Source organism: Maritimibacter alexandrii, from assembly GCF_005871115.1.
Classification (GTDB): Bacteria; Pseudomonadota; Alphaproteobacteria; order Rhodobacterales; family Rhodobacteraceae; genus Maritimibacter; species Maritimibacter alkaliphilus.
This window is the reverse complement of sequence record NZ_SWKQ01000009.1, coordinates 850770-963698: the sequence shown is the minus strand read 5'-3', so window position 1 is coordinate 963698 and position 112929 is coordinate 850770. Positions and strand designations below refer to the sequence as shown.

The 112929-nt window shown below is 64.2% G+C and carries 109 protein-coding genes, 3 tRNA genes, 1 pseudogene and 1 riboswitch (2 of these 114 running past the window's edge); of the genes and pseudogenes, 61 read left to right on the top strand and 52 right to left on the bottom strand.

The features are described from left to right. Together FCT00_RS05675 and FCT00_RS05670 are read left to right on the top strand one after the other, a co-directional pair. A protein-coding gene (locus FCT00_RS05675; protein ID WP_138422176.1) for a ShlB/FhaC/HecB family hemolysin secretion/activation protein crosses the window boundary here: on the top strand, window positions 1-815 show its 3' portion. It extends 829 nt beyond the left edge of the window; the window shows 815 of its 1644 coding nt (coding positions 830-1644); its start codon lies off the left edge, out of view; it ends in the stop codon at window positions 813-815. A 47-nt stretch (window positions 816-862) separates the two neighbouring features. Then, window positions 863-1438, top strand: coding sequence for an invasion associated locus B family protein (locus FCT00_RS05670; protein WP_138422175.1), 576 nt, complete (start codon window positions 863-865; stop codon window positions 1436-1438). 22 nt (window positions 1439-1460) lie between these two features. Here FCT00_RS05670 and cobF read toward each other — a convergent pair whose 3' ends face one another. Then, complete coding sequence (gene cobF, locus FCT00_RS05665) at window positions 1461-2228, bottom strand: precorrin-6A synthase (deacetylating) (RefSeq protein ID WP_138422174.1); 768 nt, start codon at window positions 2226-2228, stop codon at window positions 1461-1463. 73 nt (window positions 2229-2301) lie between these two features. After that, window positions 2302-3510, bottom strand: a complete 1209-nt coding sequence (locus FCT00_RS05660) for a LysR family transcriptional regulator (RefSeq protein ID WP_235888943.1) — start codon at window positions 3508-3510, stop codon at window positions 2302-2304. A 103-nt stretch (window positions 3511-3613) separates the two neighbouring features. Between FCT00_RS05660 and FCT00_RS05655 the strand changes: the two genes are divergently transcribed. Further along, window positions 3614-4990, top strand: coding sequence for an aminomethyl transferase family protein (locus FCT00_RS05655; protein WP_235888942.1), 1377 nt, complete (start codon window positions 3614-3616; stop codon window positions 4988-4990). An 11-nt stretch (window positions 4991-5001) separates the two neighbouring features. Beyond that, window positions 5002-5880, top strand: a complete 879-nt coding sequence (locus FCT00_RS05650; protein ID WP_138422172.1) for a methylenetetrahydrofolate reductase — start codon at window positions 5002-5004, stop codon at window positions 5878-5880. 176 nt (window positions 5881-6056) lie between these two features. On the opposite strand, the gene FCT00_RS05645 is transcribed toward FCT00_RS05650, so the two are convergent. Then, window positions 6057-6869, bottom strand: coding sequence for an ABC transporter permease (locus tag FCT00_RS05645; protein WP_138422171.1), 813 nt, complete (start codon window positions 6867-6869; stop codon window positions 6057-6059). A 199-nt stretch (window positions 6870-7068) separates the two neighbouring features. On the opposite strand from FCT00_RS05645, the gene FCT00_RS05640 reads away from it, so the two are divergent. The 3 genes from FCT00_RS05640 to FCT00_RS05630 all read left to right on the top strand — a co-directional run bounded on the left by FCT00_RS05640 (window position 7069) and on the right by FCT00_RS05630 (window position 12345). Continuing rightward, window positions 7069-8145, top strand: coding sequence for a sugar transporter (locus FCT00_RS05640; protein WP_171042897.1), 1077 nt, complete (start codon window positions 7069-7071; stop codon window positions 8143-8145). Beyond that, a complete protein-coding gene (locus FCT00_RS05635) occupies window positions 8145-8804 on the top strand; it encodes an ABC transporter ATP-binding protein (RefSeq protein ID WP_138422169.1) in 660 nt (219 codons plus the stop codon). Before FCT00_RS05640 ends, FCT00_RS05635 begins: the two co-directional genes overlap by 1 nt. A 124-nt stretch (window positions 8805-8928) precedes the next feature. Continuing rightward, on the top strand, window positions 8929-12345 hold the full coding sequence (locus tag FCT00_RS05630) for a calcium-binding protein (protein ID WP_171042896.1): 3417 nt from the start codon (window positions 8929-8931) through the stop codon (window positions 12343-12345). Window positions 12346-12349: 4 nt separating this feature from the next. Here FCT00_RS05630 and FCT00_RS05625 read toward each other — a convergent pair whose 3' ends face one another. After that, window positions 12350-14212, bottom strand: a complete 1863-nt coding sequence (locus FCT00_RS05625) for a M10 family metallopeptidase (protein ID WP_138422167.1) — start codon at window positions 14210-14212, stop codon at window positions 12350-12352. Window positions 14213-14305: 93 nt separating this feature from the next. Next, entirely contained in the window at window positions 14306-15451 is a 1146-nt protein-coding gene (gene glf / locus FCT00_RS05620) for a UDP-galactopyranose mutase (protein ID WP_138422166.1), read from the bottom strand. Window positions 15452-15594: 143 nt separating this feature from the next. Between glf and FCT00_RS05615 the strand changes: the two genes are divergently transcribed. Further along, entirely contained in the window at window positions 15595-16440 is an 846-nt protein-coding gene (locus tag FCT00_RS05615) for a 2-dehydro-3-deoxygalactonokinase (protein WP_171042895.1), read from the top strand. 3 nt (window positions 16441-16443) lie between these two features. On the opposite strand, the gene modC is transcribed toward FCT00_RS05615, so the two are convergent. The 4 genes from modC to FCT00_RS05595 form a co-directional block, all read right to left on the bottom strand. Then, the gene (gene modC / locus FCT00_RS05610; RefSeq protein ID WP_138422164.1) at window positions 16444-17526 is read right to left on the bottom strand and encodes a molybdenum ABC transporter ATP-binding protein; all 1083 of its coding nucleotides are present in this window, start codon (window positions 17524-17526) and stop codon (window positions 16444-16446) included. Beyond that, window positions 17523-18215: a molybdate ABC transporter permease subunit gene (gene modB, locus FCT00_RS05605; RefSeq protein ID WP_138422163.1), complete on the bottom strand. Its 693-nt coding sequence runs from the start codon at window positions 18213-18215 to the stop codon at window positions 17523-17525. The genes modC and modB overlap by 4 nt, the downstream gene beginning before the upstream one ends. Before the next feature lies 1 nt (window position 18216). Continuing rightward, the gene (gene modA / locus FCT00_RS05600; protein WP_235888941.1) at window positions 18217-18966 is read right to left on the bottom strand and encodes a molybdate ABC transporter substrate-binding protein; all 750 of its coding nucleotides are present in this window, start codon (window positions 18964-18966) and stop codon (window positions 18217-18219) included. A 64-nt stretch (window positions 18967-19030) separates the two neighbouring features. Then, window positions 19031-19399 carry a winged helix-turn-helix domain-containing protein gene (locus FCT00_RS05595; protein WP_407943650.1) on the bottom strand — a complete coding sequence of 123 codons (369 nt, stop codon included), beginning with the start codon at window positions 19397-19399 and terminating at the stop codon, window positions 19031-19033. A gap of 143 nt (window positions 19400-19542) precedes the next feature. Between FCT00_RS05595 and FCT00_RS05590 the strand changes: the two genes are divergently transcribed. Together FCT00_RS05590 and FCT00_RS05585 are read left to right on the top strand one after the other, a co-directional pair. After that, the gene (locus FCT00_RS05590; RefSeq protein WP_138422160.1) at window positions 19543-20985 is read left to right on the top strand and encodes a mannose-1-phosphate guanylyltransferase/mannose-6-phosphate isomerase; all 1443 of its coding nucleotides are present in this window, start codon (window positions 19543-19545) and stop codon (window positions 20983-20985) included. Window positions 20986-21039: 54 nt separating this feature from the next. After that, entirely contained in the window at window positions 21040-21753 is a 714-nt protein-coding gene (locus tag FCT00_RS05585; protein ID WP_138422159.1) for a phosphatase PAP2 family protein, read from the top strand. Between the two features lie 3 nt (window positions 21754-21756). Here FCT00_RS05585 and FCT00_RS05580 read toward each other — a convergent pair whose 3' ends face one another. Together FCT00_RS05580 and FCT00_RS05575 are read right to left on the bottom strand one after the other, a co-directional pair. Beyond that, a complete protein-coding gene (locus FCT00_RS05580; protein ID WP_138422158.1) occupies window positions 21757-22098 on the bottom strand; it encodes a hypothetical protein in 342 nt (113 codons plus the stop codon). Window positions 22099-22178: 80 nt separating this feature from the next. After that, window positions 22179-23063, bottom strand: coding sequence for a LysR family transcriptional regulator (locus FCT00_RS05575; RefSeq protein WP_138422157.1), 885 nt, complete (start codon window positions 23061-23063; stop codon window positions 22179-22181). Between the two features lie 101 nt (window positions 23064-23164). Here FCT00_RS05575 and FCT00_RS21790 point away from each other — a divergent pair. The 3 genes and pseudogenes from FCT00_RS21790 (at window position 23165) to FCT00_RS05560 (ending at window position 25618) form a co-directional block, all read left to right on the top strand. Then, a pseudogene (locus FCT00_RS21790) lies at window positions 23165-24089 on the top strand (NAD(P)-dependent alcohol dehydrogenase). A 90-nt stretch (window positions 24090-24179) separates the two neighbouring features. After that, a complete protein-coding gene (locus tag FCT00_RS05565) occupies window positions 24180-24857 on the top strand; it encodes a DUF4386 domain-containing protein (RefSeq protein WP_171042893.1) in 678 nt (225 codons plus the stop codon). A 416-nt stretch (window positions 24858-25273) separates the two neighbouring features. Then, window positions 25274-25618: a hypothetical protein gene (locus FCT00_RS05560; protein ID WP_138422155.1), complete on the top strand. Its 345-nt coding sequence runs from the start codon at window positions 25274-25276 to the stop codon at window positions 25616-25618. 138 nt (window positions 25619-25756) lie between these two features. On the opposite strand, the gene FCT00_RS05555 is transcribed toward FCT00_RS05560, so the two are convergent. After that, window positions 25757-25832: transfer RNA gene (locus FCT00_RS05555), tRNA-Lys, on the bottom strand. Between the two features lie 95 nt (window positions 25833-25927). Between FCT00_RS05555 and dapF the strand changes: the two genes are divergently transcribed. The 8 genes from dapF to FCT00_RS05515 all read left to right on the top strand — a co-directional run bounded on the left by dapF (window position 25928) and on the right by FCT00_RS05515 (window position 32535). After that, window positions 25928-26761 carry a diaminopimelate epimerase gene (gene dapF, locus FCT00_RS05550; protein WP_138422154.1) on the top strand — a complete coding sequence of 278 codons (834 nt, stop codon included), beginning with the start codon at window positions 25928-25930 and terminating at the stop codon, window positions 26759-26761. Further along, window positions 26761-28023, top strand: a complete 1263-nt coding sequence (gene mtaB, locus FCT00_RS05545) for a tRNA (N(6)-L-threonylcarbamoyladenosine(37)-C(2))-methylthiotransferase MtaB (protein ID WP_138422153.1) — start codon at window positions 26761-26763, stop codon at window positions 28021-28023. The genes dapF and mtaB overlap by 1 nt, the downstream gene beginning before the upstream one ends. Next, window positions 28023-28643 (top strand): FMN-binding negative transcriptional regulator, encoded by a 621-nt coding sequence (locus tag FCT00_RS05540; protein WP_138422152.1) that lies wholly within the window; start codon window positions 28023-28025, stop codon window positions 28641-28643. Before mtaB ends, FCT00_RS05540 begins: the two co-directional genes overlap by 1 nt. Before the next feature lie 58 nt (window positions 28644-28701). Beyond that, a complete protein-coding gene (locus FCT00_RS05535; RefSeq protein WP_040884946.1) occupies window positions 28702-28983 on the top strand; it encodes a hypothetical protein in 282 nt (93 codons plus the stop codon). 2 nt (window positions 28984-28985) lie between these two features. Further along, a complete protein-coding gene (locus FCT00_RS05530) occupies window positions 28986-29591 on the top strand; it encodes a glutathione S-transferase (protein ID WP_138422568.1) in 606 nt (201 codons plus the stop codon). Window positions 29592-29822: 231 nt separating this feature from the next. Next, window positions 29823-30386, top strand: coding sequence for a ubiquinol-cytochrome c reductase iron-sulfur subunit (petA, locus tag FCT00_RS05525; protein ID WP_138422151.1), 564 nt, complete (start codon window positions 29823-29825; stop codon window positions 30384-30386). An 11-nt stretch (window positions 30387-30397) separates the two neighbouring features. Next, a complete protein-coding gene (petB, locus tag FCT00_RS05520; protein WP_138422150.1) occupies window positions 30398-31720 on the top strand; it encodes a cytochrome b in 1323 nt (440 codons plus the stop codon). Between the two features lie 17 nt (window positions 31721-31737). Then, window positions 31738-32535, top strand: coding sequence for a cytochrome c1 (locus tag FCT00_RS05515; protein ID WP_008332856.1), 798 nt, complete (start codon window positions 31738-31740; stop codon window positions 32533-32535). Between the two features lie 70 nt (window positions 32536-32605). Here FCT00_RS05515 and FCT00_RS05510 read toward each other — a convergent pair whose 3' ends face one another. The 3 genes from FCT00_RS05510 to thiB are packed head-to-tail and all read right to left on the bottom strand — an operon-like array spanning window position 32606 to window position 35809. Next, entirely contained in the window at window positions 32606-33298 is a 693-nt protein-coding gene (locus FCT00_RS05510) for a thiamine ABC transporter ATP-binding protein (protein WP_138422149.1), read from the bottom strand. Beyond that, window positions 33285-34847, bottom strand: coding sequence for a thiamine/thiamine pyrophosphate ABC transporter permease ThiP (locus FCT00_RS05505; RefSeq protein ID WP_138422148.1), 1563 nt, complete (start codon window positions 34845-34847; stop codon window positions 33285-33287). Before FCT00_RS05505 ends, FCT00_RS05510 begins: the two co-directional genes overlap by 14 nt. After that, window positions 34823-35809, bottom strand: coding sequence for a thiamine ABC transporter substrate binding subunit (gene thiB / locus FCT00_RS05500; protein WP_171042892.1), 987 nt, complete (start codon window positions 35807-35809; stop codon window positions 34823-34825). The genes FCT00_RS05505 and thiB overlap by 25 nt, the downstream gene beginning before the upstream one ends. 42 nt (window positions 35810-35851) lie before the next feature. Beyond that, window positions 35852-35963: riboswitch (TPP riboswitch) on the bottom strand. A 209-nt stretch (window positions 35964-36172) separates the two neighbouring features. Between thiB and aroC the strand changes: the two genes are divergently transcribed. Together aroC and FCT00_RS05490 are read left to right on the top strand one after the other, a co-directional pair. Beyond that, entirely contained in the window at window positions 36173-37276 is a 1104-nt protein-coding gene (gene aroC, locus FCT00_RS05495; RefSeq protein ID WP_138422146.1) for a chorismate synthase, read from the top strand. Further along, a complete protein-coding gene (locus FCT00_RS05490) occupies window positions 37276-38199 on the top strand; it encodes an AEC family transporter (RefSeq protein WP_138422145.1) in 924 nt (307 codons plus the stop codon). Before aroC ends, FCT00_RS05490 begins: the two co-directional genes overlap by 1 nt. Here FCT00_RS05490 and FCT00_RS05485 read toward each other — a convergent pair. From FCT00_RS05485 to FCT00_RS05475, 3 genes are read right to left on the bottom strand one after another with little or no spacing between them, the layout of a single operon-like run. After that, window positions 38196-38609 (bottom strand): thioredoxin family protein, encoded by a 414-nt coding sequence (locus FCT00_RS05485; protein ID WP_138422144.1) that lies wholly within the window; start codon window positions 38607-38609, stop codon window positions 38196-38198. The genes FCT00_RS05490 and FCT00_RS05485 overlap by 4 nt on opposite strands. Window positions 38610-38619: 10 nt before the next feature. Then, on the bottom strand, window positions 38620-39315 hold the full coding sequence (locus tag FCT00_RS05480) for a cytochrome c biogenesis CcdA family protein (protein WP_138422143.1): 696 nt from the start codon (window positions 39313-39315) through the stop codon (window positions 38620-38622). Window positions 39316-39374: 59 nt separating this feature from the next. Beyond that, window positions 39375-40058, bottom strand: a complete 684-nt coding sequence (locus FCT00_RS05475) for a helix-turn-helix transcriptional regulator (protein ID WP_138422142.1) — start codon at window positions 40056-40058, stop codon at window positions 39375-39377. Between the two features lie 78 nt (window positions 40059-40136). On the opposite strand from FCT00_RS05475, the gene FCT00_RS05470 reads away from it, so the two are divergent. After that, window positions 40137-40754 (top strand): glutathione S-transferase family protein, encoded by a 618-nt coding sequence (locus tag FCT00_RS05470; RefSeq protein ID WP_138422141.1) that lies wholly within the window; start codon window positions 40137-40139, stop codon window positions 40752-40754. A gap of 9 nt (window positions 40755-40763) precedes the next feature. Here the strand turns inward: FCT00_RS05470 and FCT00_RS05465 are convergent, their stop codons facing one another. Next, window positions 40764-41660, bottom strand: a complete 897-nt coding sequence (locus tag FCT00_RS05465) for a DMT family transporter (RefSeq protein ID WP_138422140.1) — start codon at window positions 41658-41660, stop codon at window positions 40764-40766. A gap of 119 nt (window positions 41661-41779) precedes the next feature. Between FCT00_RS05465 and FCT00_RS05460 the strand changes: the two genes are divergently transcribed. After that, on the top strand, window positions 41780-42352 hold the full coding sequence (locus FCT00_RS05460) for a YdeI/OmpD-associated family protein (protein WP_138422139.1): 573 nt from the start codon (window positions 41780-41782) through the stop codon (window positions 42350-42352). 72 nt (window positions 42353-42424) lie between these two features. Here the strand turns inward: FCT00_RS05460 and FCT00_RS05455 are convergent, their stop codons facing one another. The 3 genes from FCT00_RS05455 to ade form a co-directional block, all read right to left on the bottom strand. Next, window positions 42425-42712: an HU family DNA-binding protein gene (locus FCT00_RS05455; protein WP_008332906.1), complete on the bottom strand. Its 288-nt coding sequence runs from the start codon at window positions 42710-42712 to the stop codon at window positions 42425-42427. Window positions 42713-42850: 138 nt separating this feature from the next. After that, window positions 42851-44338: an AMP nucleosidase gene (locus FCT00_RS05450; RefSeq protein WP_138422138.1), complete on the bottom strand. Its 1488-nt coding sequence runs from the start codon at window positions 44336-44338 to the stop codon at window positions 42851-42853. Continuing rightward, a complete protein-coding gene (gene ade, locus FCT00_RS05445; RefSeq protein WP_138422137.1) occupies window positions 44338-46143 on the bottom strand; it encodes an adenine deaminase in 1806 nt (601 codons plus the stop codon). Before ade ends, FCT00_RS05450 begins: the two co-directional genes overlap by 1 nt. A 168-nt stretch (window positions 46144-46311) precedes the next feature. On the opposite strand from ade, the gene FCT00_RS05440 reads away from it, so the two are divergent. Together FCT00_RS05440 and FCT00_RS05435 are read left to right on the top strand one after the other, a co-directional pair. Further along, window positions 46312-47877 (top strand): ABC-F family ATP-binding cassette domain-containing protein, encoded by a 1566-nt coding sequence (locus FCT00_RS05440; RefSeq protein ID WP_138422136.1) that lies wholly within the window; start codon window positions 46312-46314, stop codon window positions 47875-47877. A 37-nt stretch (window positions 47878-47914) separates the two neighbouring features. Continuing rightward, window positions 47915-48784 carry an SDR family oxidoreductase gene (locus FCT00_RS05435; RefSeq protein WP_138422135.1) on the top strand — a complete coding sequence of 290 codons (870 nt, stop codon included), beginning with the start codon at window positions 47915-47917 and terminating at the stop codon, window positions 48782-48784. 3 nt (window positions 48785-48787) lie between these two features. Here the strand turns inward: FCT00_RS05435 and FCT00_RS05430 are convergent, their stop codons facing one another. The 9 genes from FCT00_RS05430 to FCT00_RS05390 form a co-directional block, all read right to left on the bottom strand. Further along, window positions 48788-48973, bottom strand: a complete 186-nt coding sequence (locus FCT00_RS05430) for a hypothetical protein (RefSeq protein WP_040884971.1) — start codon at window positions 48971-48973, stop codon at window positions 48788-48790. 115 nt (window positions 48974-49088) lie between these two features. Then, window positions 49089-51017, bottom strand: a complete 1929-nt coding sequence (gene dxs / locus FCT00_RS05425) for a 1-deoxy-D-xylulose-5-phosphate synthase (RefSeq protein ID WP_138422134.1) — start codon at window positions 51015-51017, stop codon at window positions 49089-49091. A gap of 14 nt (window positions 51018-51031) precedes the next feature. Continuing rightward, window positions 51032-51892, bottom strand: coding sequence for a polyprenyl synthetase family protein (locus FCT00_RS05420; RefSeq protein ID WP_138422133.1), 861 nt, complete (start codon window positions 51890-51892; stop codon window positions 51032-51034). Next, window positions 51892-52134, bottom strand: a complete 243-nt coding sequence (locus FCT00_RS05415; RefSeq protein WP_008332952.1) for an exodeoxyribonuclease VII small subunit — start codon at window positions 52132-52134, stop codon at window positions 51892-51894. The genes FCT00_RS05420 and FCT00_RS05415 overlap by 1 nt, the downstream gene beginning before the upstream one ends. Beyond that, window positions 52131-53066 carry a histone deacetylase family protein gene (locus FCT00_RS05410; RefSeq protein ID WP_138422132.1) on the bottom strand — a complete coding sequence of 312 codons (936 nt, stop codon included), beginning with the start codon at window positions 53064-53066 and terminating at the stop codon, window positions 52131-52133. Before FCT00_RS05410 ends, FCT00_RS05415 begins: the two co-directional genes overlap by 4 nt. Before the next feature lie 58 nt (window positions 53067-53124). Further along, complete coding sequence (gene lpxK / locus FCT00_RS05405) at window positions 53125-54000, bottom strand: tetraacyldisaccharide 4'-kinase (RefSeq protein ID WP_328591392.1); 876 nt, start codon at window positions 53998-54000, stop codon at window positions 53125-53127. 2 nt (window positions 54001-54002) lie between these two features. After that, the gene (locus FCT00_RS05400; protein ID WP_138422131.1) at window positions 54003-55286 is read right to left on the bottom strand and encodes a 3-deoxy-D-manno-octulosonic acid transferase; all 1284 of its coding nucleotides are present in this window, start codon (window positions 55284-55286) and stop codon (window positions 54003-54005) included. 7 nt (window positions 55287-55293) lie between these two features. After that, complete coding sequence (locus FCT00_RS05395; protein WP_008332961.1) at window positions 55294-55536, bottom strand: DUF4170 domain-containing protein; 243 nt, start codon at window positions 55534-55536, stop codon at window positions 55294-55296. A gap of 60 nt (window positions 55537-55596) precedes the next feature. Then, window positions 55597-55797 (bottom strand): heavy-metal-associated domain-containing protein, encoded by a 201-nt coding sequence (locus tag FCT00_RS05390; RefSeq protein ID WP_008332964.1) that lies wholly within the window; start codon window positions 55795-55797, stop codon window positions 55597-55599. Between the two features lie 138 nt (window positions 55798-55935). Between FCT00_RS05390 and FCT00_RS05385 the strand changes: the two genes are divergently transcribed. Then, window positions 55936-58368: a heavy metal translocating P-type ATPase gene (locus FCT00_RS05385; RefSeq protein ID WP_138422130.1), complete on the top strand. Its 2433-nt coding sequence runs from the start codon at window positions 55936-55938 to the stop codon at window positions 58366-58368. Continuing rightward, the gene (gene cueR / locus FCT00_RS05380; protein WP_008333002.1) at window positions 58365-58775 is read left to right on the top strand and encodes a Cu(I)-responsive transcriptional regulator; all 411 of its coding nucleotides are present in this window, start codon (window positions 58365-58367) and stop codon (window positions 58773-58775) included. The genes FCT00_RS05385 and cueR overlap by 4 nt, the downstream gene beginning before the upstream one ends. A gap of 155 nt (window positions 58776-58930) precedes the next feature. Here cueR and FCT00_RS05375 read toward each other — a convergent pair whose 3' ends face one another. From FCT00_RS05375 to FCT00_RS05315, 13 genes are all read right to left on the bottom strand, one after another. Next, entirely contained in the window at window positions 58931-59914 is a 984-nt protein-coding gene (locus FCT00_RS05375) for an ABC transporter substrate-binding protein (protein ID WP_171042926.1), read from the bottom strand. Window positions 59915-59946: 32 nt separating this feature from the next. Then, entirely contained in the window at window positions 59947-60798 is an 852-nt protein-coding gene (locus tag FCT00_RS05370) for an ABC transporter permease (RefSeq protein WP_138422128.1), read from the bottom strand. Continuing rightward, window positions 60795-61658, bottom strand: a complete 864-nt coding sequence (locus FCT00_RS05365; protein ID WP_008333014.1) for an ABC transporter permease — start codon at window positions 61656-61658, stop codon at window positions 60795-60797. The genes FCT00_RS05370 and FCT00_RS05365 overlap by 4 nt, the downstream gene beginning before the upstream one ends. Continuing rightward, the gene (locus FCT00_RS05360; protein ID WP_138422127.1) at window positions 61655-61921 is read right to left on the bottom strand and encodes a hypothetical protein; all 267 of its coding nucleotides are present in this window, start codon (window positions 61919-61921) and stop codon (window positions 61655-61657) included. The genes FCT00_RS05365 and FCT00_RS05360 overlap by 4 nt, the downstream gene beginning before the upstream one ends. Before the next feature lie 9 nt (window positions 61922-61930). Beyond that, complete coding sequence (locus tag FCT00_RS05355; protein ID WP_138422126.1) at window positions 61931-62713, bottom strand: ABC transporter ATP-binding protein; 783 nt, start codon at window positions 62711-62713, stop codon at window positions 61931-61933. Continuing rightward, window positions 62710-63132: a VOC family protein gene (locus tag FCT00_RS05350; protein ID WP_138422125.1), complete on the bottom strand. Its 423-nt coding sequence runs from the start codon at window positions 63130-63132 to the stop codon at window positions 62710-62712. The genes FCT00_RS05355 and FCT00_RS05350 overlap by 4 nt, the downstream gene beginning before the upstream one ends. A gap of 3 nt (window positions 63133-63135) precedes the next feature. Continuing rightward, window positions 63136-64593, bottom strand: coding sequence for a dihydropyrimidinase (hydA, locus tag FCT00_RS05345; protein ID WP_008333027.1), 1458 nt, complete (start codon window positions 64591-64593; stop codon window positions 63136-63138). A 27-nt stretch (window positions 64594-64620) separates the two neighbouring features. Next, window positions 64621-64887, bottom strand: coding sequence for a hypothetical protein (locus FCT00_RS05340; protein ID WP_040884982.1), 267 nt, complete (start codon window positions 64885-64887; stop codon window positions 64621-64623). A gap of 9 nt (window positions 64888-64896) precedes the next feature. Beyond that, window positions 64897-65241, bottom strand: coding sequence for a hypothetical protein (locus FCT00_RS05335; protein WP_138422124.1), 345 nt, complete (start codon window positions 65239-65241; stop codon window positions 64897-64899). A 114-nt stretch (window positions 65242-65355) separates the two neighbouring features. Continuing rightward, entirely contained in the window at window positions 65356-66606 is a 1251-nt protein-coding gene (locus FCT00_RS05330) for a Zn-dependent hydrolase (protein WP_138422123.1), read from the bottom strand. Between the two features lie 270 nt (window positions 66607-66876). After that, window positions 66877-68205 carry an NAD-dependent dihydropyrimidine dehydrogenase subunit PreA gene (preA, locus tag FCT00_RS05325; protein ID WP_138422122.1) on the bottom strand — a complete coding sequence of 443 codons (1329 nt, stop codon included), beginning with the start codon at window positions 68203-68205 and terminating at the stop codon, window positions 66877-66879. A gap of 1 nt (window position 68206) precedes the next feature. Then, window positions 68207-68581, bottom strand: coding sequence for a VOC family protein (locus FCT00_RS05320; RefSeq protein ID WP_138422121.1), 375 nt, complete (start codon window positions 68579-68581; stop codon window positions 68207-68209). 27 nt (window positions 68582-68608) lie between these two features. Beyond that, window positions 68609-69928 (bottom strand): NAD(P)-dependent oxidoreductase, encoded by a 1320-nt coding sequence (locus tag FCT00_RS05315; RefSeq protein ID WP_235888939.1) that lies wholly within the window; start codon window positions 69926-69928, stop codon window positions 68609-68611. A 361-nt stretch (window positions 69929-70289) separates the two neighbouring features. On the opposite strand from FCT00_RS05315, the gene FCT00_RS05310 reads away from it, so the two are divergent. Both FCT00_RS05310 and FCT00_RS05305 read left to right on the top strand, forming a co-directional pair. Further along, window positions 70290-73490 carry a chemotaxis protein CheB gene (locus FCT00_RS05310; protein WP_235888964.1) on the top strand — a complete coding sequence of 1067 codons (3201 nt, stop codon included), beginning with the start codon at window positions 70290-70292 and terminating at the stop codon, window positions 73488-73490. A gap of 84 nt (window positions 73491-73574) precedes the next feature. After that, window positions 73575-74237 carry a hypothetical protein gene (locus FCT00_RS05305; RefSeq protein WP_138422118.1) on the top strand — a complete coding sequence of 221 codons (663 nt, stop codon included), beginning with the start codon at window positions 73575-73577 and terminating at the stop codon, window positions 74235-74237. Window positions 74238-74280: 43 nt separating this feature from the next. On the opposite strand, the gene FCT00_RS05300 is transcribed toward FCT00_RS05305, so the two are convergent. Further along, window positions 74281-75093 carry an alpha/beta hydrolase gene (locus tag FCT00_RS05300; RefSeq protein WP_138422117.1) on the bottom strand — a complete coding sequence of 271 codons (813 nt, stop codon included), beginning with the start codon at window positions 75091-75093 and terminating at the stop codon, window positions 74281-74283. Between the two features lie 135 nt (window positions 75094-75228). Here FCT00_RS05300 and FCT00_RS05295 point away from each other — a divergent pair, with 135 nt between their 5' ends. From FCT00_RS05295 to FCT00_RS05245, 11 genes are all read left to right on the top strand, one after another. After that, entirely contained in the window at window positions 75229-77523 is a 2295-nt protein-coding gene (locus tag FCT00_RS05295) for a bifunctional salicylyl-CoA 5-hydroxylase/oxidoreductase (protein WP_138422116.1), read from the top strand. Further along, on the top strand, window positions 77520-78263 hold the full coding sequence (locus FCT00_RS05290) for an SDR family NAD(P)-dependent oxidoreductase (RefSeq protein ID WP_138422115.1): 744 nt from the start codon (window positions 77520-77522) through the stop codon (window positions 78261-78263). Before FCT00_RS05295 ends, FCT00_RS05290 begins: the two co-directional genes overlap by 4 nt. Beyond that, window positions 78260-78733: a MarR family winged helix-turn-helix transcriptional regulator gene (locus FCT00_RS05285; protein WP_040884994.1), complete on the top strand. Its 474-nt coding sequence runs from the start codon at window positions 78260-78262 to the stop codon at window positions 78731-78733. The genes FCT00_RS05290 and FCT00_RS05285 overlap by 4 nt, the downstream gene beginning before the upstream one ends. A gap of 1 nt (window position 78734) precedes the next feature. Next, window positions 78735-79535: an enoyl-CoA hydratase family protein gene (locus tag FCT00_RS05280; protein ID WP_138422114.1), complete on the top strand. Its 801-nt coding sequence runs from the start codon at window positions 78735-78737 to the stop codon at window positions 79533-79535. Beyond that, entirely contained in the window at window positions 79535-80689 is a 1155-nt protein-coding gene (locus FCT00_RS05275) for an acyl-CoA dehydrogenase family protein (RefSeq protein ID WP_138422113.1), read from the top strand. The genes FCT00_RS05280 and FCT00_RS05275 overlap by 1 nt, the downstream gene beginning before the upstream one ends. Before the next feature lie 2 nt (window positions 80690-80691). Then, complete coding sequence (locus tag FCT00_RS05270; protein WP_138422112.1) at window positions 80692-82311, top strand: AMP-binding protein; 1620 nt, start codon at window positions 80692-80694, stop codon at window positions 82309-82311. After that, window positions 82308-83147 (top strand): tryptophan 2,3-dioxygenase, encoded by an 840-nt coding sequence (locus FCT00_RS05265; protein ID WP_138422111.1) that lies wholly within the window; start codon window positions 82308-82310, stop codon window positions 83145-83147. Before FCT00_RS05270 ends, FCT00_RS05265 begins: the two co-directional genes overlap by 4 nt. Beyond that, window positions 83144-84331 (top strand): kynureninase, encoded by a 1188-nt coding sequence (kynU, locus tag FCT00_RS05260; protein ID WP_138422110.1) that lies wholly within the window; start codon window positions 83144-83146, stop codon window positions 84329-84331. The genes FCT00_RS05265 and kynU overlap by 4 nt, the downstream gene beginning before the upstream one ends. 23 nt (window positions 84332-84354) lie before the next feature. Continuing rightward, the gene (locus tag FCT00_RS05255; RefSeq protein WP_138422109.1) at window positions 84355-84753 is read left to right on the top strand and encodes a RidA family protein; all 399 of its coding nucleotides are present in this window, start codon (window positions 84355-84357) and stop codon (window positions 84751-84753) included. A 440-nt stretch (window positions 84754-85193) separates the two neighbouring features. Then, window positions 85194-88088: an H-type lectin domain-containing protein gene (locus tag FCT00_RS05250; RefSeq protein ID WP_138422108.1), complete on the top strand. Its 2895-nt coding sequence runs from the start codon at window positions 85194-85196 to the stop codon at window positions 88086-88088. Between the two features lie 130 nt (window positions 88089-88218). Continuing rightward, window positions 88219-88626: a hypothetical protein gene (locus tag FCT00_RS05245; protein ID WP_138422107.1), complete on the top strand. Its 408-nt coding sequence runs from the start codon at window positions 88219-88221 to the stop codon at window positions 88624-88626. A 263-nt stretch (window positions 88627-88889) separates the two neighbouring features. Here FCT00_RS05245 and FCT00_RS05240 read toward each other — a convergent pair. After that, window positions 88890-88976: transfer RNA gene (locus FCT00_RS05240), tRNA-Leu, on the bottom strand. A gap of 131 nt (window positions 88977-89107) precedes the next feature. Here FCT00_RS05240 and FCT00_RS05235 point away from each other — a divergent pair. Then, window positions 89108-90088 (top strand): complex I NDUFA9 subunit family protein, encoded by a 981-nt coding sequence (locus tag FCT00_RS05235; RefSeq protein ID WP_138422106.1) that lies wholly within the window; start codon window positions 89108-89110, stop codon window positions 90086-90088. Window positions 90089-90141: 53 nt separating this feature from the next. Here FCT00_RS05235 and FCT00_RS05230 read toward each other — a convergent pair whose 3' ends face one another. Next, entirely contained in the window at window positions 90142-90945 is an 804-nt protein-coding gene (locus tag FCT00_RS05230) for an undecaprenyl-diphosphate phosphatase (protein WP_138422105.1), read from the bottom strand. A 212-nt stretch (window positions 90946-91157) separates the two neighbouring features. Here FCT00_RS05230 and FCT00_RS05225 point away from each other — a divergent pair, with 212 nt between their 5' ends. The 8 genes from FCT00_RS05225 to queG all read left to right on the top strand — a co-directional run bounded on the left by FCT00_RS05225 (window position 91158) and on the right by queG (window position 101748). After that, a complete protein-coding gene (locus FCT00_RS05225) occupies window positions 91158-92594 on the top strand; it encodes an NAD(P)-dependent oxidoreductase (RefSeq protein ID WP_138422104.1) in 1437 nt (478 codons plus the stop codon). A gap of 111 nt (window positions 92595-92705) precedes the next feature. Next, window positions 92706-93452: a hypothetical protein gene (locus FCT00_RS05220; protein WP_138422103.1), complete on the top strand. Its 747-nt coding sequence runs from the start codon at window positions 92706-92708 to the stop codon at window positions 93450-93452. Further along, window positions 93439-97977: a glutamate synthase large subunit gene (gene gltB / locus FCT00_RS05215; protein ID WP_138422102.1), complete on the top strand. Its 4539-nt coding sequence runs from the start codon at window positions 93439-93441 to the stop codon at window positions 97975-97977. Before FCT00_RS05220 ends, gltB begins: the two co-directional genes overlap by 14 nt. A 100-nt stretch (window positions 97978-98077) precedes the next feature. After that, window positions 98078-98425 (top strand): DUF4189 domain-containing protein, encoded by a 348-nt coding sequence (locus tag FCT00_RS05210; RefSeq protein ID WP_050771974.1) that lies wholly within the window; start codon window positions 98078-98080, stop codon window positions 98423-98425. A gap of 251 nt (window positions 98426-98676) precedes the next feature. Then, window positions 98677-99210: a DUF1269 domain-containing protein gene (locus FCT00_RS05205; protein ID WP_138422101.1), complete on the top strand. Its 534-nt coding sequence runs from the start codon at window positions 98677-98679 to the stop codon at window positions 99208-99210. A 32-nt stretch (window positions 99211-99242) separates the two neighbouring features. Continuing rightward, window positions 99243-99971 carry a monofunctional biosynthetic peptidoglycan transglycosylase gene (gene mtgA, locus FCT00_RS05200; RefSeq protein WP_138422100.1) on the top strand — a complete coding sequence of 243 codons (729 nt, stop codon included), beginning with the start codon at window positions 99243-99245 and terminating at the stop codon, window positions 99969-99971. Between the two features lie 52 nt (window positions 99972-100023). Beyond that, complete coding sequence (gene fzlA / locus FCT00_RS05195) at window positions 100024-100689, top strand: FtsZ-binding protein FzlA (RefSeq protein WP_008333163.1); 666 nt, start codon at window positions 100024-100026, stop codon at window positions 100687-100689. A gap of 24 nt (window positions 100690-100713) precedes the next feature. Then, window positions 100714-101748, top strand: a complete 1035-nt coding sequence (queG, locus tag FCT00_RS05190; protein ID WP_138422099.1) for a tRNA epoxyqueuosine(34) reductase QueG — start codon at window positions 100714-100716, stop codon at window positions 101746-101748. Between the two features lie 53 nt (window positions 101749-101801). Here the strand turns inward: queG and FCT00_RS05185 are convergent, their stop codons facing one another. Both FCT00_RS05185 and FCT00_RS05180 read right to left on the bottom strand, forming a co-directional pair. Beyond that, window positions 101802-102230 (bottom strand): hypothetical protein, encoded by a 429-nt coding sequence (locus FCT00_RS05185; RefSeq protein WP_138422098.1) that lies wholly within the window; start codon window positions 102228-102230, stop codon window positions 101802-101804. A gap of 54 nt (window positions 102231-102284) precedes the next feature. Beyond that, window positions 102285-103151: a branched-chain amino acid aminotransferase gene (locus FCT00_RS05180; RefSeq protein WP_040885024.1), complete on the bottom strand. Its 867-nt coding sequence runs from the start codon at window positions 103149-103151 to the stop codon at window positions 102285-102287. Between the two features lie 172 nt (window positions 103152-103323). Here FCT00_RS05180 and FCT00_RS05175 point away from each other — a divergent pair, with 172 nt between their 5' ends. The 3 genes from FCT00_RS05175 (at window position 103324) to FCT00_RS05165 (ending at window position 105118) form a co-directional block, all read left to right on the top strand. Beyond that, complete coding sequence (locus FCT00_RS05175; RefSeq protein ID WP_040885026.1) at window positions 103324-103815, top strand: MarR family winged helix-turn-helix transcriptional regulator; 492 nt, start codon at window positions 103324-103326, stop codon at window positions 103813-103815. Next, complete coding sequence (locus FCT00_RS05170; protein WP_040885028.1) at window positions 103812-104450, top strand: winged helix-turn-helix domain-containing protein; 639 nt, start codon at window positions 103812-103814, stop codon at window positions 104448-104450. Before FCT00_RS05175 ends, FCT00_RS05170 begins: the two co-directional genes overlap by 4 nt. A 71-nt stretch (window positions 104451-104521) precedes the next feature. Then, window positions 104522-105118 carry a glutathione S-transferase family protein gene (locus FCT00_RS05165; protein WP_138422097.1) on the top strand — a complete coding sequence of 199 codons (597 nt, stop codon included), beginning with the start codon at window positions 104522-104524 and terminating at the stop codon, window positions 105116-105118. Here FCT00_RS05165 and FCT00_RS05160 read toward each other — a convergent pair. Continuing rightward, window positions 105115-106278 (bottom strand): TIGR03862 family flavoprotein, encoded by a 1164-nt coding sequence (locus FCT00_RS05160; RefSeq protein WP_171042891.1) that lies wholly within the window; start codon window positions 106276-106278, stop codon window positions 105115-105117. The genes FCT00_RS05165 and FCT00_RS05160 overlap by 4 nt on opposite strands. A 14-nt stretch (window positions 106279-106292) precedes the next feature. Here FCT00_RS05160 and FCT00_RS05155 point away from each other — a divergent pair, with 14 nt between their 5' ends. Further along, on the top strand, window positions 106293-106607 hold the full coding sequence (locus tag FCT00_RS05155; protein WP_138422095.1) for an HNH endonuclease family protein: 315 nt from the start codon (window positions 106293-106295) through the stop codon (window positions 106605-106607). 87 nt (window positions 106608-106694) lie between these two features. Here the strand turns inward: FCT00_RS05155 and FCT00_RS05150 are convergent, their stop codons facing one another. After that, window positions 106695-107300: an enoyl-CoA hydratase/isomerase family protein gene (locus tag FCT00_RS05150; protein WP_138422094.1), complete on the bottom strand. Its 606-nt coding sequence runs from the start codon at window positions 107298-107300 to the stop codon at window positions 106695-106697. After that, window positions 107297-108049 carry an SDR family oxidoreductase gene (locus FCT00_RS05145; protein WP_138422093.1) on the bottom strand — a complete coding sequence of 251 codons (753 nt, stop codon included), beginning with the start codon at window positions 108047-108049 and terminating at the stop codon, window positions 107297-107299. Before FCT00_RS05145 ends, FCT00_RS05150 begins: the two co-directional genes overlap by 4 nt. Before the next feature lie 118 nt (window positions 108050-108167). Between FCT00_RS05145 and FCT00_RS05140 the strand changes: the two genes are divergently transcribed. The 6 genes from FCT00_RS05140 to FCT00_RS05115 form a co-directional block, all read left to right on the top strand. Further along, window positions 108168-109514, top strand: coding sequence for a TldD/PmbA family protein (locus FCT00_RS05140; protein ID WP_138422566.1), 1347 nt, complete (start codon window positions 108168-108170; stop codon window positions 109512-109514). Beyond that, window positions 109501-110277, top strand: a complete 777-nt coding sequence (locus FCT00_RS05135; RefSeq protein WP_138422092.1) for an inositol monophosphatase family protein — start codon at window positions 109501-109503, stop codon at window positions 110275-110277. The genes FCT00_RS05140 and FCT00_RS05135 overlap by 14 nt, the downstream gene beginning before the upstream one ends. A 166-nt stretch (window positions 110278-110443) precedes the next feature. Continuing rightward, on the top strand, window positions 110444-111046 hold the full coding sequence (locus FCT00_RS05130) for a lysozyme inhibitor LprI family protein (protein WP_138422091.1): 603 nt from the start codon (window positions 110444-110446) through the stop codon (window positions 111044-111046). Between the two features lie 111 nt (window positions 111047-111157). Then, entirely contained in the window at window positions 111158-112210 is a 1053-nt protein-coding gene (locus FCT00_RS05125; RefSeq protein WP_008333252.1) for a LacI family DNA-binding transcriptional regulator, read from the top strand. Window positions 112211-112250: 40 nt separating this feature from the next. Continuing rightward, window positions 112251-112327: transfer RNA gene (locus FCT00_RS05120), tRNA-Arg, on the top strand. 90 nt (window positions 112328-112417) lie between these two features. Beyond that, a protein-coding gene (locus tag FCT00_RS05115) for a lysoplasmalogenase (protein ID WP_138422090.1) crosses the window boundary here: on the top strand, window positions 112418-112929 show its 5' portion. Its footprint extends 115 nt past the window's final position; the window shows 512 of its 627 coding nt (coding positions 1-512); it begins with the start codon at window positions 112418-112420; its stop codon lies off the right edge, out of view.

Here is a 112929-nt window from a genome sequence, read left to right as displayed (position 1 = left end):
ATTATTCACGGGTCGTCCTGCCCAATGGCGGGCGCGTTTCCCTCAGCCTGCTCGGCACCAATTCACGCGCGGTCATCGGGCCGCTCGTGACCGGGCGCACGCGGTCGGCGAATGCCAGCTTCACTCTGCCCGTCCTCGCCTCCGCCGAGCGTGGGATATCGCTCTTCGTGAACGGCGCTTACAATTGGGAGCGGTCTTCGCTTCTCGGTGTCCAGACGCTGAACGCATGGGGCCCGCAAGGCACCGCAGGGGTGACGGGCTACATCAACGGCGATGGATGGAGCGTTTCGGCGTCCGGTCAGGTCACCGCCGGCACCTATTCGGATGCGGTCTTCGCCACGACGGGCAACACCTATGTCGCCGTGTCGGGGTCCGCGCTGGGCGCGCTGTCCTTAGGCGAGTACATCTTCGCGTCACTCTCGGTCTCGGGCCAGTATGCCGTGTCCGGCGTCATGCCGACATGGAACACCTTCGCGGTGACCGGCGCTGCCGCCGTGCGCGGTTACCCCACGAACCTGTCGGTCGGCGACAGCGGATATGTCGCGCGGTTCCAGATCGAAAAGTCCTCGCCCTTCGCGCTTGGCGGTTCCATCGGGGTCAGACCGTTCGTTTTCGGTGACGTCGGGCAGGCCTTCGACAGCACCCGCGCGCCCCTCGGACTCGCCAGTTCGATCGGGGTCGGCACCAGCTTCACCCAAGGCAACAACGTCTTCGGCGATATCTACATCGCCAAACCCCTCACCACGGGAATCGTCGGTTGGGCCACGCCCAGCGCGGCGCCGACCATCGGCGGTTCGATCTCGGTCAATTTCTGAGGTTCGCGTCGAGCGCACAACACACACGGAACAGGGAGATCCGGGGCATGGCACTGAAGATTACGAAATTCGCGGCGATCCTTGCGTTCAGCCTGTTGCCGGGTCTTGCCATGTCGCAGGACGACACCACTGAAACCGCCGAAGCCGCCCCGGCAGAAGAAACCGCGCCCGTGCGCATCGCAAACGGCCAACGCTTCGGCGCCTGGACCGTCACCTGTGAGGCCGTGGCGGTCGGCGAGACGGCCTGCGTGCTCTCGCAACGTCTTGTGCGGACGTCGGACAACGCCTTCCTCGCCGAAGTTCTTGCGTTCTGGTCCGCCGACGGCGAACAAAGCTTCCTCGCCGCGCGGGTTCCGAATGGCGTGTATTTCCCGTCGGGCTTCGCCTTCAAACCTTCCGACAGCGAAGAGCGGGCTGAATTCGTCTGGCAATCCTGTTCGGCCGATGTCTGTGAGGCATTGTTGACCGAAGACCTGACCAAGCTCGAAGAATATGCGGCGTCGGAAGAGGGGGTCGTCGCGGGCTACCGCCCGAATCTGCGCGCCGAACCCCTGATTTTCCGCATGGACCTGAGCGGGATCGGTGAGGGGATGACCGCACTCAAGGCCGCCACCATCAAGTGACGCCCTCTGACGGGCGGCAGGATCATTCCGCGTCGTCCGAAGGTCGCGACAGCAGATAGGTGTCCATCAGCCAGCCTTTGCGCGCGCGGGCGTCCTTGCGGGTTCGCGCGACATCTTCCGCGACGTCGCGCAATTTGCCTGACACGAGGAGTTCGTCCTCGGTCCCGACGTATCCGCCCCAATAGATCTCCAGATCCCCGTCTACCTCGCGAAAGGCATCGCGCGAGTCGAGCATGACGACCACGTTTCCGCCGTCATCCGGCATACCTTGCGAAAGCTGCCGGCCCGACATGACGGTGAACGACTTCCCGATCCTGTTCAAAGCGACCTTGTGCCGGGCCGCCAGAGCCGAGACGCTGCTGATGCCCGGAATGACCTCGTACTCCAGTTCGACCTGTCCGGCGGCTGTGATGGCATCCAGAATTCCCATCGTGCCGTCGTAAAGCGACGGGTCGCCCCAGATGAGGAAGCCGCCGATTTCGCCCTCGCCAAGTTCCTCGACAATGAGCCGCTCATAGATCGCTCGCACCTCGGCCCGCCACGCCGCAACGTCGGTTGCGTAGACCCCAACCTTGGCGCGTTCCGGGATGTCGAAATCGACGAGACGGTAGTCGGACCCGTCGATGTAACGGTCACAGATTTCGCGGCGCAGATGGTGCAGGTCGGCCTTGTCCTGACCCTTGTTCGGGATGAAGAAGACCGAAACCTTGTTCAGGGCTTTCACGGCCTGAACAGTGACGTATTCCGGGTTCCCCGCACCGATCCCGATCACCATCAAATCACGTTTCATTCTTCGGCCCCTGTCGATCCGTCGCGCCTTTTCAGCGCCCTTGGCGGGGCGCGTCAAGGTGGCTGGCGTGCCATCAATCCTCGCCGGCCTCTGCGATCTTGCGGGCAAGGATATCCAGAAATGTCGAAATCGCCTCGTTTGGCGGCTCTTCGCCATAGCGTGTGACGCCGATCGAGACGCGGGCGCCGGGCAGGCGGATGTCGACCGGCTTCAAAGCGGTCGGGAGGTTCCTGAGGCCGGATTTTCCGTAGCACAACAGGGCGATTGAACGGCTGGCGACGATCATCTGTTCGGCGTTCGAGAACGAGAACATTTCGGCGGATTGCGCCGGTGGGATGGTTCCGGCGGCCCGGAACATGCGGTCGAAGAAACCACGGATCGGCGTGCCATGAGGTGCCACGATCCATTGTTCCTTGGCGAGTTCGGCCATCGAAGGCCTGTGATCGTGAATCGCGTGATCCGTGCGCGCGATCATCATGTAATCCTCGAAATAGAGATGCTTTTCGACCATTTCGGGAAAAGGCGACGGATTGCGCAGGACGCCGATGATAAGGTCGATTTCGCCGCGGCGAAGTGCCTCGACCAGCGTGTCGTAGCCACCGGGAATAGCGACGAGTTGAACCCGCGGATGGGCCTGCGTGATCTCACCGAATGCCTCGAGGACCAGCGACTGTCCCGAGAACGGGAGCATTCCCACGGACACGCGCCCGAGGAGCGAGTCGCCCGTGTCGGCCAGAAGCGCGGGGATGTCGTTCAGCGCGGCGTTGATGCGATCCCAAAGCGCCGCAATCGCGCGTGCAGCTTCCGTCGGTTCCATCCCGGCCTTGCGCCGAATGAAAAGGGTCGGCGCCACGTACCCTGCTATGTCCCGCAGGGACTGACTTATGGCGGGTTGGCTGACACCCAATGCTCTTGCGGCGGCCGAGGCCGTGCCATGGCGGACGACGGCGGACACGGCACGCAAATGGCGCCAACGCGCGAGGCTCGGAAACCGCAGCGGCCCGTCATGGCCCAATACGCCACGCTCCAGCGTCTCGAACTCGGCCGTGATCCGGCGACACTGGTCGATCACGATCTCGCCGAGGGCCGTCGGCTCGGACCCGGACCAGCCACGCTGGAACAGGGCGACCCCCAACTGGTCCTCGGCGCTGTTCAGGGTGCGCGAGAACGCAGGCTGCGACATGGCAGTCGATTCGGCAGCTTCCGAAAGCCTCCGATGCTCGGACAAGGCCCGGATCACGCGAACTTGCCGGGCTGAAAGGATGGCTGAGTTTCCAGACATACATAAGTTATAAGTAAAGTGAAGCCGCATATACAATATGCGCATAAGCGAAACCCGATGGCCGACATTATATCCGCACTGATGACTAAGGGAGGACGCGCAGATGAGCGCAAAGACGCTTGAACACCGCCTGGCAGGGCACGAAAGCCCGTTCGCCATGCTCTACGACAACCAGATGGGCCGCTATCCGTTCCCGATCGAGAGCGAATACACCCACTGGGCCGAAGAGCAGCGCGCGTGGCGCGAGGGCGTGGCGCTGATGAACCAGAGCTTCCACATGACCGACCTCTACGTGAAGGGCCCGGATGTGATGAAGTTGCTCTCGGACATTTCGGTCAACAGCTATGCCAAGTTCGGCAAGGGCAAGGCCAAGCAGATCGTCTGCGTGAACCACGACGGCTACCTCATCGGCGACTCCATCGTGTTCGGCCTCGAAGACGACGAAGTGAATATCGTCGGCCGCCCCATCGTGCCGAACTGGGTGCAATTCCACGCCGAGACCGGCGGATATGACGTTGTCTGCACCCGCGACGAACGCAAGCTGGACGATCCCGACAACCGCCGCCTGACCTACCGCTACGAGGTGCAGGGGCCCAAGGCGCTCGATCTGCTGAACGAGGTGAACGAGGGCGGTCCGCTGACCACCAAGTTCTTCAACATGGGCGAGATCACCATCGCGGGCTGCAAGGGTCAGACGCTGTCGCACGGCATGGGCGGTGCGCAGGGGCTTGAGATCTGGGGCCCGTTCGATGACGGCGACAAGGTGAAAGCACGGCTCATGGAAGTGGGCGAGAAATACGGCCTGCGTCTGGTGGGCAGCCGCGCCTATGCCTCCGCCGCCGCCGAGTCCGGCTGGGTGCCGAGCGTCGTTCCGGCGATCTACACCGGCGAGAAGATGAAGCCCTATCGCCAATGGCTCAAGGCGACGTCGTTCGAGGCGCTTTCGACCCTTGGCGGGTCGATGAAGACCGGGAACATCGAAGACTACTACATGACCCCGTGGGACGTGGATTATGGCCGGGTCATCAAGTTCGACCATGATTTCATCGGGCGCGCGGCGCTTGAGAAGATGGCCGTGCAGCCCCAGCGCAAGAAAATGACGCTGGTCTGGGATGCCGACGACGTGCTCAAGGTGAACGCGGGCTACATGGACGATGGCGACCTGCCGACGAAGAACATGGATTTCCCCGCCGCGCATTACGCGAGCTACCCCTATGATCTGGTGACGAAAGACGGCCGTACCGTAGGTATCTCGATCGCGCCTGCCTATTCGGCGAACGAACGGGCCTGGATCAGCCTCGCCGTGCTCGATCCCGACGTGGCGGAAACCGGCACTGAAGTGACGGTAACGTGGGGTGAACCGGATGGCGGATCGTCTAAACCGACCGTCGAGCGGCACCGTCAGATCGACGTGAAGACCGAAGTGCACCCGTGGCCCATCCATGATGCGGTTCGCGAGACATATCGTAAGCAGACTTGAGGAGAGGACCGATGGTTGTGGTGAACATGATGCAAAACCGTCCTGCGGGCGCCCAACTGGCGGCGTTTCTCGAGGGCGTATCCATCGAAGTGATGCCGCGCACGGCGGCGAAGGTCGAGGATTTCACGGCGATCCTGCCGGAGAACACCCGTGTCTACATCGCCCATATCGAGGGCACGCCGATCGAAGAGATGGTGGACACCGCCAAGCGCCTTGCCGCAGGCGGGTTTCAGGTCATGCCGCACTTCCCCGCGCGGATCATGAAGGACACCGCCGAGCTCAAGGACTGGATCGACCGTTACGTGTCGGAAGCCGGTGTCGAACAGGCGCTGCTTCTGGGCGGCTCGCCCACCACGCCCGTCGGCAAGCTCGACAGCTCGATCCAGTTGATCGAGACGGGCTACTTCGACGGGTTCAAGCGTCTGCACGTCGCCGGTCACCCCGAGGGCAACGGTGACATCGACGCCAAAGGAACCACCACCCATGTGGACGAGGCCGTGCGTTGGAAGCAGGCCTATGCCGACCGCTCCGGCATCGACATGGCGCTGACGACCCAGTTCGTCTTCGCCGCGCAGCCGATGATCGACTGGGCCGAGCGGCTTGAGGCCGATGGTATCACGATGCCGATCCATGCCGGTGTCGCGGGCCCGGCGAAGCTCCAGACCCTCATCAAATACGCCATCGCCTGTGGTGTCGGCCCGTCTCTGAACGTGCTGCAAAAGCGCGCGAAGGATCTCACCAAGCTTCTGAAGCCGTTTGAGCCGACGGAGGTGCTGACCGACCTTGCGGCCTACAAGGCCGAGAACCCGGACAGCCTGATCGACAAGGTGCACGTCTTCCCGCTGGGCGGCATCAAGAACAGCGCCGAATATATCCGCGAAAACGGCTGAACGGGCCTGGCCTGTTGTGACACGAAGCCCGCCGCCTTCGATGGCGGCGGGTTTTTTTAATTGAGTGCGCCGGGCGGCGCACGCTTGGGGTGCACGTCTTTTCGGTTCCCGAAAAGCCATGCGGATGAGGGGCGCTGCCCCTCAAACTCCCCGAGGTATTTTCAGACCGAAGAAGATCAGTCGCCGTTCAGCAGGCGCTGATGGTGTTGCTTGAGCATGAACAGGCCCGACACCGTCAGGATCAGCGCCAAAGTCACTACGAAAAGCGGTGAAACCCACGTCGGATCGTACTTCGGGAAAATGCCCGACTTGGCGAGGGAGGTGATGTGGATCAGCGGGTTCCACCAAAGCACCTGTTGCACATCATCCGGGAAATCCTCGTACAGGAACAGCACGCCGGAGATGATGAACAGGGGGCGAGACGCGAAGCCCCAAAGGCGCGCGACGATGGGCAGTTCCATGAACAGCCAGCAGGTGAACACGCCGAAACCGGCGCCAAGCATCACCGAAAGGCCGACCGCGCACAGAACCGGGGTCAGGTCGAAGCGAAGCCCGTGGCCTGAGACAGAGGCGATCCCGAAGAGCAGCAGGAAAAACACGACCGTGGCCGTCAATGCGTTGAGCAGGAACCGCGCGAGCACGGTGTCCAGCCAGATCACGGTCGGGAACCTGAGCAATGGGCGTGAAAACCTGAGGGCTGCCGTGATAGGGCCGCTCACTTGTCCGAAGATCGCGAAGACGAGGTGCCCGGACGCGTAGTACATGATGAAGGATGTGCCGAGGCGGGGCGTTTTATGCAGGAAGCCGAAAGCGAAGGTCAGGGCGACGATCATCAGCAATGGCGCGGTGAACGCCCACAGGTAGCCCCCGGGCGATTTGCCGTAGCGTGCCGACATTTCCCTGAGAACAAGCGCGCCGACCGTGCGAAGCGTCGGGAACGAGCGTTTCGCAGCTGTGCTTGGCTGGTTCGTGATATCGCTGGCCGACAAGAGGATCTCGAATTCTGGCGCCGATGCGCGCGAGTATGTAGAAGGAGAGGCGAGAGTTCAACGCAAGGTAGAAAGGCGCCGCGTGCCCGAGGATTCGGCAAAGTCACGATCCGCAGCCGGACCGGATGTCATCGTGCGCCCGATGGCAGGACCGGCCCGCCGGAAACGGCGGCATGTCGGACTTCTCCTGTCATTCGTAATGATCGTGCTGCTGCCCTTGGCGGTGATCGGCTGGTACACCTATGTTCGGGCGGTCGATCAGTTCGCGTCCCACGTCGGGTTCACGGTCCGGCAGGAGGATCAGGGGCAGACGCAGGCGCTTTTGGGTGGACTGGCGCAACTTGCGGGTCCGACAGCCGCCGGTGGCGCGTTGGACGGGGATATTCTGAACGAGTTCATTCGCAGTCAGGGATTGGTGGCGCGGGTCGATGAGCGGCTTGATCTATGGTCGCATTACGCGGCGTTTCACGCGATCGACCCGGTGTTCGCGCTGCGCCCGGGTGGCACGATCGAGGATCTGCACGCCTACTGGGGCCGGATCGTCACGATCGACTACGATCAGGCGACGGGTCTGATCGGACTCGAACTTCGCGCGTTCGACGCGGATTTTGCGCAGTCCGTGGCGCGGGCGGTGCTGGACGAGAGCCAAAGCCTCGTCAACGACCTGAACGCCGCGGCCCGCGACGATCTGGTCATGGCGGCCGAAGCCGATGTTGAACTCGGCCTTGCGCGGCTCAAGTCGGCGCGCGAGGCGCTGGTGAACTTTCGCACCCGGACCCAGATCGTCGACCCGGAAACCGATCTGGAAGCCCGGATGGGGGTTCAGACATCGCTGCAACAACAACTTGCTCAGGCCTTGGTCGAATACGACCTTCTTGTTCAGTCGGCGGGCGAACAGGCACCGAGCGTGGTTCAGGCCGAGCGTAAGATCGACGTGATCCGGGATCGGCTGGCGGACGAGCGACAGGCATTCGCCTCCGACCAGTCCTATGTCGGGGTCGAGGGGTATCCGGCCCTGATCGCCGAGTACGAAAGCCTGACGGTCGACCGCGAATATGCGGAAGAGACCTACCGCGCCGCCCTCGCGCAACTCGATGCCGCCAAGGCAAGCGCAGCCCGACAGAGCCGGTATCTGGCGGCCTATGCGCTTCCGACACTGGCCGAGGCACCGATCTATCCGAAACGGCAACAGATCATGCTCGTCTCGCTGTTGTTCCTGTGTTTGGGATGGGCGCTCGTGGTGCTGATCTATTACTCGATCCGGGATCGCGGCTGATGCTGCAAGGGGTTGCGATCACCAAATCCTACATGGTCAAAGGCAAGCCCAAGCTGGTGTTGGACGGCCTCGACTTCGAGGTGCCTGCCGGGGTGTCGCTTGGCCTTCTCGGGCGCAACGGGGCGGGCAAGTCGACGCTGTTGTCGATCCTGTCGGGTGCGGTGAAACCCGATGCGGGAGAGGTCAGGTCCGAGGGCACTATTTCGTGGCCGGTCGGGCTGCGCGCGGCCTTTCACAAGGACATGACGGGGGTGCAGAACGTGCGTTTCGTCGCGCGGGTCTACGGCGTCGACAGCGACGAGCTGGTGGAGTTCGTGCACGACTTTTCCGAACTCGGCGACCATTTCTACATGCCATTCAAGACGTATTCCTCCGGTATGCGCTCCCGCATCTCGTTCGGGACGGCCATGGGCATCCACTTCGACACCTACCTGGTGGATGAGGTGACCGCGGTGGGCGATGCGTCGTTCAAGCGAAAGAGCCGCGCGGTTCTACGCGACCGTCTGGCCAGATCGTCCGCGATCATGGTGAGTCACAACATGGATGAGCTGCGCGCCTCCTGTGATGCCGGGATGGTGCTTGCGGGCGGACGGGCGCGATATTTCGACAACATCGACGACGCGATCAAACAGCACGAATGGGATATGGCCCGCAGTTGATGCCTAACCAACTGTAAACACTTACGAGAATTGGAAACGAAGTTCGCGCAGGCGCCACATTTGCGTGCCGCCGGGCGCCATGCCTTTGCGCGATTCCATCCCTGCCAATGCGCTGGGGGTGGATATGGCTGTCATCGTTCAAGGTCACTTCGCATCGGGTATCGATGCGCTGGACATCGGGATCACCGATCTTGAAATCGTGCCCAACGGGTCCGGTCTGACGCTGTTCAGCCATTCTGGTCGAAACGGGGGGCTTGCTGGCTGGACTGTGTCGACCGGCACGGTCGGGCTCGTCGATCAGGTCGTCTATAACGCGGGATGGATCTCCGGCACCGGGGATGTGATCGCGCTCGACGATGCGCCGGGTGGCGGGATTGAGGCGTTGTTCGGGTCGGTGGTGACAGGTGCCCTGAGTGCCTATTCCGTCACGGATGCGGGGCAGGTCGGGACGATCTCATCCTATTCCGGCCTGGGCACCGATCTGGGGCGTATCACCGACATTTCGGTCGGGATCGATGGCGTGGCCTTTGCCGATGCTTCGGGCGCATTCGGTTTCGCCTTGCGTGGCGGGTCCGGGGCGCTGTCCGGCATGACCGTGCTGTCCGACGACGAGGACACCCACCTTGCGCATGTCACGTCGGTCACGACGGCGACGGTCGGCGGCGCGCAGATCGTCATTGCCGGGGACGCTGGTGAGGACGGTGTCACAAGTTTCGTGACGACGGCGGGCACCCCGGTTCTTGCGGATACCGCAGGGCCGGAGGACGGCATCGGCATCATGGACCCGACCGACATGCAGGTGGTCGAAGTCCTCGGGCAAAGTTACCTCGTGCTCGCATCGGCGCAGGGCATGAACGGTGCGCTCACGGTGTTTCACGTCGCACCCGACGGCACGCTGACCCGCACGGATCATATCACCGACAATCTGAACACCCGGTTCGGCGGCGTTACCGACATCGCCACGGTCGAACATGACGGTCGGATCTACGTCGCTGCGGGCGGGGCGGATGATGGCGTTTCGCTATTCGTCCTTTTGCCCGGCGGTCAGCTTCAGTTCCTCGACGCGATCGAGAACACGTGGACGGATGGGGCAGGTGGGCAGGCCGCGCTCGCCGACGTGACGGCGATCTCCGGCGGCATGATCGCGGATACGCTCAACCTGTTCATCGCGAGCGAAGAGGTCGGAGGGCTGACACGCCTGACCTACGACCTGTCGGATCAGGGGGGCCAGCAGCACCGCACGCAGACGTCAGGCGGGTCGCTTCTGGGCGGCGGGCTGGACGACATACTGGTCAGCGGGGCCGGATCAGACACGATTTCGGCCGGAAATGGTGATGATACGCTCGTGGACGGTGCCGGGCTGGACATTCTGACGGGCGGCGCGGGCGCGGACGTTTTCGTGTTGCGGGACGACCGGACCGAAGACCGGATCATGGATTTCGACCCTGACGTCGATACGCTCGACCTGTCCTCATGGCCCTTCTTTTACGACCCGGCCGCCCTGACGGTCGTGCCGAACGCGAACGGCGCGGTCGTGACGTGGCGCGACGAGGTGCTGGTGCTCAGATCCTACGACGGCACTCCACTGTCGGCCTCAGCCGTCCGTAATGCCGTGCGAAAGACGCCGGATCGCGCGATGGACCTGTCCGGTTACGACTTCCCGGAGTGGGACGGTGAACTGGACGAAGAACCGGATATCGCGTTCGGCTACGACCTTGGCGACACGGATGGCGACGACCTGGTTACCGGCGGGTCCCGGTCCGAAATGATCGCGCTGTCCACGGGCGATGATGTGGTTCACGCAGGCGGAGGCAACGACCGGGTCGATGGCGGTGCCGGTCGCAAGACGATCTACCTCGACAATGGCGACGACATCTTCGACGACAAGGATGCGAGCACGGCGCTCGACGGCGATGTCGTGCGCGGCGGTGCCGGGAACGACACGCTGCTCATGGGCCTCGGTGACGACGATGTCGATGGCGGAACGGGGCGCGACCTGATCCGGGCCGGTGGCGGGAACGATACCGTGACGGGTGGCGCCGGGGCCGACGAGGCGTGGCTCGGCGCCGGGAACGACACCTATCTCGACGGCGACGACGAGGGCGCGACCGACAATGACGTGGTCTACGGCGAGGACGGGGACGACACCATCACGACCGGCAACGGGGACGATCAGATCGACGGCGGCGACGGCGACGACCGGCTTGGGGGCCGGGCCGGTCATGACATCCTGTTCGGTGGCCGGGGCGCGGACATTCTGTGGGGCGCGTCCGGAAACGACCAGCTGCGCGGTGACGATGGGGATGACGAGATCTTCGGCGGGTCGGGCGGCGATCATCTGCTGGGCGGGGCCGGTAATGACCTGATCGAAGGTGGCAGCGGCGACGACGTGGCGCACGGCGAAGACGGCGACGACACCATGTGGGGGCAGGACGGCGACGACCATTTCATCGGCGATGGCGGCGACGATCTGATCTACGGGGACGGCGGTCGTGACCGGCTGGTCGGCGGCGATGGCGCGGACCTCGTTTATGGCGGCGATGGGGATGACGAACTTCACGGTGAGGGCGGCTTCGATCGTCTGTTCGGCGGGGATGGCGATGACGTCATGTATGGCGGCGAGTTGCGCGACGTGCTGTGGGGCAGCAATGGCGACGACATTCTCTACGGCGGCGCATGGCACGACATCCTCAAGGGGCATGGGCACGACGACAAGATTTACGGCGGCATCGGAATCGACACGATCTGGGGCGGTTGGGGGAACGACACGCTCCGCGGAGGCTGGGGTGAAGACAGGATTTATGGCGAATCCGGCAACGACGTCATTCATGGCGACGGGATGAACGACTGGATCGACGGAGGCACGGGCTATGACCGCATCTATGGAGGTGACGGGCACGACGTGGTTTTCGCCAGTGGCCACAACGACACCGTTTATGGCGGCGTCGGCATCGACAGGCTGCACGGCGGCTGGGGCAATGACGTGATTTATGGCGAATGGGGCGTGGACCGTCTGTGGGGCGATTCCGGCAATGATCGGCTCTATGGCGGCGGTCTGAATGACTTCCTCTGGGGCGGAGACGGCGCCGACCGGATTTACGGTGGCACCCACAACGACATCCTGTTCGGAAACGGCCACGCGGACTATCTCGAAGGCGGTGTCGGCGTCGACAGGCTCTATGGAGGCTGGGGAAACGACACGCTGCGCGGGGGATGGGGTGCAGACCTTTTGCGCGGGGACAGCGGAAATGACCGCCTCTTCGGGGACGGCTTGAACGACAAGCTGGTCGGAGGGCTGGGCAATGACATCCTCTACGGTGGGTCGGGTGCGGACAGGTTCGAATTCTGGCGCTGGGACGACCGGGACAAGGTGATGGATTTTTCGATGTCCGACCGGATCGTGCTGCACAACGTCGCGCGGTCCATGGTGTCGGTTCACACGTCGGGGGGGAGCACCTTCATCGAGTGGGGGAACGAACAGGTTGAATTGGTCGATTTCACCAATGGCGGTTTCGACAAGGGCGACATCATTTTCGAATGATGGCTCACGGGCCGATCAACACAGCGTCCGCAAGGTCAGCGAGGTCGAAATCCCCTTCCAGAAAGATCGTGTGCCGTGCGTCGAAGACGATCCGAACGCCGCCAGCTTCGGCCACGGCGGATGCGGCGACCAGATCGACGGAGTCGACGAGTTCCCGACCAATCTCCAGCCGGTCCCGCGCCGGGCGAAAATCGGTGATGGTGTCGTGACCGTCGCCTTGCCGGAAAATGAAGGTGTCGGCGCCGAACCCAAGCGTGACCGTATCGTCGCCCGCACCGCCACGAACGCGATCATCGCCGGGACCGGCCATTATCAGATCGTCCCCCGTGCCCCCTTCGATGTCGTCTCGACCTTTGCGGCCCCAAAGGACGTCGTTCCCCGCGCCCCCCGATATCCGGTCGTTTCCGCGCCCGGCATAGATCGAATCGTCTCCGGGGCCGCCAGTGACGGCATCGTCGCCTCGCCCGGCGGAAATCCAGTCTTCGCCGTCTCCACCCTCGACGGTGTCATCGCCGCGGTGCGCGATGATCCGGTCGTCACCTCCGCCGCCCCGGACCAGATCGTTGCCGCGACCGGACATCAGGGCATTGCTCGCGTCGTTTCCGATGAGCACGTCGTTTCCGGTTCCGGTTCCGGTGTTCGCGTTTTCGATCAGAACGCCCTGCGCAATCGAGAATCCGCCCGCGACGGACCGGGCAGCGGACAGGAAACCGCCACCGCCCGGCCCATAGTCCAAGGTCGCGGGCCTCAGGTCGATGATGGCGTCGCGCAGCCCGGTATATCGGATCGTATCGGTGCCGCCCGTGTCCCAGATTGATCGCCAGCCGGTCCCGATCTGATTGAGGTCCGGAAGGTCGTAGACGTCGTCGCCGTTGGCGGTCGCGAGGTTAGCGCCGTACATCGATTGCAGCGCGGCAATGTCCAAAGCCATCGGCCCGGACTGGTAGCCCCAGCCGCCGGAGAGCGCGGCGAAACTCCCCCAATCTCCATCGTTCCAGCCGAAGTTGTAGGACATCGTGGTGTAGACGCCCTGATTCAGGCCCGCCGTGCCGTAATCTCCGAACGCGACCGCCACCCCGTCCATCACCGTCGAAGTGCCGCCGGTGTCATGCGGGTGCGACAGGCCAAGACCATGCAGAACCTCGTGAATCAGGATCGCTTGGGTCAATGTGCCCGGAACAAGCGCGCTTCTGTCCCAGCGTTCGCCGTTCAGATTGCCATGTCCCGCGCTGGCTTCGCCCGGCGGATGGAAGTAGCCCAGAAGGTTATGAACCGCGAGTTCGTCGTCATCGAGACCGAAAAGGAAATCGGCGTTCGCAGGGTCATCGACGCGCGTGAACGTCAGATTGGTGATCGCTTCGATGGCGCCGAAGGCCTGCATCGCCCGTGTGATCTGGTCTGCGCTCCACCCTTCCGAAGTGATCCCGTCCACCTCGACCCCCGCACCGGCGAAACAGACGGTGATCGCATTGGTCGGAACCTGCGTTCCCCAGAGGATCGACGTGACGGGGGAGTTGGCGAGGGACGAGACGTTCAGAACGTATTGCCCGGTCATGGCGCCCGAGGCGTAGGCATCGACGAAAAAGGTGGCGCTTTCCGTGGCGGTGTACGTGATCCGCGCGTTCAGGTTCTCGGCGCTCATGTCGAGGTTCAGGTCGATCAGGTGTCCTGAGGCGTCGTACAGGTCGAGGATCGGGTCGCTCACCCCGTTCTCGGCCGCACCGCGCAGCGTGATCGTCACCGTCTGGCCGGCGTCTAGGTCGAGCCTGTACCAGTCTTCGTCAAAGACCGTTTCCAAGGCCCCGATACGGGTCTCGCCGACCGCGATCGTTGCCGTCGTGCCCGGATTCCCAGCAATGTCCGGCATGGCACACCCCACCAGCGAAGCCCCCGCTCCGCCTGCGAAATTAACCGGGCATTAAGCTCAAATGGGAGTAAAACCGGAACGATTGGTAAACGGCTACAGCGGCGGCTTGGCGAAAACCGGGAGAGCGGACTGGCGCTCCAAGGCCGTCAGGAACGCCTGCGCGGTATCCATCGCTTCCCGTATCGTCACGTCCATGTCGAGATAGCGATAGGTGCCGAGTCGCCCGACGAAGGTCACACCATCCTCGCCTTCGGCCCGCGCGACATAGTCCGCCAGCAGCGCCTTCTCGTCGACCATGCGGATGGGATAATACGGGATGTCGTCAGGCCCGCAGGCCCGCGAGAATTCACGGTAGAGCACCGAACCCTCGTGGCTTTCCCATGGCGAGAAATGCTTGTGTTCGGTGATGCGCGTGAACGGCACGTCACGGTCGCCGTAATTCATCACCGCGCAGCCCTGCCAGTCACCGGATGCCGTGAACCGTTCGAAATCGAGCGTGCGATACCCCAGCCGCCCAAGGTCGTAGTCGAAATACCCGTCCAGCGGGCCAGACCAGACGATGTGATCGTGCTCGGCCTTCATGGCCGGGTCGAACGGTGTGGACAGGCTCACGGTGATGCCCGGATCGTCGAGGATCGCCTCGACCATCGGCGTATAGCCATGCTCCGGCATCCCCTGAAAGCGGTGGAAAAAGTAGTTGTCGTCGTAGTTGAACCGGACCGGCAGGCGCTTGAGGATCGACGCGGGCAATTCGGTCGGCGAACAACCCCACTGCTTTTCGGTGTAGCCCTTGAAGAACGCCTCATAAAGGTCGGGGCCTACGAACCGCAGCGCCTGCTCTTCGAAGGTCTGGGGGTCGGTAATGCTCGTGTCCGCCTGTTCTTCGATAAACGCGCGCGCCTCGTCCGGTCGCATCGTCTTGCCGAAAAACTGGTTGATCGTGTGCAGGTTCACGGGAAGCGAAAAGACCTGCCCCTGCGTGGTCGATTTCACCCGGTTCTTGTAGGGCATGAACGTGGTGAAGGCATTCACGTAGTTCCAGACGGCTTCGTCGTCGGTGTGAAAGATGTGCGGGCCGTAGACATGGACCATCACACCCGTCTCGGGGTCGCGTTCGGTGTGGCAGTTTCCGGCCACGTGATTGCGGGAGTCGATCACGGTCACGTCGTGTCCCGCTTCGGCCATGCGCCGACCGATCACGGCACCGGACAACCCCGCCCCAACCATCAGAAACTTCATCGTGACCCCTCCGATCTTCGGCCATTCCTGTGGCATGTTGACCCGTGCCGCGCAACCCGCGGGCTTGTCGCGGCATCGGGAAAGGTGGCACAACACCGCCATAGGCGGAGGGGCAGGATTTGAGCATGCACGAAGGGCGGTGGATGGCCGTTGATTGGTCTGCGGGGCGTTTGCGGGTCTGGGTGATCGGGGCCGATGGTGACGTTCTGGACCGGGAAGAGGCCGATGTGACCGGACTAACGGCCTACGAGACGGGCCTTGCGCCGATCATCGCACACCATCTGGACGACGATGACGGGATCGACATTCTCGTCACAGGCGATCCTTCGGCCCCGGACGGCTGGGGTGACGGGGTTTGCGCGAAAGTGCCCTGCACACCGCCCGGACCTGACGCGACGACGCGGGTCGAAGCACGCGACGACCGCCTGCACGTCAACCTCGTCACGGGCGTCCGTCAGGACGATCCGCCGGGCCTGATGCTCGCGGACGCCGTGCGCATCCGCGGGTTTCTTGCCCTCAACGATACCTTCGACGGTGTCATCTGCCTTGCAGGCCCGCGAACCCGCTGGGTTCACATCAGCGCGGGCGAGATCGTCAGCTTCCAAAGCTTCGTGACCGGCGATTTCATCGCCACGGCCTTTGCCGCGATGGGCCGTTCCGGCCAGCCCGGTGCCGGCCTTGGCGACGCGGTCGCGTCAGCCATTTCGAAACCCGAAGCGGTGGCCGCACGTATCGGTGCGCTGGAGGCCGGGCATCGGCTGGGAACGGTGCCCGATCAGACCATCCGGGATGAGGTTTGGGGCCTGTTCCTTGGTCTCGAGCTGGCGGCGGCGCGGCCATACTGGCTGGGGCAGCGCGTGGCGCTTATCGGATCGGGGGATCGGATGGCAGCTTACCGCACGGCGATGCAGGTGCAGGGTGTTCTGCTGGAAGAGGCGGACGAAGAAGAGGCCATGCTGGCCGGTTTCCGCGCGATCCGAGGCGCCTGACACTCACGCGCCGACCGCATCCCGTGCCACCGACACGGCCTTCAGGATCGCGAACAGCGGCTGCCCGGCTTTCAATCCCATCGCATCGACCGACCGTCGCGTAACCCGCGCGAGGATCAGGTTGCCGCCCGCGTCGAGTTGCACGAGCGCGCCGGGGCCATCGCCCATCCGGATGTCGCGCACGGTCGCGCGCAGGACGTTGAGGGCGGAAATGCCCTCGGGTCGGTCGAGGGCAAGCATGACGTCCTGCGCCTCGATATGAACCCGAAGCGCATCACCGGTCTCACGCGCCACCTGCGGGATCAGCAGTCGAAGACCGCCCGCGTCAAGTTCAGTCAGTCCGTCGGCGTGCTGCGCGAGCACGACCGCTTCCAGCATCGCGCCCGCCGCTCCGGGGCCGAGGGGCGTGATCTGCGGGTCCGCCATGACCTCACCTGCCGGACCCACGCGTTTCACCCGGCCGTTTTCGAGAACCACGATGGTCGTGGCGAGGCGCGCGACCTCGGCGGCCGCGTGGCTCACATACAGGATAGGGATGTCGAAGGTATCCCGCAGCCGTTCGAAATAGGGCAGGATCTCGGCCTTCCGGTCCTCATCCAATGCGGCGAGGGGTTCGTCGGCCAATAGCATCCTGGGTGCCGAGAACAGGGCGCGCCCGATGGCGACACGCTGCTTTTCACCGCCTGACAGCGTGCCGGGGCGACGATCGAGCATCCCGCCGAGTCCGAGCATGTCGATCACCTTATCGCGGTCCACGGGCGCAGCATCCTTGGGCGCGAAACGCGAGCCATAGCCGAGGTTCTTCGCCACAGTGAGGTGGGGAAACAGCCGCGCATCTTGGAACACATAGCCCAGACGCCGCCGATGCGGCTGAAGCCACGTGCGGGTGCCCGTGTCCATCAGGACCGTGCCGTCGACCTCGATCCGGCCTGTTTCGGGTCTGGTCAGGCCGGCGATTGCGTTGATGACACTCGTCTTGCCGGAACCGGACCGCCCGAACAGGACGGTGACGCCCGCCGGGGCCTCGAACGTCGCATCGAGGGTGAAGCTTTCAAGCCGCTGGCATATGCGCACCGAAAGCGTCATCCGCGAACCCTACGGGCGATGCGCTGGGCGGCGATCTCGGACAGGACGAGCGCGAGCATGGCGATGGCGACCGATATGATGACCAGACGGATTGCCGCGCTTTCGCTTCCCGGCACCTGAAGGAAGGCGTAGATCGCGCTGGGCAGGGTCTGGGTCTGGCCGGGAATATTCGAGACGAAGGTGATGGTCGCCCCGAATTCTCCCATCGCCTTGGCAAAGGCGAGAATGGCCCCGGCAAGGATGCCGGGCAGGATCAGCGGCAGAGTGACCGTGACGAAGACCCATCCCTTCGGCGCCCCAAGCGTGGCGGCGGCCTGTTCCAGCTTGGGGTCGACGGCTTCGATCGACAGCCGTATCGCGCGCACCAGAAGGGGAAACGCCATGATCCCGGCCGCAAGCGCCGCACCGGTCCAGCGAAAGGCGAAGACGATCCCGAAAGGCTCCAGAACCGACCCGACGGGCCCCGTCTTGCCGAAGGTCAGAAGCAGCAGGTAGCCGGTCACGACGGGCGGCAGGATCAACGGCAGATGCACCAGACCGTTCAGGATCTGACGCCCCGGAAACTCCCACCGGGCCAGCGCGAAGGCGATGAACAGCCCCGGCGGCAGCGCGGCGAGGGTGGCCCAGACCGCGACCTTCAAAGACAGTGCTATCGCCTGCCACTCTGCCGGACCAAGCCACGTCGTCATGTCAGTCCGGTATCATGGCAAAGCCTGACGCTGCGAACACGCTACGTGCTTCCGGTCCTTGCAGGAAGGCAAGAAACTCGTCGTTCAGCGGGTTGTTCGATGCCTCGACGGCAGCGGCGGGGTAGACGATCCGGGGATGCGTGTCCGCTGGAAATGTCCCGATCACGCTCACGCGCGGCTCTGCCTTTGCATCCGTCGCATAGACGATACCCAAAGGCGCTTCGCCGGTCGCGACCAGTGTCAGGGCGGTCCGCACGTTGTCGGTCTGGGCCACCTGATCCTCGACCGCATCCCAAAGACCAAGGGCGGACAGCGCGGTCTTGCCGTAGATGCCGGCGGGGACCGCATCGACCAGCGCCATGGCAAGAAAACCGCCGCCCAACCGCTGCATCAGATCGAAATCAGTGTCTATTTCAGCCGGAGTCTGGGGTCCGGTGCCGATCAGAACGAGGCTGTTTTCAAGCAGATCGACTTTGCTATCCGGGTCGATGGCGCCCATCTCGATCAATCGGGTCATCCAGTCACGGTTCGCCGACAAAAAGATGTCGGCGGGCGCACCCAGTTCGATCTGGCGCGCGAGGACCGAGGACCCGGCGAAGGAAACCACGACCTCATGCCCCGTCGATTTCTCGAATGCCGCCCCTATGTCTTCCAGCACGTCACCAAGGCTCGCCGCCGCGAAAACGGTGATCTGTCCGGCAGAGGCCGGTGCCGTGAGCAGGACGAGGCAAAGCAGGGCGGATCGGATCATCGTGATCCTCACTTTGGATATGTTCACTGAAACATATCGCAACTCAAACACCCTGCGACAAGCGTCAAGTTTCATCGGACGTATCGCGCAGAAGCGATGCGATGGCCGCGATTTCGCCTGTCCCGGCCTCTCGGGACTTGGCCTCCAACGCGCGGTAGTGGGTCAAGACCGCCAGCCCGGTTTCGGTCAACGAAGCCCCACCGCCGCGTGCCCCGCCTCGCGCGCTGTCGACCAGTGGTTCGCGAAACGCGCCGTTCATCTCGTCGACGAGCGACCACGCCCGTTTGTAGCTCATCGACATGGCGCGCCCCGCTGCCGAGATGGAGCCGGTGTCGCGGATCGCAGCAAGCAAGTCGGCCTTGCCCGGTCCGATCATCGCGCCCCCGGCGAAGAACAGACGCAAGCGCAGGCGCGGGTCGTCATCATTCGGCATCATTCGCATCCTATGGCAGGTCGAACATGGCGCTGGCAAGAAAGCCGAGGGCGGGATCACACCCAATTCTCGCCATATGATTGCTTGAGTAGGATGCAAGCCTTGGTCATGTTGGAACGAGCAAGAAGAACAAGGGCTTGGACATGAAACCCACCTCGATCACGCCGGTATTGCTTTGCGGAGGCTCGGGAACGCGCCTTTGGCCCCTGTCGCGCAAGAGCTACCCCAAGCAATTCGTGCCGCTGGTGGGCGAGACGACGTTGTTTCAGGCCTCGGCGCAGCGCCTTTCGGGTGGGACCGGAAAGCTGGCCTTCGGCAAGCCCATCGTGGTGACCAACTCAGACTTCCGGTTCATCGTGACCGAGCAGCTTGCAGGCGTCGGCATCGACCCCGGCGCGATCCTGATCGAGCCGGAGGGGCGCAACACGGCGCCCGCCGTCCTCGCCGCCGCGCTTCAGATCGCGCGGACCGATCCCGAGGGTGTCATGCTGGTCGCGCCATCGGACCACGTCGTGCCGGATGTCGACGCGTTTCACGCCTCGGTCGAAGCCGGATTGGCGGCGATCAGTCAAGGCGAGCTTGTTACGTTCGGCATCACGCCGACCCGCCCGGAAACCGGCTACGGCTACCTTGAACTGTCGGAAAAGCCCGACGGATCGGGGTCACCCGTCAAGCTTTCCAAATTCATCGAAAAGCCCGATGAGAAGCGGGCGGAAGAGCTTGTCGCGGCCGGAACCTACCTGTGGAACGCAGGCATCTTTCTTTTGCGCGTGTCCGACATCATTTCGGCGTTCGAGGCCCATGCCGCAGGCCTCGTCGCCCCGGTGAGCCGTGCGCTGGACGAATCCGAAGTCGATCTGGGGTTCATCCGGCTTGCGCCCGGCCCGTGGGCGGAGGCCGAGGATATTTCCATCGACTATGCCGTGATGGAGCGCGCAAGCAATCTGTCGGTCGTGCCGTTCGCCGCCGCGTGGTCCGATCTCGGCGGATGGGATGCGGTCTGGCGCGAAGAAGGGCCGGATGCGACGGGAGTCGTCACGTCGGGGCCGGCCACGGCGATCGACTGCACCAATTCGCTTTTGCGGTCGGAAAGCGAACGGTTGCAGGTGGTGGGCATCGGGCTCGACAATATCATGGCGGTCGCGACACCCGACGCGGTTCTCGTCGCCGACATGAGCCGGGCGCAGGACGTCAAACTCGCCGTCGAGGCGCTCAAGGCAAAGGGCGCGGCGCAGGCGACCGAGTTTCCCAAGGATCACCGCCCGTGGGGCTGGTTCGAGAGCATCGTGGTCGGCCAGCGGTTTCAGGTGAAGCGCATACTCGTCCATCCGGGCGCGTCGCTGTCGCTTCAAAGCCACTTCCACCGATCCGAACACTGGATCGTGGTCGAAGGAACGGCGAAGGTCACGGTGGACGACGAAGTGAAACTCGTGACCGAGAACGAAAGCGTCTACATCCCGCTTGGCGCGGTGCACCGGATGGAGAATCCTGGCCGCGTGCCGATGGTTCTGATCGAGGTTCAGACCGGCGCCTATGTCGGCGAGGACGACATCGTGCGGTATGAGGATATCTACGCCCGGACCTAGCCGAACTTTGAGGTGTGGTCCCGCGTTGGGACCGGAACACGCGCGAGGGACAGGATGCAGGTGCCGCAGACGATCAGACGACTGACGGAACGGGTCGAAACGCTGACGATCGTGGTCATCCTGATCGTTGCAGGGGCGCTCTGGGCCTTCGTCGGATTGGTCGACGAGATGATCGAGGGCGATCTTCATGCCTTCGACGAGGCCATTCTGATGGCGCTTCGCGTTCCCGGCAACCCATCGGATGCGATCGGCGGACCGCAGGTGGAAACCGCGATGCGGGACCTGACGGCGCTGGGCGGGATCACGGTGCTGACGCTTCTGACGCTTTCGGTTCTGGCCTACCTGCTCTTGCGGGGAAAACGAGCCTCGGCGCTGTTTCTGGCGGTCGCGATCGTTGGGGGCCAGCTTCTGTCACACGGGTTCAAGACCCTGTTTTCGCGCCCCCGGCCGGACCTCGTGCCGCATGGCGTGGATGTCGCGACGGCGTCGTTCCCGTCTGGCCACTCGATGATGGCGGCGGTCACCTATCTAACGCTTGCGGTCATGCTCGCCCGTCTGGACGGTCATACGAAGGTCCGGGTCTTTTTCGTCAGCCTTGCCGCGATCCTCGCCCTCGCCGTGGGTGTGAGCCGGGTTTACCTTGGCGTTCACTGGCCGTCCGACGTGCTCGCCGGATGGACGCTTGGCGCGGCGTGGGCGCTCCTCGTCTGGCTGATCGCGCGGTGGCTGGAACGTCGTGGGCGGATCGACCGCGAAACGGGTGGCTGAGGGTCAGCCACGCCGCGATCCGACCTCGTCCAGCACGCGCGCGATCAGAAGCGCGGCCCCACCGAGGATGAGCGAGCGACCCAGCGAGTCGGTGATGTTGCTCGGCGCGAACGCTTCCACCCCGTCCCGGCCCCTGATGGCGGCCCGACGCAACCGGCTGGCCGCGTTTTCGTCCCCGTTCCTGCGGGGCTTCGGCACGTTCCCGATCCGGGGTTTCGCGGCGATGAGCGCGACTCCGAGCGCGAGCATCCCTCCGGCATAGAGCATCGGCGCGAACCGGTCATTCGACACGGCCTCAAGGGCCTTGTCCGGCGTTTCGAAATGTTTGGGTAGCTGAACCGTCATACTGATCTCCTTTCGCAAGGAAACCCACGAAGCCCGGCTTCCGTTCCGCGAAGGGTGGGGTGACGGTCTTGCCCAGCGCGCTAGGTGCCGATGAACGCCGCGCGCCGTTCCAGTAGCGCCGCGCAGAGGTAATCGACGAAAACACGGACGCGACGGACTCGTCGAAGGTCGGAATGAAGCAAGACCCAGATCGACCGGGACTCGTCCAGCGTCGTGCCGGGAACGCGCTGGAGTTCGGGGAAGACGTCGGCAGCCCAACCGGGAAGGATCGCCATCCCCGCACCGGCGCGCGCGAGGTGCATGTGCATCTCGGGGTCGGGGATCGAATGTCGTATCCGCGCTTCGGGATAGGGCGAGGTGCGCACACGCTCCAGAAGCTGCGTCACCGGACCATAGCCGATCCATTGAAGCCCCTGTCCCTTCGGGCCCGCTTTCGGCAGCATCCGGTCGAGGTAGTCGCGCGCCGCGAAGATCCCGATGGAGGCGGGGAACAACTTGCGCCCCACGACATCTTCATCGACCTCCGCCACCGTGCGCACGGAGATGTCGGTTTCCAGCTTCTCGATGGAATCGACTGAGAAAGAGAGCTGAAGCTCGATGTCGATCTCGGGGTAGAGCGCCGAGAAATCGGCGAGGACCGGCGCGAGAAGAAAATGCGCGTTCACCGGGTCGGCAGACAGGCGTATCAGGCCCGACGCTTCGCGGTCCAACCCCTGCACGGCATTGAACCCCTGCAAAAGGGCTTCTTCGGCGCTCAACGCTTGGGGCAGCAGGGTCCGTCCGGCGGCTGTCAGTTGGAACCCCTCGGTCCCGCGTCTGAACAGCTGCACGCCGAGTTGGGCTTCGAGTGCTTCGACCTGCCGTCGAACCGTTGCGTGGGTTCCGCCCAGTTGATCGGCGGCGGCACGCAACGACCCGTGTCGGGCGACCGCAAGAAAGGCGGGCAGGGATTTCCAGTCAAGCATAGGTGGAACGTTTTCGATCCATCGTGGAGTTTTTCGGACAATATTCGGATAATTTGTGATCCGCTAGGTCTTCTGCGTCAAGCAAACACAGGAGACGACCCATGCACCCGACAGCCGAAACCCTCACCGCGTGGAGCATTACCGCCTACGGTGGCCCCCAGACACTCGCGCCGGTCACACGCGACCTTCCGGCCCCCGCGCCGACCGAGTGCCTGATCCGTGTTCGCGCCTCGGCGGTCACCCGTGCCGACGGCATGATACGGGCGGGACTGCCCCGCTTCGCCCGCCCGTTCATCGGTTGGTCGCGCCCGCGTCACGACCTGATCGGGACGTGCCTGTCGGGCGAGGTCATCGCCGTCGGGAACCGGGTCACGCGCTTTGCCGTCGGTGACGAGGTCTACGGCATGGCCGGCATGTCGTTCAGCGCGAATGCGAGCCACATCTGCGTGGACGAGGGTGGCGTGCTCATGCACAAGCCTGCCGCGCTTTCGCACGAAGAAGCCGCCGTGATGGGGGATGGGGCGACCACCTCGTTCAATTTCCTGCACAACGTCGCCGAACTTCGGGCTGGTGAGAAAATCCTGATTCTCGGCGCTGCGGGGAGCCTTGGAACGGCCGCCGTCCAGATCGCCGCCGCCATGGGGGCCAATGTTTCCGGCACCTGTAGTGCTGGCAACGCAGGCCTCGTCGCGTCGCTCGGTGCAGGCCGGGTGATCGACTACAGGCTCGAAGACTACGCGAAATCCACGGAACGCTACGACGTGGTCTACGACACGCTCGGGATCAGTTCGTTCCGCGAGGCCCGGTCCGTCCTGACCCGGACCGGCCGATATGTCTGCCCGGTTCTCGGCCACCGGAATGCTGAAACCCGAGGTTCAGCGCGCCATGCACGCCAAACTCGTCGATCTCGTGGAAGCCGACCGTTTCGCGCCCGTGATGGATCGCAGCTATCCGCTGGCCGAACTGGTCGAGGCGCACCGGTACATGGAAACCGGGCGCAAGCGCGGCAACGTCGTCGTCGTTTGACGAATGCCGCGGACCTTGGCCCCCCAATCCCAAATTCACCCATCCGCGCCGGGCATAGGGCGCCATCCCATCCGACAGAGGACCAAAACCATGACAAACGACCTGAACGCTCACCGTCCCGCCGCACGCCTGTTCGGCATCTTCTTCATCTTGGCCTTCGCGAGTTACGGCGCAGGCTCTGAATTCGTCGCCTCGGTCACGCGCAATCCACTGGGACTCGAAGGTGTTGCGGGCATGAAGACCTCGCTCCTGATCGGCGTGCTCCTGATGGCTGTCGTCCACTCCATCGTAAACATCGGGCTGTCGGTTCTGGCCTTTCCGGTCCTGAGCACCATCAATGGATACGTGGCACGCGGCTACCTTGCCGCCGGTATCGCCGCGACGACCACCGCCATCGTCGGCGCCCTGTTCGTCGCACTCCTCGCCCCGCTCGGTGATGCCTTCGTGGCCGGGGAAGGTGGCGGCCATTTCGAAACCATCGCTATGCTGCTCGAGCGCGGGGGCTTTTTCGGCTACCAGATCAGCATGACGCTTTGGGGCGTCGGGGGGCTCATCCTGTGTTCGGCGCTCTTCATCGGGCGTCTGGTGCCGCGTGCGCTGACGGTGTGGGGCTTTGTCGGTTACATCGTCTTCATGGTCGGCACCGTGGCCGAGATGTTCGGATACGGCATCGGTCTGTTGCTTGCCCTGCCCGGGGGGCTGTTCGAACTGAGCCTGAGCTTCTGGTTGATTTTCAAGGGCTTCAATCTGCCCAAGACGGTCCTTTGACCCGCGTCCGGGCCGGCTTCGGTCGGCCCGCAAATGCATCGTTCCGCGTATGAGCGACCCTCGGCGCTGATCCGCGATCAAATCTTGCGTCCCTCTTTTCCGCGCCTTCTGTATGACCGGGACAAGCCGACCGGGTCTGGTCGCCACCAAGATGACAGACCGTTTCGGACTTGGAAATCAGCGCCACATTTCCCGCCTCTCCGCCCAGAATTCCGCACGGTCGAGCGCGTTTCGCACGCTGCGCGCCACAATCGGACGGCGCTGACACGGTTCGAGCCGATCCGCCCAAATCGCGCCATTCATGGGCAATGATCGTGCGAATTTTCGTCAAAGACTGTAGGTAAACCATACCTATGCCGCGCCCAGAACGGTCGCACCAGGGGAAGAATACCATGATGTCGTCCTGCCAGACCGCATTGAGTAAATTCGCTGCCGATGAAGGTGGAGCCGTCACGACAGATGCGGTCGTGTTCTGGGCCGGCCTCATCCTGATGGCCCAGACGGTCGTCACCGATGTTTCGCATGGCGTGATGATCGTCGCTGACGGGATTTCGGGCGCAATCGGGGAAATCGCCGCGACGAACTTGACGCTTCAGGAAATCGCCGGGTTGGCAGGGCAAGACGCGACACCGACGGCGGGCGAGGGCACGCAAACGCCGTCCTCCGGCAATCCGGGCAACGACAAGGACGTCGGGCGGGCGGGCGAGAATCCGAACGGAACGGATGATTGGGGCACAGGCTCACAGGGCCGCAGCCAATAACGGCGCTCCGTTGTGCCTGACATACTCTAGGTCGGGAAGCGTTCATGGCTGCTTCGGCGATGTCACGACCCACTGCCAACGCTGCGCTTCTCTTTTGAAGCGCAAAGCGAAATCCATCCAGAACATTTGTGATTTCAGTGGTGAGCCGTGCAGGATTCGAACCTGCGACCCACTGATTAAAAGTCAGTTGCTCTACCAACTGAGCTAACGGCCCACTGCGGAGGGCTGACTAAGGTGCGGGGGGCGGGTGGTCAAGAGAAAAAACCGCATTCTCTTTCATTCATTTCTCACGAGGCGTATATGCGCGCCATGAGCGATCTGCCGACCGATACGGGCCTGCCCTTCATGAAGTGGCATGGGGCCGGAAACGACTTCGTGATCTTCGATTCACGGGGGCGCTCGGCTGTGACCACCGAAGCTCTGGCGCGCGGGCTGGGCGACCGGCACCGCGGCGTGGGATTCGACCAGCTCGCCGAGATTCGCGACAGTGATGCGGCGGACATCGACCTCGACTTCTGGAACAGCGACGGCAGCCGGGCCGGGGCCTGCGGAAACGCGACCCGTTGCGTGGCACGGTATCTGTTCGACCAGACCGGGAAAGAGGCGCTCACGATCCGCACGACTCGCGGTGTGCTCGAGGCGCGGCTGGTGAAGGGCGAGGTTCATGTGAACATGGGCCATCCCCAGACGATGTGGGACGAGATCCCGTTGTCCAAGCCGATGGACACCGCGCATCTGCCGCTCGATGGCGACCCGATGGCCGTCGGCATGGGCAACCCGCACGCGGTGTTCTTCGTGGATGACGTGGGCGCGGTGGATGTCGAAGCGCGGGGCCGGGCGGTCGAGTTCGATCCGCTTTTCCCGCAACGCACGAATGTCGAGTTCGCCGAGGTCCGGTCGCGGGGCGAGATTCGGATGAGGGTCTGGGAACGTGGCACGGGAATCACGCTTGCCTGCGGGTCCGGGGCCTGTGCGACCGCCGTGGCCGCTGCGGAACGGGGCCTGACCGAGCGCAAGGTTCGGATGGAGGTCGACGGCGGCTGGCTGACGCTCGACTGGCGCGAGGACGGCGTCTGGATGACCGGGCCGACCGCGCATGTGTTCGACGCCACCCTGACGAAAGCCTTTCTGGAGTCGCTGTGATGACGGCGCAGCCCCCCATCTTCGCGACCCTTGGTTGTCGCCTGAACGCCTATGAGACCGAGGCGATGAAGACGCTTGCGGAAGGGGCGGGGGTCGAAGGTGCCGTGGTGGTGAACACCTGTGCGGTGACGGCGGAAGCCGTGCGCAAGGCGCGGCAGGAAATCCGGCGGTTGCGGCGTGAGAACCCCGAGGCGAAGCTGATCGTTACGGGCTGTGCCGCCCAGACCGAGCCCGAGACGTTCGCGGGTATGGCCGAGGTCGATCTGGTCGTCGGCAATGTCGAAAAGATGGAGCCTGCCACTTGGGCGCGGCTCGGCCCCGATTTCGTGGGCGAGACCGAGAGGGTTCAGGTCGACGATATCATGTCGGTCACCGAAACCGCGGGGCACCTGATCGACGGTTTCGGCACGCGCAGCCGGGCCTACGTGCAGGTTCAGAACGGCTGCGATCATCGCTGCACCTTCTGCATCATCCCTTACGGTCGGGGCAATTCGCGCAGCGTGCCGGCGGGCGTCGTGGTCGATCAGATCAAGCGACTGGTGGACAAGGGCTTCAACGAGGTCGTTCTGACGGGCGTCGATCTGACGTCATGGGGTGCCGATCTGCCGGGCGAGCCGCGTCTTGGCGATCTGGTCATGCGTATCCTGCGGCTGGTGCCTGACCTGAACCGCCTGCGCATCTCGTCCATCGATTCCATCGAGGCGGACGAGAACCTGATGCTCGCCATCGCGTCCGAGCCGCGCCTCATGCCGCATCTGCACCTGAGCCTTCAGCACGGCGACGACCTGATCCTCAAGCGGATGAAACGGCGGCATCTGCGCGACGACGCCATCGCCTTTTGCGAAGAGGCGCGAAAGCTGCGCCCCGGCATCACCTTTGGGGCCGACATCATCGCGGGCTTCCCGACCGAGACCGACGCGCATTTCGAGAACTCGCTGAAGCTGGTCGAGGACTGCGACCTGACGTGGCTCCACGTCTTTCCCTATTCCGCGCGCGAGGGCACGCCTGCCGCGCGCATCCCGCAGAAGGTGAATGGCACGATCATCAAGGACCGTGCCGCGCGTCTGCGTGAGGCGGGTGAAGCGGCGGTGATCCGGCACCTGACAGCGCAGGTCGGCCAGACCCATGCCGTGCTTATGGAGAACCCGCGCATGGGGCGGACCGAGCATTTCGCCGAAGTCACCTTCGACAGCGACCAGACCGAGGGCGACATCGTGAGCGCCACGATCAAGGGCTTTGCCAACGGTCAGTTGGTCGCCTGATGCACCCGAACCCGGCCTTCCGCAAAGCCGATACGGCCCGCAACCTCGCCTTCGCGCGCGAACGCAGTTTCGGGATCCTCAGCATCAACGGGGCCGACGGGCCGCTCATGGCGCATGTGCCGTTCAACCTAAACGAAGACGGCTCTATCGCCGCCATGCACCTCGTCCGCTCGAACCCGATTCTCGCCGCGCTGGACGCGCCGACGAAAGCCGTGATCGTGGTGAACGGGCCGGACGGCTACGTCTCGCCCGATTGGTACGGGATGGAGGACCAGGTGCCGACGTGGAATTACGTCGCCGTTCACCTGCACGGGACGCTGGAAAAGCGGCCCGCTGATGTGCTGCCGGGGATGCTTGCGTTTCAGTCCTATGCCTTCGAGTCGCGGATCAAGGGCAAGACGCCTTGGGCCCCCGACAAGATGACGCCCGAGGTGTTCGAGAAGATGCAGCGCGCCATCGTGCCGATCCGCCTGCATGTCGAGAGCGTCGACGGGACGTGGAAGCTGGGTCAGAACAAACCGCCGCCCGCGCGTCTGTCGGCGGCTGCAAAGCTCAAGAAAGGGTTCGGGCAGGAGCTCAAGGTGCTTTCGGCACTCATGCGCCGCCCCGATCTGGACTGACGAATAAGATTGGACAGGATCGCGGCGAGGCCCTAGGCTCAATGTGAAGGAGATTCACATGCCGCTGCCTCTCGTCCCCATCGCCGTCTACGCCGCGACCTACGGGTCTCTGGCCCTCGCCACTTGGAAAGTCGCGCAAAAGGTCGAACGCGGGCGTCGCGACCAGCGGGCCGAGGATGCGCTGGACGATGTGCAGGAGGGGTTGACGATCCGTCGCGAAACGGACCAAGCAAACGGCACGGCCCGCATCCGGCGGGTGTTCCGGTTTTCGGATGACGGCTCTGCCTTCGAACTGGATGCAACGCTATTGGGCCGCGTGAAATTCAAGAAGGTTCCCTGATGATGCAGCTTGTTGGTAACCCCGCCTCGCCCTTCGTGCGAAAGGTGCGCGTGATGCTGATCGAAACCGGGCAGACGGACGAGGTCGAGATGATCGAGACCGTCACCACCGCCGTCGACCCCTCGCCCGAAGCGACTGCCGCGAACCCGCTCAAAAAGATCCCGGCGCTGATCCGACCTGATGGTTGCACGCTTTACGACAGCCGGGTCATCACCCGGTTCCTTGACGCGCGTGCGGATGCGAACCTGTATAAAAACAATCGGTTGTGGGAAATCCTGACGCTCGAAGCCACGGCGGACGGCCTTCTCGATGCCGCTGTTCTCATGGTTTACGAGGGGCGCGTGCGGCCCGAAAACATGCAATACGAAGGCTGGGTTGAGGCGCAGTGGGGCAAGGTCGAAGGCGCGCTCGACGCCATCGAAGCCCGTTGGATGAGCCACCTGCGCGGACCCATCGACGCCGGTCAGATCGCGGTCGGCTGCGCGTTGGGCTATCTCGATTTCCGCCACGGCGCCCGCGAATGGCGCAAGGGCCGCGGCGTGTTGGACGACTGGTATGCGGCGTTCGCGGAACGGCCGAGCATGAAGGCGACGATGCCGACAGGCTAGGGCAGGGGTGTTATCCTGACAAAATCGCTCGCGTTTTTTCCGGTTCAGGCTGCGTCAGGACGCCACACCGCAATCCGTTTAATCCGGGCTTGAATCTCACCTTTGAGGGCTAATGCCTTCTGGACGGGTGCAATTCTAGGCGCTAAACACCGCCGCGATGGGCTACGGGCAACTGCGGCCTTCAAGGGACGTGTCAGCCGCGCACGCGGCTTGGGAAAGGGAGAAACTCTCGTGTCACACGCAGACGATCACGAAGGGACCCGCCGGGATTTCCTCTACTATGCGACCGCCGGTGCCGGCGTCGTCGCGACCGGTGCCGCCGTATGGCCGCTGGTCAACCAGATGAACCCCTCGGCGGACGTGCGGGCGCTGGCTTCGATCCGCGTCGACGTCTCGGGTATCGCCGAAGGCAGCCAGCTTACGGTTCAGTGGCTCGGCAAGCCGGTCTTCATCCGCAACCGGACGCAGGAAGAGATCGACGCGGCCCGCGAAACCCCGATCGACGATCTTCCCGATCCGATCGCGCGCAACCAGAACCTCGGTGGCGAAGAGCCCGCGTCCGATGAGAACCGGACCCTTGGCGAAGGCGAAAACTGGCTGGTGATGATGGGCGTGTGCACCCACCTCGGCTGTGTGCCCCTTGGCGACGGCGCTGGCGATTACGGCGGGTGGTACTGCCCCTGCCACGGCTCCCACTACGACTCGGCCGGACGTATCCGTCGCGGCCCGGCGCCCGAGAACCTTCCGGTTCCGATCGCGCAGTTCGTCGACGAAACCACCATTCAGCTGGGCTGAGGGAGAGAGACATGGCTGGTATCCCCCACGACCATTACGAGCCGAAGTCCGGCTTCGAGAAATGGACGCACAAGCGTCTGCCGATCGTGTCGCTGCTTTACGACACCCTGATGATCCCGACCCCCAAGAACCTGAACTGGTGGTGGATCTGGGGCATCATTCTCGCGTTCTGCCTGGTCCTTCAAATCGTGACCGGCGTTATCCTCGTGATGCACTACACGCCGCATGTCGACATGGCGTTCGCCTCGATCGAACACATCATGCGTGACGTGAACGGCGGGTTCTTCCTGCGTTACCTGCACATGAACGGCGCATCGCTGTTCTTCGTCGCGGTCTACATCCACATGTTCCGTGGTCTGTTCTACGGGTCCTACAAAGCCCCGCGTGAGATCACCTGGATCATCGGGATGCTGATCTACCTCGTCATGATGGCGACCGGCTTCCTGGGCTACGTTCTGCCCTGGGGTCAGATGTCCTTCTGGGGTGCGACGGTCATCACCGGCCTGTTCGGTGCCATCCCGTTCATCGGCGAAGGCATTCAGACCTGGCTCCTCGGTGGGCCGGCGGTCGGCAACGCCACGCTCAACCGCTTCTTCTCGCTGCACTACCTGCTTCCCTTCGTGATCGCCGCTCTCGTGATCGTTCATATCTGGGCCTTCCACACCACGGGCAACAACAACCCGACGGGTGTCGAGGTGCGGCGCGGATCGAAGGAAGAAGCCAAGAAAGACACGCTTCCGTTCTGGCCCTACTTCGTCATCAAGGACCTGTTCGCGCTGGCGATCGTCCTCCTGATCTTCTGGGCCATCGTGGGCTTCATGCCGAACTACCTCGGCCACCCCGACAACTACATCGAAGCGAACCCGCTGGCGACGCCCGCACATATCGTGCCGGAATGGTACTACCTGCCGTTCTACGCGATCCTGCGTGCCTTCACCGCCGACGTCTGGGCCGTGCAACTGGTGAGCTGGGTGACCGGCGGCATCATCGACGCCAAATTCTTCGGCGTGCTCGCGATGTTCGGTGCGATCTTCGTGATGGCGCTGGCCCCGTGGCTCGACACCTCGTCGGTCCGCTCGGGCAAGTACCGTCCGGCGTTCAAGTGGTGGTTCCGTCTGCTGGTGATCGACTTCATCGTCCTGATGTGGGTCGGCGCCCGTGACACGAACTTCCCGCATGACTGGATTTCGCTGATCGGTGCGACCTACTGGTTCGCCTACTTCCTCGTGATCCTCCCGCTGCTCGGCGTGTTCGAGAAGCCGGAGACGCCCCCGGCGACCATCGACGAGGATTTCAAGAAGCACTACCCCGACGCCCCTTCGGCGGCCGAGTGAGAGAGGATCTGAGACCAATGATCAAGAAACTCACCCTTTCCGCGGTCACCGCGATCACCATGGCCTTGGGCGGCACCGCTGCCCTGGCCGCCGGCGAAGGTGGCCATATCGAAGATGTCGCCTTCTCGTTCGAAGGACCCTTCGGCACCTATGACCAGCAGCAGCTTCAGCGCGGCTTCAAGGTCTACATGGACGTGTGCCGGGCCTGTCACGGCCTGCAATACGTGCCGCTGCGCACGCTCACCGACCTCGGGTATTCCGAGGACGAGGTGCGCGCCTTCGCTGCCGAGAACTTCGAAATCTACGAAGCCGAGACCGACGAATGGCGTCCCGCGCTTCCGCGTGACAACTTCCCGGCCGTGTCGGGCGAGGGCATGGGTCCCGATCTGTCGCTCATGGCCAAGGCGCGCGCGGGCTTCCACGGCCCCGCAGGCACCGGCATCAACCAACTTCTCAAAGGCATGGGTGGACCGGAATACATCACGGCCTTCCTCACCGGGTTCACCGGCGAAGAGCGTGAAGTGGCCGGTCAGTATCTTTATGAGAACACCGCTTTCGACGGCGGCTGGGTCTCGATGCCGCCGCAGCTTTCGGACGGGCTGGTGGACTTCGACGATGGGCACGCGAACGATGCGCACCATTTGGCCGAAGACGTCGCCGCGTTCCTGATGTGGACGGCGGAGCCGAAGATGATGGAGCGTAAGCAGGCCGGGTTCATCGGTGTGATTATGCTCGTCATCCTCGCGACGATGCTCTACCTCACGAACAAGAAGCTTTGGGCGCCGCACAAGTACGGCAAGGAACTGGATCTCTGATCCGGTCCATCCCGCTGAATGAAAAGGGCGCCTCTCGGGGCGCCCTTTTTCTTTGTCGGCCCTGCAAGGGTCAGTGGCCGAGGTAATCGCGAAGCGCCTCAGGCGGATGCGCGAAAATCTCGGCCGTCGGCACGGGGGCATGGGCCACCCCATCGGCCACGAGTATGACATCGTCCGCGATGCGCCGCGCATCGCCCGGTTCGTGGCTGACCATCAGAAGGGTCGCGCCCGTTTCGTCCGCCAGCGCAGCAACCAAGCCAAGCATTTCGTCGCGCAGGGCCGGTCCCAGCGCACCGAACGGCTCGTCCAGAAGCATGATCGGCTTGTCGCGCAGAAGCGCCCGGGCAAGCGCCACGCGCGCGATCTGACCGCCTGACAAGGCCGCGGGTTTGCGCGGGCCGAGCCCAGCAAGGCCGACCCGGTTCAAAGCCTCGTCCACCCGGGCCGCATCGCCCCTAGACAACCGCAAGTCAGGTCGCACCCCCAAACCGACGTTCTGGGCGGCGGTTAGATGCGGGAACAGGTTGTTGTCTTGAAAGATGGTGGTGATCGGACGCTGCGCGGGGGGCGTGGCCGACAGGTCGGTTCCCGACCAAAGCACCCGGCCTGACGCGGGTTGATAACCGCCGATCGCCGCGAGCAGTGTCGATTTTCCGGCGCCCGACGGCCCGAGAATGGCGACTTTCCGGCCCGGCTCGACGCTCAGGGTCGCGTCCAGCGTGAAGCCGCCAAGATCGACATGCATGTTTTCAAGCGTCAGCATTCACGCGCCCTCCCCGGTCGAAAACCCAGAACACCGCGAGGCTCGCAGCAAGAAGCACCAGCGCGGCCCCGGCAGCGTCATCCATCCGATAAGCTGACAGCAGACGATAGAGTTGCAGAGGCAGGGTGGGCGTGTCGGGCGACGCGAACAGGGCAATGACACCAAGGTCACCCATCGACAGGGCCGCGGCAAGCCCGGCGGAAAACCCGAGAGGCCGGCGCAGGCGGGGCAGCCAGACGAGCCTGAACCGCGCCCACCCGGACATGCCGAGTCCGTCTGCAAGCCGCCCGAAGTCGGCCTCGATCTGACCAAGCGCGGGCACCAGCGCACGCAGGGCGAAAGGCAACGACATCACGGCGTTCACGAGCGCGGTCACCGGAAGCGCGAAGGCGAACGGATCGGCTACCGGGAAAATCAGGATGAACAGGCCCGTCCCGATCACGAGGGGCGAGGCCGCGATCGTAAGCGTCCCGATCGCCTCGACCAGCCGCGAACGGCTTTTCACGGCCCATGCGGCAATGGGAAGCGCGAGCGAGATCGACAGCACGACCGACGCCATCGCCACGCCGAGCGAGCGCAGGGTCGCCGCGAAGACGGAGGGCGGAAGGGACGTAAGCGCCGGGATGCCGTCCACGGCGATCATCGCCATGGGCAGAACCAGAAACAGCGTGGCGAGTGCGATCAACGCGGCGTCGAGCGCGCGCAACGCGGGCGAATTCGCATCCCAGCGCATCACGGCGCGGTCGAGGCCGGAGCCGAAGCCGGAAGGCAGGGCGACCTTCAAAGCGACCAGCGCGACGGCGGCACCGAGGCCAAATTGCACGAGCGCCAGAAGGGCCGCTTTGCCGAGGTCGAAGTCGAGACGGAACGCCTGATAGATCGCCAATTCGATGGTCGTGGCGCGTGGGCCGCCGCCAAGGGCGAGCGCGACGGCGAAAGACGTCAGGCACAGCAGGAAAACGACGAGGAAAGCCCCCGGAAGCACCTCGCGCAGCATCGGCCTTTCGAGATGCCGGGCTATATCGCGGGAAGTCATGCCGAGCGACGCGGCAAGGCGGAAGCGTTCGGCGGGAATGGCGAGCCATCCTTGCAGAACCAGCCGGGTCGCAAGCGGGAGGTTGAAGAACACATGCGCCAGCACGACGCCATGAAAGCCGTAGATCGAAATGGGTTCGAAGCCGAGGGCGACGAGCGCCTGACTGACGATGCCGGACCGTCCGAAAACGCTGATGAGCCCGAAGACCGCAACGATCACGGGCAGGATGAACGGTGCACCGAGCAACATGACCAGCAGACTTCGGCCCGGAAATCGCCGTCGCGCGTAAGCCCGCCCGATAGGCACCGCGAGCACGACCGACAGGGCCGCCGACAGCGTTGCCTGCAGCAGCGTGAACCGTAGGGCGGCCCAATCGGCCACACCGAACCCGCCCACGCCTTCGGCCCGAACCGCAACCGCCGCGAGCGTGCCCAGAGTCAGAAGGAGAACGAGGGCGAGGGCAATGGCCCCCGCCCCGGTGGTCCGCGTCACCGCGTCGATGCCGCGCGCCATTCCTCGATGGCGTCGTCACGGATCGCTTCGGCCTCGGCCCCCAGATAGATCAGGGCATTCTCCGGCTCATGCAGTGTCTCGAACCCGTCCGGCAGGCCTTCGGTCGGGATCTTTGCCGGGTACATCCAGTTGGTCGTGGGGATCGCGGACTGGAACCCATCCGTGAGCATGAAGTCCATGAACATATCGGCCAGTTCGCCCTGTTCGGTCGACGCGACCTTGCCCGCGATTTCGATCTGCAGGTAGTGGCCGTCGTCAAAAGCGGCTGCCGCCTTGGTTTCGTCGTCCTCGGCAATCAGGTGATAGGCAGGCGATGTGGTGTAGGACAGGACCATGTCCGCCTCGCCCTCGACGAACATGCCATAGGCTTCGGACCATCCTTTCGTCACGGTGACGATCTGGTCGTTCAGACGCTCCCAATACGCGCCCGCCTCTTCGCCGTAGACCGCCTTGACCCAGAGGACGAGACCGAGGCCGGGTGTGGACGAGCGCGGGTCCTGAATGAGGATCGACAGGTCGCTGTCGGCCAGCTCGTCGAACGAGGCCGGCGGGGTGTCCACTTTGGTCTTGTCATAGACGAACGCGAAATACCCCCAGTCGAAGGGCAGGAACAGTTCGTCCTGCCATTCGATCGGCAGGTCGAGCTGCGGGCTTTCGATGCCGTGTGGCGCGAACAGCGCGGTTTCGCGGGCGGCTTCGGCAAGGTTCTCGTCGAGGCCGAGCACGACGTCGGCCTCGGTCCGGGCGCCCTCGAGCCGCAGGCGCGACAGGATTTCGGCCCCGTCGCCGACGGCCACGAATTCGAGGTCGCAGTCGCAACGCGCCTCGAACGCCTTTTCGATCACGGGGCCGGGGCCCCATTCGGCGACGAAGCTGTCATAGGTGTAAACAGTAAGGGTGTCTTGCGCGTTGGCGATGCTCGCCAAGCCCACAAGTCCCGCTGCGATGATGGGTGTTCTCATGTCATCCTCCATTGCGACGGGCGAAAGTCCGGCAGGATGACCTGTGATGGTCCTGACCTTCCCTCCGCCGGTGCTAGCCGGTTCAGGTTCAACGGGTTCGCTTTCGCATCTCAGCCGGACGACTTGCGTCGCACGGGCACCCCGAGGTGAGGCAGACACTATGCATCGAACCCGGTGCTCGCAAGGGGGTGTCACCGAAAGGTGCGTGCTGGCGCACGCGCTTTGGGAGCCACGTCCCGCCGCTGGCGGGCCGCGGCGGTGCGAGAGGGCCAGCCCTCTCGCGCTCTCCCGAGGTTTTCGGAAACGAAGAAGAGTTGAGGTTTTCCGGGGGGTCGGCTACCGAAGCGGCAAAGGAGCCGGGCCATGATGAACTCTTTCGGGCATATCTTTCGGGTGACGACCTGGGGCGAAAGCCACGGGCCTGCGCTTGGGGCGACCGTGGACGGTGTGCCGCCGGGGGTGGCGCTGGACGAGGCGATGATCCAGCACTGGCTGGACCGGCGCAAACCCGGCCAGAACAAATACACGACCCAGCGGCGTGAACCCGACGCGGTTCGTATTCTGTCGGGTGTCTACGAGGGCGAGACGACCGGGACGCCGGTGCAGCTCATGATCGAGAACACCGATCAGCGGTCCAAGGATTATGGCGACATCGCCGAGAAGTTCCGGCCCGGCCATGCCGACATCACCTATTGGCAGAAATACGGTATCCGCGATCCGCGCGGGGGTGGGCGGTCATCGGCGCGCGAAACGGCGGCCCGCGTCGCGGCGGGCGGTATCGCGCGTGAGGCGCTCAAGATGCTGGTGCCGGGAATCGAGGTGCGCGGCTACATGACCCGCATGGGCGAGCACGAGATCGACCGCAGCCGTTTCGACTGGGACGAGATCGAGCGCAATCCGTTCTGGGTTCCGGACGCCGAAGCCGCCGCGACATGGGCCGACTACCTCGACGGGTTGCGCAAGGCGGGCTCGTCCGTCGGCGCGGTGATCGAGGTGGTCGTGCGCGGTGCGCCCGCAGGCCTCGGGGCGCCGATCTATGCCAAACTCGACACAGGTCTGGCCGCTGCGATGATGTCGATCAACGCCGTGAAGGGCGTCGAGATCGGTGAAGGCATGAACGCGGCCTGCCTGACGGGCGAGGGGAATGCGGACGAGATCTATATGGGGAACGACGGAAAACCGGTGTTTTCGTCGAACCACGCGGGCGGCATTCTTGGTGGTATCTCGACCGGGCAAGACATCGTCTGCCGGTTCGCGGTCAAGCCGACGTCTTCGATCCTGACCCCGCGCAAGACGATCACGAAAACGGGCGAGCCGGCCGAGATCGTCACAAAGGGGCGCCATGACCCCTGCGTCGGCATCCGCGCCGTCCCGGTGGGCGAAGCGATGGCGGCCTGTGTCATTCTCGATCATCTGATGCTGCACCGGGCGCAGGTCGGCGACGGGCCACGGGGCAAGATCGGCTGATGCTGTCGATCCTCGGGATCACCTTCCCGATCTTCGCGGCGATCGCGCTTGGCTATGGCCTGGTCCGCTGGCGGGTGTTCCGGCCACAGGACATGCGGGTGTTCGGCGCCTATGTCATGAACATCGCGCTGCCTGCCCTGATCTTCAACGCGGTCGCGACACGGGACATCGGCGAAGTGTTCAACGTGCCCTACATGGCCGCGTATCTCGCCGGGGCTCTGGTCACGATGGGGATCGCGTTCGGCTGGTTTTCGGCCATCACCGGGCCGCAGCGCCGCGCTGTCGGGGCGATGGGTGCGTCCTGCCCGAACTCCGGTTTCGTCGGAGCGCCGCTGATGCTGTTGCTCTTCCCCGATATCGCCGGGCTCATCCTCGCCATGAACATGCTGGTCGAGAACGTGGTGATCGTGCCCGTGGCGCTCGCCCTGATCGAAGCGTCCAAGGGTGGGGGGCTGAACATTGGCAAGGTGCTGATCGGCGTCATACGGCGGCCGATGGTGATCGGCCTGATCCTCGGCCTCGTCGTGTCGGTGATCGGGATGCCGCTGCCGGGGCCGGTCGACCGGCTCGTCGGCATGGTGGCGGGGTCCGCCGCCGCGCTGGCGCTGGTCGTGATCGGCGGATCGCTTGCCGGGCTTTCGGTGAAAGGCAATGTCGCTCTGGCGGCGCAGATTTCGCTCGCCAAGCTGGTGGTGCATCCACTGGTGACGGTGGGTGCCGTGATCCTGTTCGGCGTGCTGGGGCTTGGCCTTGCCGGCGATCTGAGGACCGCCGTCATCCTGTCGGCGGCGATCCCGATGTTCACGATCTACACGGTTCTGGCGCAGGAGACGGGGCACGAAGGCCTCGCCTCGCTCGCGCTTTTGATGGCCACGGTCGCGTCTTTCGTGACGCTCAACGTGGCGATTTTCCTGCTGGTCTAGGCCGTCGCGGTGGCGAGCGCCGCGTCGAACAGAGCCTTGATATCCTCGTAGGCCGTTCCCGCGACGATCCGGGCGATTTCCTTGCGGTCGGGACCGATCGCGATCAGGGTCGAACGGCGCGGAACCTTGAACGACGTGGTGATGTCGTCGCGTTTGTAGGTGTCCCAATCCACCTCGATATACGTGATCTTTTCCTTGTAGGCCGGGTTCTCGTCGAACAGGCGCGAGATCACGCGGCGTTGGGCCTGACAGGTGCCGCACCACGGGGCGAAGTAGTCGAGGACCACGGGCGTTCCGGCATCGAGAGCCTGGTTCACCGCGCCCGGCGTATAGGCGATGGTGGCGGATTGGCCGAGCGTCGGGATCAGAGCGGCGGCGGATACTGTGGCAAGGAATGAGCGACGGTTCATAAGGACCTCCCTAGATGGAAACGGACAAATCGACGAGCCAGGCGGGCATGTTCGACAACAGCCAGGCATCGATCATGTGGTTGATACGGAACAGGATGGCGAAGCCGACCAAAAGAAACGCGGCGCCGAGAACAGGGCGTGACACGTTGGCGAATTTTCTGAGCGCCGTGGCCCGCAGCCCGTAGCCGATGGCGAGGATCAGGGTCGAAACACCGGCGGCGAACATCACCATGATCGCGAAGGCGCGGATCAGGCTTTCACCCTGCGAGGCGAGCGCGATGGCCCCGCCGAGCGTGGGGCCGATACAGGGGGACCAGACCGCGCCGAGCAGCAGGCCCCCGCCGAACTGACCCCAGAGCGAGGTCCGGTCGAAACTGTCGATGCCGCCGTCGGCACGCGCGGCGAGTCCCGCCGTGGCCGAGGCGAAGACCGCGTTCGCTTGCGGCACCAGCATGACGAGGCCGAACCCGATCATCAGGACGGCGCCAGCGGTCGCAACGGTGTCTTCGGTCAGGCCTATGGCGTAGCCCACGGTGGACACCAGCATACCGAAGGTGACGAAAGACAGGCTCATCCCGGCGGCGAGCACGACGGGGCCAAGGCGATGCGCCTGCAAGGCGGAGGCAAGCACGATCGGCAGGACCGGCAGAACGCAGGGGTTGATGAGCGTCAGCAGGCCCGCGCCATATGCGAGGATCAATTCCATGCCTTCTCATTGCCGTGACAGCCCGATCACTGTCACCCGACAAGCGCGTGAGTTTCGTTTCAGCCGGAATAGGTTTCCGACATCATCTCACGCAGCAACGGCACGCGGCGGGGGCGGAAGCTTTCCCGCGTTTCGCTGACGGAGGCGACGCGGGAGATCAGGAAGCGGCGAAACCCCCGGCGCAGGCAGCACCATGCGAGGATCCACGGTTCGTAATCGGTGTAGACCACCGACAGCGGCCAGATCCGCCGTTCCGTGAACGACCCCTCTCGGTCGGTATAGGTGATATCGACCGCGCGCTCCTCCCATGCGGCTTCACGCAAGGTCGGCATGAACTCCGGCACTTCGGGCTTCTTGTCGAAGACATAGGCGAGCAGGGCGACGTGTCGCGCCTCGTCGGCCTTGCGCGCGGGGAGCGAGGCGGTGACCTTGGCGATGGCGCGCTTGGCGGCCTCCGCCAGTGCCGGGTCGCCCTGCCATTCCAGCCAGCCGAGGCCCAGCATCACCGCCTCGAGCTCGAGACGGTCGAACATCTGCGGGGGCACCGCATTGTCCTCGGTCAGCGTGTAGCCGAACCCGGCCTCGCCATCGATGATCGCCCCGGCGGCGCGCAGGCTTTCGATGTCGCGATAGATGGTGCGCTCAGATACGCCGGTTTCACCGGCCAGACGGGCGGCGGTGACAGGCGGGGGCAGTCGCCGTAGGGTATCGAGCAGACGAAATAGGCGATCTGAACGGCTCATGTCCCCTCCTGACGGAAACTGTCAGTATGGGGGGAGCATAACGCGGGCAGTCACACAGGCAACGCGAAAGGAAAACCGATGCTGACGCTTTACCATTCCTACTGGTCCCGCGCGACGCGGATGCTCGCCCTCGTCCATGAACTCGGGATCGTCGATGAGGTGACGCGCGTGCATGTCGACCTGAAGCGGCAGGACGGATCGGGTCGGTTCGACCCGAACAATCCGCATCCCGACCACAAGGTGCCCGCGCTCGACCATGACGGGACCGTCATCACCGAAAGCGCGGCGATTGCGCTTTACCTCAGCGACATGTTCCCCGACGCGGGGCTGGCGCCCGTGATGGGCGATCCGAAGCGCGGCCCGTTCCTGACATGGCTCGTCTATTCGGTGTCGGTGATGGAACCCGTCTACAATCACAAGGCCGCAGGTCTGGATCACCCGATCCTGCGGGCATCGTTCCGGGGTGTGCCCGAGGTCGAGAAACGCCTGATCGATACGTTCGCGGATGGTCGCCCGTTCCTTCAGGGTGACACGTTCACCGCCGCCGATCTGATGGTGCAGTCGCCCTATCAGTGGATGCGTGACTGGGCGCCGCAGGATGACAACGTGCTTGCATGGGTCGACCGGGTGAACGCGCGCCCGTCCTATGCCTGGGCGCGGGAGATCGACGCGCGATATGCGCCGGCCATGACCTGAAGGGTCGGCTCAGGTGGCGGCGCGATCCGCCGTCACCGGGGCCGGTTTCTGCTTGGAAAGCTGCACGGCGAGGATGCCGACCGTCACGACCGCGACGCCGATCACATCGAGCAGGCCCAGTTGTTCACCCAGCAGAACCGCGGCAATCGCCACCCCGAAGAACGGGTTGAGGAAGTGGAACGTCGCCGCCCGCACCGCCCCGATGCGTTGCACAAGTTCGAACCAGACCCATGTGGCCGCAAGGCCGGGAACCAGCGTGGTATAGGCGAAGGCCGCAATGAGACCGGGGTTCCAGTTCACCTCGAACGGCTCCAGCGCCAATGCGAAGGGGGCGAGCGCGATGGCCCCTACCAGCATCTGAAGGCCGACCACCATCAGCAGGTTGCCCCCGCCCGACGCGGTGCGCACCGAAAGCGTCGCGACGGCCAGTGCGACGGCGGCGATGATGCAAAGGATCAGACCATACATATCGACGCCACCGGAAATCCGGCTGCCCATGATGAGGGCGACCCCGGCAAAGCCCACGACCAGTCCGACGACCGCCAGCATCGGCAGACGGTCGCGGAAGACGACCCAGCCGAGAAGGCCCACGATCAGCGGCATGGTCGAGGCGATGATGGAGGCGAACCCGGCTTCGATCGTCTGCATCGCGATGAAGTTCAGGCCAAGGTAAAGCGCGTTCTGGCAGACACCGAAGACGACCACCGAAATCCATTGGCCCCGCGTCAGCCTGATCCGCTGACCCAGCATACGGGCGAGTCCCATTGCCATCAGGCCGGAGATCACGAACCGGATGGCAAGCGCGGTCATCGGCGGCGCATCGGCCACGATGATCCGGGCGGAGGTGAAGGCGGACGACCACATCACGGCAAAGGCAAGACCCATCATGATCGCGCGAATATCCATCTGGTGCTCCTTACCGCTGTGCCCGGCGACCCTAGCCAAATCGCACCGGTGCACAACCCCGCGCGATGCGATCCTCGCCATGTCCGATTGCCGACCTTAAACTCGCCCCAGAGGTGCCCATGACCACAGAACCCAAAGCGTTCGAAACCATCGAAGATCTGGAAAGCTGGCTATCCAGAAACCACGACACCGAGAGCGAACTGATCGTGCGGCTTTACAAGGTCCAGAGCGGTATACCTTCGATCACGTGGGACGAACTGGTGCAGGGCATCCTGTGTTGGGGCTGGATCGACGGGATCAAGCGGTCCTATGACGCGGTCAGCTACACGCAACGGATCACGCCGCGCAAACCGCGCTCGTCATGGTCGAAACGCAACGTGGCGCATGTCGAACGTCTGATCGCCGAAGGGCGTATGCAGCCCTCGGGTCTGGCGCATGTCGAAGCGGCCAAGGCGGACGGGCGGTGGGATGCGGCCTATGCCGGCCCCGCCGACATGGTGATCCCGCCGGATTTCCTTGCCGCCCTCGATGCCGTGCCCGAAGCGCGGGCGACCTATGACGGGCTTGCCAGCGGATGGCGCTATTCGATCTATCACGCCCTGCATTCGGCCAAGAAGCCCGAGACGCTCCTGGCCCGGATGGAACGCATGATCGCGCGCATGGCGGAAGGCCTGCCGCCCGTGAAGCGGTAAGGGATTTTTGCCCCCCACAAAGCAAAAGGGCCGCCCTCGGGCGACCCTTTCGGAAATTCTGAAAACCGGAACTTACGAGTTCACGGAGTCCTTCAGAGCCTTCGCAATGGTCATCTTGACCACCTTGTCGGCTTCTTTCTTGATCTGCTCGCCGGTGGCCGGGTTGCGAACCATACGCTCGGGGCGCTCACGGCAATAGATCTTGCCGACACCCGGAAGGGTCACGGCACCGCCGCCCGACACTTCCTTGGTGATGATCGAGGTGATCGCGTCAAGCGCGGCGGATGCCGATTTCTTGTCGGTGTCCATCTCCTCGGCCAGCGCTGCAACGAGCTGGGTCTTGGTCATCGGTTTTGCCATGTGATTACTCCTCACTGTCCCGTCTTCGGGGTTTCATTGGCCGCATTTAAAGGAGGTTGCGGGGGGCACACAACTCTTTCTGAACGGAATCGGCAAGAAAACAACGGGTTTCCGCTCAGTCAGGGGGGTTTTCCTTATTCAAAGGAATGCCGTTTCGTCGAATGAGCGTAACTTCCGGCTGTGGATGCGTTCCAGCGGCATATCGCGCAGACGCTCCATCGCGCGAATGCCGATCAACAGATGGCGCCCGACCTGCGTGGTGTAGAAGTCGCTCGCCATCCCCGGCAGTTTGAGTTCGCCGTGCAATGGCTTGTCCGACACGCACAGAAGCGTGCCGTAGGGCACGCGGAACCGGAACCCGTTGGCCGCGATCGTCGCACTTTCCATGTCGAGCGCGATGGCCCGCGACTGGCTCAGGCGCTGCACGGGTCCGGAATTGTCCCGGAGTTCCCAGTTGCGGTTGTCGAGCGATGCGACCGTGCCCGTGCGCATGATCCGCTTCAATTCGTAACCTTCCAGCTCGGTCACATCCGCCACCGCGTCTTCCAGCGCGATCTGGATCTCGGCGAGCGGCGGGATTGGCACCCAGATCGGAAGATCGGCGTCCAGCACCTTGTCCTCGCGCAGATAGGCGTGCGCCAGAACGAAATCGCCCAGCCGTTGCGAGTTCCGCAGACCGGCGCAATGTCCGACCATCAGCCACGCGTGAGGGCGAAGCACCGCGATATGGTCGGTCGCGGTCTTGGCGTTCGACGGTCCCACCCCGATATTGACCAGCGTGATCCCGGAGCCGTCCGCGCGTTTCAGGTGATAGGTCGGCATCTGCGGTAGCTTCGACAGAGACGGGATTTCCCCGTCCGGCTCGGTCAGCGCAAAGTTTCCGGGACTGACGAAGGCGGTATATCCGCTCGACTTGTCCGCCAGCATCGCGCGGGCGAACAGCTCGAATTCCTCGACATAGAACTGGTAGTTCGTGAACAGCACGTGGTTCTGGAAATGCTCGGCCAGCGTCGCGGTGTAGTGGCTGAGGCGCGCGAGCGAATAGTCGATGCGCTGGGCCGTGAACGGTGCGAGCGGCTCGGACCCGTCCTCGTGCCGGTAGCCCAGCCCGTTGACGATGTCGTCATGCGTATTCGTCAGGTCCGGCACGTCGAACACGTCGCGCAGAGGAAACGCCATCGCCCCCTCTTGCGGCACGGTGATGTCAGCGCGCCCCGCCACCGCGAAATGGACCGGCATCGGTGTGCTGGACTGGCCGACCGCGACCGGAACCCCGTGGTTCTGTATCAACAGGCCGATCTGTTGTTCGAGATAGTTCCGAAACAGGTCCGGTCGTGTGATCGTCGTCGAATAGGTGCCGGGGCCGGGCACATGGCCGAAGGACAGGCGATTGTCCGTCGCTGCATGTGTCGTCGTACGGAACCGTATCTCAGGATAGAACGCCCGGAACCGGTTCGCAGGCTGTTCCGTAAGACCAGCGGAGTCCGAGAATTTAACCGTCAGGAAATCGCAGGCGGCGTCGTAAAGCTCGCACAGGCGGTCCACCGCCAGACTCGCGTCGGTGAAGAACTCCGCCTGAACTTTGGACGGTGTCTTGATCGGCAGGGTCAGGTCAGCGGGGGACATCAAGGCTCCTCAAACAATTCGGTCAACTCGAACTTGGTCACGTCCACCAAACCGAGATCGGAGATGCGTAGTTCAGGGATGACCACCAGCGCAAGCAGCGAGTGCTGCATGTAGGCGTTGTTGAGCGTGCAGCCGCAGGCCGCCATCGCCTCGACCATGTTCTGCGCCTTGGCGGCCACCGTTTCGGCCGGTTCGTCGGACATGAGGCCAGCGACCGGCAACTCGACGAGTGCGATTTCCTTGCCATCCTTGAAGACGGTGATACCGCCGCCCACTTCGCCCAGCCGGTTCGCGGCCAGCGCCATGTCGCGGCGCGACGTGCCGACGACGATCATGTGGTGGCTGTCATGGGCCACGGTCGAGGCGATGGCCATGTCGCCACGGTAGCCGAAGCCCGAGACGAAACCGTTGGTCACGTCGCCCGTGCCACGATGCCGTTCGACAAGCGCGATCTGCGCGATGTCGTTTGCCTCGTCCGGTTCGACGACCCCGTTCAAGACTTGCAGGTCGGCGGTCAGCGCCTTGGTCGGGGCCTGGTTCTCGACCACCCCGATCACCTTGGCGGTGACGGTGTTGGCGCCGTCCGGGGCTGCGATCTCGAAATCGGCCCCCTCCAGCGTCTTGCCGAGGTGCACGGTGTTGCGCGCGTGATCCGGCCAGTCGAGGTGGGGGCACGCGACCGTGATGCGGCCCTTTTCCGCGACCAGAACGCCGCGCGCGTAGACCCGTTCGATCTGCAATTCGGTGAGCGAGGGCGTCAGGATCATGTCGGCCCGCCGCCCCGGGGCGATGGACCCGAGCTCGCGTTCCAGCCCGAAGTGGGTGGCCGTGTTGATCGTGGCCATCTGAAGCGCGATCAGCGGGTCGCAACCGCAGGCGATGGCGTGCCGCACAACGCGATTCATGTGACCATCGTTGACGAGCGTTCCGGAATGACTGTCGTCGGTGCACAGGATGAAGCTGCGCGGGTCGAGGCCTTTTTCGGTGACGGCGGTGATCTGGGTTTCCACGTCATACCACGCCGACCCCAGCCGCATCATGCTCCGCATACCCTGACGCACGCGGGCAATCGCGTCGGCCTCGCACGTCCCTTCGTGGTCGTCCGCAGGGCCACCCGCCGCATAGGCGTGGAAATTCGGGCCGAGGTCGGGCGAGGCATAGTGTCCCCCCACCGTCTTGTTCGCGTTCTGGGTCGCCGCGATCTCGGCCAGCATCTTGGGGTCGCCGTGGACCACGCCGGGAAAGTTCATCATTTCGCCCAGACCGATGATGCCGGGCCAGTTCATCGCTTCCGCCACATCCTCGGGCGTGATCTCGCGCCCCGTGGTTTCGAGCCCCGGCGCCGAGGGCGCGCAGGAGGGCATCTGCGTGAAGATATTCACAGGCTGCAAAGCGGCCTCGTCATGCATCAACCGCACGCCTTCCAACCCAAGCACGTTCGCGATTTCGTGCGGGTCGGTGAACATGCTCGTCGTGCCGTGCGGGATCACGGCGGCGGCGAATTCCGCCGGGGTCAGCATACCGCTTTCGATATGCATATGGGCGTCGCACAGGCCGGGGATCAGGTACATGCCGTCGGCGTCGATCACCTCGGTGTCGTCGCCAAGGCAATGGCTGGCGTCCGGCCCGACGTAAGCGAACCGCCCCTCAGCGACTGCGACTTGCCAGCCGTCCAGCACTTCGCGCGTGTGGACGTTCACGACCTTGGCGCCTTGGATGACGAGGTCGGCAGCCTCACGACCCGCGGCCACGGCGACAAGGCGCGGTGCGGTTTCGGCCCAAGTTTTCAATGGAGTGTCTGTCATGGAGCAATTGTCCAGCAAATTTGATCATATGCAAGCGGGTTCCGGGGCGCAGTTTGCCAAACGGTCCGCGAACCCTTACATCTTGCCATGTCAATCCGATGAAGGACGAAACGATGGACCTGCACCCGACCCCGATGAGCCCCCTGTGTTCCCCGGTCGAGGTGTCCCATGTCTGCCTTTCTGTCCCTTCACGATTTTTCTCTCAAAACCCCTGACGGACGCCCGCTCGTCCGTGATCTGACGTTGGCCTTCGGGGCCGAACGTACCGGCATCGTCGGTGCGAACGGGTCAGGCAAATCCACGCTGCTCGCCGCGATGTCGGCAGGCGGTCCGCATGTCTCGCACATCGGCACCTGCGGGTTGTTCGACCAACGGCTCGACCCGGCACAGTCCGTGGCGGTGGCGCTGGGCGTGGACGCCGCGCTTGCGCAACTCGACCGGATCGAAAGCGGGGTCTTCGAGCCCGCCGACCTCGACACCGCCGACTGGATGTTGCCTGCCCGGATCGAAGGCGTGGTCGCGCGTCTTGGCCTGCCCGCCGATACCCTCGCGCGTCGCGTCGGTGACCTTTCCGGCGGGCAGCGCACACGGCTGTCGGTCGCCCGCGCCCTGATCGACGCGCCGGACCTGCTCCTGATGGACGAGCCGACGAACAATCTGGACCGCGCGGGCCGAACTTTGATCTCCGAGCTGATCGCGGGGTGGTCCGGCGGTGTCGTGGTGGTGAGCCATGATCGGGAATTGCTGGACGGGATGGAGCGCATACTCGAACTGTCCCCGACAGGCTGGCACCTGCACGGCGGCGGCTGGTCGGTCTATGCCGAAGCCCGCGCGGCCCGCGAAGCACGTGCGCAAGCCGCGCTGGAAACGGCCGAACGCGACTTGGCGCGGACCAAGCGCGAGATTCGAGCGCGGGAAGAAAAGAAAGCGCGCCGCGACCGCGCCGGGCGCGCCCTGCGTGCGAGTGGCAGCCAGCCCAAAGTGCTACTCGACGCGATGAAGGACCGGGCCGGGCGCACGGCGGGGCGCGAGGCCGCGCTGTCGCAGAAGTTGGAGGATCGCGCCGCCGCCGCGCGTGCAACGGCTTCGGCCCAGGTCGCGGCACGGTGCGACCTTCGGATCGACGCGACGCCGGGATCTGCGCACGGAATCGTGGCGGCAATGGCGGGTGCCACGACGACGCGCGGCGCGTTTCATATCGGTCCCATCGACCTCACGATTCACGCCGGGGAGCATGTCGGGCTTGAAGGTGCCAACGGCGCGGGCAAGTCCACCCTGCTTGACATGCTGCGCGGCCGTCTTCCCAACACGGGCGACATTCGCAGACCGGGCCGGATCGCGATGCTGGACCAACATGCCGAAACGCTCGCGCATGATGAAACCATCGTCGCGGGGCTGCGCCGTCTGCATCCGGACATGAACCTGAACGATGCCCACACCGTCCTTGCGCGTTTTGCGTTCCGGAACAGCGAAGCCGAGAAGCTGGTCGGCACGCTGTCCGGTGGCGAACGCCTTCGTGCCGGGTTGGCCGCCGCGCTGGGCGGGCCGCCACCGGATCTGCTGATCCTCGACGAGCCGACCAATCACCTCGACATCGAGGCGGTCGAGGTGCTGGAGGCCGCGCTTGCGGACTATCCCGGTGCGCTGCTTGTGGTCAGCCATGACAGCGCCTTCCTCGACGCCATCGGCATTGATCGGGTGCTCACGCTTGCCAACGGGCGGCTGGCGGATTGACCTTGCATCCCGGTGTGAGGTGCAGATGATCGCGCCCATGACCAGAACGCTTCTTTCCTTCGGCCACGGCTTCTCTGCCCGCGCCCTGTCGCGCATCCTCATCCCTCAAGGCTGGCGGGTGATCGGAACCACCCGATCCGAGGACAAGGCGCAGGCGCTGCGAGCCGAAGGGGTCGAACCGCTTATCTGGCCGGGCACCGACATGACCGAGGCCATCGGGCAGGCGACACATATGCTTATCTCGACCGCGCCCGGCGAGGACGGCGATCCGGTGCTGGCGGAATGGCGCGACACGATTGCGGCAGGGGCGGATCGGTTCGACTGGGTCGGCTATCTTTCGACGACCGGGGTCTATGGCGACCATCAGGGTGGCTGGGTCGATGAGGAAACCGGGCTGACACCAGGCACCAAGCGCGGCAAGCAGCGCGTGAAGGCCGAGGGCGAATGGTGGATGCTGGCGAAGGAGACGCGGATGCTCCCACTCCACATTTTCCGGCTCGCGGGCATCTACGGGCCGGGGCGTGGACCGTTCGCCAAGGTGCGCAACGGGACGGCGCGGCGGATCATTAAGCCCGATCAGGTGTTTTCACGCATCCACGTGGACGACATCGCGCAGGTGCTTGCCGCGTCCATCGCCAATCCGCGACCGGGGCGCATTTACAACGTCTGCGATGACGAGGCCGCGCCGCCGGAGGATGTCATCGCATATGCGGCAGACCTGCTTGGGAAAACGATCCCGCCGTCGGAGGATTTCGCGGATGCGGACATGACCCCGATGGCGCGCAGTTTCTATGCCGAGTCCAAACGCGTGCGCAACGACCGCATGAAGCGGGAGCTTGGCGTCACGCTAAAATACCCGACCTATCGCGAGGGGTTGTCGGCCCTGCTGAATGAGCAGGGCGCATAGGCGTCAGAGGATCAGGCCGAGGCCCACGAAAAACAGAAAGAAAAGCGGCGGGATCACGTGGTGGTTGAAACCCGATGTCGCCGTTTCCTGTGCGATGACCGCCTGATTCATGACCGGATCGACAAGGGTGCCCGCAAAGGCCGAGCCTGCGATGACGGCGATGACCGCGCCAAGGATGATCTTGTTCATTCTCTTCCCCTAACACTAAATACGCTAGTGATTGGGTGATTATGCCCCACATGCAGTGCAGGTCTAGAAGAAAGCGTCGGTTTTTGGCCCGGTGTTGCCTGCCGAAAACGCTTTCTCAGGCGCGCTGCGATCCGAGTGTCGAGATATCTAAAGCCGACATCACTTTCGCAACCATATCGTCGGCGGTCAGGCCCGCGACCTCGTACATCTGATCCGGCGTCGCCTGATCGATGAAAGTGTCGGGCAGGACCATCGAGCGATACTTCAGCCCCGAATCGAAAACGCCGTTCTCGGCCAGCAATTGTGCGACGTGGCTTCCGAACCCGCCGATGGCGCCTTCTTCGATCGTTATGAGAACCTCGTGCTCGCGCGCGAGTTTCAGGATCATGTCCTCGTCCAGCGGCTTGGCGAAACGGGCGTCGGCAATCGTCGGCGTGATCCCCTTGGCCGTCAGCATCTCGGCGGCCTTGTGGACCTCGGCGAGGCGCGGACCGAGAGACAGGAACGCGACGCGCTTGCCCTCTGCCAAGATGCGGCCCTTGCCGATCTCGAGCGCGGTGGGCGTCTCGGGCATCTCGGTGCCGACCCCGGCACCGCGCGGATACCGCACGGCCGAGGGGCGGTCGTCGATCCCGCGCGCGGTTTCGATCATGTTCACCAGTTCCGCCTCGTCCGACGGGGCCATGATGACGAAGTCCGGCAGGTTGGCGAGATAGGCGATGTCGAAGCTGCCCGCATGGGTCGCGCCATCGGCCCCGACCAGACCGGCCCGGTCGATCATGAAACGCACGGGCAGGCGCTGGATCGCCACGTCATGCACGACCTGGTCGTAGCCGCGTTGCAGGAAGGTCGAGTAGATCGCGCAGAATGGCCGCATCCCGCCAGCCGCGAGCCCGGCCGAAAACGTCACCCCGTGCTGTTCGGCAATGCCCACGTCGAATGTCCGGCTCGGGAAACGCGCCCCGAAAATGTCGACGCCGGTTCCGTCCGGCATGGCTGCCGTGACGGCGACGATCTTGTCGTCGGTCTCGCCCAGCTTGGTCAGGGTCTTGCCGAAGACACTGGTGTAAGACGGCGCGTTCGAGGGCGCCTTGTGCTGTTTTCCGGTGGGAACGTCGAACTTGGCGGTCGCGTGGCCCTTGTCGTCGCGTTCCTCGGCGGGGCGATAGCCTTTGCCCTTGCGGGTGATCGCATGGATCAGGACCGGCCCGGTCGCGCGGGCTTTCACGGTCCGCAACACCTGTGCCAACTGATCCATGTCGTGTCCGTCGATGGGGCCGACATAGGAAAAGCCGAGCTCTTCGAACATCGTACCGCCGACGGTCATGCCCTTGAGCATCTCCTTGGCGCGTCGTGCCCCTTCCTGAAACGGCGGGGGGAGAAGACGCACCGCACCCTTGGCGGCGGCCTTGAACTCCTGAAACGGCTCGCCCGCATATAGGCGCGATAGGTAAGTCGACAGAGCACCGACAGGCGGGGCGATGGACATTTCGTTGTCGTTCAGGACGACGATCAGGCGTTTGTTCAGATGACCCGCGTTGTTCATCGCCTCGAAGGCCATGCCCGCGCTCATCGCGCCGTCACCGATCACGGCGATACAGTCGCCGATACCGTTCTCGGGCGATCCACTAAGGTCGCGCGCCACGGCAAAGCCAAGCGCGGCCGAGATCGAAGTGGAGCTATGGGCCGCACCGAAAGGGTCGTAGGGCGACTCGGTCCGCTTGGTGAAGCCCGACAGCCCGTCCTTCTGCCGAATCGACGTCATCCGGTCGCGGCGGCCCGTCAGGATCTTGTGCGGATAGCACTGGTGCGACACGTCCCAGATCAGCTTGTCGTGCGGCGTGTCGAAAATCGCGTGAATCGCGACGGTCAGTTCGACCACGCCCAGACCCGCGCCAAGGTGCCCGCCGGTCTTCGACACGGAATAGATCGTCTCGGCGCGCAGCTCGTCGGCAAGCTGGCGCATTTCCGCCACGGACAGCCCACGCATGTCGGCGGGCGACGCGATCCGGTCGAGAAGGGGCGTTGCGGGTTTTTCGGGCATCGGGGGCCTCGTCTTCAATTCTTCCGCGAAATAGCGAAGCGCGCGGCCTCTCGCAAGTTATCGGCCTTCGGACCAAAGGGCGCGAGAACGTCGCAGGCATTGTCCACAAGCATATGGGCACGCTTGCGCGCCCCGTCCATGCCGAGAAGCGAAACGAAGGTCGCCTTACCGGCGTCCTTGTCTTTCTGAACCGCCTTGCCGACGGTTTCGGCATCGCCTTCGATGTCCAGAATGTCGTCGGCGATCTGGAACGCCTGACCCAGCGCGGCCCCGTATTGGCGCAGCGGTTCGCGGTCGGCCTCGCCCAGTATCGCCCCGGCGAAGGCGGACCATTCGAACAGCGCCCCGGTCTTGCCCGCCTGAAGCGCGATGATTTCGTCCAAGGTGAGCGGGTTCGGCGCCACCTCTGCGGCGAGATCGAGCGATTGTCCCATCACCATGCCGAATCCCCCGGCGCCGCGACCGAGCGTTCGGGCGAGTTCCGCGCGTATGTCGCCGCTTCCGACCGCCGGGTCACCGACCAGTTCGAAGGCAAGGAATTGCAGCGCGACTCCGACCAGAACGCCCGTCGCCTCGTCCCATTTGACATGGACGGTCGGGCGGCCGCGCCTGAGGTCGTCGTCGTCCATGCAGGGCAGGTCGTCATGGACAAGCGAGCTGGCGTGGACCGCTTCGATCGCGGCGGCGGCATAGGACGAGCGGTCCGGCGACACGTCGAACAGCGACGCCCCTTCGATGACCAGAAACCCGCGCAGGCCCTTGCCGCCTTCGACCGCATAGGCCATCGGCTCGGCCAACGGCCCGGTCTTCGGCAAGGCATGTGCGAGTCGCGCACGCGCGCGCCGATTCGCTTCTTCCAGCGCGTCGTGAAACATCAGTCGGTCTCGACCGGCGTCGTCCCCGTCGGTTGCCCGTCCCGGTCCAGCGTGATCGCCGCGACCTTTTCCTCGGCCGCCTTCAGCTTTTCTTCACATTGCGCCTTGAGCGCCGCACCGCGTTCGTAAAGCTTGATCGATTCTTCGAGCGCCACGTCGCCGCGCTCCAACTGACTCACCACCTGTTCAAGCTCGCGCATCGCCTCTTCGAAGCTCATGTCTTTCACTGGCTTGTCGGTCATGCGCCACGCTCCATCAGGGTTTTCACATGCGCTGCGGTGCCCTGCGCCAGCGCGTCGAGATCATATCCGCCCTCGAGTGAGGACACCACCCGGCCCTCGCAGACCTTTTCGGCCACATCCACTATCCGATCGGTTACCCACGCATAGTCTTCGGTGCGCCAGTTCAGCCCGGCAAGCGGGTCGGCGGCATGTGCGTCGAACCCTGCCGACACGAGGATCAGTTGCGGTTGGTAGGCCTCGATCCAGGGCAGAATGTGCTCGCCCCATGCCTCGCGCATCAGCTGCGAGCCCGATCCGCTGTCGAGTGCGGCGTTGCGGATCTGGTCATAGGCCCCGGTTTCATTCGGCGCGCCGGTGCCAGGGTAAAGCGGCATCTGGTGGGACGAGGCGAAGCGCACGCCACTTTCGTTCCAAAGCACATCCTGCGTGCCGTTGCCGTGGTGCACGTCGAAGTCCAACACGGCGACCCGGTCGAGTCCGTGGTGCTCAATGGCATGGAGCGCCGCGATGGCGACGTTGGCGAACAGGCAGAACCCCATCGGCTTCGCCTTTTCGGCATGGTGTCCGGGCGGGCGGGTCATGACGAAGGCATTGCGCGCTTCGCCCGACAGCACGGCATCGACCGCCGCGATGTTGCCGCCGATGGCCCGCATCGCGGCGTTGAAACTGCCCGGCGCCATCGAGGTGTCGGCGTCGATCTGGGCATAGCCCTCGACCGGCTCCGACGTGCGTATCCTGTCGAGGTGGGCCAGCGGATGTGCCAGCCGCACGTGCTTTTCCTCGCCCATCGGCGCGGCGCGGCGGTCGAGCGCGTCGAATTCGGGTTTGGCGAGGGCGCGCCCAATGGCCTCCAGACGTTCGACCCGTTCCGGGTGTCCCGGCGGCGTCACGTGGTCAAGGCATTGGTCATGCGAAAAAAGCAGCGTTGTCATGCGCGGACGCTAGGCGAATAGACAGGGCGCTTCAAGGTCGCGAAGGCGCTGTTGGCCATCATTCAGGCAGCCTTTCGGACAGCGCCTGATCCAGCGTCGCCCAATCGTCGGCCTCCAGCCTGACGGGAAGGACAAGCACCTTGGGCCGGAACGCCACCGGCAGGCGCACGGCGTCTTTCTCGGTCGTGACCAGTTGCGCGCCCGCCATGGCCGCCTCACGCTCCAACCGGGCGAGCAGGGTGGGTGTCATTTCCTGATGATCCGCCAGCGCCTGCGCGCGCACCACCTGCGCGCCGATGTCGCAGAGTGTCGCGAAGAAACGCTCTGGCACGCCGATCCCGGCAAAGGCGAGGACGGGCAGACCTTTCCACGTCATCCCGGTCTGAAGCACGTCGAGATGGGCACGAATGCGGGGCAGGGGCACGGTCCGAAACGCCTTCTGCGCGCGCTGCGGCCCGACGGTCACCAGCAGGTCGGCTTCCGCCAGCCCCCGCGACAATGGGTGGCGCAGCGGGCCGAGCGGCCAGACCCTGCCGTTTCCGAACCCGCTGACCGCATCCTCGACGAGAATGCGGTAGTCCGAGGCGACCTCCTGCGTGCCGTCCTCTTCCACGATCAGCAGGTCGGCACCGGCGTCCGCCGCCTCGCGCGCCGCTTCGGCCATGTCGGACCCGACCCATGTCGGCGCGAAGGCCGCGGACAAGAGCGGTTCGTCCCCCACGTCGGTGGCGGTATGCGTTCGTTCGTTCACCCGTAGGGGCGCGTCGCTCCCCCGCATGACAACATGAACCTTCCTGTCGGGGCGACCAAGACGTTGGGCGAGGGCGATCACCATCGGGGTCTTGCCGGTCCCGCCCCGCGACAGGCTGGAGACCGATACGACGGGCACATCCACGCGAACGGGGTCAGGGTGTCGGGACCGGGGAAAGCGCACGGTCAGACGCCCTTTCGGTCGAGCGTGTCGAGCACCAGTTCCACCACGCGATCCGTCGCTTGCGCACCGTTGGTCGTCACGTCCCAGGCCGCCGAGGCCATGCGCGCCACGTGATCCGGCGCCAGCAATTCCTCGACCGCGCGGGTCAGATCCTGCTTGTCGCTGACGCATCGCGCCGCGCCCGCATCGCGCAGCCTTTCGAAGCTTTCGCGCCACGGACCCGGACGCGGTCCATACAGCACCGCCGACCCCAATGCGGCGGCCTCGTAAGGATTGCGAACGGGCCCACCGGACAGCGTGCCGCCCAGAAAGGAGGTCGGCGCCAAGCGATACCACAGGCCCAACTCGCCGGGGACGTCGGCGATATAGATTTCGACCTCCGGCTCGGGTTCGTCTTCCAGCGACCGCAGGCCGACGACCCAGCCCTCGCTTTCCAGCTTGCGGGCAAGGAGTGGGCCCTCGTTCGGGTCCTGCGGCGCGAGGATCAGAAGGAGCCTGTGCGACCGCCGCATGACCTGCTGGTGCACGCCTGTCAGAATCGCGAATTCATCGGCCCCGGCGCCCGCCGCAAGCCAGACGGGACGCGCGGCAAGCTCTTCGGCCAGCATGTCGCGTTCGGCCTGACTGCATGTCAGGGGCGCGGTGCCTTCCTGAAGGAAACCCACCGTCTCGATCCGGTCGGGGGACACACCCAAGCCGATCAGGCCGGTTCGGGCGGTGTCGTCGCCTGCGAACACATGGGTGAACTGGCGCAGGAGTGTCCGCCTGATACCCGGAAGCCAGCGCCAGCCGGCCCGTTCCGGCACCCGTGCGTCGACAAGCACCATGTCCACCCCGGCGCTCGCCGTCCGGTCGATCAGGCCCGGTTCGAACCTGTTTTCGGCCCAAAGGCAGATGTCGGGACGCCAGTGACCCAGGAATGCCTCGACCGCCCCGTCCTCGCCGTAGGGCGCATATTGCAGGATCGCCCGTGACGGCAGGCGGGCTTCCAGCGGGTGATCCGGGTCGTGTCCGGTCGTGGTGACGAGAAAGCTCAGATCTTCGCGCTCGTCGGCCAGACGATCGACCAGTTCCGGGAATCCCAGCGCCTCGACCTCGTTGCCTGCGTGCAGCCAGATCAGCGGACCGGCGGGGCGGTCCTGACGCGGCTTGCCGAGCCGTTCGGCGGCGCGGGTCCGGTCTTCGGACCCTTCGACGAGACCGCGTTTGAGCCGCGCCTCGGCACGGGCACGCCCCCGCAGCTTCTGCGATGCCAGATAGAATGAAAGGCCGGGGCGTTTCGCCATAGGCGGATTATTCCAGCTCCTCGGTCGGCGAGGCGGGCGTTTCTTCGTCCCGAAGGCGGTGAAGGTGGGCGATGAAATACCGCATGTGGGCGTTGTCCACGGTGCGCTGCGCCTCGGCCCGCCAGGCGTCATAGGCAGTGGCGTAGTCCGGGTAGATCCCCACGATGTGAATATCGTCCACGCTCTTGAACTGGGTTTTGGTCGGGTCGACCAATTCGCCCCCGAACACGAGGTGCAGTCTTTGAGCCATGTCCGTCTCCGCCGTTGCCTGTGCCGAGCCTATCGCAGGGCCGGGTGAGGTAAAAGGCGCTCAGGTCTTGAGGCGCGTCTCGTAGCCCGCCGCCTTGATCGCGTCGGCCAGAGCGGCGGTGTCGAGGGTCGAGTCGATCTCGACCTCGCGCGCGTCCATGTCGAACGCGATGACCGCGCCTTCGTCGGCGTCCATCACGGCGTCTTCGATCTTTGCCTTGCAGTGGCCGCAGCTCATTTCGGGAATGGAAAACGTGGTCATCGGAACCTCCTGAATGACCCCTCAGCTAGGATCGCGTCGCGCCTCCGTCAATCGGGATTCGAAAATTCCACCGCGACCTCTTGACCTTCCAGTGACTGGAAGGGCTATGTGGTGGATCATCGAGAAAAGGAGTCGGTGATGAACGACATGACGATCAAGGTCGAAGGGATGCATTGCGCCTCCTGCGTGTCCCGTGTCGAGGACGCGTTGAAGGGGCTGCCGTTCGTGGCCGACCCATCGGTGAACCTCGCAGGGGAAAGCGCGAACCTCACGTTCACGGAACCCGGCCACATGGCCGAAACGGCCGAGGCTCTGGCGCGCGCGGGCTATCCTGTCGTGACCGACGAGATCGACCTGTCGGTTGACGGTCTGGTGGACGCCGCCGCCGTCGCCAAGGTCGAAGCGGCGCTGAACGCGATCCCCGGCGTGCTCGAGGCACATGCGAACCCGGCGACCGACACCGCCAAGGTGGTGTTCGCGGCTGGCGCGGTCGCACCGTCCGCCATCACCGCTGCCGTCAACGCCACGGGCTACAGCGCCGAGGTGAAATCGGGCGGATCGCTTGACTTTGAAGCCAAGAAAGCTGCCGAGACGACCCGGTTGGGCCGGATGACCATGCTCGCCGCGATCCTGACGCTGCCCGTGTTCATCGCCGAGATGGGCGGGCACCTGATCCCGGCCTTTCACCAATGGCTTCACGGCCTGATCGGCATGCAGAACCTGCGGTTGGCCGAGTTCGCGCTGACCGCGCTGGTCCTCGTCATCCCCGGACGCCGGTTCTTCACGGCCGGCGTGCCGCAGCTATGGCGCCTGTCGCCCGACATGAACTCGCTGGTTGCGGTCGGCACGGCGGCGGCGTTTGCCTATTCCACCCTGTCGACCTTCACCCCCGGTATCTTCCCGGCGGGCACGGCGAACGTGTATTTCGAAAGCGCCGCGGTCATCGTCACTCTGATCCTCTTCGGACGCTGGATGGAGGCACGTGCCAAGGGTCGGACGGGCGAGGCGATCCGCGCGCTCATGAACCTCGCCCCCCGGACCGCACGGGTCGAGCGGGACGGCGAGACACGGGAAATCCCGACCTCGGAGGTGCGGCCCGGCGACATCGTCGTCACCCGTCCCGGCGAGGCGATCGCGACCGATGGCGACGTGCTGTCGGGCGAAAGCTACGTCGATGAAAGCATGGTCACGGGCGAGCCTGTTCCGGTCGAAAAGGGGCCGGGCGACAGTGTGACGGGCGGCACCGTGAACACCAACGGGGCGCTGCGGATCACCGCCACGCGCGTCGGGGCCGACACCACGCTCGCCCAGATCATCCGCATGGTCGAACAGGCGCAGGGGGCGAAACTGCCGATCCAGTCTCTTGTCGATCAGATCACCCGCTGGTTCGTGCCGGGGGTCATGGCCATCGCCGCCGTGACCGTTGCCGTCTGGCTCGCCTTCGGTCCTGATCCCGCGCTGAGTTTCGCTCTGGTCGCCGGCGTCGCGGTGCTCATCATCGCCTGTCCCTGTGCGATGGGTCTGGCGACGCCGACCTCGATCATGGTCGGCACGGGTCGGGGCGCGGAACTGGGCGTGCTGTTTCGCAAGGGCGACGCACTTCAGATCATGGAAGGCGTCAAGGTTGTCGCGCTCGACAAGACCGGGACGCTGACCAAGGGCCAGCCGGAGCTTACCGACCTGATCGGTGACGATACGGACGAGGCGCTGCGCCTTGCCGCGAGCGTCGAGGCCCAGTCCGAGCATCCCATCGGGCAGGCGATCCTGCGGGCGGCAGAGGACCGTGGACTGACGCTTTCCGAGCCTCACGGGTTCAAGGCGCTGCCCGGTTTCGGGTTGAAGGCCGAGGTCGACGGACGCGCCGTTCTGATCGGGGCCGAGCGGCTTATGCTGCGCGAAAAGGTCGACACCGGGACGTTTCCCGGGGAAGCCGCCCGCCTTGCGGCTTTGGGCAAGACACCGCTCTACATCGCGCTCGACGGCAGCGTGGCGGCGCTGGTCGCGGTCGAAGACCCGATCAAGGAGACGACGCCCCGCGCGATCAAGGCGCTGCATGATATGGGCATCGAGGTCGCCATGATTACGGGCGATGCGCAGGGCACGGCGGACGCCATCGCCAAACGGCTGGGGATCGACCACGTGACCGCCGAGGTTCTGCCGCGCGGCAAGGTCAAGGCGCTCGAGTCGCTTCAGGCCGAGCATGGCACGACCGCTTTCGTGGGCGACGGCATCAACGACGCGCCTGCCCTTGCCGCAGCCGACATCGGCCTTGCGATCGGAACGGGCACGGACGTGGCGATCGGAGCGGCGGACGTGGTCCTGTCGTCCGGCGAGTTGACCGGCGTGCCGACGGCGATCCACCTCAGCCGCCGCACGATGCGGAATATCCGCCAGAACCTGTTCTGGGCTTTCGGCTACAACGTCGTGCTGATCCCGGTCGCCGCCGGGGTGCTGTTCCCGGCCTTCGGCCTCATGCTGTCGCCGATGCTCGCGGCCTTCGCCATGGCGATGTCCTCGGTCTTCGTGCTCACCAACGCCCTTAGACTTCGCTTCGTGAAGGTGCCGACATGAATATCTCAGACGCCGGGGCCCGTGCGGGCCTGCCGCCGAAAACGATCCGGTATTACGAGGATATCGGGCTCGTCACGCCCGACCGCGATCCCAATGGATACCGCTCGTTCTCGGACGTGGACATCCACAACCTGACCTTTCTGTCGCGTGCCCGCGCGCTGGGCTTCACCATCGAAGATTGCCGGACACTTCTGGCCCTGTATCAGGACAAGTCGCGCGCCTCGTCCGAGGTCAAGAAGCTGGCCGAGGGTCATCTGGACGAGATCGAACGCAAGATCGCCGACCTGACGTCGATGCGCGACACGCTCACGCATTTGGTTCACGCCTGTCACGGGGATGATCGGCCGGATTGTCCGATCCTCAAGGGCTTGGGGGGCGGCGGCGCGACTGATGACGAGACGGCCTAGCCGGCTGTCCTTCACTTGCAACGTCCGGTGCGTGGCACCTTGGGTCGATTGGATCGGTTCACGCTGGCCCGCGTTGCGACACAAAGACTTGCCGATTCAACAGAAAAGGGCGGTCCGTCAGGGGCCGCCCTTCGTATCTCAAAAGACCGGATCGCTTAGTTCAGCGCCATGTCGGTGATGTCGAGCGTGTAGGCACCCTCAGGCTCTTTCGTGATGACCGGGTCCGAACCGCCACCCATCAGGGTTTCCACGGTGCGTTCATAGTCGGCCGGGTCGAGCGCGCCGTTGGAACCGGCGGTCAGCTTGGCCACTTCGCCCATCATGCGGATCTGGTGCTGTTCGGTCTGGGCGCCGGTTTCATCGTATTCCAGCACGATCATCGCGGCCTCTTCCGGGTTCTCTTCGGCCCATTTCCAGCCCTTCATCGACGCGCGCACGAAGCGGGCCATCTTGTCCTTGAAGGCCTCGTCCGAAAGGTTCTCTTCCAGCACGTACAGACCGTCTTCAAGCGTCGCGACGCCCTGATCTTCGTACTTGAAGGTGATGAGTTCGTCCTCACCGATGCCGGCGTCGATGACCTGCCAATATTCGTTGTAGGTCATGGTCGAGATACAGGCGGCCTGGTTCTGAAGCAGCGGATCGACGTTGAAGCCCTGCTTGAGCACTTCGACACCGTCGTCGCCTCCCTCGGTCGGGATGCCCAGCGTGCTCATCCACGACAGGAACGGGTATTCGTTGCCGAAGAACCAAACGCCCAGCGTGTTGCCGGGGAAGTCGTCCGGGCTGGTGATCCCGCTTTCCTCAAGACAGGTCAGCATCATGCCGGACGATTTGAACGGCTGCGCGATGTTGACGAGCGGCAGGCCCTGCTCACGCGCGGCGAGGGCGGCGGGCATCCATTCGACGATCACGTCGGCACCGCCACCGGCGATGACCTGCGGGGGCGCGATGTCGGGGCCGCCCGGTTTGATCGTCACGTCGAGGTTCTCTTCCTCGTAAAAGCCCTGTTCGAGCGCGACGTAGTAGCCCGCGAACTGCGCTTGCGTCACCCACTTGAGCTGAAGCGTGACCTCGTCCTGAGCCATTGCGGCCCCCGACGTCAGGGCCAGCGCGGCGGCGGCGAGTTTCATTGATTTCATCATTGGTCTTTCTCCCGTTGGTAAGTTTCGGCTCAGCCTCGTTGTGACGGGTGCCAGAAGGTCACCCCTTTTTCTATGAGTGCCACGGCGCCGTAAAAGACGCTCCCGGCGATCGCGGCGACCGCGATTTCAGCCCAGACCATATCAAGTCTGAGACGCCCGACCTCGGTCGAGATGCGAAATCCCATGCCTTTGATCGGACTGCCGAAAAACTCGGCAACGATGGCCCCGATAAGGGCCAGCGTTGTCGTGATTTTAAGCCCGTTGAAAATGAACGGCATGGCTGCGGGCAAGCGCAGTTTGAACAGCGTCTGGGCGTAGCTTGCCGAATAGGTCGACATCAGGTCGCGCTGCATCCGGGTGGTGGCCGCCAGACCCTCGACCGTGTTCACCAGCATCGGGAAGAAGACCATCACCACGACGACGGCGGCCTTTGAATGCCAGTCGAAGCCGAACCACATGACGAGGATCGGGGCGGTGCCGACGATGGGCAGCGCGGCGATGAAGTTGCCGACGGGCAGAAGCCCCTGTTGCAGGAACTTGGAACGGTCGATCAGGATCGCGGTCAGCACCGCCGCGCCGCAGCCGATCACGTAGCCCGACAGCGCGCCCTTGACGAAGGTCTGAACGAAATCCTCCCACAGCGTCGGCACCGATTGGGTCATGCGCAGCCAGATGTCCGAGGGCGCGGGCAGGATCACCAATGGCACGTTCAGGCCCCGCACCAGCCCCTGCCACACGACGAGGATGGTGATGCCGAAGATCACCGGAACCCCGATGCGCACGGCGCGATATCTGGCCAGGCGCGAATTGGCGAGCCAGACGTTCAGCGCATAGGCCCCGGCCCAGAACGCCGCCGCGAAGATCAGCCAGCCCCAGCTCATGCGTTCATCCCCATTCTGGTAAGGGTGCGGCGCTGGATCACGCCGATGATCCCCACGAGGATCGCGGCGAGGATGGCGGCGGCGAAAAGCGCGGACCAGATTTGAACGGTCTGGCCATAATAGCTGCCCGACAGCATCCGGGCGCCAAGGCCACGGATCGCTCCGGTCGGAAGCTCACCGACGATGGTGCCGACCAGCGCGGCGGCGATCCCCACCTTCAGCGATGCGAAGAGATAGGGCATCGAGGCGGGCAGGCGCAGTTTCCAGAAGGTCTGTGACCGGCTGGCCGAATAGGTTTTCATCAGGTCGAGGTCGAAGGCGGCGGGCGACCGCAGGCCTTTGACCATACCGACGACGACCGGGAAGAAACTCAGATAGGCCGAGATGATCGCCTTGGGGATGATCCCCGTCACACCCAGCGAACTCAACACCACGATAATCATCGGCGCGATGGCGAGGATCGGAATGGTCTGCGACGCGATGGCCCATGGCATCACGCCCATGTCCATCGCGCGACTGTGGACGATCCCGACGGCCAGCAGGATGCCCAGCCCGGTGCCGAAGGCGAAGCCGAGCATGGTGGCCGACAGCGTGATCCAGCCATGGAAGATGAGCGAGCGTTTCGACGTTATCTTCATCTCGACGGTCGATCCCCAAAGCTCGGACACGACCTGATGCGGGGCGGGCAGGCGCGGCCTTTCCTGCGACCATGTGTCGAGGATCAGCTCGCCGGTCGAAAGCTCGACCTCGGCACGCTCGGCTTGATCCAGTGCCCACTGGCTGTTCATCGGGATCGCGGCGGCATACCAGATGACGACGATGGCGGCGACGACGGTGAGGATCGGAACGATGTTCTTCATGCGCCGGTCCTCGCCATACGCAGGTTTCTAATGCCGAAGACGACGTTCAGAAGGCCGATGAGGCCGAAGAGGATCGGCGAGACGTAGCTTCCGCCTTCGGCGTCCAATGCGAAATTGATGGCCACACCGATCAGGATCACCCCGGCGATCAGCAGCATCCAGCCCGACGGGCGGTCACGGGTCGTTCGGCGCGCTTCGTTCGCCGCCTCTTTGGTGTTGGCGGTCCGCACGTATTTGTAAGCGGCGTCCTTTTTGCTGACCATCACGCGCCCTCAGTCATAGCTGTGCCCTTCGCGCAGCCCTTCGCGAACCCTGTGGGCCACGTCGAGAAACTCCTTGCTGTCGCGGATGTCGAGCGGGCGGTCTTTCGGCAGCGGGCTTTCGATGACATCGGTGATCCGACCGGGGCGCGGCGACATGACGACGATCTTGGTCGAAAGAAAAACCGCTTCGGGGATCGAGTGGGTGACGAATGCGATGGTCTTTTCCGTCCGTGTCCACAGGTCCAGAAGCTGTTCGTTCAGGTGATCGCGTACGATTTCATCCAGCGCGCCGAACGGTTCGTCCATCAGCATGATGTCGGCATCGAAGGCCAGCGCACGCGCGATGCTTGCCCGTTGCTGCATCCCGCCCGACAGCTGCCACGGAAATTTCTTGCCGAAACCCTTGAGGTCCACGAGGTCCAGCACCTTTTCGATCCGGCCCGCGTGTTCGGACTTGGGATAACCCATGATCTCGAGCGGGAGGCGGACGTTGCCCGCGATGGTGCGCCACGGGTAAAGCCCCGCCGCCTGAAAGACGTATCCATAGGCCCGCGATTTGCGCGCCTCGTCCGGGGTCATGCCGTTGACGGTCAGCGTGCCGCCCGTCGGATGCTCCAGTCCCGCGATACAGCGCAGGAAGGTGGTCTTGCCACAGCCGGATGGCCCGATGAAGCTGACGAAATCGCCTTTGTCCACGGCCAGATCGACGCCCTTCAGCGCGTGAACCGGTCCATCGTTGGTTTCGAATGTCAGATCGAGCCCCTTTGCCTCGATCACTGGATTTGTGCTCACGAAAGTCCCCACAGTTTCGGTTCGGCGAATTCCACCGAGTTCCCGGCCGGATCACGCACGTAGATCGAACGCGGGCCGTGCGGCCAGTTGAAATCCGACTCGATATCGATCCCCTTGTCCACCAGATAGGCGGCCCATCCGTCCAGCTCTTCGCCCGGTACGGAAAAACAGATGTGCCCCGGACCCGTCGCACCGTGCGGCGGGACCGGAAGCTGGTCGTCACCCGGCGGCACCACCGTTTCCTCGGCCACGAAGGCAAGGACGACGGTCGGCCCGCAGGCAAAAAAGATGTGGCGCGGATCGCGCCGCGTGATGACGTCGAGCCCCACGACACCGGCATAGAAGGATTCGGTCTTGTCGAGATCGTCGACATAAACCGCGGCCTCGAGCACGCCGGTGGGTGTTGCGGGGCTCGTCATCCGTTACACGCCCGTCGCCGGAATGCCCGACCGCTGCACGGGCTGCGGTGCGGTCAGCGCCTTCCACTTTGAGAGCGACGTGTTCACGGTGGCGTTCGGCTCACGCGCGACGAACTCGCCCCAGCCCGGCTTGTGGTTCATCTCGCCGTCCATCACGGCGACATGGCCGCGGGTGAGGACATAGCGGGGCAGGGCCGAGACCTCTTTGCCTTCGAACACGTTGTAGTCGATCGACGACTGCTGCGTGTCCGCCGTGATCGTTTTCGACTTCGCAGGGTCCAGCACCATGATGTCGGCATCCGCGCCCACCAGAATGGCCCCCTTCTTCGGGTAGCAGTTCAGGATTTTGGCGATGTTGGTCGAGGTGACGGCGACGAATTCGTTCATCGTGATCCGCCCCGTTTCGACCCCGTAGGTCCAGAGCATCGGAATACGATCCTCCAGCCCGCCGGTGCCGTTCGGGATCTTGGTGAAGTCGCCGACGCCGTAGCGTTTCTGCTCGGTCGTGAAGGCGCAGTGGTCGGTGGCGACCACGGAAAGCGTGCCCGACGAAAGACCGGCCCACAGGCTGTCCTGATGCTGCTTGTTGCGGAACGGGGGCGACATGACGCGGCGGGCGGCATGGTCCCAGTCCTGATTGAAGTATTCGCTTTCATCCAGCGTCAGATGCTGGATCAGCGGCTCGCCCCAGACGCGCTTGCCCTGCATCTTGGCCCGCCGGATCGCCTCATGGCTTTCCTCGCAGGAGACGTGGACGACGTAAAGCGGCGCACCCGCCATGTCCGCGATCATGATCGCGCGGTTCGTCGCCTCGCCCTCGACCTGCGGCGGGCGGGAATAGGCGTGGGCTTCCGGCCCGGTGTTGCCCTCGGCCAGCAGCTTGGCCGACAGTTCCGCGACCACATCACCGTTTTCGGCGTGAACCATCGGGGTCGCGCCCAATTCGGCCAGACGCATGAAGGACGAATAAAGCTCGTCATCGTTCACCATCAGCGCGCCCTTGTAGGCGAGGAAGTGCTTGAACGTGTTGATGCCGCGCTCTTTGACGACCGTCTCCATCTCGTTGAAGACCTGCTCGCTCCACCATGTCACGGCCATGTGGAAGGAATAGTCACAGGCGGCGCGGGTCGATTTGTTGTCCCAACGCTTGAGTGCATCCAGCAGGCTTTCACCTGGGTTCGGCAGGGCGAAGTCCACGACCATCGTTGTCCCGCCGGCCAGCGCGGCGCGGGTGCCGCTTTCGAAATCGTCCGAGGAATAGGTGCCCATGAACGGCATCTCGAGGTGTGTGTGCGGGTCGATCCCGCCGGGCATGACGTAGCAGCCGGTCGCGTCGAGCGTCTCATCGCCCGACAGACCTTGCCCGATCTCGATGATCTTGCCGTCCTCGATCTTGACGTCGGCCTTGTAGGTCAGGTCGGCGGTGACGATCGTTCCGTCCTTGATGACTTTGGTGGCCATGTTCTCTCTCCTGTTGTTTCCCTGACCTTATTGGACGCAGACGGGATATCCGTCGGCATTGGTCAGCGGATAGATTTTGCCGTCTCTGCGGTAGTGGTAGCAGAACCCGATATCCTCGGGTTCGGTGTAGACCAGTAGGTCCGAATAGGGGATGTCGGCGGGCAGGGCCGCCAGCGCCTCGGGCGTGTGCGGTTCATCGGCGACGTAGTAGTTGGCGGGCAACCCGCCGCTCGACCCCGACTGCCCGCAGGCCGCGAGCGTCAGAGCGAATAGTCCCAGTGCGATGCGTGTCATTGTCCCCCCTCAAACACTTGCAAAACATCCGATGGCGTCGCCGTGGACCGAGATATCGCAGGGTCCGAAACGGCTTTCGACCGCGAGCGAGAAGACGTCGGACCATGGCAGCCAGAAGACCCGGTAAGGCCCCTTGGTCTCGGTCACCGCATAGGCGTAGTCGGTGACCCCGCCCGGAAGGTTCACTTCCATCAGTTCGGGCTCGATCAAAGCAGACTTGAAGTCGGCGAGGATCGCCTCGTTCCATTCCTTGATCCCGGTGTGACGCGCCGGGTCGAACCCGGCGATCTCCGCCTGGATCAACTCCCGGATGCGGGCGACTTCCTTTGCCTGACTTTCATGTTCACTTACCAATTGCGACTCCACTCCCCGAAGGCATGGTTGTCGCTACGCGGACGCAGGTCAAATCAAGTCGTCTCCTTGCATCGCATGCCGATAGGAGCCGGCGACGATTGGCCGGATCAACTCTCAAGAAACGATCTCCGCCGTTTCGAGCGCGGCGTGGAACAAGACGTCGGCCCCGGCCATCGCCCAGTCTTTCGAGATTTCTTCGGCCTCGTTGTGGCTGAGACCATCGACGCAGGGGCACATGATCATCGCGGTCGGGGCGACCTGATTGATCCAGCAGGCATCGTGACCCGCGCCCGAGATGATGTCGCGGTGGCTGTAGCCCAGCCGGTCCGCCGCGTCGCGCACGGCGCTCACGCAGGCCTTGTCGAATTCGACGGGATCGAAGCCGCCGACCTTCTCAAGCTCGACTTCTAGCCCCATCTCGTCGCAGATCTTCTTGGCGCCCTCGGCCAGCCGCTTTTCCATGTCCTGAATCGTGGCGAGGTTCGGAGAGCGGAAGTCGACGGTGAACACCGCCTTGCCGGGGATCACGTTTCGGCTGTTGGGGTAGATGTCGATATGACCAGCAGCCCCCACCGCGTCGGGTTTGTGGGACCAAGCAATCTCGTCCACCAGTTCCAGAATGCGCGCCATGCCCAGCCCTGCGTTCTTGCGCATCGGCATCGGGGTCGAGCCGGTGTGGCTTTCCTTGCCCGTTACGGTCACCTGCGTCCACGACAGGCCCTGACCATGGGTGACGACGCCGATGTCCTTTTCTTCGGCCTCAAGGATCGGCCCCTGTTCGATGTGCAGTTCGAACATCGCGTGCATCTTGCGCGCGCCGACCTCTTCGTCGCCGACCCAGCCGATCCGCTTCAACTCGTCGCCGAACTTTTTGCCTTCCGCATCGACCCGGTCGTAGGCCCAGTCTTGCGTGTGGATGCCCGCGAAAACGCCGGACGACAGCATCGCGGGGGCGAACCGGGTGCCTTCCTCGTTCGTCCAATTCGCGATCACGATGGGATGCTTGGTCTTGATCCCCAGATCGTTCATCGAGCGCACGGCCTCGAGCGCGCCGAGCACGCCCAGAACCCCGTCGTATTTCCCGCCCGTCGGCTGGGTGTCGAGGTGGCTGCCCATGTAGACGGGCAGGGCATCCGGGTCGGTCCCTTCGCGGGTGGCGAACATGTTGCCCATGGTGTCCACGCCCATGCTCATGCCCGCATCCTCGCACCATTTCTGGAACAGGGCGCGGCCCTCGGCATCTGCGTCGGTCAGGGTCTGACGGTTGTTGCCGCCCGCCACACCGGGGCCGATCTTGGCCATTTCCATCAGGCTGTCCCAAAGCCGGTCGGCGTTGATACGAAGGTTCTCACCGGGGGCTGCCATGGCACTCTCCTGTCATTTCGTCGCAGTCGCGGGCGGACGCCCATACATCAGGCGCGCCGCCGTCAAATTGTGCAACAGGGAAATGGGCGGAAGCGTTCGGCTGCGCTGTGACGCCTCCGAACCGATCTGTGATTTCGCGCGATGCAGCATCGCCCTTGTCCCTGTTGCGTCGCCGCGCCCCTTGTTTTGCAGGGGCTTCGGCAGGATTTCTGGTTTTTACCATTCGGTTAAATCAAGGCTAGCACAGGCCAACCCATCGTCAACCGGCGTTCACTGCCCGCGCGAGATGCAGGTCAGCGGATCGCCCATCGGGTTGTTCGGATGTTCGAGCCACGTGCGCTTGTCGTCCTCCGCCGGGATGGTCATGCCGGTCCGCAAGTCGGTTTCGCCGGGTTCAAGGCGGCGCATGGTGATGCAGCCTTCGACCGGGCAGACGTTGACGCACAGGTTGCAGGCGACGCATTCGTCGTCCTTCACCGTGAAAGTGCGGTCTTCCGACATGGCGATGGCCTGATGCGAGGTGTCCTCGCACGCCGCGAAACAGCGCCCGCAGGAAATGCAGAGGTCCTGATCGATTTCGGCCTTGGTCACGTAGTCGAGGTTCAGGTGCTGCCAGTCGGTGACCCGCGGGGTCGCCATGCCGATGAAGTCCGAGGTCTTGGTATAGCCCTTTTCGTCCATCCACTGGCTCAGGCCCGAGCACATCTCTTTCACGATGCGGAAGCCATAGGTCATCGCCGCCGTGCAGACCTGCGCATTGCCCGCGCCCAGTGCCATGAACTCGGCCGCGTCGCGCCATGTCGAAATTCCGCCGATGGCCGAGATCGGGATGCCTGCGGTTTTTTCCCAACGGGCCACTTCGGCGACCATGTTCATCGCGATGGGTTTCACCGCCGGGCCGCAATAGCCGCCGTGGGTGCCAAGGCCGTCGATCATCGGTTCGGGGCACATCGCGTCGAGGTTCACGGACGTGATCGAGTTGATCGTGTTGATCATCGACACCGCATCGGCCCCGCCCTGTTTCGCGGCAAGCGCAGGCTGGCGGATATCGGTGATGTTCGGCGTGAGTTTCACGATGCAGGGCAGGTCGGAGTGCTTCTTCACCCATTCTGTGATCTGGCCGACATACTCGGGCACTTGACCCACCGCAGAGCCCATGCCGCGTTCGGCCATGCCATGTGGGCAGCCGAAGTTCAGTTCGACCCCGTCCGCGCCAGTCTCGCCCACACGGTCGAGGATCTTGCGCCACGCATCCTCATCCAGCGGAACCATGAGCGACACGACCACGGCGCGATCCGGGTAGTCGGCCTTCACGCGCTTGATCTCGTCGAGGTTCGTCTGAAGCGGGCGGTCGGTGATGAGTTCGATGTTGTTGAGGCCCAGAAGCCGCCGATCCGCGCCCCAGATCGCGCCATAACGCGGGCCCGAGACGTTCACGACGGGCGGGCCTTCTTCGCCCAGCGTCTTCCACACGACACCGCCCCATCCGGCCTCGAAGGCGCGGCGGACGTTGTATTCCTTGTCGGTCGGCGGTGCCGAGGCCAGCCAGAACGGGTTGGGGGATTTGATACCTACGAAATCGGTCGTCAGGTCTGCCATGTCATTGGCCTCCTACGGTCTGAAGAAGAATGAGATTGCCCTCGCTGTCGTGGATCATCGCCCAGCGGGTCGACGGGTCCCACGGCGCGGTGTCCGGGCCGAGATGGATGGGCACGCCCAGATTCCTGAGCGCGGCCACGTCGGCGTCGACGTCGTCACACAGGAGAACGAGGGCGGGCTTGTCGGTTGGGGTGATCGCGCTTTCCTTCGCGATCTGGAGCATGGTCTGCGCACCGGGAAGCTGGACGAAGATCCAGCGGTCGTCGCCATAGGCCTCATCCCGTTCCACCTCGAAGCCCAGCTTCTCGGTATAGAACGCCACCGCGCGCGCCTGATCCGTCGCGCCGATGGACTGGAAATGGATGTGGCTGGGCATGTTGCCTGGCTCCCCGGTTCGGTCCGCTTATCCCATAAGGCTCGCGTGGATGTCCTCGGCGGCGTCGCGGCCCTCGGACACGGCCACCACGGTCAGGTCTTCGCCCGCCGTGCAGTCGCCCCCGGCCCAGACCCCCGCGCGCGATGTGCGCCCGGCGCCCGTCACCTTGATCTTGCGCCCGTCGGTGTCGAGGCCTGCAACCTCATCGAACACCTGCCCGATGGCCTTGAACACCTGATCGGCGGGCAGCGTGAAGGTCTCGCCCGTCGGCTTGGCGTTCTCGTCGGTGTAGGCGAGTTCGATGGCGGCGACGTGCCCCTCGCCGATCAGCGAGACGGGCGCGACGCCCGACATGATGTGCACGCCCTTGGATTGCGCGAGGTGCTGCTCGTATTCCGATGCTGGCATCTTGTCCTGCGACCGGCGGTAGGCCAGCGTGACGTTCTCGGCGCCCAGCAGTTTGGATTGAACGGCAGCGTCGATCGCGGTCATGCCACCGCCGATGACCACCACGTTGCGGCCAACGGGAAGCTTGGTCAGGTCGTCGGCCTGGCGCAGGTCCGCGATGAATTTCACCGCATCCACGACGCCGCCAAGCTCTTCGCCCTCGATCCCGAGCGCGTTGGTGTTGCCCAGCCCGATCCCGAGAAAGACCGCATCGAAGTCGGCGGCCAACCCGTTGAGCGTGATGTCGGAACCGAGCGCCTTGCCCAGTTCCATCGTGATCCCGCCGATCTGCATCAGCCAGTCGACTTCACGCGCAGCGAAATCATCGACGGTCTTGTAGGTCGCGATCCCGTATTCGTTCAGCCCGCCCGGTTTCGGCTTGGCGTCGTAAATCACCACGTCATGCCCATGCATCGCCAGCCGGTGTGCCGCCGACAGACCCGCAGGCCCGGCGCCGACGACCGCCACGCGCTTTCCGGTCGGCTCGGCCCGCTTGAACGGGTGCACGTTCGCGCGCATCAGCGTGTCGGTGGCGTAGCGTTGCAGGCGGCCGATCTGCACCGGCTCGCCCTCGGCCACCTCGCGCACGCAGACCTCTTCGCACAGCGTTTCGGTCGGACAGACGCGGGCGCACATGCCGCCGAGGATATTCTGTTCGAGGATCGTCTTGGCCGCCGCTTCCGGCGTGCCGGTCATGATCTGGCGGATGAAAAGCGGAATGTCGATGTCGGTCGGGCAGGCTTCCATGCACGGCGCATCGTGGCAGAAATAACAGCGGTCCGCCGCGACATGCGCTTCATGCGCATCGAGCGGCGGATGCAAATCCGAAAAGTTGTCGGCCAGCGCCGGTGCCTGCAAACGCTCGGCAACCACGCCGGGGGTTTGTGGGGAATGGGTCACGGCTGTCTCCCTGTAGATTGTTCTTTTGGAGAACGCTGGCATGACTCGACTTTTTTATCAATTGGTAAAAATTATTGAGATGTTTCATTCCGCACCTGCCGCGCGACGCGCCGGATATTTTTCCATTTGGTCAATTGTTGTGCAAAGCGTTGACGAAGGCGTTGCTTCGACTTCGTGAAGGGAACGGGCGCTACCCGCAATTGGGTCTCGCCCTCGCACTCATTCGCCTTTAAGATGTATGGCGGGGCGAGTGGTTGCAAACCGGAAAAATGGTTCGGGCCGGTCGTAGAGATTGATGGGAAACACGAAACCGGGCGCGACGAAAGCTCGGTGGGTATCGTGAGGGCTGAATTTGGATCAGGTGGTCGAAGATCTGATTGTCGTGGGAATTGCAGCGTCGGCAGGGGGGCTCGAGGCCACGTCCTTGCTGGCCCAGAACCTGCCCAAGAGCCTGAATTGCGCCTATGTGATCGCGCAGCATATGTCGCCCAGCCACAAGAGTATGCTGGTGCCGCTCTTGTCGCGCGAGACTCGGCTGAAGGTCGAAGAGGTCGAGGCGGAAACCGTGCCGTCGCCCGGAACGATCTATGTCCCGCCACCGGGCCGCGATGTCGTGTTGGAGAACGGCACGCTCGTCCTGCGCGAACCCGTCGGTCACCATGCCGCGCCCAAGCCGTCCGCCGACCGCCTTCTGAAATCGCTGGCGAGCGATCTGGGGTCGAACGCGGTCGGTGTCGTGCTGTCCGGCACCGGAAGCGACGGGTCATATGGCGTGCAGGCGATCCGCGAAGCCGGCGGGATCACCATCGCGCAAGACCCCGGCACGTCGAAATACGACTCGATGCCGATCTCGGCGATCCGGACGGGTTGCGTCGACCTCACGCTCACGCCCGAACAGATCGGCCAGCACCTTGCCACCGTCCTGCAACAGCCGCGCGATCTGTCGTCGCTCAAGGATCTGAACGAAAAGACGTCGAAGAACCACGACCTGTTCCAGATCCTGCTCGCACACACACTGGTCGATTTCCGGCACTACAAGGAAACGACGATCAACCGTCGCATCCATCGCCGGATGTTCGCGAAGGGCATCGAGACGTTCGAGGAATATGTCGAGCTTTGCCGCCGCTCGGTGGAAGAGGTCGAGGCGCTGTATCGCGACCTCCTGATCTCGGTCACCAACTTCTTCCGCGATCCCGATCAGTTCGCCGCGCTGGAACAGGAAATCGCCGAGCGGTTCGCCGATCACGACGACGAAACGATCCGGGTCTGGGTGCCGGGATGCGCGACGGGGGAAGAGGCGTATTCCATCGCGATCCTCGTGGCCGAGGCGCTGGGCGGGCTTGAAAAACTGTCCAAGGACAAGCTTCAGATTTTCGCGACGGACATCGACGACCGGGCGCTGGGCATAGGTCGCAAGGGCAAATACCCGGCCTCTGCCGCCAGCGACATTCCGGCGCGTTTTCTCGACCGTTACTTCGACGTGTCCGACGACACGGTGAAGGTGAAGGACAAGCTCAAGCAGCATGTTATGTTCACCCGTCACAACGTGTTTCAGGATGCGCCGTTCATGTCGATCGACCTCGTTTCGATCCGAAACGTGCTTATCTATTTCGAGGCGAAGTTGCAGGAGCGCGTGCTGACCCGCATTCAGTATGCGCTGAAATCGGATGGTCTGTTGTTCCTCGGCACGTCCGAGACGACGGGCGTGCTGGAAAGCTACTTCGTGCCCATCGAGTCGAACTCGAAGATCTTCGGCAAGCGTTCGCTGCGTCTGTCCCGTCCGCCGGGGCCGGAACGCACCTTGCCTGCGGGGCTCAATTTCCAGTCGGGGTCGGGCACCGGGTTCCATCGCGGCCAGATCGTCCACGAAAACACGTGGCGCTTCGACTCGCTCGCCCGGTCGGTCGTGTCCACAGGCATCCTGACGAACAGCGAAAAGTCGATCCTCAAGATCTACGGCGACATCGCCGAATTCGTTGAGATGCGGGAGCCGATTCAGGGCAGCATGACCCTTGGCGTCCTGAAAAAGACTTTGGCCTATGAGGCCGGGTCGATGGTTCTGGTTGCGCTGAAACACAAGGAAACGCGCGCCGGTCAATGGCACCAGATCGACGGGCGCGGATACAACAACCTTCGCATGGTCGCCTATCCGATCATGCCGGAAAGCGGCGATTCCGAGAATGAGCCGCTCGTCCTGATCGGTTTTGAGACCGAGATGCGGGAAGAGCCGAAGGGCGACGAAGCCGAGCGGACGGATTACCTCGACTATCTCGAAACCGAACTGACCCGCACCCGCGATACGCTTCAGGTCACCATCGAACAGCTTCAGACATCGAACGAAGAGCTTCAGTCGCTGAACGAAGAACTCCAGTCGTCCAACGAGGAATTGCAGTCCACGAACGAGGAGCTCGAAACCTCGAACGAGGAGCTTCAGTCGACGAACGAAGAACTCATCACGGTGAACGAGGAACTGCTGGTCAACACCTCGCAGCTTGAGCGGACGACCGCAGAGCTCAACGGTCTGATCTCGGGCATCCCTACGGTGATGATGATGCTGGACCTCGGCCTGCTTATCCGCCACGCGTCGAAAAGCGCGATCCAGACGTTCCAGATCAAGGAACGGGGGCATTCGCTGGGTCATCTGTCGCAGTGCTACATTCCCAAAGGCTACCCGCCCCTCGTCGACATCTGTTCGCAGGCCCTGCTCGACCGGCAGGTTCACACCCGCAACATCGAAATCGGCGACTCGCTCATCACCCTGTCCGTGTCTCCCTTGTCCACCGAGGGCGAGGGGCTGATCGGCCTGATCGTTCTGGCCGACGAGGTGGATATGTCCATCGAAGGCAAGCTGAACGAGACGCTGCGCACCTTCGGCGACATCGGCACCTGGAAGATGAACCTTACGACGGGCGAACTGGACTGGTCGCGTGAGACCTATCTGATCCACGGTATCGACCCGGACAACCACCGCAGGCAGTTGGACGAAGGGGTGAACTTCTATCATCCCGACGATCAGGCGATGGTGCGCACGGCCATCGACAAGACCGTCGAAACCGGCGAGCCCTTCCACTTCTTCGCCCGCCTCAATCGCGCGGACGGGCGCACGATCGTGGTCGAAGCGGCCGGATCGTCGGTGCGGAACGAGGCTGGCGAAGCCGTGGCGCTGGTCGGCGTGTTCCGCGATTTCTCGCGCCAGCGGAACGAAGACCTGCTGGTTCAGCATTATAACGAGGTCGCGGCGGATCAGGGGATCGGGTTCTATTCCTACGATATCGAACACGACCTGCCGTACTGGAGCCCGCAGCTTTACGACATCCTCGGCCTCGATCCGAGCGATCCCCCGGTGGTCGATACGGCGCTGCGCCTGTTCGTGGGGGACGCGCGCGACCGCGTCGCGGATTACATGCAGTCGGCGATCGAGAAGAACGAGCCTTACGACTACGTCGAAGAGATCGAGCGCCCGGATGGAAGCCGCGCGAAGTGCCGCGGCACGGGGCGTGCGGAAGTGGATGAAAACGGCAAGGCGACCCACCTGTACGGGTCGTTTCAGATCGTGACCTGACCCGAAACGGCGCTACGGCGGGGCAGGCGTTAAGAGTTTGTTAACTCGCGAGAAGTAGCGCGAAGCCGTTGAGGTGACTAGAGTATGAGCATGGAACAGATCTCGGAAGACGGACCCAACGACACGCTCCAGATTCGCCTCGTCCGCGATTCGGACTCGGGCGAATGGTTCGCCGAGCAGATCGACATCAACCGCGGCGACGTCCATCACCGCATTGGATTTCGCAAAAACCTGCCGCTTGCGCAGGCCTTCGTTCCGCAGTTTCTGGGCGAGTTGCAGCCCTACCTGCCCGACGGGCCGGCGAAGGGCGTGATGGCCGATAGTTCCGCGCTCATCGAAATTCCCGGTTTGGTGCTTGGCGGCATCCGCGTCATCGCGCAGTCGGTCGTCACCGGCATTCAGTCGCTGACCATCCGCTTCATTCGGGCGCTGGGCGCGCTTCAGGCGGTGCTTCTGCCTAAGTACCGGACCGAGACGGATATGTTCGCCAAACTCGAAGGGGCGGCGGCCCATACGCTCTTGTCGCTTCTGCACCCCGCGCTCGATCTTGCCGACGTCGGGCCGCCGACCACCCTCAGCCGCAATGTGATGGAGCAGGTGGCCGAACGGCTGGAGGTGCTTGCGCGCAACCGGAACGAGATCGGGTTCTTCGCGGTCCTGCTGCAACGCTATCTGCGCAATGCCCCCGACCTCGACCTTGCGGCCCGGCAAATCGCGGCCCAGACAAACGCCATCGGACGGTATTGAGCGTTTCCGCATCGGCCCGTTCAGCGGGCACCATCCTTGAGGATCAATCTGCGGCGAACGCCCGACAAAGCGGATGATCCGGGTCTTTGAGCCCGTCGATCACGTCGAAGTGGTGACGCCCCGGATCGGCGACGAGCGGTATGTACCAGGCTTCGGCGAGTAGCGCGGCTTGCCGCAGGAACTCTGGCCGTTCCCGTGCGCCGACCCATGCGGTCACATCCACCTTCCCGCGCTTGTCGCCCAGCGCGGGACTTTCCGCAGCCGCCTCATCGGCATCGAGGCGCAGGGCCTCGTTCATCGAATTCCGTCGAAGCGGGCGCAGATCGTGCAGGCCCGAGATCGAGACGACCCGTTCGACCCGGTCGGCAACCGCTGCGGGGAGGGGGGTAGACTCCGAAACCATGCGGGTGACCAGATGGCCACCTGCCGAATGTCCGGTCAGCCGGATCGGCCCCGCAATCCGCTCGCCCGCCGCAGCAATGGCGCTTGCGATGTCATTGGAGATTTCCGAAATCCGCACCTCGGGGGCCAAGCGGTAACTCGGCATCGCGACGGCCCAGCCATGTGCCAACGCGCCCTCAGCCAGATCCGACCAGAAAGATTTGTCGAACCTGAGCCAGTAGCCGCCATGCACGATGACCGCCAACCCGCGTGGTGCGCCGGTCGGGTGAAACAGGTCGAACACCTGCCTGTCATGATCGCCATAGGGAATGTCGAACGCGGCGGACGCGCTCTTGCGGAAGGCCTTAGCCCTGTCGGTCCAGAGATCGGGATAGGTTTCGCCGCCGTCGATGCGGCCTGCATTCACGAAGGCTTCTTCCCAGTCGATCCCGGTGTCCGCCACTGCACTGCCCATCGCCGCACCCCTCTCGCACGCTCTGGTTCAGGGTATAGTGCAAACATAAATATTTCAAGCTTGAAGTATCTTCGACAAGGCGTAGGCTTTGGGTGAGTCGGGGCTTGATCCCGGCATTGGGAAAGGAGCGCCACGATGCGGATCGCCTGTCTGGGTGGTGGACCCGCCGGTCTCTACTTCGCGATTTCGATGAAGCTGCGCGACCCGTCGCACGAGATCGTCGTGATGGAGCGAAACCGTGCCAACGACACGTTCGGCTGGGGCGTGGTTCTCAGCGACGACGCGCTGGAAAACCTCGAAGCGAACGATCCGAAAAGCGCGCAGCAGATCCGCGATCACTTCGCCTACTGGGACGATATCGCGGTCATTCATGGCGACGTGCGAACGGTGTCGGGCGGCCACGGTTTCGCGGGAATCGGGCGCAAGCAGATGTTGGTGCTGTTACAGGAGCGGGCGCGCGAGCTTGGGGTCGACTTGCGGTTCGAAACCCAATTCGACGATGTCGAGGCGATCCGAAAGGACTATGACCTCGTGGTCGGCTGCGACGGCCTGAACTCCCGCGTGCGGGCCACCTATGCCGACACGTTCAAACCGGACGTGGACACGCGAAAGTGCAAGTTCGTCTGGCTCGGCACACATCAGAAATTCGACGACGCCTTCACCTTCATCTTCGAAAAGACCGAACATGGCTGGGTCTGGGCCCATGCCTATCAATTCGACGCCGACACCGCGACCTTCATCGTCGAATGCTCGCAGGAGACTTGGGATCGCTTCGGCTTCGAAGACATGACCAAGGACGAAACGGTCGAAACCTGCCGCCGCATCTTCGAGCGTCATCTCGACGGTCATGACCTGATGTCGAACGCGGGCCATCTGCGCGGCTCGGCGGTCTGGATCAACTTCCCCCGTGTGCTGTGCGAACGCTGGCACCATGAGAACGTGGTGCTTCTGGGCGACGCCTCGGCCACCGCGCATTTCTCGATCGGGTCGGGCACGCGGCTTGCCTTCGACAGTGCCATCGCGCTGGCGGAATTCCTGCATCGCGAGCCGACGATGGAGCGTGCGTTCGAGCGGTATCAGGACGAGCGGCGGCTCGACGTGTTGCGCCTTCAATCGGCTGCCCGCAACTCGCTTGAGTGGTTCGAGGATGTGGAACGCTACCTCGACCTCGACCCGGTGCAGTTCAACTATTCGCTCCTGACGCGGTCGCAGCGGATCAGCCACGAAAACCTCCGCCTGCGCGATCCCGACTGGTTGGCCAGTGCGGAACGCTGGTTCGCGATGCGCGCGGGCGTGGACGGAAACGCGCCGGTCCGCGCTCCGATGTTCACACCGTTCAAGCTGCGCAACATGGAGCTGAAGAACCGCATCGTCGTGTCGCCCATGGCGCAATACAAAGCCAAGGACGGCACGCCGACCGATTGGCACCTCGTCCATCTTGGCGAGCGCGCCAAGGGTGGGGCGGGGCTGGTGTTCACCGAAATGACCTGCGTGTCCCCCAAGGGCCGGATCACGCCGGGCTGCCCCGGACTTTACGCGCCGGAGCATGAAGCGGCGTGGACCCGGATCGTGGAGTTCGTCCATGCGGAAACCGATGCCCGCATCTGCTGCCAGATCGGGCACTCGGGCCGCAAAGGCTCCACCAACCTCGGGTGGGAGGGGATGGATGCCCCCTTGGCCTCGGGCAACTGGGATCTGATCTCGGCTTCGGCGATCCCGTGGTCCGAAGACAACGCCACGCCACGGGAAATGACCCGCGCGGACATGGACGAGGTTCGCGATCAGTTCGTGGCCTCCACCGAAATGGCCGCACGGGCGGGGTTCGACATGATCGAACTCCACGCGGCGCACGGCTATCTATTGTCCTCGTTCATCTCGCCGACCTCCAACACACGCACGGACGACTACGGCGGGTCGCTGGACAACCGCCTGCGCTATCCTCTCGAAGTGTTCGAAGCGATGCGGGCGGTATGGCCGGCGGGCAAACCCATGTCGGTCCGCATCTCGGCGCACGATTGGGTGGGCGAGGCCGGGGTGACGCCCGAAGAAGCCGTCGAAATCGCGCGGGCGTTCGATCTGGCCGGGGCCGACCTGATCGACGTGTCGGCCGGCCAGACCTCGACCGAAGCGCAGCCCGTCTATGGCCGCATGTTCCAGACGCCGTTTTCCGACCGGATCAAGAACGCGGCGGGGATTACAACGATGGCCGTCGGCAACATCTACGAAGCCGACCACGCCAATTCGATCCTCATGGCCGGGCGCGCCGATCTGGTCGCCATCGCCCGCCCGCATCTCGCCGATCCCTACTGGACCCTGCACGAAGCCACCCGCGTCGGTGATCGCGCCGAGGCATGGCCGCTGCCCTATCTCGCCGGGCGCGATCAGGCTTGGCGACTGGCCGACCGCGATGCCGAGGCGGCACGGGTATGAGCCTTAAGGGTCGTCATATCGTGGTCACAGGCGGCGGAACGGGTGTCGGCGCCGCGACCGCGCAGGCACTTGCAAAGGCCGGGGCCACGGTCACCGTCATGGGCCGGACCGAGGCGCCGCTGGCCGAACAGGGTCTGCCGTACCAGATCTGCGATGTCACCGACTCCGAAGCGGTCGGTGCGGCCTTCGACAAGGCGCGCGATCAGGCGGGGCCGATTCATGGCGTCGTGGCCAATGCGGGCATGGCCGAAAGCGCCCCGTTCGCGCGTATGACCCCCGACCTCATGTCGCGGACGCTGGCGGTCAACGTCATCGGCACGTCGAATGTCTGGCAGGCCGCGCTGGCCGACATGAAGGCCGCAGGATGGGGCCGGATGGTCGCCATCGCATCTTCGGCGGGGCTGAAGGGTTACCCATACGTCTCGGCCTACTGCGCGGCCAAGCATGGGGTCGTCGGCCTGACCCGTGCCCTTGCGCTGGAACTGGCGAAAACGCCCATCACCGTCAACGCCGTCTGCCCCGGCTTCATCGACACGCCGATGCTGGATCGATCGGTCGAAAATATCGTCAAGACCACGGGCATGAGCGACGAGGCCGCCCGCTCCTCGCTTTCCGCCAACAATCCGCAAGGGCGGTTCATCGAGACGGACGAGGTCGCGGGCGCGGTGCTTTGGCTCATGTCGGATGCCGCGCGGTCGGTGAACGGCCACACGCTTTCGATCACGGGGGGTGAGGTATGACGGCGGACGCCGGGCAACGCCCCTCACAAACCCTCTCGAAGGAGCGTCTTCGCCTGTGGCTGAAGCTGCTCAAGGCCAGCGGCATGATCGAGGAAGAGGTGCGCCGCCGCCTGCGCCGGGATTTCGACTGGACCCTGCCGCGCTTCGACGTGATGTCCGCGCTCCACCGCCACCCGGACGGGCTGAAGATGAGCGAGATTTCCCGGCTCCTGCGTGTGTCGAACGGAAACATCACCGGCATCGTCGACAAGCTGACCGACGAGGGGTTGGCGTTGCGCGTTTCGGTCGCGGGCGACAGGCGAGCGAACCTGATCCGCCTGACCCCGAAAGGGCGCGCGCTTTTCGCCGACCACGCTGCCGTGCACGAGGGCTGGATCGACGAACTGCTCGGCTCGGTCGACGCGGACGGCATCGCCAACATGACCGCTTGGCTCGACGAGCTGACGACACACCACGAGGAGGAGACCTGACATGCGCACCGACGTGTCCCATTTCAAATGCGAGATCGACGGCGCCATCGCCATCGTCTCGCTCGACCGGCCCGAGCGGAAGAACCCGCTGACCTTCGACAGCTACGCCGAGATGCGCGACTGGTTTCGCGAGCTTCACTACGACGACGAAGTGAAGGCGGTGATCCTTGCGCCGAACGGCGGGAATTTCTCGTCCGGCGGCGATGTGCGCGACATCATCGGGCCGCTCACCAAGATGACGATGAAGGAGCTTTTGACCTTCACCCGGATGACCGGCGATCTGGTCAAGGCGATGATCGGCTGCGGCAAACCCATCATCGCGGCGGTCGACGGCGTGTCGGCGGGCGCGGGCGCGATCATCGCCATGGCCTCGGACCTGCGGATTTCGACGCCGTCATCAAAGACCGCGTTCCTGTTCAACCGCGTCGGCCTTGCGGGCTGCGACATGGGCGCTTGCGCCATGCTGCCCCGGATCATCGGTCAGGGCCGGGCGTCCGAGCTTTTGTATCTGGGCCGGTCCATGACAGCCGAAGAAGGCCATGCATGGGGCTATTTCAACGCGGTCGTCGAGCCGGACGCGCTGATGGACGAGGCGCGCAAGATGGCAGGCCGGATCGCGTCGGGGCCGACATTCTCGAACATGATGACCAAGACGATGCTGGCGCAGGAATGGTCGATGAGCCTCGATCAGGCGATCGAGGCCGAGGCGCAGGCCCAAGCGATCTGTATGCAGGGGCAGGACTTCACCCGCGCCTACGAGGCGTTCATCGCGGGCCAAACGCCCGTGTTCGAGGGCGACTGATGGCCGACACGAGCTATCTCGACTGGCCGTTCTTCGAGCCGCGCCACCGCGACCTCGCCGAATGGCTGGACGGCTGGGCGACGACTGCGCTGGACAGCATCGACCATACGGACACGGATGCAGCCTGCCGGGCGCTGGTGGCTGCGCTTGGGGATGCAGGCGTGCTGAAACATTCGGCGTCCGAGATCGGGGCGCTCGACGTCCGCTCGCTCGCCCTGATCCGCGAGACGCTTGCCCGCCACGACGGTCTGGCCGATTTCGCTTTTGCCATGCAGGGGCTTGGCACCGGGGCGATCACGCTGTTCGGGAGCGACGCGCAGAAACGCGAATGGCTGCCCAAGACCCGGAGCGGCGCGGCGATTTCCGCCTTTGCGCTGACCGAGCCGGGGTCGGGGTCGGACGTGGCGAATTCCACGATGACCGCGACCCGCGACGGCGACCACTATGTCCTGAACGGCGAAAAGACGTGGATCTCCAACGGCGGGATCGCGGATGTCTACACGCTCTTTGTCCGCACGGGTGAGGCACCTGGGGCCAAGGGGTTGTCGTGCTTCATCGTCACCCCGGACCTGCCGGGGTTCGAGGTGGCCGAACGGCTGGAAACCATCGCGCCCCATCCGCTCGCCACGCTGCGGTTCAGAGACTGCCGGGTGCCCGCGTCGGCGATGATCGGTGGCCCCGGCGAGGGGTTCCGCATCGCCATGTCGGTGCTCGACGTGTTCCGCGCCTCGGTTGCCGCCGCCGCGCTCGGTTTCGCCCGCCGCGCGCTGGACGAGTCGCTGACCCGCGTGACCACCCGCCGCGTGCAGGGCGCGCCACTGGCCGAGCTTCAGATGGTGCAGGGGCATATCGCCGACATGGCGCTCGACATCGACGCCGCCGCGCTTCTCGTCTACCGCGCCGCGTGGACCAAGGATGCCGGCGCGCCGCGCGTCACCCGCGAGGCGGCGATGGCGAAGCTCTTCGCCACCGATCAGGCGCAGAAGGTCATCGATACGGCGGTGCAGCTTCACGGCGGCGACGGCGTCCGCTCCGGCAGCGCCGTCGAGACACTTTACCGCGAAATCAGAGCGTTACGCATCTACGAGGGCGCCTCCGACGTTCAGCGCGTCGTCATCGCCCGCCAAACGCTCGCACAACACCACAGGGGTTAGCCATGCTTGGTCCGTCCGCGCATATCGACACGTTCACACGCGACAGTCTGCCGCCCGCGGACAGTTGGCCGGACCTGATGCTGGACGGGTTCGAGTATCCCGAGACCCTCAACGCGGGCTATGAACTGACCGACGCGATGGTCGCCAAGGGGTTTGGCGATCACGTGGCGCTGATCGGGAACGGGCGACAGCGGACCTATAAGGAACTGGCCGACTGGACCAACCGGCTGGCCCATGTGCTGGTCGAAGATTTCAAGGTGAAACCGGGCAACCGCGTGCTGATCCGGTCCGCCAACAACCCCGCGATGGTGGCCGCCTGGCTTGCCGCGACCAAGGCGGGCGCGGTCGTGGTCAACACCATGCCGATGCTGCGGGCCGGGGAACTCGCGAAATACGTCGAGGCCGCCGAGATCAAGCTTGCCTTGTGCGATACGCGGCTGATGGACGAAATGATCCTCTGTGCGAAATCCAGCGACATTCTGGAAACGGTGGTGGGGTTCGACGGCACTTCGAACCATGACGCCGAACTCGACCGTTTGGCGCTTGAAAAGCCGGTCACGTTCGATGCCGTTCCGACCGCCTCGGACGATGTGGCGCTGATCGGGTTCACGTCGGGTTCGACGGGAACGCCCAAGGGCACGATGCATTTCCACCGCGATCTGCTGATTATCGCGGATGGCTATGCGAAAGAGGTTCTGTCGGTCGTGCCCGAGGACATTTTCGTCGGCTCGCCGCCGCTTGCCTTTACCTTCGGGCTTGGCGGCCTCGCGATCTTTCCGCTGCGCTTCGGGGCGACGGCGACCCTGCTTGAAAACGCCTCGCCCCCGAACATGATCGAGATCATCCAGAAGTACCGCGCGACCGTGTGTTTCACCGCGCCCACCGCCTACCGCGTGATGCTGCGGGCGATGGACGAGGGCGCGGACCTGTCGTCCCTGCGCGCGGCGGTCTCGGCGGGCGAGACGCTGCCGGGCCCGGTCTATGACGAATGGCAGGAAAAGACCGGCAAGCCGATGCTCGACGGGATCGGCGCGACCGAGATGCTGCACATCTTCATCACCAATCGCTTCGACGATCACAAACGGGCCTGCACCGGCAAACCCGTCACGGGTTACGAAGCCAAGGTGATCGGACCGGAGGGCCAAGACCTGCCAGCGGGCGAGATCGGGCGCCTTGCCGTCCGTGGCCCGACCGGGTGCCGCTATCTGGGCGGGCATCGGCAGGAGGAATACGTGGTCGATGGCTGGAACATCACCGGCGACGCCTTCGTGCAGGACGAAGACGGGTATTTCCACTTCGCGGCCCGCAACGACGACATGATCGTCTCGTCCGGCTACAACATCGCGGGGCCGGAGGTGGAAGCCGCGCTTCTGTCGCATGATGCCGTGCTGGAATGCGCCGTGATCGGCGTGCCGGACGACGAACGCGGCCAAATCGTCGAGGCGCATGTGGTGCTGACCGAGGGCGCGGCGGACGACGCGCTGATGGTCAAGACCCTTCAGGACCACGTGAAGGCGCAGATCGCCCCCTACAAATACCCCCGCAGCGTGCGGTTCACCGAGGCGCTTCCAAAGACGGAAAGCGGGAAAATCCAACGCTTCAAGCTGAAAGCCGACAGATGAGCAGCGACGCATACGATCCCGGCAGCGAAGGCGCCAAGATGGCGATGGCCGGGGCCATGTCCTATGGCGATTACCTCGACCTCGACACCCTGCTCGACCAGCAGAACCCGCTCTCCGGCGCGCATGATGAGTTGCTGTTCATCATCCAGCACCACACGAGCGAGCTTTGGATGAAGCTGATCCTGCACGAGATGCAGGCGGCCCGCGAAGCCCTGATCGCGCGCGATCTGCCGCCGATGTTCAAGATGCTCGCCCGCGTGTCGCGCATCTTCGAACAGCTCAATAACCAGTGGGACATCCTGCGCACGATGACCCCGTCGGATTATACCACCTTTCGCGAGGTGCTCGGCCCGTCCTCCGGGTTCCAGTCCTACCAATACCGGCTGATCGAATACGTCCTCGGCAACCGCAATCCGAACCTGCTGAAACCACATGCCCATGTGCCGGAGATTCACGCGAAGCTCGCCCGCGAACTCGAACGTCCGAGCCTTTATGACGAGGCGGTGCGGTTCCTGTTCGAAACGCTCGACGGAAACGACCGCGACATGCCTGCGCCGCAACTGACCCATCCGCATCAGGCGGTCGAGGCCATTCAGGAGCGGTGGGCGGCCGTCTATCGCGACGTGCGCGCGCATTGGACGCTTTACGAACTGGCCGAGAAACTGGTCGATCTCGAGGACTATTTCCGGCGCTGGCGCTTCAACCACGTCACCACGGTCGAACGGGTGATCGGCTTCAAACGCGGCACCGGCGGCACGTCCGGCGTGACTTATCTGCGCAAGATGCTCGACGTCGAACTGTTTCCGGAACTCTGGCATCTGAGGGGTGAGCTATGACCGTCTTGCGCAAGGAATTGTTCCACCTTCCCGAGGGCGTCGTTTACCTTGACGGCAACTCGCTCGGCCCGTTGCCCGTGAACGCCGAGGCCCGCGCGCGGGAGGTGATGACCCGCGAATGGGGACAGGATCTGATCCGCGCGTGGAACACCGCCGACTGGATTTCGCTACCCAAGAAGGTGGGCGACCGGATCGGCCGGATCATCGGCGCGCCGGAGGGCAGCGTCGCGACCGGCGATACCTTGTCGATCAAGGTCTATCAGGCGCTCGCCGCCGCTTTGAAGATGAACCCGGATCGCCGCGCGATCCTGTCGGACAGCGGCAATTTTCCCACCGATCTTTACATGGCGCAGGGTCTGATCGGCACCATCGATAAGGGATACGAGCTTCGCACGCCCGCGCCCGAGGATGTCGTGGACGCCATCACCGACGAGGTCGCAGTGGTCATGCTGACCCATGTCGATTACCGCACGGGCCGGATGCACGACATGTCCGCGATCACACGCGCGGCCCATGCGGTCGGCGCGGTGATGATCTGGGATCTCGCCCATAGCGCCGGGGCGGTGCCGGTGGATATGGCCGGGTCGGGTGCCGAATTCGCGGTCGGCTGCACCTATAAATATCTGAACGGTGGCCCCGGTGCCCCGGCCTTCATCTATGCCCGCCCGGATATCGTCGAGACGGTTCAGCCTGCGCTCGCCGGTTGGATGGGCCATGAGGAGCCGTTTGCGATGGACCCGGACTACCGCCCCGCCATGTCGACCGAGCGCCTGCGCGTCGGCACGCCACCGATCCTGCAACTGTCGGTTCTGGATGCCGCGCTCGATGCGTGGGACGGGCTTTCGATGGACGATGTCCGGGCGGCGTCGATCCGGCTGTCGGACCTTTTCATCGCCGAGGTCGAGCAGCTGTGTCCGACCTTGACGCTCGCTTCGCCGCGTGATGCGGGGGTTCGGGGCAGCCAGGTCTCGTTCCGGTTCGAGCACGGCTATTCCGCCATTCAGGCGCTGATCGACCGGGGGGTGATCGGCGACTTCCGCGCGCCAGACATCATGCGGTTCGGCTTTACGCCGCTTTACCTGGATGAGGGCGATATTCGCGCGGCGGCTGCTCACGTGGCGACCGTCATCAACGACAGCCTGTGGAACGATCCGAAATATCAGACGCGTTCGCGCGTGACATGACCCGAGGGCGTGGAGGAGAACCGATGAAACCTGAAACCATTCACCCCGAAGGCTGGGCGCCCGCTCTGGGCTATGCGAACGGGATGCATATGCCGGACGGGACGCTGCACATCGGCGGGCAGATCGGCTGGGACGCGCAAAAGGTTTTCGTCGAGGGCGGCTTTCTCGAACAGATGGAGCAGGCGCTGGCCAACATCGCCGCCATCGTCCGGGCGGCGGGCGGAGATGTGACCGACGTGGGCCGGCTGACGTGGTTCGTGAAGGACAAGGCCGAATACCTCGCCCATCAGCGCGAGATCGGGGCGGCCTATCGTCGCATCTTCGGCAAACATTTCCCCGCCATGTCGCTGGTCGTCGTCAAAGATCTGGTCGAGGACGAGGCGCTGGTGGAGATCGAAGCCACGGCATTCGTCGCGCGCTAGACGCGCGTCGGTCGCGTTCAATCTGGTGGCCACTTTAGGGCGGCACACATTCTCCTTTCGACTGCGATGAGGCCGCTTCGGGGCCGCCGGGCGGCGGTTCGTGGGGGGCTGAGAGCCCAGCCCTGTAAGGCCTCGCACGTGGGGTGGGTGACGATGAGCCTTGCGTCGTCGACCACCCAAGGGCGCGATGTCTGGCGCCGGCCTTTACGCCGCTAGACCACCTTTCCAACGGCGACGTTCGCGTCCTCGATCCTACCTTCTCACCGACCTTTCCACGGGCGCGTCGTCCACATGCCGTGGCGGCATTCGGCGGATTCACACCCCCTCAACCAAAACACATTGACACATATCAATGTATGCATTTCCAATGAGCCTTAAGATTAAGTAAGTGACTAGTTACAAAATTAGCGACCCATCGCGTTGGCCAAGGAGGAAACGCCGTGACCACATACACATCACCCACGCATGTGTTTTCGATTGAAGACCTGACCGCGACATACTCAGGCGTACAGTATCCGGCCTTGCCCGGCATGCTCGATACGGCCGGAACCACTGTCGAGCCATACACCGACAGGGACGGAAACATCCTCTATGCGATCGACAGCGAGTTCGGGTTCTATATCGACGACTTCATCGGCGCGCTTGAAAAGGTGCTGGACGGCGATTTCGCAGAAGGGTTCGCCGGTAACGCTTTCGACGACGAAGGGAATCAGATCGGTATCGCCCTGCGCGACGCCGAAACCGACGTGTTCCTCTCCGGCGCGCCCTTCGGAACATGGTCGCTGGGTCTGGGCGGGAACACCGTCAAAGCGTCGACCGAGCACTACGAAACGATGGCGTCGGTCCTGTCGGATCAGGAATATCCCGGCGATCCGGGCGCGATTGGACCGCTCGACGACGATCTCAAGATGCTGGACATCCGTCCGAGCGAGGTGACGCCGGGCACGTTCGACATCGGCCCCCTTAACAACGCCTATATCCACGAGCTGATTCAGGCGCTTCAGGCCGCGATGGATTCGGCGGACCCCGGACTCGACACGGTTCTGTCCGACATCGACTTCGACCGTGACGGCGTGCTCGACACCTATCGCATCACCAAGACTACCGTGAATTTCGACGATGACGGCGACGGTATCGCGGACCCCATCGTGGTCGGCGCGGTCGATGTCGACAACGACGGCACCATCGACATCGTGGACAGCTTCCTGAACGGTTACGGCGGCGATGCCGACATCGTGGACCTGCTGGAACCCAACGAATCCAGCGTGACCTACAACATCGCCTACGGTCAGGATTACTCGGTCACGCTCAAGGACGACGGCAAGCTGCTTTACCGCTGGGGCGAGGCGGTCAAACGCCCAAACGACATCCGGCTAGAGGTCGACATGCCGCTGCCCGAGGAATGGACGCGGGACGCCAACAACAACTCGATCATGGACGGTCTAGAAGGCAGCGGATTCACGATCACGCGGGCCGAACTGGTCATCACCCACGACATTACGAACAACCCGAACGATCAGGTCCGCCCCGAAGATTACGAGAACGAAGCGGCCATCGGTCGGCTTCCGTCCTTCTACATCGTCAAGGACCCGGACGATCCGACCAAGCTGCTCTGGGTCTCGCCGCTCGACAGCTTCGATGGGACGGGTGAGCCGCTTCCGAGCTACTTCATCCTCGACGCCAACGGCAACGTCGACCTCGCCGCGGGCGGCACGGCGGTCTACGACCCCAACGACGTTCTGGTCGGCTACCGCAACGAAGATGGCGGCGGCAACCCGGTCGGGACGGTCTTCCGCAGCGATGCGCTGGCCGAAATGAACGCGGCTGCCGGTCTGGATTTCATGACCGAAGACCTCGAGCACGGTTTCACCGAGGCATGGTACACCACCACCGACCGCGAGCCGTTCGAATGGTCCTACGATCTGTTCCCGACCGATCCCTACAAGAACGTCTTCGAAAGCTTCCGCTCGCCCGATGACGCCGAAGATGCCGGGTTCACCGAGGATGCGCTGGTCTCCGGCCCGCGCTGGCGCCTGACGCCGAACAAGTTCGGGCAAGATTTGCCGGGGCTGGAAATCCCGCTCGAAGAGAATTCCGAGCCGCCCTACACCCGCGACAACATCAAGTACGATACCGGCGAAGTCATCACGACGACCCTGAACCTGCTCGACTGGGAGGGCGACTCTCCCCTTGCCAGCAGCCTCGGCTGGATGAGCATCGACATTGCGACGCTCGACGAGAACGCCGATGGCTTGATCGACGAAGGCTGGTCGATGGTCAACGGGGCGCTCGGGGCGGGGGATGCCGTTCCCACCGATCCGATCCTGACCGCCGTTACGCCCAATGGCGTGACGCTGGAGTCCAGCTTCTTCGACGTTGCCGTCTACATGAAAGGCGACCGTCAGGACGACTCGATCATCTACGATATGGAACTCATCATCGAGTACGAATCCGATGCGGGCGACGTCATCGGGGCGGTTCAGAGCGTCGGCGGCGTGAATCATCAGACCCAGACCGTCAGCTATCAGGGCGGCACGACCTTCGACAATCCGGTGGTCTTCGCCTCACTCGCCAGCCGCGTGGGCTGGGACATGGTGACGGTTGAATTCACCGACATCTCGGCGACCGGTGCCAGCTTCTTCCTTGATGAACCCGAGGGTTACGATGGCACCCATGCTGCCGAAGAGGTGACGCTGGTCACCTTCGAAGAGGGCGTCTGGGAGCTTGCGGATGGCAGCCTGCTTCAGGTCGGCACGACGAACTTCGCTGCCGGAGCGACCGACGCATTCCACCGCGTCACCTTCGAACAGGCTTTCGACGAAGCACCCATCCTGCTGCTTCAGATCCAGTCCGACAACGGCGGCGAATGGGAGATCGTTCGCGCCCAGAACATCGGCGCCGATGGTTTCGATTTCGCAATCGAAGAACGGGAAGCCGCAGACGGGTGGCACACCTCGGAAGTCGTCGGTTGGGCCGCGCTCGATGCATCGGCGGCAGACGGTGTGATCGACTGGGGCGGCATCGGATCGCAGGCGTTTTCGACGGGCGATACCGTCTCGCACGAGATCGCGCCTTTCGCTCTGGATGCGGCGGTCGGGGCCGACCCGCTCGTGGCGGCCTTCCTTGCCAGCTACAACGGGGCGGATACGGCCAACGTCCGCACCACGGGCGTGACCTACGACGGTTTGGTCGCCTCGGCCAACTTCAAGATCGACGAAGAAACCAGCCTCGACGCCGAACTCGAACATGCCTTCGAGGATGTGCACGGCTTTGCCTTCGAGCAGGCCGGATTGCTCACGGGCATGGAATACGTCGACCCCCTGCTCATCACCTGACGCAGGCGCGTGACACACAAGATCGGGCGGCCCGTCGTGGCCGCCCGAAGGTGTCCTGAACTGGGCACTGAGATCAGGAATAATTCGAAAGGCCAGACACGTGAGACTTGTAACAACCGCCGCCCTCGGCATGACCATTCTGACCGTCGCCTGCACGGAACAGACCCCCCGCGTGAGCTACTCCGAGCCGGTCTTCAACAAGTTCGGCGAGCCGTCCTGCCGCCCGCCTGACGTGCCGATCGGCGGGATTTACACTGCGTCCATGCCCATCTGCGATTCACGGTCGGTGGCCGTCGTCCCAGCCGGCACCCGGACCGCGACTTCGCCCACAGGCACCGCCAAGCCGCCCACCACGGAAGACGATGGGTCCGAGACCACGACGGACACGACAGACAGCACCGACCCCACTGAAGATCCCACGGACCCGACGACGGGTGGAAGCGGAACGCAGAACCAGAACACCCAGTCCACGCAGAACTCGAACCGCAACACGTCGAGCACGCGAAACCAGTCGCAATCCAGCAGCGGGAATCCGTAACGGCTGACCGGTTCCCGAACGCAACGCGGCATTACGGCTGGCATTTGCCGGGAGGCGAAGTCCCACAGGGGACAAGCGAACTGTCTGGTGCGCCGAGTGGCCTGTGGGCACTCGTGTGACATGGTGTGAGTGTATTGGCGGGAAATTCAGCTGGCGCGGAGACGGTTCGGCCCCGCAGGCTCAGACCACCAGCGTAACACGCTCCTTGACCCGTGCGTTTCAGAGCGAAGCGCCAGATGGATCAACGGATTTTTTGTGAGAAATGGTGCCCAGGAGAGGACTCGAACCTCCACGTCCATACAGACACCAGCACCTGAAGCTGGCGCGTCTACCAATTCCGCCACCTGGGCACAGGTGCGTGGAGCCGCGATGTAAGGCCCCGCGCAAACAGTGTCAACGGGATTCGCACACTTTCAATTCGCCTTGTTCCGGTTGACGCCGGGGGCTATGCAGGAACCCGTATTTACGAAGGAGATCGGGCATGTCGAAACTCGTGACCATCTACGGCGGTTCCGGCTTTGCGGGGCGCTATATCGCGCGGCGCATGGCCAAAGCAGGGTGGCGCGTTCGCGTTGCTGTGCGCCGACCGAACGAGGCGATTTTCGTGAAGCCCTATGGCGCGGTCGGGCAGGTCGCGCCGATCCTGTGCAACATCCGCGACGATAATTCGGTGGCCGAAGCGATGACGGGCGCGGATGCGGTCGTGAACTGCGTGGGCACCTTCGACAAGGGCGGCAAGAACAACTTCGGCGCTGTGCAGGACGAGGGTGCGACGCGGATCGCGCGGCTGGCCGCCGAAAAGGGGATTGGGACGCTCGTCCACCTTTCCGCCATCGGCGCGGACACGGAGGGCGACAGCCTGTATGCGCAGTCCAAGGGACGTGGCGAGGCGGGCATCCTCGAACATTTCCCCAATGCGGTGATCCTGCGCCCTTCGGTGATGTTCGGGCCCGAAGACAACTTCTTCAATCGGTTCGCGGGCATGACCCGCATGGGGCCGGTGCTTCCCATCGTCGGCGGCCAGACCCGGTTCCAGCCGGTGTTCGTCGATGACGTGGCCGCTGCGGCCGAAAAGGCGGTCAAGGGCGAGGCCGCGCCGGGGATCTATGAGCTTGGCGGGCCGGACGTGCAGACCTTCCGCGAATTGATGCAGGATATGCTGACCGTCATTCAACGCCGCCGCATGATCGTGAACATTCCGTTCTGGATCGCGGGCGTGATGGGGACCGTTTTCGACGCCGGCTCCGCGATGACCGGGGGGCTCGTGTCGGCGCCGCTTACGCGCGATCAGGTGACGTCGCTCAGGTCCGACAACGTGGTCGCCGAGGGCGCGAAAACCTTTGCCGATCTGGGCATCACGCCGACCGCGATGGAGGTGGTGCTGCCGCAATACCTGTGGCGTTTCCGCCAGACCGGGCAGTATGCCGACATCACCGCCTCGGCGCGCAATCTGCGAACCTGAGCGCGTGGGAGCCTGAACGCAGGGCCGATCCGAAAGGGTCGGCCTTTTTTGGTTCAGGTATAGGCGATGACGAGCAGTACGATCCCGAGGATCACGCGGTAGACCACGTATGGCGTGAAGCTGACCGAGCGCAGCAGCCGCATCATCAACGACAGGGCGAGCAGGGCGGCGACGAATGCCATGACGGCGGCGATGGCCCCGTCCCGAAGAACCGCCCAGTCAGCTTCCGACGCGGCTTCCACGCCCAGAAGCAGACCGGAGGCCATGATCGTCGGGATCGACATCAGCATGGCAAGCCGGGTGCCGTCCTCGCGCTTGTATCCCAGCGCTCGCGCGCCCGAGATCGTGGCGCCGGAGCGGGAGGTGCCGGGGATCAGGGCGAGCGCCTGCCACAGCCCCATGACGATCGCATCGCGCAGGGTCCAGTCCGCGTCGGTCTTGGTTTCGGCCCCTCTCTGGTCGACCCAGTACAGGACGAGCCCGAAGATCAGCATCGTCCAGCCGATGACCGTGATCGACCGCATCGCGTCGGACAGCCCGGTAACGCTTAGGATCAGGCCGAGAGCGAGAACGGGGATCGTGGCGATCAGCAGGAGAAAGGCGAGGCGCGATCCCTTGGTGTCGATCCGGCCCGTCAACATGCGGGGGATGCCGAAAAGCCCCTCCCGCACATCCGACCAGAAGTAGAGAACGACGGCGCCGAGCGTGCCCACGTGGACCGCGACGTCGATGACCTGACCCTGATCCTCGAGCCCGGTGAGATTCGGTAGAAGAATCAGGTGACCGGAGGAGGAAACCGGAAGAAACTCGGTAAGTCCCTGAATGACAGCGACAATAAACAGGTGGAAGAGCGACATGCCTACTGCCTCGGGTTTGGAAGTTGCCCAAAGCTAACCATTTGGAAAGTAATGGAAAGCGGAAATATAGGTCAGTAAGAGTTACTTAAAAATTCTCCAAACGGTCGGAAAAACACGCTACCTTGGGCGATATGATCGTTTTTAGGTCAGTAATTATGCCTTTTCTTTTTCGGAAACCCTGCTAGATAGGCGGCTCGAAGACGGAGGACGTGATGGCCAAGCAGCCGATGTTGAAATTCGTGACTGTTCAGCGAGACATGCCCGAAAAGCGTGGCGCAGAACTACGTCGTGAAGACTTTCACGAGATTTATGCAGAGTTCGCGGATGCGAAGGCAGCCGAGCAATCGGCGCGGTGCAGTCAGTGCGGTGTGCCGTACTGCCAAAGCCACTGCCCGCTTCACAACAATATCCCCGACTGGCTGCGCATGACCGCGACCGGGCGGCTCAAGGAAGCCTACGAGATTTCGCAGGCGACCAACACCTTCCCGGAAATCTGCGGTCGCATCTGCCCGCAGGATCGTCTGTGCGAAGGCAATTGCGTGATCGAGCAGTCGGGCCACGGCACCGTCACCATCGGTGCGGTCGAGAAATACATCACCGACACGGCGTTTGAAAAAGGCTGGGTCGAGGACATCAAGCCCGCCGCCGAGCGCGGCGAGAGCGTCGGAATCATCGGCGCCGGCCCCGGTGGCCTTGCCGCCGCCGACCGTCTGCGTCGCGCGGGTGTGCAGGTCACCGTCTATGACCGCTACGACCGCTCCGGCGGGCTGCTGACCTACGGCATCCCCGGCTTCAAGCTGGAGAAAGACATCGTCATGCGCCGCAACGAGCAGCTTGAAAAGGGCGGTGTGGAGTTCGTGATGAACTGCAACGTCGGCGAGGACATCAGTTTTGCCGAGCTGCGCGAGAAACATGATGCCGTGCTCATCGCCACGGGTGTCTACAAGACCCGCGATCTGTCCGGCCCCGGCGCGGGCAGCGCGGGAATCGTGCGCGCCATCGACTATCTCACCGCGTCGAACAAGGCGTCCTTCGGTGACGAAGTTGCCGAGCACAAGGACGGCTCGCTTTGGGCCGAGGGCAAGAAGGTCGTCGTGATCGGCGGTGGCGATACCGCCATGGACTGCGTGCGCACCGCGATCCGTCAGGGTGCCACGAGCGTAAAATGCCTTTATCGCCGCGACCGCGACAACATGCCCGGCTCGCAGCGTGAGGTTGCCAATGCCGAGGAAGAAGGCGTGGAATTCGTCTGGCTTTCCAACCCGAAGGGGTTCCACGGCGACCCGGTGACGGGTGTCGTGGTGCAGCGGATGCGGCTGGGTCAGCCCGACGCCACAGGCCGCCGCTCGCCCGAGGCGATCGAAGGCGCGGAATACGTCGAAGAGGCCGATCTGGTCATCAAGGCGCTGGGTTTCGAGCCTGAGGACCTGCCGACGCTTTGGGATCAGCCGGAGCTTCCGGTGACCCGCTGGGGGACGATCAAGGCCGATTTCCGCACCGGTGCGACCGACATGGAAGGCGTCTACGCAGTGGGCGACATCGTGCGCGGTGCCTCGCTCGTCGTATGGGCGATCAAGGACGGCCGCGACGCCGCCGACGCGATGCTCAAGCGGTTCAACGCCGCGGCGGCAAGCGTCGCTGCGGAGTGAGGAACGGCGTGCACAGCGGGTAAAAACGCTGTGCACAGGGACGAAAAACGGCACTTCGGAAATGTCAGCGCACCTGACCCGGTCAAGGCCAAAGGTAAAGGAGGGGTTTAGATGAACCATCGCATCGCCGTGACGCTCGCCGCCGCGACCCTTCTCGCCATGCCTGCCCAGGCCCGCGTGTTCACCCCGCCCGAAGGGTGCGAGGTGTTTCTGACGGTGCAATCGAAGCAATGTTCCGTGTCCAACCTTTATCGCTGCGACACCGACACGGGCGGCTTCGCCGAAGCCATGTTCGACGGCGAGGGTATGTCGGCGGTCGTCACCTACGGCGCCGGCTACCAGTGGCAGGACAGCCTTTACATGTGGGACAACTCCCGCGAACGGCTGGTCGAACCGGCCGAAGACCCCATCGACCTGCCGACCCTGACTGACGAGGGCATCGACACGTTCCGGTTCACGATGCACCGCACCGCGCCGGGCGAAGATCGCGAGATCACCATCGTCGGGGCCGACATGCTGTCTGGTGAAACCACGGTCATCGACGGCATGACGCTCGACATCGTTCAGACCCAGCTTCAGATCCTGACCGAGGACGGGACCGTGGAATACCAGTCGCGCGGGGTTCAATACCTCAACCGCGAGTTGGGCCTGTTCTTTCTTGGACCGGAAGAGGTGCTCGACGACACGGGCGAGGCGACGCCTTACGACAACAGCCCTGTCGATTTCATCCATCCGGGCGAGCCGGGCTTTGCCCAGACGCTCCCCCTATACGAATGCGACCAGCAGAAGGCGGGGTTCACCCCCGCGCCAGCCGCCCCCACTCCGGGGCTTGAGGAGACCGACCATGACCAAATTTGACGAACGCTGGGTGGCCGAGGAAGAAGCCAAGCGCGCTTACCTTGCCGAACATGGGATGTACCGCGAAGAGTTCGAACACGCCTCGTGCGGCGTGGGCCTCGTCGTGTCGATCGACGGCAAGAAAAGCCGCAAGGTCGTGGAATCGGGCATCGAGGCTCTGAAGGCGATCTGGCACCGGGGCGCGGTGGATGCCGACGGCAAGACCGGCGACGGCGCGGGCATCCACGTGCAGATTCCGGTGGAGTTCTTCTACGATCAGGTCCGCCGCACCGGCCACGAGCCGCGCGAGAAAGAGATGATCGCGGTCGGTCAGGTGTTCCTGCCGCGCACCGATTTCGGCGCGCAGGAGACGTGCCGGACCATCGTCGAGACCGAAGTCCTTCGCATGGGCTATTACATCTACGGCTGGCGCCACGTCCCCGTGGATATCTCCTGCCTAGGCGAAAAGGCCAACGCGACCCGGCCCGAGATCGAACAAATCCTGATTTCGAACGCCAAGGGCGTGGACGAAGAGACGTTCGAGCGTGAGCTTTACGTCATCCGCCGCCGGATCGAAAAAGCCGCAGCCGCGGCAGGTGTGGGTCAGCTTTACCTCGCCTCGCTGTCGTGCCGGTCGATCATCTACAAGGGCATGATGCTGGCCGAACAGGTGGCCGAGTTCTACCCCGACCTGAAAGACGAGCGGTTCGAAAGCGCGTTCGCAATCTACCACCAGCGCTATTCGACCAACACCTTCCCGCAGTGGTGGCTGGCCCAGCCGTTCCGGATGCTGGCCCACAACGGCGAGATCAACACGCTCAAGGGCAACCTGAACTGGATGAAAAGCCACGAGATCCGCATGGCTTCGGGCGCGTTCGGGGATCTGGCCGAGGACATCAAGCCGATCGTGCCGCAGGGCTCGTCGGACAGTGCCGCGCTGGATTCGGTGTTCGAGGTTCTGGTGCGCGCCGGACGTTCCGCGCCGATGGCCAAGACGATGCTGGTGCCCGAGTCGTGGTCCAAGCAGTCGGCGGAGATGCCGAAGGCGTGGGTGGATATGTATTCCTACGCCAACTCGACGATGGAGCCGTGGGACGGCCCCGCCGCGCTGGCCATGACCGATGGGCGGTGGGTCTGCGCGGGTCTCGACCGCAACGGCCTGCGCCCGATGCGCTATGTCGTGACGGGTGACGGGCTGGTGATCGCCGGGTCCGAAGCGGGCATGGTCCCGGTGGACGAGGCGACCTGCGTCGAGAAAGGCGCGCTTGGCCCCGGTCAGTTGCTCGCCGTCGATATGAAAGAGGGCAAGCTCTACCACGACGTCGAGATCAAGGACAAACTCGCCAACAGCCAGCCGTTCGGCGACTGGGTCGGCAAGGTCAACGACATCGACGAGGAACTGCTGGGCGTCGAAGAAAAGGCGCTCCATACCGGGTCCGATCTGCGCCGCCGTCAGGTGGCCGCCGGCTACACGCTGGAAGAGCTGGAACAGATCCTCGCGCCGATGGCCGAGGACGGGAAAGAAACGCTGGCATCCATGGGTGACGACACGCCGTCTGCGGTGTTGTCGAACGAATACCGGCCCCTGAGCCATTTCTTCCGCCAGAACTTTAGTCAGGTGACGAACCCGCCCATCGACTCGCTGCGCGAATTCCGGGTCATGAGCCTCAAGACCCGGTTCGGCAACCTTAAGAACGTGCTCGATGAAACCGGAAGCCAGACCGAGATCCTCGTGCTGGAAAGCCCCTTCGTCGGCAACGCGCAGTTCGAAGAGTTGCTCAAGCACTTCAACGCGAAATGCGTCGACATCGACTGCACCTTCCCGGCGGAAGGTGGCGATCAGGCGCTGCGCGACGGCCTGGCCCGCATCCGTGACGAGGCGGAAGAGGCCGTGCGGTCGGGTGCCGGACACATCGTTCTGTCGGACATGGCGCAGGACGAGGACAAGGTGGGGATGCCGATGATCCTTGCCACCTCGGCAGTGCATTCGTGGCTGACGCGCAAGGGGCTACGGACCTTCACCTCGCTCAACGTGCGGTCGGCCGAGTGCATCGACCCGCATTACTTCGCGGTGCTGATCGCGTCGGGTGCGACGGTGGTGAACGCCTATCTCGCCGAAGACAGCCTTGCCGACCGGATCGAGCGCGGCCTGCTGGAAGGCAGCCTGACCGATGCCGTTCGCAAGTATCGCGAGGCCGTGGATCAGGGTCTGCTCAAGATCATGGCCAAGATGGGTATCTCGGTCATCTCGTCCTATCGTGGCGGTCTGAACTTCGAAGCCGTGGGTCTGAGCCGCGCGATGGTCGCGGACTACTTCCCCGGCATGACCAGCCGTATCTCGGGCATCGGCATCGGTGGTATCCAGAAGAAAGCCCGCGCGATCCACGCGAAAGGCTGGCGTCTGGGGCAGGACATTCTGCCCATCGGCGGCTTCTACAAGGCTCGCAAGAACGGCGAGACCCACGCTTGGGGTGCGCAGACCATGCACCTGATGCAGGCGGCCTGCGACCGCGCGTCCTACGAGATGTGGAAGCAGTATTCGGCCCGGATGCAGGCGAACCCGCCGATCCATCTGCGCGACATGCTCGACATTAAACCGCTGGGCGAGCCGGTTCCGATCGAACAGGTGGAATCGATCACCTCGATCCGCAAACGGTTCGTGACCCCCGGCATGTCGCTGGGCGCGCTGTCGCCCGAAGCGCACAAAACGCTGAACGTCGCGATGAACCGGATCGGCGCCAAGTCTGATTCCGGTGAGGGCGGCGAAGACCCGGCGCATTTCGTGCCGGAGCCGAACGGTGACAACCCGTCTGCCAAGATCAAGCAGGTCGCATCGGGCCGTTTCGGCGTGACCGCCGAATACCTGAACCAGTGCGAAGAGCTTGAGATCAAGGTCGCTCAGGGTGCCAAGCCCGGCGAGGGTGGTCAGCTTCCGGGGATGAAGGTCACCGACCTGATCGCACGTCTGCGTCACTCCACCAAAGGCGTCACGCTGATCTCGCCGCCGCCGCACCACGACATCTACTCGATCGAAGACCTTGCGCAGCTGATCTACGACCTCAAGCAGATCAACCCGCGCTGCAAGGTGACGGTGAAACTGGTGGCGTCCTCCGGCGTCGGCACGATCGCGGCTGGTGTCGCCAAGGCGAAAGCGGACGTGATCCTGATTTCCGGTCACAACGGCGGCACGGGCGCATCGCCCGCCACGTCGATCAAGTTCGCCGGTCTGCCGTGGGAGATGGGTCTGTCTGAAGCGCATCAGGTGCTTGCGATGAACAACCTGCGCTCGCGGGTGACGCTGCGCACCGATGGCGGTCTTCGCACGGGTCGTGACATCGTCATGGCCGCGATGATGGGTGCCGAGGAATACGGCATCGGTACCGCCGCGCTGATCGCGATGGGCTGTATCATGGTGCGTCAGTGCCAGTCGAACACCTGCCCGGTGGGCGTGTGTACGCAGGACGAAAGCCTGCGGGCCAAGTTCACGGGCAATGCCGACAAAGTGGTGAACCTCATCACCTTCTACGCCACCGAAGTGCGCGAAATCCTCGCCCGGATCGGTGCCCGTTCGCTGGACGAGGTGATCGGTCGTGCGGATCTTCTGAGCCAGGTCAGCCGGGGTGCCGCGCACCTTGACGATCTGGACCTGAACCCGCTCCTGATCTCGGTCGATGGCGTCGGCAAGGACACCTACGACCGCACCCGGCCGCGCAACGAGGTGCTGGATACGCTTGACGCCGAAATCGTGAAGGATGCCGCGCGCTTCCTGAACGAAGGCGAGAAGATGCAGCTTCAATACGCCGTCCAGAACACGGCTCGGACCATCGGGACGCGGGTGTCGAGCCATATCGTTCGCAACTTCGGCATGAACAACAACCTTCAGCCCGATCACCTGACGATCAAGCTGTCCGGTTCCGCCGGTCAGTCGTTGGGCGCTTTCGCGGCCCCCGGTCTCAAGATCGAGGTCGCGGGCGACGCCAACGACTATGTCGGCAAGGGCCTGTCCGGGGGCACGGTCGTCGTGCGTCCGACCATGTCGTCGCCGCTGGTGGCGAGCGAGAACACGATCATCGGCAACACCGTGCTTTACGGTGCGACCGCCGGGTATCTGTTCGCGGCAGGTCGCGCGGGTGAGCGGTTCGCCGTCCGCAACTCTGGTGCTCATGTGGTGATCGAGGGCTGTGGGTCGAACGGGTGTGAATACATGACCGGTGGTGTCGCGGTGATCCTGGGGACCATCGGGGCCAACTTCGGGGCCGGGATGACGGGCGGTATGGCCTATCTCTACGACCCGGACGCGGTGGCCGAGACCTATATGAACAAGGAAACGCTGGTGACCTGCCCGGTGACGGTCGAGCACTGGGAAACCGAGCTGCGCGGCCTGATCGAACGGCATGTGAAAGAGACGAACAGCCGCAAGGGTGCCGAGATCCTTCAGCACTGGGATATCGAGAAGGACAACTTCCTTCAGATCTGCCCGAAAGAGATGCTGCCGCACCTCGCCGCACCGCTTTCGGTCGAAGAGGGCGCGATCCCGGCCGAGTGATCGCCGTCGTGACTTTGAAAAGGGCGTGCCGTTGGCGCGCCCTTTTCCGTTACAAAACATGATTTTTCGTTATGCTGGCCTCACAACAAGGGGGCTTGCCATGAAACGACTACTCAAGATCGCGGCCGTGTTGATCGGTCTCGCGCCGGCGGCGGCGTCGGCCCAGCAATGGGGTGCGGTGTGTATCGGTCCGGGCGGCGCATGGGGATATGCGCATAGTTATGGGAGCGAATCGGGGGCCTACAACCGGGCCTTGCAGGAGTCGCAATACGACTGCGAAGAGGTGCGGACGTTCTTCAACACCTGCGCCGCGATGGCCGTCGCCTCCAACGGCGGCTGGGGTTGGTCGACCGGCAATTCGCGCGGACAGGCCGAGGCAGGGGCGATGAGTTATTGCCGCCAATACGGGTCGGGCTGTCAGGTCCGCGTTTGGGCCTGTTCCGGCTGAGAACAATTCGTTGACGAACCCATAGGGCGTTCGCCGGATTGAGAATCCGTGCCAGACTTGCCCAAACTGGGGGATTCGATGCTGTTACATATTGCTGCCACGGCGCAGTTTTTCATGCGTGTCATATTGGGATTGTGCTTCGGACTGATCGCCGGGGCCATGCTGGCGACGTTTCTTCCGATCTACGCCTGACGGGAACCGGACTTGCGCTTGCGACGTTCGATTTCCGAATGGATTGAACGGAGTGTCCCATGTCCGAGATCGTCGTTGCCCGTTTTCCCGACGCGGCCAAGGCCGAGGCCGCCCGCATGGCGTTGGCGAAGCTGGGCCGCACCTATCAGATCGAGCCGGAAGACATCGAACTGGTCAGGCGCGGCACCGACGGCAACGCCGAGATCATGCCGGAGGTCAACATCCGCCTCGCCCATGTGATCGGCGGCGCGGTCTGGGGGGCCGTTCTGGGCGTCGTCTTTCTTGTGCCCGTCATCGGCGCGGCGGTTGGATCGGCCGCTGGGTTTCTGACCGGGCGATTCACCGACGTCGGGCTTCGCGATGCGTATCTTCGCGATGTCGGACACCAGATCGCCCCGGGTGAGGCCGCTGTCGCCCTACTTGCCCGTCGTGTGGACCCCGGTGCCTTGGCCGAGACGGTTCGCCGGTTCGGGGGCAAGGTCATCCGCTCTTCCTTAAGCGGGCGACGCGCCGACCAGATCCGAACCGTGACCGCAGCGGATGCGCGCGGCGCCGAAAAGGCCAGCTTTCGGGACCAGCCCGAGCTTGCTTGACCACGCGCCCGCGCCCGTGGTCATAAGTGGCCATGGCGCGGAAATCGAAAAAGACCGAAGCGAAACCACGCCGCGTCAGGGCCAAGCGCCCCGCGCGGCGTTTCATATGGCGTTGGTCGCGGCGCATCGTTCTTGGGTTCGTCGCCCTGATTTGCCTTTTGGTCTCGCTCTTCGCCTTCGTGAACCCGCCCACCACGCTTTACATGGCGAGCGAGTCGCGCCGCCTTGGCGGTGTGGCGCATGACTGGATCGACATCGAATATGTTGCGCCAGTGATGGCCCGGTCCATCGTGGCGGCGGAAGATGCGAACTATTGCCTGCACTGGGGCTTCGACATGGAAGCGATCCGGCAGGTCATCGAAGCGGGCGAAACGCGCGGCGCCTCGACCCTGTCGCAGCAGGTCGTCAAGAACGTCTATCTCTGGCCTGCCCGCAGCTATGTGCGCAAGGCGCTGGAGGCGATCATCACGCCGGTCGTGGAACTGGTCTGGACCAAGCGCCGGATCATCGAGGTCTATATGAATGTGGCCGAGTTCGATGAGGGCGTGTTCGGCGTTCACGCAGCCGCCCAGCATTACTTCGGGGTCACCCCCGACAAGCTGACGGATGTGCAGGCCGCCCGTCTGGCCGCGATCCTGCCGAGCCCCAAGGAACGCTCGGCCTCGAACCCCGGTCAGTTCGTGCAGCGCCGAGCCGCGTCGATCCGCGACGGGGCGGCGACGATCCTCCGAGACGGGCGGGCGGATTGCTTCGAGGATTGAACCCTTTCGCATTTCACGGCATGACAGGCGAAACCCCAATAAAAACGCTGCGATGATCCGCCTTTACCACTCCCCCCTGTCCCCGTTCTGCCGCAAGGTGCGGCTCGTCCTTGCCGAGAAGCGGCTGGAGGTCGAGCTGGTCGAGGAACGCTATTGGGAAAAGAGCGTCGAGTTCATGCGCCGCAATCCGGCGGGCAAGGTTCCGGTGCTGCGCATCGACGGCAAGACGCTGACCGAAAGCGCGCCGATCTGCGAATACATCGAGGAAACCGTGCCGGAGCCGTCTCTGATGCCGAATTCGGCCGACGGGCGGTACGAGGTGCGGCGGCTGGTCATGTGGTTCGACGACAAGTTCCACAGCGAAGTGACGTCGAACCTGCTGTATGAGCGCGTGAACAAGAAGCTGATGGGGCAGGGCTACCCGGATTCGACGCGGATCAAGAACGGGGCGAAGGCGATCAAGTATCACCTCGACTACATGGGGTGGCTTCTGGATCAGCGGCGCTGGCTGGCGGGCGATGCCCTGACGCTGGCCGATTTCGCGGCGGCCGCGCATCTGTCGGCGCTCGACTACATCTCGGACGTCGACTGGAACCGCAACGCCAACGTGCGGGAGTGGTATGCCAAGATCAAGTCGCGGCCCGCGTTCCGGTCGTTGCTGGCCGATCAGGTGCCAAGCTTCCCGCCGCCCGAACATTACGCCAACCTCGATTTCTGACGCGGCCCGGACCGGAGAGGTCCCATGACACTGACCGAAAAGCTGAAGGCGCAGGCACTGGCCGAGGGGTTCTCGGCAGTCGGTGTGACGCGTCCCGATGCCGTGCCGGAACTGGCCGACCGGCTGGCCGCCTTCGTCGAAGCGGGCCGGCATGGCGACATGGGCTGGATGGCCGAGCGGATGCACTGGCGCGGCGCGCCCGATGCGCTGTGGCCCGAGGCGAAGTCGGTCATCATGCTGGCCGAGCTTTACACGCCGGAGCACGACCCGATGGCCGTGATCGGAGAACCGGAGCGCGGCGCGATCAGCGTTTATGCACAGAACCGCGACTACCATGACATCGTGAAGAAACGGCTGAAGCGGGTCGGGCGCTGGCTGATCGACGAGGCGGGGACAGGGACCGAGATCAAGGTGTTCGTCGATACCGCGCCGGTGATGGAGAAGCCGCTCGCGCAAGCCGCGGGGCTGGGGTGGCAGGGCAAGCATACCAATCTGCTCAGTCGCGACTTGGGAAGCTGGTTCTTCCTCGGTGCGATCTTCACGACGGTCGAATTGGAGCCGGATCGTCCGGGGCGTGAGAACTGCGGTCGCTGCACCGCCTGTCTGGACGTCTGCCCGACGGATGCCTTCCCCGCGCCCTTCCAACTCGATGCGCGGCGCTGCATTTCCTACCTGACGATCGAGCACAAGGGTCCGGTGGACGAGGCCCTTCGCCCCCTGCTGGGGAACCGGATTTATGGGTGCGACGACTGCCTCGCCGTCTGTCCGTGGAACAAATTCGCCGCCGAGGCGTCGGAGGCGCGTTATCTGGCGCGAGACGATCTTGCCGCGCCAAGGCTCGCAGACCTCGCGGCTCTGGACGATGCGGCGTTCCGCGAGAAGTTCTCCGGCAGTCCGATCAAGCGCATCGGCCGGAACCGTTTCCTGCGCAATGTGGCCTATGCCATGGGCAATTCGGGCGACCCGTCGTTCGCCCCACGGCTTCAGCGCCTCGCAGGTGAGCCTGACCCGGTACTGGCCGATGCGGCCACGTGGGCTCTGACCCGGATCGGTCGTTAAGCCGATCCGAACTCAAGCATCTCGGCCCACTGCACGCTGTCCTCGGATTTCGGTCAATTGATCGGAACGTGCATGTGAAAGGCTTCGACCGCGGCGCTGATCCCGCGTGCCGCTCGGGCGACCGAATAGGGTCCGATGGTGGTATGCCCGACCCTGTAGGTGACGCGCGTGGTGTCGACGCCCGGGTGGAAGAAAACGAAGACCTCGACCCCCTTGGCCTTGAAGGCGTTGACGATGGCGAGTTCCAGCGCCCGTTGCGAATATCCCCCGGCGCGGGCGGGCACCCATTCGACCTGTGCGACGATGTGGATCTGTTCGGTGGGGCGGCCCCTGTCATAGGCCGACAGGGCTTGCTGTGTGACGCCAAGGGGCCGAAGGTTCGGATCCTTCGTCACCACGTAATAGACGAGCGACATCGCGGTCGGCATCACGATAAGCGCGATGATCCCGAGAACGTAAAGGATGTTGCGGCGCGCGGCCATGCCTGCCCCCAGAGTTGGACGAGGCCACTCTAGGGGACAGGTCTTTTCAAAGTGTTACGACCGAACGTGCCGTTCGTAGGCCTCGGCGATCTCACGGGTGAGCGCGCCGACCTCGAAGGTGTAGTCCCCGATCTGACCGACCGGCGTCACCTCGGCCGCCGACCCGGTGAGCCAGCACTGTTCGAACCCTTCCATCTCCTCGGGCATGATGTGGCGCTCGTGCACCTTCACGCCCCGCTCTTCGAGCATCTTGATGACGGTCTGGCGGGTCAGGCCGTTCAGGATCGCGTCGGGCAGGGGGGTATGAACCTCGCCGTCCTTGACGAAGAACACGTTGGCCCCTGTCGCCTCGGCCACATAGCCGCGATAGTCGTAAAACAGCGCGTCCGAGCATCCCTTGGCCTCGGCCGCGTGCTTGGACATGGTGCAGATCATGTAAAGACCGGCGGCCTTGGCGGCGGTCGGGATCGTTTCCGGCGAGGGGCGCTTCCACTTCGAAATGTCGAGCTTCGCGCCCTTCATCTTGGCGTCGCCATAGTAGCTGCCCCATTCCCAAGCCGCGATGAACAGGCGCACGGGGTTGCGCGAGGAACTGACCCCCATGTCTTCGCCCGCGCCCCGGAACGCGACGGCCCGCACGTAGGCATTGGAGAACCCGTTTGCCTTGAGCACCTCGTCCTTGGCGGCGGTGATCTGTTCCGCCGTCCACGGGATCGGCATGTCGAGCAGCTCGCCCGAGCGCAGCAGACGCTTGGAATGCTCGTCGGTCAGGAAGATCTTGCCATCATACGCGCGTTCGCCCTCGAACACGGACGAGGCGTAGTGCAGCGCGTGGGTCAGGATGTGTACGTTGGCGTCGCGCCAATCGACGAGCGTGCCGTCGACCCAGATCTTGCCGTCGCGGTCATCATATCCAGCCATTCCAACCTCCTTGGCCACATGGGCGCTTTTGCAAATGTTGCGCAAACTATGTCCGAACCGGACGTAAAGTTGCGTCAAAGACGCGATTCGCTACCATTGAGGGGTGGTAAAGTCAACAAGACTGACGTAAATTGCCTATCCGAAGGGCATTTTGTGAACGAGGATACCAAGGATGGACGACCGGCGTGGACCCCACCTGCTGTTCCTCACCGACGAGCAGCTCAAAAAGGGCATCGAGGCGATGTTCTTTGCCTACAAGGGCTTTACGGCGGACCCAGACCGCATCCTTGAACAATACGGCTACGGGCGGGCGCATCACCGGGCGATCCACTTCATTCATCGCAGCCCCGGCACGACCGTCAACAACCTCCTGGCGATTCTCGGCGTTACGAAACAGTCGCTGAACCGCGTTTTGCGCACACTGGTCGAAGACGGGCTGGTCGAAAGCCGCGTGGGCACGCGCGATAAACGCGAACGGCACCTGGTGCTGACCGAGAAAGGTCAGGCACTCGAGGCGGACCTCGCCGAAGCGCAGCGTGCCCGGATGCGCGCGGCCTACCGCGAGGTCGGGCCGGAGGCGGTCGACGGGTTCCGAAAGGTGCTGGAGGCGATGATGGACCCGGACATGCGCCGCCACTTCAACGCGCTGAAGGACCCGGAATGAGCCAGCCGGACGCGCATCTGCTTTTGGTCGACCCGGATGAGACCAAGCGCGGTCTGCTCAAGACCTTTCTCGGTCGACATGGCTTCCTCGTCTCCGCCGCGCGGGATGTAGACCATGCGCAGCGCCTGCTGTCGGGGCTGGATTTCGACCTGATCGTGCTGGAGGATGTGGCCGAGGCCGCACCGCTGTGCGATCTGACCGAAGCCCCGGCGCTGTGGCTGGTCGCGGCAGGCGAAACGCGCGAGGGCGAGGTCCTGTTGAAACCGTTCGAGCCGCCCGCGTTGATCGACAAGATCAACCAGATGCTCGACCGCCGCCCGCCGCCCGAATCCGCCGCACCCAAGGTGCTCAGGATGGGGCCGTTCACCTATGACATCGAAGCGGGTGCCCTGACTCAGGGCGAAGCGCGCGTGCGCCTGACCGCGACCGAGGTCAAACTGATGCGTGCGCTGGCGGCCCGGCCCAATGCGCCGATCACGCGGTCCGAACTGGCCGACGTGGTCGATGCCGACCCGGCAAGCCGCGCGGTCGACGTCCAGATCACGCGGCTGAGGCGCAAGCTGGAACCCAACCCCAAGATGCCCAAGGTGCTGCAAACCGTGCGCGGGACCGGCTACATGATCGTCGCCGACTGATCGCGTCCCCACGTCACGCTTGCGCCGATGGTCTGCCCCGTGCCTCTCTCACCCCCAAGGGAGGATCAGCCATGTACGAAGTGATCGGAAAGATCGACACCCGCGCGTTCCGCGTGCTCTGGATGCTCGAAGAACTGGGCCAGCCTTACGAGTGGACCAAGGCCGGGCCGCGCAGTGCCGAGGTGATGGCGCACAACCCGTCGGGCAAGGTGCCGGTCCTGCTGGTCGATGGCGAGCCGGTGAACGACTCGGTCGCGATCATGCAGTATCTGGCGGACCGCCATGGCGCGTTCACCCATCCCGCAGGGACGCTGGAACGCGCGCGCCAGGACGCGATCACCAACTTCCTGATCGACGATTTCGACGCGCTCCTCTGGATGGGCGCGCGCCACGTCTTCGTCCTGCCGGAAGAGCACCGGATGCCCGAGATCCGGTCGTCGCTGAAATGGGAATTCGCCGGCGCGGTGGAACGCTGTGCCGGTATCCTCGGCGACAAGGTCTTCCTGACCGGGGAAGAGATGACGGTGCCGGACATCCTGGCCGCCCATTGTGCGAATTGGGCCTTCTCGGCCAAGTTCCCGCTCGAGAACGATAGGTTCAATGCCTACGTCAAGCGGATGCGCGACCGGGACGCCTTCAAACGCGTGGCGGCGCTGGCGAAAGCCTAGCCCAGCGCCTGACGGGCCGCCGCCAGCCCGGTGGCGAAACAGGCGGTCAAAAGGTAGCCGCCCGTCGGCGCCTCGCAATCCAGCATCTCGCCGCAGGCATAAAGGCCGGGAATGGCCCGGATCGCATAACCGTCGAGGGCTTCGGCCGTGATGCCCCCTGCGGTCGAGATCGCCTCGTCGATCGGGCGCAGTCCGACATGGCGGATCGGCAGCGCCTTGACGAGCGGGGCGAGGTCGTCGGGCAAGGGCCGCCCGAACTCCATCAACAGGGCGAGGCGAACGGTATCCAGCTTCAGCGCCTTGCGCAGATGTGCCGCGACGGTGGCCTTGCCGCGCGGCTTGGCCAGACGCGTGGCCACCTCGTCTTGCGTCAGGTCGGGGCACAGGTCGACGGTAAGCGCCGCACCCTCACGCACCGCGCGCGAGACGGCGTAAATTGCCGAACCTTCGAGACCCCGCGCCGACACCACGAACTCCCCCCGGACCGTGGTGTCGCCTGCGGTGAGCCGGGCCACCTTGACCGGCGCGCCAAAGTGCTTGGCCATATGATCCGACCAGTGGACCACCAGACCGGCGTTCGCAGGGGCGAGCGGCGCGATATTCACGCCACGATCCGCCAGCCACGGCACCCATGCCCCGTCCGAGCCGAGGCGCGCCCAACTGCCGCCGCCAAGCGCGAGGATGCAGAGATCGGGGGTGACGACCTGCCGCCCCTCCGGCGTGTCGAAGACATAGCCCGCGCCGTCGAATCCGACCCATCGCCAGCGTGTGCGGATGGTAACGCCGTCGAGGGTGCCGAGCCATGCCCGCAAAAGGAGCGAGGCTTTCATCGCTTCGGGAAATACCCGGCCCGACGAACCGGTGAAGACCGGCTGGCCCAGCCCGCGTGCCCAATCCGCGACCTCCACCGGTCCGAAATCCACAACCGCCGCCCGCACCAGCCCAGCGCAACTGCCGTGATAGGCGGCAAGGAACCGTTCGAGCGGCTCGTCCTTGGTCAGGTTCAGCCCGCTCTTACCCGCCATCAGGAATTTTCGCGCAACCGAGGGTTTCCCTTCGGCCACCACCACGTCGCAGTCGTCACGCGCCAGCGCCCCGGCGGCCATCAACCCTGCCGGACCCGCGCCGATCACCAGTGCTTGCCGTTTCACGCCGTTCATCCCACCTTCACTGCATGGAAGCGCCGCCCGACACAAGCGACCCGATCTGCCCGATCTGCGCCCGCCCGATCCCCGAAGGCGTTCCGCAATCGCGTCATCACCTGATCCCACGCCTGAAGGGCGGCAAAGGCGGCGAGACGGTGCTGCTGCACCACATCTGCCACAAGGAAATCCACGCGACCCTGTCCGAGGCCGAGCTGGCCCGCATCTACAACACGCCCGAGGCGCTGCTCACCCATCCCCGGATCGCGAAATTCGCCAGATGGGTCGCCAAGCGCCCGCCCGACTTCCTGTCCCGCAGCGAAGGCAAACGCCGTCCCCGCCGTTAGGTGTTTCCGGTCTCGAAATATCCCGGGGGAGCGCGAGGGGGCTGGCCCCCTCGCCCGGGTCGGGGCGGGCGCAAGCCCGATCCGAAATCAGATCAGGCCCTTGATCCCGGCCACATGCTCCGGCGTCGCGCCCAGCGCATCCGTGGCCAAATCCCGCGCAGCCGTGGCGACATCCGCGTCGATGATCCGGTCGATCAGCCCCCAGTCGAGCGCCTCGGGCGCATCGACTTTCTGCCCCGCCATCAGGATCATCTTGGCCCGCGACGGGCCAACGAGTGCCGCAAGGCGTTTTGGGTCCGACGGTTGCGGCAGGAAGCCCAACTTCATCACCGGGTAAAAGAACTTGGCCGACGGCACCGCGATCCGCAGATCGCAGGCCAGTGCCATACCCATCGCCCCGCCTGCGAGCGTGCCGTTCAGGGCCGCGATGGTCAGGATCGGGGCGCTGGCGATGGCGCCCGAGAGCCGTTCCCAGACCGGATCGGTGGCAAGCCCCGCGCGCGCCTCGTCAAGATCGGCCCCGGCGGAGAACACCTTGCCTTCCCCGGTGAAGATCAGCGCGCGTGCGGCGCTCGACGCCTCTTCGGCCACGGTCGCCAGTTCGAGCAGCATCTCGCGGGTGAGCGAATTGGCCTTGTCGGGCCGGGCGATGGTGGCGATCCAGAGGCCGCCGTCCCGCTCCAGCCGGATCATGCGATCAAGCCCACGGCGCGGCGCACATCTTCGTCACGCAAAGACACCTCCTGCCCGAGCCATGCATCCCCATCCGGGCCGCAAAGCCACATCAGGCACTTCGCGGGCCAGTCGGGCGGGATGTGGTCGGACCAGTCGAGCTGGCTGACCGGGTTCACGCCGGAGGCCTTGATCTCGCGCTGCATCTCGGTCGCCACGGTGCCGGGCGACAGGCCGATGGCCCGGATGCCGTGACCCACCTCTTCCTTGTGAAGACACCGGGTCAGCATGTGGACCGCGGCCTTGGAGGTGCAGTAGTGGCTCCATGCCTCCAGCGCGCCATGCGCCGCGCCGGACGAAATCGTCAGAACCGTTCCGCTGCCTGCTTTCCGCATTGTCGGCAGCACCGCCCGCATGCCGTGGTAGACGCCCTTGACGTTGATATCGATCACCCGGCCCCAGTCGTCCGGGTCGCTGTCCGCCATGTTCGCAATCGGTTCGATCACGCCCGCGTTGTTGATGAGCACGTCGACGCCGCCGAACTGCGCGATGGCTTCGTCCACGGCGGTCTGCACCGCTTCGAAGCTGGCCACGTCGCATTCCAGGGCGAGCGCGTTGTCCCCGATCTCTTCCGCCAGTGAGTTGAGCGCATCGCCGGAACGGGCCAGCAGGGCGACGTTCGCCCCGGTCTCGGCGAACACGTGCGCGGCGGCCTCGCCGATCCCCCGGCTCGCGCCGGTGATGACCACCGTCTTGCCTGTCATATCCATCTGAAAACTCCCTGTTTCGCGCAGACCGTAATGGTTCGGCGCGCGGTGGGCCAGTGCGTCGCCCTTGCGGGGGGGCGTTGGGGCCGTTACCTGAGACGACAACGTGGAAAGGAAACCCATGAAGGCCAAGCTCGACAGTCTCACCCAACAGCTTCTCGACGCCGCGCGCAAAGCGGGGGCCGACAATGCCGACGCGCTCGCCGTCGCGGGCACGTCGCTGTCCATCGACGTGCTCAAGGGCGCGCTGGAACATGCGGAGCGGTCCGAGGGCGTGGACATCGGGCTGCGCGTGATGGTCGGGCATCGTCAGGCGAACGTGTCGGCCTCGGACACCTCGGCGGACACGATCGAGGAAATGGCACAGAGGGCCGTCGCGATGGCGCGCGAGGCGCCGGAGGACCCCACCATCGGGCTGGCCGATCCATCGCAATATGCCCGCGACTGGGATCTGGCGGCGCTGGAACTGGCCGACCCGTCAGACGAGCCGGCGCCCGATGCGCTGGAAGAGGATGCGCGGGTCGCCGAACAGGCCGCGCTGGGCGTCGAGGGCGTCAGTCAGGTGCAGGCCACGTCTGCGGGCTACGGCCGCACTGACATTTTCCTCGCCACCTCGAACGGGTTCGCGGGCGGCTATGGCCGCACGACGCGCGCCGTGTCGCTTGCCGCGATCTCAGGCACGGGTGCCGAGATGGAGCGGGAATTCAACGGCGAATCCCGCATTTTCCAGACCGACCTGCCGTCGGCGGAAGAGATCGGACGCATCGCAGGCGAACGGGCAGCGGCGCGCAAGGGCGCGAAACAACCGCCGACCGGCACCTATCCGGTCCTGTTCGACGAACGCGTTTCGGCTTCGATCATCGGGCATCTTCTGGGGGCGATCAACGGGACATCCATCGTGCGCGGGTCGTCCTTCCTGCGCGACAGGATGGGCCAGCAGGTTCTGCCCGCGCATCTGTCGATCATCGAAGACCCGCTGCGCGTGCGTGCCACGGGATCGCGCCCCTTCGACGGGGAGGGCCTTCCGACCGGGCGCCGGGCGCTTGTCGAAAACGGCGTTCTGAACGGCTGGGTGCTCGACCTCGCCACCGCGCGCAAACTGGGGCTGGAAAGCACGGCGAATGCCGGGCGCGGCACCGGTGCGCCGCCGAGCCCGGGCGTGTCCAACATGTACCTGACACCGGGGGACAAGACCCATGCCGACCTCATGTCCGATATGGGGACCGGGCTGCTGGTCACGGGGCTGATCGGGTCGACCGTGAACCCGAACACGGGCGATTATTCGCGCGGCGCCTCGGGCTTCTGGGTCGAGAACGGTGAAATCGCCTACCCGGTCAACGAATGCACCATCGCGAGCAACCTGATCGACATGCTTCTGCGGATCATTCCGGCGAATGACGCCGAGCCGCACAAGTCGCGGCAGGTGCCGTCGCTTCTGATCGAAGGGATGACCCTTGCGGGAAGCTGACACCGCGCTTCTGGCCGACGCGGCGCGAGAGGCGGGGGAGATCGCGAAACGGTTCTTCAAGCGCGACGTGACCAAGTGGGAAAAGCCGGACTATCAAGGCCCGGTGACCGAAGCCGATCTGGCGGTCGACGAGATGCTGAAGGACCGTCTGCGGGCCGCCCGGCCGGATTACGGCTGGCTGTCCGAAGAGACGCCGGACGCGACCGACCGTCTGGATGCCGAGACGGTGTTCATCATCGACCCGATCGACGGGACGCGGGCCTTCATCGAGGGGAACCCGACGTGGTCCCATTCCCTTGCCATCGCGAAGGGTGGCGCGGTCGTGGCGGCGGTCGTCTATCTGCCGATGCACGACAAGCTTTATGCGGCGACGGCGGGGCAAGGGGCGATGCTGAACGGCGAGGCCATTCGCGCGTCGGAGCAGAGCGTTCTGGCCGAGGCCGAGGTGCTGGCGGCGAAGCCCGCGATGGAGCCGCACAACTGGCTCGACGCCGATGTGCCGGAGATGAAGCGGCAATTCCGTTCGTCGCTCGCCTATCGTATGGCGCTGGTCGCCGAGGGCCGCAAGGACGCCATGTTCACGCTGCGCGCGACGTGGGAATGGGACGTGGCCGCCGGAACATTGCTGGTCGCCGAGGCCGGCGGGCGCGTGTCGGACCGCAAGGGCGGCGTGCTGGGGTTCAACAATCGGCATCCGCAAGTCAACGGCGTGGTCGCCGGTGGTGGTGCGGTCCACGCCGATATCGTTTCGCGCCTGCTTTAGGGATTTCGCCGCGGGCTTGCGCCCGCGTCGACCCGCTGGAGGGGAGGCCAGCCTCCCCTCCAGACCTCCCCACCGGGATATTTTGGACCGGAAAGGGGGTGTGCGTTTCGCTCTGCCACAGCCGGGAATCGAGGTAGGATGAGGGGTCACTTGCGAGGAGATTCCCATGCGTTCAGTCATCTTCACAGTGTTCGCTTGCTGTCCCGGCGTGGTTCTAGCCCAGGAGGGGCCGACCTTTGATTGCGCCAAGGCCACGCATGAGGCGGAGATCGCCATCTGCGAAAACGCGGAATTGGCCGCGCTGGATCGACGTCTGGCCGAGACTTATGGCGCGGCGCTGGCCGTGGCAGAAGGGCTGGACGCGGGCGCCGAGGCTGCGGTGGCGGAGCTGAAGGCCTATCAGCGAGGCTGGATCGGGGGGCGAGACGCGTGTTGGAAAGACAGCGATATCGTGGCCTGCATCAGCGACGCCTATCTGCGGCGCGAGGCCGAACTGGTGGCGATGTGGATGCTCGAGGAACCGGTCGGCACGTCCGTCTGGATGTGCGACGGCGGACCGGAAGTCGTGACGATGTTCTTCGACACGCCCCTGCCCAGCGTGCGCATGGAATTCGGGGATTCCATCGACGTCGCAACGTTGACCCGTACCGCGTCAGGGGCCAAATACGAGGGCAGCTTCGGGCGGTCGATCTGGATCAAGGGGAACGAGGCGCTCTATCGCGACGCTTCGCCGAATGATGCGGAGTATGGCTGCGTGCTGGCTGAGTAGGCGATGAGGTGTTAGCGGAATACAATGCCGCTAACACACATGAAAAAAGGGACTTTACAGCGTCGCGTCACCCCCTAACATCGGGCTTATCCGAGTGTGAAAGGACATCCCATGGCCGACGCCCCGAAACGCCCCCTGACCCTGCGCGACGTGTCCGAGGCGTCGGGCGTCAGTGAAATGACAGTCAGCCGGGTCCTGCGCAACCGGGGCGACGTGTCGGACGCGACGCGGGAAAAGGTGCTCGAAGCGGCGAAAGCGCTGGGCTACGTGCCGAACAAGATCGCCGGGGCGCTGGCCAGTCAGCGGGTGAACCTTGTCGCCGTCATCATTCCGTCGCTGTCGAACATGGTGTTTCCCGAGGTGATGACCGCGATTTCGGACGTTCTGGACGATACGCCGCTGCAACCCGTGGTGGGGGTCACGAACTACAAGAAGGAACGCGAGGAGAAGGTGCTTTACGAGATGCTCTCGTGGCGGCCCTCGGGGGTCATCATCGCGGGGCTCGAACATTCGGAGGCGTCCAAGGCGATGCTGCGCGGGGCGGGTATTCCGGTCGTCGAGATCATGGACACCGACGGCACGCCGATCGACGCCGCCGTGGGGATCAGCCACCGGCGCGCGGGCCGGATGATGGCCGAGGCGATCATCAAGGCGGGCTATCGCAAGATCGGGTTCCTCGGCACCAAGATGCCGCTGGACCACCGGGCGCGCAAACGGTTCGAAGGGTTCACCGAGGCACTGGCCAAGGCCGGGATGGAGATTGCCGATCAGGAGTTCTATGAGGGCGGGTCCGCGCTGGGCAAGGGCCGGGAGATGACCGAGGCGATCCTCAAACGGACCCCGGACCTCGACTTTCTCTATTTCTCGAACGACATGATCGGGGCGGGGGGGCTTCTCTATTGCCTCGACAATGGGATCGACGTGCCGAACCAACTGGGGCTGGCCGGGTTCAACGGGGTCGAATTGCTCAAGGGTCTGCCGCGCACGCTCGCCACGATGGACAGCTGCCGGGAAGAGATCGGGCGCAAGGCCGCCGAGATCATCGCGTCGCGCGTCGAGGGCGGGATCGAAGGGCCGCAGGGCCAGAAGATCGAACTGACCCCGACCATCGAGCGGGGCCATACGTTGCGCCGCAAACCCAAGGATGCCGCCTACCCGGAATGAGTTGACGCACGGCGCCCGCCGGGGCATCAACCCTGCGCGCGGTCCCGTGGCTCAATTGGATAGAGCAGCCCCCTCCTAAGGGGCAGGTTGCAGGTTCGAATCCTGCCGGGATCGCCAGCCCATCCGATCAGCTTGACGCAACGACCGGCGGGAAATCTGTGGGCGGGCTGCGGTGCCTTGGCTAGTCTTGGCGGCAGGGAGGACGGCATGGTTTATCTACGCATCGCGTCGGCGCTTATCGCGCTGATCTACTGGATCGCGGAACCGATCGGAGGCGACGGGTCGCTGGTCAATTCGCTCATCAAGGCATCCTGCGTGACGCTTCTGGCGGTGTCGGTCGTGCCCTCGGGGCGGCTGATGCTGGTCGTGGCGCTGGCCCTTGGGGCGGCCGGGGATTACCTTCTCAGCCGACCGGGCGACATCATGTTCATGGCGGGCATGGGCGCCTTCGCGGTCGCGCATATCCTGTATGTCGTGCTGTTCCTGAGCCTGCCGACACGGATGCGGATCGTTCCGATGGTGGCGCTCGTGGCCTACGGTGGTCTTATGGCCGTCCTGATGTGGGACGGGGCCGGGGCGCTGCGGGTGCCGGTCATGGCCTATATCGTCGTTATCATCGCCATGGGCCTTGCAGCCCTCAGCCGGGCCCGTTCGGAGCAGTTCTGGGTGCTGCTCGCCGGGGCCGGGCTTTTCATCCTGTCCGATACCCTGCTCGCCAC

Bases quoted from the DNA above. Each gene is read 5' to 3' on its own strand.
- FCT00_RS05415 (WP_008332952.1), bottom strand. From the start codon at position 52,134: ATGACCGACAAGCCAGTGAAAGACATGAGCTTCGAAGAGGCGATGCGC.
- FCT00_RS05330 (WP_138422123.1), bottom strand. From the start codon at position 66,606: ATGGCAGCCCCCGGTGAGAACCTTCGTATCAACGCCGACCGGCTTTGG.
- modA (WP_235888941.1), bottom strand. From the start codon at position 18,966: ATGATCCGATCCGCCCTGCTTTGCCTCGTCCTGCTCACGGCACCGGCC.
- FCT00_RS05295 (WP_138422116.1), top strand. From the start codon at position 75,229: ATGCGGATCGCCTGTCTGGGTGGTGGACCCGCCGGTCTCTACTTCGCG.
- FCT00_RS05155 (WP_138422095.1), top strand. From the start codon at position 106,293: ATGGAAGCGCCGCCCGACACAAGCGACCCGATCTGCCCGATCTGCGCC.
- cueR (WP_008333002.1), top strand. From the start codon at position 58,365: ATGAATATCTCAGACGCCGGGGCCCGTGCGGGCCTGCCGCCGAAAACG.
- FCT00_RS05515 (WP_008332856.1), top strand. From the start codon at position 31,738: ATGATCAAGAAACTCACCCTTTCCGCGGTCACCGCGATCACCATGGCC.
- FCT00_RS05300 (WP_138422117.1), bottom strand. From the start codon at position 75,093: ATGGGCAGTGCAGTGGCGGACACCGGGATCGACTGGGAAGAAGCCTTC.
- FCT00_RS05175 (WP_040885026.1), top strand. From the start codon at position 103,324: ATGGACGACCGGCGTGGACCCCACCTGCTGTTCCTCACCGACGAGCAG.
- FCT00_RS05235 (WP_138422106.1), top strand. From the start codon at position 89,108: ATGTCGAAACTCGTGACCATCTACGGCGGTTCCGGCTTTGCGGGGCGC.
- petB (WP_138422150.1), top strand. From the start codon at position 30,398: ATGGCTGGTATCCCCCACGACCATTACGAGCCGAAGTCCGGCTTCGAG.
- FCT00_RS05210 (WP_050771974.1), top strand. From the start codon at position 98,078: ATGAAACGACTACTCAAGATCGCGGCCGTGTTGATCGGTCTCGCGCCG.
- FCT00_RS05530 (WP_138422568.1), top strand. From the start codon at position 28,986: ATGCAGCTTGTTGGTAACCCCGCCTCGCCCTTCGTGCGAAAGGTGCGC.
- FCT00_RS05580 (WP_138422158.1), bottom strand. From the start codon at position 22,098: ATGACGGTTCAGCTACCCAAACATTTCGAAACGCCGGACAAGGCCCTT.
- FCT00_RS05350 (WP_138422125.1), bottom strand. From the start codon at position 63,132: ATGACGAGCCCCGCAACACCCACCGGCGTGCTCGAGGCCGCGGTTTAT.
- FCT00_RS05225 (WP_138422104.1), top strand. From the start codon at position 91,158: ATGGCCAAGCAGCCGATGTTGAAATTCGTGACTGTTCAGCGAGACATG.
- FCT00_RS05565 (WP_171042893.1), top strand. From the start codon at position 24,180: ATGACAAACGACCTGAACGCTCACCGTCCCGCCGCACGCCTGTTCGGC.
- FCT00_RS05205 (WP_138422101.1), top strand. From the start codon at position 98,677: ATGTCCGAGATCGTCGTTGCCCGTTTTCCCGACGCGGCCAAGGCCGAG.
- FCT00_RS05635 (WP_138422169.1), top strand. From the start codon at position 8,145: ATGCTGCAAGGGGTTGCGATCACCAAATCCTACATGGTCAAAGGCAAG.
- FCT00_RS05455 (WP_008332906.1), bottom strand. From the start codon at position 42,712: ATGGCAAAACCGATGACCAAGACCCAGCTCGTTGCAGCGCTGGCCGAG.
- mtaB (WP_138422153.1), top strand. From the start codon at position 26,761: ATGACGGCGCAGCCCCCCATCTTCGCGACCCTTGGTTGTCGCCTGAAC.
- modC (WP_138422164.1), bottom strand. From the start codon at position 17,526: ATGACGCTTTCGGTGCGCATATGCCAGCGGCTTGAAAGCTTCACCCTC.
- FCT00_RS05370 (WP_138422128.1), bottom strand. From the start codon at position 60,798: ATGAGCTGGGGCTGGCTGATCTTCGCGGCGGCGTTCTGGGCCGGGGCC.
- kynU (WP_138422110.1), top strand. From the start codon at position 83,144: ATGACCGTCTTGCGCAAGGAATTGTTCCACCTTCCCGAGGGCGTCGTT.
- FCT00_RS05490 (WP_138422145.1), top strand. From the start codon at position 37,276: ATGCTGTCGATCCTCGGGATCACCTTCCCGATCTTCGCGGCGATCGCG.
- aroC (WP_138422146.1), top strand. From the start codon at position 36,173: ATGATGAACTCTTTCGGGCATATCTTTCGGGTGACGACCTGGGGCGAA.
- FCT00_RS05640 (WP_171042897.1), top strand. From the start codon at position 7,069: ATGATCGTGCTGCTGCCCTTGGCGGTGATCGGCTGGTACACCTATGTT.
- FCT00_RS05615 (WP_171042895.1), top strand. From the start codon at position 15,595: ATGGCCGTTGATTGGTCTGCGGGGCGTTTGCGGGTCTGGGTGATCGGG.
- FCT00_RS05385 (WP_138422130.1), top strand. From the start codon at position 55,936: ATGAACGACATGACGATCAAGGTCGAAGGGATGCATTGCGCCTCCTGC.
- FCT00_RS05585 (WP_138422159.1), top strand. From the start codon at position 21,040: ATGCAGGTGCCGCAGACGATCAGACGACTGACGGAACGGGTCGAAACG.
- gltB (WP_138422102.1), top strand. From the start codon at position 93,439: ATGACCAAATTTGACGAACGCTGGGTGGCCGAGGAAGAAGCCAAGCGC.
- FCT00_RS05440 (WP_138422136.1), top strand. From the start codon at position 46,312: ATGTCTGCCTTTCTGTCCCTTCACGATTTTTCTCTCAAAACCCCTGAC.
- FCT00_RS05540 (WP_138422152.1), top strand. From the start codon at position 28,023: ATGCACCCGAACCCGGCCTTCCGCAAAGCCGATACGGCCCGCAACCTC.
- dapF (WP_138422154.1), top strand. From the start codon at position 25,928: ATGAGCGATCTGCCGACCGATACGGGCCTGCCCTTCATGAAGTGGCAT.
- FCT00_RS05465 (WP_138422140.1), bottom strand. From the start codon at position 41,660: ATGGATATTCGCGCGATCATGATGGGTCTTGCCTTTGCCGTGATGTGG.
- FCT00_RS05400 (WP_138422131.1), bottom strand. From the start codon at position 55,286: ATGGCGAAACGCCCCGGCCTTTCATTCTATCTGGCATCGCAGAAGCTG.
- fzlA (WP_008333163.1), top strand. From the start codon at position 100,024: ATGATCCGCCTTTACCACTCCCCCCTGTCCCCGTTCTGCCGCAAGGTG.
- preA (WP_138422122.1), bottom strand. From the start codon at position 68,205: ATGGCAGACCTGACGACCGATTTCGTAGGTATCAAATCCCCCAACCCG.
- FCT00_RS05460 (WP_138422139.1), top strand. From the start codon at position 41,780: ATGACCACAGAACCCAAAGCGTTCGAAACCATCGAAGATCTGGAAAGC.
- cobF (WP_138422174.1), bottom strand. From the start codon at position 2,228: ATGAAACGTGATTTGATGGTGATCGGGATCGGTGCGGGGAACCCGGAA.
- mtgA (WP_138422100.1), top strand. From the start codon at position 99,243: ATGGCGCGGAAATCGAAAAAGACCGAAGCGAAACCACGCCGCGTCAGG.
- thiB (WP_171042892.1), bottom strand. From the start codon at position 35,809: ATGAGAACACCCATCATCGCAGCGGGACTTGTGGGCTTGGCGAGCATC.
- FCT00_RS05290 (WP_138422115.1), top strand. From the start codon at position 77,520: ATGAGCCTTAAGGGTCGTCATATCGTGGTCACAGGCGGCGGAACGGGT.
- ade (WP_138422137.1), bottom strand. From the start codon at position 46,143: ATGACAGACACTCCATTGAAAACTTGGGCCGAAACCGCACCGCGCCTT.
- FCT00_RS05265 (WP_138422111.1), top strand. From the start codon at position 82,308: ATGAGCAGCGACGCATACGATCCCGGCAGCGAAGGCGCCAAGATGGCG.
- FCT00_RS05170 (WP_040885028.1), top strand. From the start codon at position 103,812: ATGAGCCAGCCGGACGCGCATCTGCTTTTGGTCGACCCGGATGAGACC.
- dxs (WP_138422134.1), bottom strand. From the start codon at position 51,017: ATGCCCGAAAAACCCGCAACGCCCCTTCTCGACCGGATCGCGTCGCCC.
- FCT00_RS05625 (WP_138422167.1), bottom strand. From the start codon at position 14,212: ATGCCGGACATTGCTGGGAATCCGGGCACGACGGCAACGATCGCGGTC.
- FCT00_RS05305 (WP_138422118.1), top strand. From the start codon at position 73,575: ATGAGCATGGAACAGATCTCGGAAGACGGACCCAACGACACGCTCCAG.
- FCT00_RS05220 (WP_138422103.1), top strand. From the start codon at position 92,706: ATGAACCATCGCATCGCCGTGACGCTCGCCGCCGCGACCCTTCTCGCC.
- FCT00_RS05575 (WP_138422157.1), bottom strand. From the start codon at position 23,063: ATGCTTGACTGGAAATCCCTGCCCGCCTTTCTTGCGGTCGCCCGACAC.
- FCT00_RS05435 (WP_138422135.1), top strand. From the start codon at position 47,915: ATGACCAGAACGCTTCTTTCCTTCGGCCACGGCTTCTCTGCCCGCGCC.
- FCT00_RS05430 (WP_040884971.1), bottom strand. From the start codon at position 48,973: ATGAACAAGATCATCCTTGGCGCGGTCATCGCCGTCATCGCAGGCTCG.
- FCT00_RS05275 (WP_138422113.1), top strand. From the start codon at position 79,535: ATGGCCGACACGAGCTATCTCGACTGGCCGTTCTTCGAGCCGCGCCAC.
- queG (WP_138422099.1), top strand. From the start codon at position 100,714: ATGACACTGACCGAAAAGCTGAAGGCGCAGGCACTGGCCGAGGGGTTC.
- FCT00_RS05595 (WP_407943650.1), bottom strand. From the start codon at position 19,399: ATGCCGAATGATGACGACCCGCGCCTGCGCTTGCGTCTGTTCTTCGCC.
- FCT00_RS05130 (WP_138422091.1), top strand. From the start codon at position 110,444: ATGCGTTCAGTCATCTTCACAGTGTTCGCTTGCTGTCCCGGCGTGGTT.
- hydA (WP_008333027.1), bottom strand. From the start codon at position 64,593: ATGGCCACCAAAGTCATCAAGGACGGAACGATCGTCACCGCCGACCTG.
- FCT00_RS05480 (WP_138422143.1), bottom strand. From the start codon at position 39,315: ATGGAATTGATCCTCGCATATGGCGCGGGCCTGCTGACGCTCATCAAC.
- FCT00_RS05410 (WP_138422132.1), bottom strand. From the start codon at position 53,066: ATGACAACGCTGCTTTTTTCGCATGACCAATGCCTTGACCACGTGACG.
- FCT00_RS05420 (WP_138422133.1), bottom strand. From the start codon at position 51,892: ATGTTTCACGACGCGCTGGAAGAAGCGAATCGGCGCGCGCGTGCGCGA.
- FCT00_RS05590 (WP_138422160.1), top strand. From the start codon at position 19,543: ATGAAACCCACCTCGATCACGCCGGTATTGCTTTGCGGAGGCTCGGGA.
- FCT00_RS05450 (WP_138422138.1), bottom strand. From the start codon at position 44,338: ATGTCCCCCGCTGACCTGACCCTGCCGATCAAGACACCGTCCAAAGTT.
- FCT00_RS05630 (WP_171042896.1), top strand. From the start codon at position 8,929: ATGGCTGTCATCGTTCAAGGTCACTTCGCATCGGGTATCGATGCGCTG.
- FCT00_RS05230 (WP_138422105.1), bottom strand. From the start codon at position 90,945: ATGTCGCTCTTCCACCTGTTTATTGTCGCTGTCATTCAGGGACTTACC.
- glf (WP_138422166.1), bottom strand. From the start codon at position 15,451: ATGAAGTTTCTGATGGTTGGGGCGGGGTTGTCCGGTGCCGTGATCGGT.
- FCT00_RS05285 (WP_040884994.1), top strand. From the start codon at position 78,260: ATGACGGCGGACGCCGGGCAACGCCCCTCACAAACCCTCTCGAAGGAG.
- FCT00_RS05485 (WP_138422144.1), bottom strand. From the start codon at position 38,609: ATGAACCGTCGCTCATTCCTTGCCACAGTATCCGCCGCCGCTCTGATC.
- FCT00_RS05160 (WP_171042891.1), bottom strand. From the start codon at position 106,278: ATGAACGGCGTGAAACGGCAAGCACTGGTGATCGGCGCGGGTCCGGCA.
- FCT00_RS05145 (WP_138422093.1), bottom strand. From the start codon at position 108,049: ATGGATATGACAGGCAAGACGGTGGTCATCACCGGCGCGAGCCGGGGG.
- FCT00_RS05320 (WP_138422121.1), bottom strand. From the start codon at position 68,581: ATGCCCAGCCACATCCATTTCCAGTCCATCGGCGCGACGGATCAGGCG.
- FCT00_RS05185 (WP_138422098.1), bottom strand. From the start codon at position 102,230: ATGGCCGCGCGCCGCAACATCCTTTACGTTCTCGGGATCATCGCGCTT.
- FCT00_RS05650 (WP_138422172.1), top strand. From the start codon at position 5,002: ATGGTTGTGGTGAACATGATGCAAAACCGTCCTGCGGGCGCCCAACTG.
- modB (WP_138422163.1), bottom strand. From the start codon at position 18,215: ATGACGACGTGGCTTGGTCCGGCAGAGTGGCAGGCGATAGCACTGTCT.
- FCT00_RS05150 (WP_138422094.1), bottom strand. From the start codon at position 107,300: ATGATCCGGCTGGAGCGGGACGGCGGCCTCTGGATCGCCACCATCGCC.
- FCT00_RS05180 (WP_040885024.1), bottom strand. From the start codon at position 103,151: ATGGCTGGATATGATGACCGCGACGGCAAGATCTGGGTCGACGGCACG.
- FCT00_RS05660 (WP_235888943.1), bottom strand. From the start codon at position 3,510: ATGTCTGGAAACTCAGCCATCCTTTCAGCCCGGCAAGTTCGCGTGATC.
- FCT00_RS05340 (WP_040884982.1), bottom strand. From the start codon at position 64,887: ATGACACGCATCGCACTGGGACTATTCGCTCTGACGCTCGCGGCCTGC.
- FCT00_RS05475 (WP_138422142.1), bottom strand. From the start codon at position 40,058: ATGAGCCGTTCAGATCGCCTATTTCGTCTGCTCGATACCCTACGGCGA.
- FCT00_RS05505 (WP_138422148.1), bottom strand. From the start codon at position 34,847: ATGGCGCGCGGCATCGACGCGGTGACGCGGACCACCGGGGCGGGGGCC.
- FCT00_RS05510 (WP_138422149.1), bottom strand. From the start codon at position 33,298: ATGCTGACGCTTGAAAACATGCATGTCGATCTTGGCGGCTTCACGCTG.
- FCT00_RS05140 (WP_138422566.1), top strand. From the start codon at position 108,168: ATGAAGGCCAAGCTCGACAGTCTCACCCAACAGCTTCTCGACGCCGCG.
- FCT00_RS05360 (WP_138422127.1), bottom strand. From the start codon at position 61,921: ATGGTCAGCAAAAAGGACGCCGCTTACAAATACGTGCGGACCGCCAAC.
- FCT00_RS05125 (WP_008333252.1), top strand. From the start codon at position 111,158: ATGGCCGACGCCCCGAAACGCCCCCTGACCCTGCGCGACGTGTCCGAG.
- FCT00_RS05280 (WP_138422114.1), top strand. From the start codon at position 78,735: ATGCGCACCGACGTGTCCCATTTCAAATGCGAGATCGACGGCGCCATC.
- FCT00_RS05470 (WP_138422141.1), top strand. From the start codon at position 40,137: ATGCTGACGCTTTACCATTCCTACTGGTCCCGCGCGACGCGGATGCTC.
- FCT00_RS05165 (WP_138422097.1), top strand. From the start codon at position 104,522: ATGTACGAAGTGATCGGAAAGATCGACACCCGCGCGTTCCGCGTGCTC.
- FCT00_RS05245 (WP_138422107.1), top strand. From the start codon at position 88,219: ATGACCATTCTGACCGTCGCCTGCACGGAACAGACCCCCCGCGTGAGC.
- FCT00_RS05375 (WP_171042926.1), bottom strand. From the start codon at position 59,914: ATGAAATCAATGAAACTCGCCGCCGCCGCGCTGGCCCTGACGTCGGGG.
- FCT00_RS05270 (WP_138422112.1), top strand. From the start codon at position 80,692: ATGCTTGGTCCGTCCGCGCATATCGACACGTTCACACGCGACAGTCTG.
- FCT00_RS05395 (WP_008332961.1), bottom strand. From the start codon at position 55,536: ATGGCTCAAAGACTGCACCTCGTGTTCGGGGGCGAATTGGTCGACCCG.
- FCT00_RS05670 (WP_138422175.1), top strand. From the start codon at position 863: ATGGCACTGAAGATTACGAAATTCGCGGCGATCCTTGCGTTCAGCCTG.
- FCT00_RS05655 (WP_235888942.1), top strand. From the start codon at position 3,614: ATGAGCGCAAAGACGCTTGAACACCGCCTGGCAGGGCACGAAAGCCCG.
- FCT00_RS05255 (WP_138422109.1), top strand. From the start codon at position 84,355: ATGAAACCTGAAACCATTCACCCCGAAGGCTGGGCGCCCGCTCTGGGC.
- FCT00_RS05390 (WP_008332964.1), bottom strand. From the start codon at position 55,797: ATGACCACGTTTTCCATTCCCGAAATGAGCTGCGGCCACTGCAAGGCA.
- FCT00_RS05365 (WP_008333014.1), bottom strand. From the start codon at position 61,658: ATGAAGAACATCGTTCCGATCCTCACCGTCGTCGCCGCCATCGTCGTC.
- FCT00_RS05535 (WP_040884946.1), top strand. From the start codon at position 28,702: ATGCCGCTGCCTCTCGTCCCCATCGCCGTCTACGCCGCGACCTACGGG.